Origin of the sequence: Nocardia higoensis NBRC 100133 (genome assembly GCF_000308595.1) — a bacterium.
Taxonomy (GTDB): domain Bacteria; phylum Actinomycetota; class Actinomycetes; order Mycobacteriales; family Mycobacteriaceae; genus Nocardia; species Nocardia higoensis.
The window spans coordinates 1-115,343 of record NZ_BAGA01000145.1; the positions used below are offsets into that span (position 1 = coordinate 1).

A 115,343-nucleotide genomic window follows, 5' to 3' on the forward strand; every position below is an offset into this window, starting at 1 on the left:
GTGGTGCCCAGCGCCGTGTTCCTGTTCGCGTATTCGACCGTCTCGGTGCCCGAGCCGGGCGACCTCAAGACCAACCAGGTCGCCACGATCCTCGCCCAGGACGGCAGCACCGTCATCAGCAAAGTGGTCCCGCCGCAAGGCAATCGCACCGATGTGACCATCGAGCAGATCCCGCCGCACGTCCGCAACGCGGTCATCGCGGCCGAGGACCGGGACTTCTACACCAACCCCGGCTTCTCGATCTCCGGCTTCGCGCGCGCGGCCCGCGACAACATCATGGGCAAGGAGAGCGCGGGCGGCGGCTCGACCATCACCCAGCAGTACGTGAAGAACGCGCTGGTCGGTGACGAACGCTCGCTCGAGCGGAAGCTGCACGAGCTGGTCATCTCGGCGAAGATGGCGCGCCAGTGGAGCAAGGACGAGATCCTCGCCGCCTACCTGAACACCATCTACTTCGGCCGCGGCGCGTACGGCATCGACGCCGCCGCCAAGGCCTACTTCGGTAAGCCGGTGCAGGAACTCACCGTCGCCGAGGGCGCGGTGCTCGCGGCCACCATCCAGCTGCCCTCGCTGCTGGATCCGGAGCAGAATCCGGAAGGCGCCAAGACGCGCTGGGGCTACGTGCTCGACGGCATGGTCTCCAGTGGCAACCTCGACGCCACCGAACGCGCGAATCTGCAGTACCCGCAGGTGGTCTCGCTGGCCGCGACCCAGGAGGAGGCCGGCCTCAACTCCGGCCCCGAGGGCCTGATCAAGAACAAGGTGCTCGCCGAACTCTCCGAGGCGGGCATCAGCGAGCAGCAGCTCAACACCTCGGGCCTGCAGATCACCACCACCATCGACGCCAAGGCCCAGCAGGCCGCCGTCGAGGCCGCCGTCTCCAACCTGAAGGGCGAGCCCGAGCAGTTGCGCACGGCGGTGGTCTCCATCGATCCGCACACCGGCGCGGTGCGCGCCTATTTCGGCGGCACCGACGGCAACGGCTACGACTTCGCCAACGCGGCGCTGCAGACGGGTTCGTCGTTCAAGTCCATCGGCCTGGCCGCGAACCTGGAACTCGGCATCCCGCTGTCGCAGATGTACGACAGCTCGCCGCTGACCGTGCACGGCATCAAGATCACCAACGTCGAGGGCGAGGACTGCGGTACCTGCACCATCGCCGAGGCGCTCAAGCGGTCGCTGAACACCAGCTTCTACCGGATGCAGCTGGACATGCAGAACGGCCCGGAGAAGATCGCCGACATGGGTCACCGCCTCGGCATCCCGAAGGAGCTGCCCGGCGTCGGCGCCACCCTGACCGAGCCGGACGGCTCCGGCCCGAACAACGGCATCGTGCTCGGCCAGTACCAGGCCCGCCCGATCGACATGGCCTCCGCCTACGCCACCCTGGCCGCCTCCGGCGTCTACCACGCCCCGCACTTCGTCTCGCGGGTCGTGACCGCCGACGGCCAGGTGCTGCTCGATCGCGGCGAGGTGCCCGGCGAGCAGGTGGTCTCCGCCGCGGTCGCCGACAACGTCACCGCCGCCATGCGACCCATCGCCGCCTGGTCGCGCAATCACGGACTGGCGGGCGGACGCGAGTCGGCCGCCAAGACCGGCACGGCGCAGCTCGGCGACACCGGGGAGAACAAGGACACCTGGATGGTCGGCTACACCCCGTCGCTGTCGACGGCGGTCTGGGTCGGCTCGGTGGACAACTCGCCGCTGCGCAACTACTCGGGCGGGATGATCTACGGCTCCGGCCTCGCCTCCGACATCTGGAAGGAGACGATGGACGGCGCACTGGAGGGCACCGAGAAGGAATCCTTCCCGAAGCCCGCGCCGATCAAGGGCCAGGCGGGCGTCCCGGACTACACCGCGCCGTACACCCCGCCGTCCACCACCGAGGCGCCGCCGTTGCTGCCCCCGGTGGTCATCACCCCGTCACAGGTGGAGATCCTGCCCGGCATCACCATTCCGGTGCCCGGCGTCGCGCCCGCCCCGCAGCGTCCGCAGCAGACCCAGCAGCAGAGCCCGCCGCGCAACGACGATCCGGGCCCGCTGCCCGGTCAACCGGTGGCACCCACCGCCGGCGCCGGCTCCCCGGGCAATTCCCGCCCGGGCAACGGCAACACCAACAACGACGACTCGTCCGAGCGCTGATCCACGAGCTCGGACGGTGGTCGCCGCGGGCACCGGCGGTCGATCGGCCACGGCTACCGGGAGGCCGGTAGCCTCGGTGGACGTGACCGATCGAGACCTGGTGAACGAACACAGAGGCCTCGCCCGGACGGTCGGGACACCGCAGAGCAGACCGCGGCCCGCCTCGCCGGCGCCGCTGGCGGCCGACCTGCGCTCGGACGACGAACGCGACCGTCCCAGCCGCACCGATTCGCTGACCGCGCAGGCGAGCACGGTCATCGGCGGACCGGTCGGCGACCACGCGCTGATCGGCCGGGTCCGGTTCTGGACCCCGCTGCGGGTGCTGTTCGCCTTCGCGCTGGTCTTCCTCGCGCTGGGCTGGGCGAGCAAGGCGGGCTGCCTGCAGCAGACCGAGACCGCCGACGGCACCCTGGCGCTGGACTGGTACGACGGCCGCCAATACGTGGCCATGTGCTATTCCGACACCGTCCCCCTCTACGGCGCCGAACGGCTCGACGAGGGCGCGTTCCCCTACAAGAAGTCCTGGGTGGAGCAGACCCCCGACGGCGGCACCGAGACCAGGTACATGGAGTATCCGGTCCTTTCCGGTCTGTACCAGTACGTGTCGATGCAGATCGCCAAGACCTGGGACGCGCTGCCGCTGCCGGGCGCACTCCAGGTCGTCATCTATTTCAATGTGGTGGCCGTCGGCCTGGCGATGGCCTGGCTGGTCACCGTGTGGGCCTCGGCGATGCTGGCCGGGCGCCGGATCTGGGATATCGCGCTGCTGGCCTGCTCACCGCTGGTGATCGTGCACGCGTTCACCAATTTCGACGCCCTGGCAACGGCTTTCGCCGCGATCGGTCTGCTGGCCTGGGCGCGCAGACAGCCGCTGCTTGCCGGTTTCCTGCTCGGTCTCGGCGGCGCGGCGAAACTGTATCCGCTGCTGTTGCTGGGCCCCATCGTGATCCTGTGCGTGCGAGCCGAGCAGATGCAGCGCCTGCCGAACCCGCGCCCGACCACCCGCCTGCGCGATATCGACGGTCCGGGCCCGGCGCTGCACTGGCTGGGCGACCTCGGCTACCGGGTGCGGTTCTGGAGCCTGCGCCCGCTCGGCGCGGCGGCGGTGACGGTGGTGGCCGCGGGGCTCACCTGGCTGCTGGTGAATCTGCCCATCGCCGCGCTGTTCCCGCAGGGCTGGCGTGAGTTCTTCCGGCTCAACACCACCAGGCACGCCGATCCCGACTCGATCTACAACGTCATCAGCTCCTTCACCGGCTGGGCCGGGTTCGACGGGCCGCTCTCGCACGGCGAGACCCCCTCGGTGCTCAACGCGGTCTCGCTGCTGCTGTTCGTCGCGGCCTGCGCCCTGATCGCCTATCTCGCGCTCACCGCGCCGCGTCGTCCGCGGCTGGCCCAGCTGTGCTTCCTGGTGGTGGCCGCCTTCCTGCTGACCAACAAGGTGTGGAGCCCCCAGTACTCGCTGTGGCTGGTGCCGCTGGCGGTGCTCGCGCTGCCGCATCGGCGAATCCTGTTGACCTGGATGACGATCGACGCGCTGGTCTGGGTGCCGCGGATGTACTACTACCTCGGCACCGGCGCCAAGGGCCTACCGGAACAGTGGTTCACCGGCACGGTGATCCTGCGCGACCTCGCGGTGATCGGCCTGTGTGTGCTGATCGTGCGGCAGATCTACCGTCCCGAGGAGGATCTGGTGCGCCGCGACTGGCAGGACGACCCGGTCGGCGGAATCCTGAACCGGGCGCCGGACCCGCTGCTGCCCTGGCTGCCGCAGTGGTTGCGGCCCCGGCCGGCTCCGCTCCGGGTCACCTGAGCGACCCGAGCGTCACTCCGAGCGCAGCAGACGGGACACCCGCTGCGGATCGCGCGGCAGCACATCCAGTTCCAGGTACCAGGCGCTGCCGGTCCACGGGTCGAACATCGGGGTGTCGGTCACGGTCGGCAGGTGCCTGGCGTGCTGGGACAGCGCGGAGACCGCGTCGTCGGGGACGGCGATCTCGTCGGTGCCGACGATGAGGATCGAGAGCCCGATGAGATCGCCGCAACCGGTGAGCGTCAGCAGACGCTGGGCGTCGATCGCCTGATATCCGTGCGGGAAATCCGAGACCACCAGCACCCGCTGCTCGGCGGGCGGGGTGAAAGCACCACCCTGATAGGCCATTTCGGCCAGTTCGGCCGCTTGGGTGAGAGCGCGCAACCGGTCCGAGATCCTGGTGTGGTCGGTGATCGGCGGACCGGCCAGCACGGGCGCCAGCGCGGGCAGCAGGGCGGTATACGCGCCGGTGAGATCGATGACATCGATACGCGTGGCCTTGCCGGGATCGACGGCGAGCAGCCGGGCCAGCAGCGCACCGACCACGGGTGCGGCGGCGGCCGAAATCTCGGCGTCGATCCACAGCGGCCGGGTGAGCGGCACGGGCACGCAGTACGGGATGCGCAACGCGCCCCGGTCGGGAGCGTAGAGCTCGCCGATCCTGATGCCGTCGGCGGCCGCGGGCGGGTCCTGCCAGGCCGGTGAGTTCCAGGCGGCCAACGCGGGCGGCAACCGGAGTTCGGCCTCGGCCAGCTCGCGGGTGAGCTGTTCGCTGTCTCGGCGGTGATTCTCCCCGGCGGTGACCGCCAGTTCCTCGGCACGCCGTTGCGCGGCCCGTCCGGCCGCCTCGGCCGCGGGGGTGTTGCGGGTGGCCGGGTCCGATACCGCCGCCGACAGTTCGTCGTCGAGGCGTTTGGCGGCGTAGTCCCTGGCCGCGACGAGCGCCGCGGCCGAGCGGGCCGCGTCCTCGAAGATCATCCACAGCCGTTCCAGCCCGTAACCGACCTCCACCTCCGGACCGCCGTCGGGAGCATGGGTGCGCCGCGGGCTCGCGCCCTGCTCCTGTTCGGACTCGTCGACCTCGATGCCGTGCGCGGGCAGCAACACCGGCAGACCGCCCGCGTACCCCTGACCGACCGCGCGCACCTTCCAGTCGGCACCGCGCCGGTACAGCTCGAGGCAGATCAGCGCGCTCTCCCCCGCCGCCGGTTCGATGTCGAACCGCACCAGCGCGTCGTCGTCGACGTCGGTCAGCACCGTGCGGACCCGGCCGAGCGCGCGCCGCGGATCCTCGGCGCTGACCACGAGCAGCACCGCCGCCGCGCCGGCGCGCAGGTCGGCGAGAGTCACCTCGAGGCGCGCGCCGGACAGCCGCACCCCGTCGGTTCCGGTCTGGTTGTAGAACACGAAATCCGCGTTCCCGGCGCAGCGCAGATCCTCGCCGACGACCAGCGCGCAGACGTCCAGCTCGGTATCGGCCTGCGCCCGGAACGCCACCGTCCGGGCGGCCAGCGCGACGTTCTGGCCCGCCTGGAGTCGAGTCATCGCTCCCCCTCCGATGTTCGTGCCCGGCGGGTCAGAGGAAGCGGCCCAGCTGCGGAATCGCCTCGCCGGGATGCTTGGCCTGGAATCCCTCGCCGAGCGCCTGCATCTTCCACTCCACGCCCGCCCGGTAGACCTTCGCCATCGCCATCGCGGTGAACGGCATGCCGCCGGCGAGGGTGTAGCGGGCCAGCTCGGCATTGTTGGAGCCGTCGACCAGGCGGCAGAAAGCGTTCTTGACCTGCTCGAAAGTGTGTCCCTTGTAGGAGGTCACGATGAACAGCAGGGTGGTGATGTGCGCGGGCACACGGGTCAGGTCGACCAGGATCACCTCGTCGTCGCCGTCGCCCTCGCCGGTCAGGTTGTCGCCCTGGTGGCGCACCGAGCCGTCCTTGGACGACAGCTGCCCGTAGTAGGCGAAATCGGCCGGATTGCCGTCGGCGAACATGATCACCGAAGCGTCCAGATCGATGTCGACGGTGCGGTTTCCGAACATGCCCCTGGTCGTCGCCGGATCCCAGCCCAGGCCCATCTTCACGAAGGTCAGCGCGGTGCCGCCCTCCTTGCGCAGGGTGACCCGCTGCCCCTTCTGCAGACTGATCGGGCGATCCTTGTGCAGGCTCACCTCACCGGTCGGCGCCGCGGCCTGCCCTTGCGGCGGATACTGCTGTCCCTGCGGCGGGTACTGCCGAGTGGGCGGTGGATACCCGGCCTGCTGCCCGTACTGCGCGGGCGGCACCTGCTGGGTCGGCGGCGGTACCTGCTGGGTCGGCGGGGCCTGCTGGGGCGAGGGCGAGTCGACGTGCACGCCGTGGTCGGTGACCAGCGCGGCGAATCCGCCCGCGTAGCCCTGCCCGACCGCGCGGACCTTCCACGCGCCCTGCCTGCGGTACACCTCCAGCGCGATGACGATCGACTCCCGGTCGAGTCCCTCGATCCGGTACTCGTAGAGCCGGTTCCCGTTCGGGTCCGAGACGATCGCGGTCGGCGGTGCGAAGGCGCCGAAGCCGGCGTTCGCGTCGTCGAGGGTGATGACCGCGCGGATCTGATCGATATCGGCGGGGATCGCGCCCAGGGTGATCGACAGCGAGGCGGCCTGCCCGCCCGGGCCGGGCACCAGCTTCACACCCGGGCCGATGGGCTGGTTGTAGAAGACGAAATCCGCGTCCGTGCGGACCTTGCCACGATCGGTCACCAGCAAGGCGGACAGGTCCGCCGGTGCGGTCAACTGCACGGAGATCACCAGTCCGTCGGTGCTCAGCGGACCGTTCTGCCCCTTGGCGAGTGTTGCGGACAAGGTCGACCCTTCGCTCGTCGGTGCGTTCGACTGCCACTCTACGAGAAAGCGCCGCGGTGCGGACCGGCCTGAAGGCCCGGCGGGCAACCCGTTGTCGCTCGCAAGCCGTCCTCACCGGGAATCGATCGGTTAGTGTTGCGGCACATGGACCGGGCGCGGGTTGCCGCGGCCGGTGATCGGCGGACCAGACAGCAGGCAACCACCCCTATGGCGCAACTTTTCGAACATTCGAAGAAGGTGATCGAGGCCCATCTCGCGGGCACCAGCATCCGCGCGATATCCGGATCGATGATCGCCTACGAAGGCAATGTGTCGTTCAAATCGGCGGGCTTCGGCGGCGGCGACGGTGTGCTGGCCGGTCTCAAGCGGCGAGCGACCGGCGAAAAACTGTCGCTGATGGAGTGCTCCGGCAACGGCCGGGTCTTCTTCGCCGTCAATGGCCAGAACGTCACCGTGGTGAACCTCAACGGCGAGACCCTGCAGGTGGAATCCCAGCAGCTGCTGGCCTTCGCCGGAAATCTGCGCACCGACGTGCGTTTCGCCGGAGTCGGCGGAGCGAGTTCGGGCGCGGGCCTGTTCACCACCACGGTCACCGGGCAGGGTCAGGTCGCGCTGCTCTCGGCGGGCGGTCCGCTGATCCATCTCGAGGTCTCCCCGCAATATCCGCTGGTGGTCGACAAGGACGCCTTCGTCGCCGCGCAGGGCAATGTCAGCAGTTCCTTCGTGACCGACATGTCCTGGCGTACCTTCGCCGGCTCCGACGGCGGCGAGGCGTTCTCGCTGCGCTGGGACGGCCAGGGCGTGGTATTGATCCAGCCGGCGGAACGGTAAGGGGAGCGCCGATGTTCGAGCAGGTCAACGGCAAAGTCGTCAAGGTCGACGTGGGCGCGGCCGGCGGCGTGGTCGCGCGCACGGGCGCGATGCTGTTCTACCAGGGCGATGTCTCGTTCGCCCCGCACCAGATCCCCGGCGCGCAAGGCATGGGCGGCGGCGGCCTGATGGGCATGGCGGGCCGGATGATGTCCGGTGAGCACGAACGCACCATGCTCGCCCAGGGCAGCGGTCAGGTGCACTACGGTTTCGCCGGGCTGGAGGTCCACGTCGTGCACATGCAGCCCGGCGCCGCCCTGCGCGTGGAAGCCTCCCGCCTGCTGGCCAATACCGCGGGACTGCAGGCCTCCATCGTGTCGGTGGCCGGTTCCGGCGGTGGTGGCGGCGGCGGTGGCGGTCTCATGGGCGCGCTGCGCGGCGCGGCGGGCGGTGCGCTCACCGGGCAGGGCATGTTCACCACCCAGCTGTCCGGGCACGGCTCGGCGGTGCTGCTCGCGCACGGCGGGTTCCTGGAACTGCAGGTGGGCGGCCCGAATCCGGTGGTGGTCGACCCGCAGGCCTTCGTGGCCGCGTACGGCAATGTGAACACCGAGCTCAAGGCCGCCCTGAGCTGGCGCGATGCCGTGGGACGCGGGTCCGGCGAGGCGATGCAGCTGCAGTGCACCGGGCAGGGCGTCGTCTACGTGCAAGCCTCCGAGGAGAAACTGTGAGCAGAGAAGTTGTGAGCCCATGGCCCAGATCCTGAACCCGATGAATCTCGGTGAGAGCGACAACATCCCGGGAAACAGTTACGCGTATTGCATCGACCTGAACAAGCCGTGGTTCATGCGCAAGGGCGCGATGATCGCCTACTACGGCCAGATGTCGTTCAAGGCGCTCACCCACGGCCTCGAGGGCCACCTCATGCACATGGTGTCGCGCAAGTTCAGCGCCCCGCTGTTCACCGGCGACTACGTCGTGGCGGAGGGCCACGGCAAGCTCGTCATCGGCGATCGCGGCTACGACATCAACTCCTACGACCTCGAGGACGGCAACCTCACCATCCGCGCGGCCAACCTGCTCGCCTTCGATCCCGGTCTGTCGCTGAACCAGTCCATCGTGCCCGGCTTCCTCACCCTGATCGGCACCGGCAAGTTCCTGGCCTCCTCCAACGGCCCGGTCATGTTCGCCGAACCGCCGCTGCGAGTCGACCCGGAATCGCTGGTCGGCTGGGCCGACTGCCCCTCGCCGAGCCACCACTACGACGAGGGCTGGATCAACGGGTTCCTGGCCGCAGGCGCGGCGCGCTTCGGCGTGAACTCCGGTGAGGAACGGCAGTTCGAGTTCACCGGCGCGGGCACCGTGCTCATCCAGTCCAGTGAGAAGGTGATGAGCGACTCGATGCTGGTGCGCACCATCGAAGGTCAATTGCAGAGCGGCATCACCGTCGGCGGCCTGCAACGCCTGCAGGCGACCATCGCGGCGCAACTGGGTCAGCAGCAGGGCTACTGACCGCGACCGGCGCCCGCCCCGCGTCCGCGAGACGGGTGCCGGTACCCGGATCGGCTGCCGCTACGCCACGGCCCGGTCGGCCGGCTGCGATTCGGCGATCAGCCAGTCGATGATCTCCTCGCCGGCGAGGATACCGCTGGATTCGGTGACCGTGAGATTGGGGCTGGTCCAGTTCAGCTGTTCCAGTTCACCGTGCCTGGGCCGGATCGCCCGGTCGGCCGCGCGCAGCATCTCCGCGTCCAGCGCCCCGTCGCCCGCGGCGAGAGTGCTCGCGGTCTCGGCCAGTTCACCCGCATCGATGAGCCGACGGCGAACCTCGGCGACCGCGACGCTCTTGCACACCGCCCGCGGCATCGTATAGATCTTGCGGCCCTGCTGGGAGGCGGTCCAGCCGCGCTCACGGCACCACCGGTCCCACTCCGCCAGGAACCCTTCCGGGACCGCCTTCGGCCTGACCACCAGATAGCAGAACAGGTGATCGGCGATGCGGAACTTGCTCACCCAGCTGTCGTCGATGCGCCCGCGCAGTTCGGCGCTGACGTGCGAGAGCGTGGTCCCGCCCGCGCGGACCTTCGCGTCGACGTCGATGCGCCAGCGCATATCCGGGACGCCGTCGACGAGGATGTTGCCGCCGTTGCTGGTGACGGCGTAGCGCCACGGCGCGCCCGGCAACCGGATCCGGTTGAACTGCTTGATGGTCCGGGTGGTCGTCGGAATCACCGCCGCCGGTTCGGTGAGATGACGCATCCGCTGCGCCGCGGCCGTGGTCATGAACGACAGCGGCGCGCCTTCGAGGTGTTCCACGCAGACGGTCGGCACCTCGGCGGCGGTGCTGAACGCGTTGCGCGAGTAGATCATCGTGCGGTCGAGGTCGGTGGCGACCAGCGCCTCCGGCCGGGGTCTTCGAGCGAGCATCACTACCGCACTTCCTTGATCAATCCCATGCACGAATACGCCAGTTCGGGAACTTCGACGACCGGCACCCCACGTGCCTGCGCCAGCAATCGGATGTGGGCATGCTCGGGCGCGTCCCGATCGCGGACCAGCACCCGCCACGGCACCCTGCGCAACAGCACCCGGGTGGTCTCCCCCACGCCGGGCTTGACGAAGTTGACACTGCTGATGCCGTATTCGGCGCGCACCGCCTCGACCGAGGCCCAGCCGGACCAGGTCGGGGTGCGATCGCTCGCGCGCACCGCCGCCAGCGCGTCGGGCACCCGGTCGGCCACGGTGGCGAAGGCCGCCTCCACACTGTCGAGCAGGCGCACCGAGACGTCCTGATCGGCCAGGTGCCGATAGAACTTCGCGCCGTGGAAATCGCCGGGACCGATCAGGGTGTCGTTGAGCACCGTGCGCGAGACCAGGCCGGACACCGTCGAATTCAGGCAGGCCGAGGCGATCAGGAAATCGTCGCGGGTGCCGTAGGTGCGCACGCAACTGCCCGGATCGGCGAGCACCGCCAGATCCGCGTCGAAGCGCGCCCCGCCCGCGGCGTGGTAGGCGTCGAGTGCCTCGGCGAGTTCCTTGGCGATCGCGCCCTTGCCGGTCCAGCCGTCGACGAACACCACCGACGCCGGATCATGATGGGCGGCGAGGTAATCCAGCGCGACCGCGTCGATTCCGCGGTCACGGACGATGGAGACCGCGTAGTGCGGCACGTCCAGCGCCTGCGCGCCCGAATGCCCCCGATAGGTCAGCCAGCGCTTCATCAGCACGCCGATCGGCGTGCCCGCCCTGGCGAGCGACACCAGCGTCACCGCCGGCCCGCGCTCGGCGACCACCAGCTCGGCCACCGTCGCCACCGCCAGCGCCAGCCGCTCGGCACTGTCGGCCAGCACCGCCTCGAACAGCTCGCGATATTGCGCGTCGGGCTGGTACTCGATCGGCAGCGATTCCGCGTAATGCGCCTGGCCCGCCTGGATCCGCTGCTCCCGCTCGGCGACATCGGCCTCGAGATCCACCTCGGACAGATCCTTGAGCAGCCACGAGACCTCGTGCGCCGCATACGAACCGAACTCCGGCCCGTGCAGCGGGCGCGGGAACCCGCGCTCGGCCGGCGCCGCCCGTGTCGTGCGGAGAGCCACCGGGTCCGCACCCGGTACCACAGCGACCAGCACATCGGAGCCCGAGGCGCTGAGCACGTCGACCACGCCGCCGGGCCCGACGAGTTCGGCGGTGTCCGCGGGCGCGTCCACGACCAGCACCAGCACGGGGTCGGCCGCCGGGTCGATGCCCGATCGCGCCGCACCGCCTGCCGACACGGCGCCACCGACCGGTTCGGACCCGAACAATTCCGACAGTCGCGCGTCGTACTCGGTGAGCCACTGCGCGTTGTACAGATAGCGCGGCACCTCGTCGACCGGCTCAGGGGCGTGGAAGCGGAATCCCCGGCGCAGCGGGTAGCCGGGCTCGTCGAGGACGTAGGCCGGGGAGCGGGTGGTCGTCTGGAAACGCGCCGGAATGCCGGCGGACGTGAGCGAATCCGCCAGGCGCAGTGGCAGATACATCAACTCCTCGTGACCGAGCACGATCACCGGGCGCCCCGGCGCGAACTCGGCCAGACGGGCGCGCAACACCACATCCGCCTCGGACAGCGCCGCCTCGAATGCCGGGGTATCGGTGTCGAGAATCCCGTGCCGGCCGCCCTCGGGGACGGTGGCGGGCCAGGGCAATTCCACCCGATGCGACGAACCGCGCTGTGCGGCAACCGGATTGAGGTACGGCTCCGGCAGCGCCTGCACGGCGTCGATCAGGTCGTCGGGCAGCACCGTCGCGCCCTGCGCCAGGCAGACCGTGTCGATGCGCGCGCCGAGATCGGCGGCCACCTTCTCGAACCGCTCGCGGTCGGTCTCGGTGCGCATGTCGACCAGCGAGGCCAGCACGTAATGCGTGCGCGGCGCGAACTCGTGCAGGGCGCGCACCGCGTCCAATGCGGTGGCGCCGGTGGAGATCTCGTCGTCGACGAGCACCAGCGGCAGGTCACCGGCGAAGATCTCGGCCGGTTCGGGTTGCAGCAGGTGCGAGGTGGCGTGCGAGTGACCTTCCTCGAAGCCGGTGAGCGTGCGCGCGGTGGGCACGTCGCGGCGGGTCGAGTGCAGATAGCAGCGCGCGCCGAGCCGGGCTGCCACGATGTGGCCGAGGCTCGTCGCGGTCTCGGCGAAACCCAGGACCACCGCCGCCGCGCCGGGATCGGCCACGTCCGCCCCGGAGACAGCTGCCCCGGCGACGCCGCCCGCGGCCCGCACCAGCACCTCGCGCACCAGATCACCGAGCCGGTCGCCCGCGGCGATCACCACCCGGGGATCGGTGGGCAGGTGCTTGCCGAGCACGGTGGAGACCAGTAGGTGCGCGCGGCGCGGATTGCGGCGCAAGCCCGGCGTGACCAGCGCCCCGATCGGCGGACGAGCGTCCGCGCCCCGGCCCACGCAACCCGTGCCCGTGGTCGCGGCCGCACCGGTGGCGGTTTCCGCCGCTTCGCCGCCCGCGACCTCCCGCAGTTCCAGCCCCAGCGTCCGGGTGGCCCACGGCGCGCTCATCCGGCCACCGCGGCCGTCAGCAGATCCACGAAGGACACTCCCTTGTTCGCCACCCCGAACACGCGCGCGCGCAGCATGGTCTGGTGCGCCCAACTGCGGTGCGGGCGCATCTCGTTCATCTTGTTCCGGTATTCCGAGGCCGCCACCCCGCCGACATCGGCCTGCAGGATGTCGAGCGCGTCGGAGTACTCCTCGTGGGACACCACCGACAGCGCGTGCACCACCGCCACATGCGAGGGATGGATGACCGTCTTGCCCTGGATGCCGTTGGCACGGTCCAGGGTGATCTCGCGCAAGAGCCCGTCCAGATCGCGGCTGACCAGGTACTGGCGGAACTTCACCGCGTCGGACTCCTCGAACGGCGCGGTCCGCAGCAGCGGCCGGAACATCCGCTCGTGGTCGGCGAAGTACTCCCACACCGGCCCGGTGATGACGAATCCCGTGCCGTCGGCGCGGCCCAGGTAGTTGACGATGTCGGCGATCACGTCGGCGACCACCCGCACGTCGTAGATGGTCAGGTCGCGATCACGGCGGATGCCGAAGGTCGAGCACATGTCGGTCGCGCCGATGCGCACTGCCAGAATCCGTTCCCGGTGCTCGGCGAGCATCGCCGCGATCTGGGTGAGCTCGGTGTCCCTGGTCTGGCGGTGCACCAGGGCGGGCGACTCCAGCACCGGCATCCCGAAGACCGGCCGGTCGAGGCGTTCGCAGACATCGGCGAGCGCGTCGAGGTACTTCTGCCCGGAGACGCTGTCGAACTTCGGGAACACGAACCCGGCCAGGGCCGCGAGGCCGGGGCCGAGCTGGTCGGTCAGTTCGCCGATGGTGTCGGCGTCGCGCACCCGCACGAACAGCAGGGGGGCCGTGTCCCGGTCGACCGCCAGTTCGTCCAATGTCGCGACGGTCTGTCTCTTGGCGTATTCGACCTGGTGATCGGCGACCGCGTCCTCCAGGTCGATCACCATCGAACACACGCCGCGTTCGGCGCGTCTGCGGATGGTGTCGGCCAGATCGGCTCTGGTCGCCGGCACGTAGAGGGTGGCCCCGAGCGCGACGGCCAGCAGTTCCCGATCGACCGAATCACCGAAGGGCTCGGGCTGGCGATGGAACAGTGTTCTGGCGGCGGGGCCTTGCAGCTGCCGGAAGTGGCGCAGCGGCAGTCGCTTCCGCAGGGAGATTTCCTGCCGGAGGGCGACGGGAGCGGTCATCGAAGCTCCATTCTGGTGACTCTGAAGTCATGGTCGTGGGGGTCGGCCTGGTTGTTTTCTCATGCGCTCCACCACACCGGCGATGAATTCGGTGACGGCATCCAGTTCCGTCACGTACGCCCAGTAGTCGGGGTGGCGTCCCGACAGTGTCGCGCTGATCCGATCGATGCGTTCGGCCTGCGCGTCCAGCACTGAGCCCCATTCGCTCACGAGGTCTCTGCTGACCGCGAGCATCTGTGCGTCTCGCAGCCGGAATCGTACGTCCTTAACCTTTTTTGCGGGATCGTCCCGAACGGATCGGAGCATGGCCAGCCGGGCCGTGACACTGTCGATCAGCTGTTCGGCCTCACCGAGGCCACCCCGCGCGGTGGAGGTCAGTTCAAGGGCGGTCTCCGGGTCGTTCTCGCGCAATGCCGTACGGGCCCGGGCAAGGGCATCGGCGGCGGCATCGATCGCTCGCTGGCTTTCCCGCCCATTGTTGGTCAGATCCGCCGAACTCGCAGCATTGAATTCCCGCAGCAACGCCGAGTACGCGGGCGCGAGCCCTCGCGCGCGCGTGCGAGCGGCATCGAGTCTGGTGCTCACCGAGGCCACCGCGTTGGTCGCCGCGGTCTTGCGAAAAGGTGCCTGCGCCAATGCTTCCGACAGTTCCCTGACCTGCGCCTGCACCCGGTTGGCGACCTCTCGGACCCGCCCCGCCTCGACACCGGCGTCCAGGGCATCGAGTGTGATCAGTGCCTCATCCAACGCACCGGCCCGCTGCCGGACCGAGGGGTATCCGGCGAACTCCGAAGCCGCCGCCCGCGCCCGCACCTCGGTGGCCTCGGCCCGGACCTGCGCGGCCAGCCGCGGCACCATCCGCGCCAGCTGCACCGCCTCCTCCAGCGTGGCCTGCCGTTCGCGGTAGAAGGCATCGATCCCGGCGGCGGCATCGGTGAGCTGGGCGATCACCGCATCGGTGCGGGCCTGCCCCACCGGTAACCAGGTGTTGTCCCGCTCGGCCGCCTCCAGTTCCTGTGACCAGCTCAGATAGGCATCGGCCGCGGCATAGCAACGGGCCCGCACGGCCTCCCAGGCCCGGGTGTGATCCTGGCGCGGGAAGATCTGCTGCGCGGCTTGCACAGCCGCCTCGGCGGCACTCTGCCTGCGGTCCATGTCCAGGAACGCCTGCGCCAGCCTGGTGCGGGCCTGCTGTATCCACTCGTTGCTTCCGGAGGAGCGAAACCATCCCCGCATGCGCCCAGCCACGCCCCGATGGTAGGAGATCGGGCTGTTCACCGGGGCTTACCCCGGTTCCTACGCAAGTTCGGCGAAACCTACTACTGTCGTAACTCGTACCCGGCGATTCGGACAGGCTGGGACCACAGACGGACTAATGAAAGGGATTCCCGCATGGGTGTCAGTTTGTCCAAGGGCGGCAACGTTTCGCTGACCAAGGCGGCGCCGAACCTGACTGCCGTTTCCGTCGGCCTCGGCTGGGACGTTCGGACCACCACCGGCACCGACTTCGACCTCGACGCCAGCGCGATCGCCACCGGCGCGGACAAGAAGGTCATCTCCGACCAGCACTTCGTGTTCTTCAACAACCTGAAGTCCCCCGAAGGCAGCATCGAGCACGCCGGCGACAACCGCACCGGTGAGGGCGAAGGCGACGACGAGGTCATCAACGTCGACCTGGCGGGCACCCCACCGAACATCGAGAGCATCTTCTTCCCCGTCTCGATCTACGACGCCACCACTCGCCAGCAGTCCTTCGGCCAGGTGCGCAACGCCTACATCCGCGTCGTCGACCGCAGCAACGGCGAAGAGCTGGCCCGCTACGACCTCACCGAGGACGCCTCCACCGAGACCGCCATGGTCTTCGGCGAGCTCTACCGCAACGGCGCCGAGTGGAAGTTCCGCGCCATCGGCCAGGGCTACGCCTCCGGCCTGGAGGGCATCGCCCGCGACTACGGCGTGAACGTCTGACGAAATCTCGTCCGCAGCAGGGGGCTCGCCGCGACGAGCCCCCTGTCTTCTGTGGTCACCTGCCCTGCGACCGCCTCTTCGTCGGCAGAAGCGGTCACAAATGATGGACATCCCCCCGATGACCGGCCACGCTGGAAATCGACCTAGCCGATTCACCACCTCTCCATGAAAGGTCCCCGCGTGGTCCTGCGCATTTTCGGCCTGTCCGGCCTCGTCACAGTGGTATCGCTGGTAGTGGCGTTCCTCTATGGCGGCCCCACCGCGCTGTTCTTGTGCGCGATCCTGGGCATCCTCGAAGTCTCTCTCTCCTTCGACAACGCTGTCATCAACGCCACCGTCCTGCAGCGGATGAGCGAGTTCTGGCAGAAGATCTTCCTCACGATCGGCGTGCTGATCGCCGTGTTCGGCATGCGCCTGGTGTTTCCCCTGGCGATCGTCTGGGTGACGGCCGGCCTGAACCCCGTGGAGGCGTTCGACCTGGCGCTGAACCCGCCGCCGAACGACGCGCCCACATTCCCGGACGGCAGCCCGAGCTACGAGACCCTGCTGACCGACGCGCATCCCTCGATCGCGGCCTTCGGCGGCATGTTCCTGGCACTGCTGTTCCTGAACTTCATCTTCGAGGAACGCGAGATCACCTGGCTGAGCTGGCTGGAGCGCCCGCTGGCCCGCGCGGGCAAGCTCGACATGCTCTCGGTCGTGGTGGCCGGCATCGGCCTGCTGCTGGCCGCGGAGTTCCTCGCCGAGGACGACGTCCGCGCCACGGTGCTGCTGTCCGGCCTGCTCGGCATGATCGTCTACATCGCCGTCGACGGCCTCGGCTCGATGTTCCACACCGAGGAATTCGAGGAGGAGGCGAGCGGCGGCCCGTCGGACCTGGCGAAGGCCACCGGCAAGGCGGGCTTCTTCCTGTTCCTGTACCTGGAAGTGCTCGACGCCTCGTTCTCCTTCGACGGCGTCATCGGCGCGTTCGCCATCACCTCCGACCCGATCATCATCGCGCTCGGCCTCGGCCTGATCGGCGCCATGTTCGTCCGGTCCATCACGGTGTACCTGGTGCGCAAGGGCACGCTCTCGGAGTACGTCTACCTCGAGCACGGCGCGCACTGGGCCATCGGCGCGCTGGCGATCATCCTGTTCATCTCGATCGGCGTGCACATCAACGAGGTCATCACCGGCCTGGTCGGCGTCGCCTTCATCGGCGCCGCGTTCATCAGCAGCGTGCTGCGCAACCGGCGTGAGGGCGACGGCGACGGTGACGGGGCGGGCGAGATCGAGGACGAGAAGTCCGCGACCCCGGTCTCCTGACCTTTCATCACCCGTAGAGAACCCAGCGGCAGCGATCGCCTCCGGCTCGGAGGGATCGCTGCCGCTGTCGTTTCCGGCCCCGCCCCGCGGGCGGGTATCAGAGCATCCGGTAGGGCAGGTGCAGCGCCTTCGCCCGGCGCACCGAAACCCGCGACCACACCCGCCGCTGCACCGCCAGCGTCGCCCACCCCGCCAGCGCCATCCCGGACAGATTCACCAGCAACTGCGCCACACTGCCCCACACCGACGGCCAGGCGCCGAAGGCCGCGCCGAGCGCGATATTGCCCGCGGCGGGCACCGTGGTCACCGAAATGAACACCCCGACGAGCGCGCCGGATTTCGCCGAGGTCAGCGCCAGCACCCCGGCCGCCGCGGCGATCAGCGCGATCACCAGCGACCACCTGTCCGGGCTGTAGACGAATTCGGTGTTCGGATGCGCGCCCGTCACGTGGCCCGCGTCGACCCAGCCGACCGCCCTGGCCGCCAGCGCCAGCAGGAATGTGGTGGCGATGCCGACCACGAACCCGATCACCAAGGTGCGCGCCGCGAGCCCGAACAGCACGTACCGCTTGCGCACCAGCGCGACACCGAGCGCGGCGATGGCGCCGAACTCCGGGCCGAGCACCATCGCCCCGATCACCAGGATCTGCGAATCGAGCACGATCGCGATCGCCGCCATGATCGTCGCCAGCGTCATGAAGCTCAGGTAGGTCCAGTTCAGCTCGGACTCCTCGTAGGAGCGCTGCGCGACCTCCGCCCAGACCACCGTGTCCGCGCTGCTGCCCGGCGTGCGCACCTCGGCCTCGAAACCGCTGCGCGACAACCATGTCCGCACCTGGTCGATCTCGATGCTGCCCTGCTGGTGCACGCCCAGCTCGCGCAGCCGGTCGATCACGTCGTTGCCCGCCTCCCGCGCGACCTCGGCGAAGATCAGATCCCCCGCCGGTTTCATGGCGGCGCCGCGCACCAGCGCCAGCCCGCTCACCGCCGGGTCCTCGGTCAGCGTCGCCAGCACGCCCTCGGTCAACGCGGCGGGTGAGAGCACCCGTAACTGCAACATCCACTCAGTGTCGCCCGCGGCCCCCTGGTTCGCCGGGCAATACGGGCGCGACTCACCCGGCGGGGATCGCCTCGGCCCGGGCCCCGGTTCCCCGCGACCACCGGGTCGGGGCGTGGGCGAACAGGAAGAAGAGCCAGATCAGCAGCGACGCCCGGCCCCACACCCCGAACTCGACCACCGCCTCGGCCCACTCGCTCGGCGCGCCCGAACCGAGCAGGTAGAAGTACCGGAACACCCCGATCCCGATCGCCATATCGGCGAGCAGGTAGGCAACGACCACCTGCCAGGGGACCACGAGCAATACGAAGAACGGGATCAGCCACAAGGTGTACTGCGGCGAGTGCACCTTGTGGAAAACCAGGAATCCACACAGCATCGCCGCACTGACGGCGATCCACGGATAGACCTCGCCCGCGGCGTAGCGCTGCCAACCGATCCACGCCGCCCCCAGGAACGACGCCACGATCAGCAGCGGCGAGGCCAGCCCGACCCCGTCGTGCCAGCTCTGCTCCATCTCGGCGAACCGCCCGACCAGCAGGTGATGACTCCAGTACCAGATCGAATTGGTGGTGATGTCGGTCTCCCGCGCTTGCTGGAAGCTGAACGACGCGCGCCAGCCCTCGTATCCGGCGATCGCGAACGGCAGGTTCACCAGCACCACCGTGGCCACCGCGGCTCCCGCCGTCATCAGCGCCCCGCGCACGTCGTAGCGCCGCTGCCCGGACTCCTCGCGCCCCACTCCCCCGGTGAGCACCAGCAGCACCAACGGCAGCACGAAGATGCCCGGATAGATCTTCAGGCAGAAGCCGAGTCCGAGCAGTACGGCCGCCAGAATTGCCCTGGTGCGCAACGAATACCGGGTCAGCGCCGTCACCACGTACATCGCGGCCACCGCCGCGCACACCACCGGCAGTTCCCAGTTGTGGAAGGCGTAGAGCACCAGCGGCGGCCCGGCCGCCCACAACAGCGCCCACCGGCCGGCGAGCCGGGCCAGCAGCCAGGCCGTCAGCAACGCGAACGGCGCCAGCAGCAGGGCCGAGTGCCACAGGAACTGCGCGTCGTCGTGCGCGCCGACCGCGCCCAGCCACATCAACAGGCCGGTGAGCACCGGATATTCGACGGTGCCGCCGGTCAGCCAGCCGTCGGCGGTGATGGCGCCGTGGATATAGGGAAAGACGTGATTGTCGATATCGCGGCCCAGCCACAGGTACTGGATATCGGAGTAGCAGACCCGGGCGTCCTTGACCATGTCGAAGGCCACGCTGCGACCGTCGTCGTAGAACGGGGGGCCCGCGCAGCGCGCCTTGTTCAGGTAAGCCAGCACCAGGGTCAGCCCGCACAGCAGCACCACCGCCGCCGTCGCGACGGCCCGGCGGGACACACGGCCGGCGGGCAACACGCTGGGGGCGGTTCCGGTCGCCATGATCACCACCCTAGGCCGGACAGTCGGCCGGTAGGCAGCCACGAGCGGCCGGACCGGGCGATTTCGCTGCTCAGGGGCCGCTCATGTAGCCTTGTCGGGTTGCTGACGCAACGAACCCTCCTGCCACGGACCGTCCGTGGCCGTTTCCTAGTCCACAGGAGGTGATTGGTCCGTGCGTCATTACGAAGTGATGGTCATCCTCGATCCGAGCCTGGACGAGCGCACCGTTGGTCCGTCCCTGGATAACCTGCTCTCCGTCGTCAAGACCGAGGGCGGCAAGATCGACAAGGTCGACATCTGGGGCCGCCGCCGTCTCGCCTACGAGATCCGCAAGCAGGCCGAAGGCATCTACGCCGTCATCGATCTCACCGCGACCCCCGCGACCGTGAGCGAGCTCGACCGCCAGCTGGGCCTCAACGAGACCGTGCTGCGCACCAAGGTTCTGCGCCACGGCAAGTAAGGCCGCTACCCCGGGTCCGCGCATGTCTCTCGTGAGCGTCGGTGCCTGACTCTAGGCTCTAGCGCGACAGCGAGTGTGTCCGCGACTCACCAGGAGGAACCCACATGGCAGGCGACACGGTCATCACGGTCATCGGTAACCTGACGGCCGACCCCGAACTGCGTTTCACGCCCGCGGGAGCGGCGGTTGCGAATTTCACCGTCGCGTCCACCCCACGGGTGTTCGATCGGAACACCAACGAGTGGAAAGACGGCGAAGCGCTCTTCCTGCGCTGCAACATCTGGCGTGAAGCAGCGGAGAACGTCGCCGAGAGCCTGACCCGAGGCGCTCGCGTCATCGTGAGCGGACGACTCAAGCAGCGCTCCTACGAAACCCGCGAGGGCGAGAAGCGCACGGTCGTCGAACTCGAGGTCGACGAGGTCGGTCCCTCCCTGCGTTACGCGACCGCGAAGGTCAACAAGGCAGGCCGCGGTGGCGGCGGTGGTGGTGGTTTCGGCGGCGGAGGCGGCAACTACGCCGGTTCCTCGGCTCCGGCCGGCGCCGGTGGCGGCAATCGTGGTGCGGCAGAAGACGACCCGTGGGGCAGCGCGCCCGCGGCCGGCTCCTTCGGGGGCGGCGGCCGCATCGATGACGAACCGCCGTTCTGAGCTGGTCTCGAACGGCTTCACTCGGCCCGCATTCGTGCGGGCCAGACAGAAAACGAAGGTAGAAGACCATGCCTAAGGCGCCCGCGCGCGAAAAGGTGCTGAAGAAGAAGGCTTGCACTTTCTGCAAGGAAAGCAAGTCCGGCAACGTTTCGATCGACTACAAGGACACGGCGCTGCTGCGCAAGTACGTCAGTGATCGCGGCAAGATCCGCGCTCGCCGGGTGACCGGCAACTGCGTGCAGCACCAGCGCGACGTCGCTGTCGCCGTGAAGAACTCGCGTGAGGTGGCCCTGCTGCCTTACGTGTCGACGGCTCGCTGAGCAAGGGAGGCACGCAAATGAAGTTGATTCTGACCGCTGATGTGGACAACCTCGGTGCCCCCGGCGATACCGTCGAGGTCAAGGACGGTTACGGACGCAACTACCTGCTGCCCCGCGGTCTGGCCATCGTCGCCAGCCGAGGTGCGGAAAAGCAGGTCGAGGGCATCCGCCGCTCGCAGGAGGCCCGCCGGGTGCGCGACCTCGATCACGCCAACGAGCTGAAGCAGGCCATCGAGGGCCTGGATTCGGTCTCGCTGAGCGTGAAGACCGCGGGCACCGGCAAGCTGTTCGGCTCGGTCACCCAGGCCGACGTCGCCGCCGCGGTGAAGACCGCCGGTGGCCCCGTGCTGGACAAGCGCAGCATCGAGCTGCCGAAGTCGCACATCAAGTCGACCGGCAAGCACACCATCGCGGTGCACCTGCACCCCGATGTGACCGCGAAGTTCGACCTGCAGGTCGAAGCCGCTTCCTGACAGCGGCAGTTCTGCTCCGCCGTCGTCACCCCCGCTCACCCGGGCGGGGGTGACGACGGCTGCTCCGCGGACCGGTTGCACGGCATTTGCCATGATCTGTCGGCCGTGCTCGATACCCGGCGCGCACGACTCGCGCCGGTGATACCTCCGCGTCCGCGATGTCCTGTGGATCACCGGTGGATGAATACGAAAACCAACCGCCCTCACTGTGACCTGGTTCATATCGAACACCCGTGCCGTTCACCTGACACGCCCGGTTGTTCACTCGAGGCGACACGCCGCAAAAATATCTATCCACATCTGTATAGATGCAGAAACAAGCATCTATCAGCGGCTTCGGCGTGTCCTCACACGGTTTTCCCCAAGTTGTCCACAGGGGGTGCACATCCATGGGTAAACACTCCACAAGTTATCCACAGGTCTGTCCACAGGTGCATTTGGCGACGGCGTGTCCGCTCGCTAGTGTCCACGCATTGTCCACAACAGGACCCCGTTCGGCCGCCGCGAACCGGCACCGTGCGCCGGGGTTGCTGAGCCGACCCGCGACGAGGGCGAATCTGTCGGTGCCAGGGAGTAGAACACGATTCATCCACAACGGTGGAACCCGATCGTGGAGCTGGCCTGATCGTCGAGGAGAGAGGACGTCGAGCAGGTGACGACCACCGATGACCGCGGGCCCCGTGGCGATTTCCCGCCCGAGCCCCCCGGCGAGGATTTCGGCCGTCAGCCGCCCCACGACATGGCCGCCGAGCAGTCCGTCCTGGGCGGCATGCTACTCAGCAAGGACGCCATCGCCGACGTCGTGGAAGTGCTGCGCCCCGGCGACTTCTACCGCCCCGCGCACCAGGCCGTCTACGACACCATCCTCGACCTCTACGGCCGCGGCGAACCCGCCGACCCCGTCACCGTCGCCGCGGGCCTCGAACGCCGCGGCGAACTCAAGCGCATCGGTGGCGCCCCCTACCTGGTCACCCTGACCCAGACCGTCCCCACCGCCGCCAACGCCGGCTTCTACGCCGAAATCGTCGCCGAGAAGGCCATCCTGCGCCGCCTCGTCGAAGCAGGCACCCGCATCGTGCAGTACGGCTACGCCGGCGCCGACGGCCAGGACATCGCCGAGGTCGTCGACCGCGCCCAGGCCGAGGTCTACGAGGTCACCGAACGCCGCACCACCGAGGACTTCCTCCCCCTGGAAGAACTCCTCCAGCCCACGATGGACGAGATCGACTCCATCGCCTCCCGCGGTGGAATTTCCCTCGGCGTCCCCACCGGATTCACCGAACTCGACGAGATCACCAATGGTCTGCACCCCGGGCAGATGATCATCGTCGCCGCGAGGCCTGGCGTCGGCAAAAGCACGCTGGGAATGGATTTCATGCGCAGCTGCTCGATCAAACATGGTTTGGCGAGCGTCATCTTCTCTCTGGAGATGAGCCGCACCGAAATCGTCATGCGCCTCCTCTCGGCCGAAGCGAAAATCAAACTCGGCGATATGCGTTCGGGCCGGATGAGCGACGACGACTGGACCAAACTGGCCCGCCGGATGAGCGAGATCAGCGAGGCTCCGCTTTTCGTGGACGATTCCCCGAACCTCACCATGATGGAGATCCGCGCCAAGGCCCGCCGCCTCAAGCAGCGCCACGATCTCAAGCTCGTCGTGGTCGACTACCTGCAGCTGATGACCTCCGGCAAGAAGGTCGAGTCGCGTCAGCAGGAAGTCTCGGATTTCTCCCGAAACCTGAAACTGCTCGCCAAGGAATTGGAAGTTCCGGTGGTCGCGATCAGTCAGCTGAACCGTGGTCCGGAACAGCGAACCGACAAAAGGCCGATGGTCTCCGACCTTCGCGAGTCGGGCTGCCTTCCTGCATCGACTCGGATTCTGCGCGCCGATACCGGTGCGGAGACGACGCTCGGGGATCTGCTCGCCGGCGGAGAACAGCCGTTGGTGTGGTCGCTGGACGACCGGATGCGGATGGTTGCGCGCCCGATGGTCAAGGTATTCCCCAGCGGACGCAAAGAAGTGTTCCGCCTTCGACTGGCCTCGGGACGAGAGGTGGAGGCCACCGGCAACCATCCGTTCCTGACCGTCGACGGATGGATTCCGCTGGAGAAGCTGAAGGTCGACGACCGGCTCGCCACTCCTCGTCTGGTGCCCGAGCCGGCACACACCGAACGCATGGCCGAGGCCGAGATCGTACTGCTCGCCCACATGATCGGCGACGGCTCCCGTGCCGAACTGGGTCTGTTCGGTCTGCGCAGCTATGAGAAATCCGTGCCCGACAGAGTCTTCGGTTTGCCGAACGACCAGGTAGCGCTTTTCGTACGACACCTGTGGGCCACTGACGGATCGGTGCGCTGGGATGCCAAGGGACGCCAGGCCAGGATCTACTACGCGTCCACCAGCCGTCGTCTCGTCGACGACCTGGCTCAACTGCTGCTGCGGTTGGGCGTACACGCCCGTATCAGGCGGGTGAAGAGGACCGGCTATCGCGACTGCTGGCACCTCACCGTCGACGGCGCCGACAACCAGACCGTTTTCCTGCGGGACATCGGCGTCCACGGGGCACGCGGTGTCGCAGCCGAGGCAGCGCTGGCCGAGCTGGAGCCGCTCACCCGCAACACGAATGTCGACACCGTCCCGAAGGAAGTGTGGAACCAGGTCCGCACTCTGCTCGCCGCCGAGCGGATGACCCACCGTGAGTTCTCCGCGGCTATGGGCTCGCGTTTCTGCGGCTCCACGATGTGGAAGCGCTCGCCGAGCCGATCCCGGCTGGCTCGCGTCGCCACGATCCTCGACGACGCCGACATCGAGATGTTCGCGACGAACGATGTGTTCTGGGACAGGATCGTCGAGATCACCTCGCTCGGTGAGCAGGAGGTCTACGACGGCACGGTGCCGGGCACGCACAACTTCGTCGCCCAGGGCATTTCGGTACACAACAGTCTGGAGCAGGACGCCGACATGGTCATCCTATTGCACCGGCCCGACGCCTTCGAACGCGACGATCCGCGTGGCGGTGAGGCTGACCTGATACTCGGCAAGCATAGGAACGGCCCCACCGCCACTATCACGGTTGCTCATCAGTTGCACCTCAGCCGGTTCGTCGACATGGCTCGAGGATGATGGCTACTTGTGGGGTCTCGAAATAGGCGGCCAGATCTCAATATAGGTTGCCAATCGATGGCCACATGGCCATCGATTGTGCGACATAGATCGGTCAGCTCTGCGCAGAACAGCATTATCAACGGCAACAAGATCGCGCAAGCGAGCTCGGATATCGACGGACTGCCCGATAATAAATGGCCGCCGATGGCTGTCGATCAATATTCCACGTTCGATGACGCTACCGTCTTGGACGGCACAAACAAATGGTCGGTCAATACAGATAGGGTAACAGATCTGGCTATCGAATACGGATCCATCGAGCCCGGAGACAAAATTGGTTCGGGAGCGACGTGCACCGTGACGAAGGCATCGTTGGTCGGCGTGGGCGAAACTCGGCTTCGAGCAATGCTACCGAACGAATCGGAACCCGCCTCGATCAAAGGTGACTCCAACTATATCGCCCAGCACGGTTACGACGAGAAGGTGTGGGTCAACCAGACCGGCGGCTCGGTTCGGATCGTCACCACAGTGGACGGCTGGCAAGGAACGCTGAATGTGAATGCGGATCAGATCAACAATGTCGGAGGAGCATCGTCGGCGCTCCGGCGGATCTGCGATTCTGCATCGAACAGGCAGAACTCGCGGTCGTCGGCGATGCTCTGCCGGATCAGGCGATATGGGCTCGCAGCCCCGTTTCGCCGGCGTCATAGACCTGCGGGGCGCCGAGCAGTAGGGGCCGAACAGGTTGACTGTCAGCCTGTTCGGCGGGATGTCGATGGATGGTCTCGATGTGCCGGTACGTCGAGGAGATGGTCCAGGTGGGAGCGTGACCAGTCGCAGAGGGCGTGGATGGCGGTCACGAGTTGTGTGCCTGCTTCGGTGAGGGTGTAGTCGACGCGGGGGTTCGCGGTGCCGTGGTCGTATCGCTCGACGAGGCCGTGGTTTTCGAGGTCACGCAGGGTCTGGGTGAGCATCTTGTAGCTGATGCCCTCAATCGCGCGGTGCAGTTCGCGGAAGCGGTGGGTGCCCGCGTCGATCTCTTCCAGAACCCGTAGGCCCCACTTGGTCGATATCGCGGCGAACACGCGCAACGCGATATCGCGTGCACGCTGTTCCGCGTCGTCGTTGCCGCCCAAGGGATCACCGCTCACTTTCGAGTGCGTACTGCTGCCGCCGGTCGATTCACCGTAGCGTTCGGCACGTGCGGATCCTGAAGACATACGCCCGGCTGTTCGTTGCCGACCTCGACACCGCCCTGCCGTTTTACGAGAGCATCGTCGGCGCTCCCGCGGATCTGCGGTTCGGTTTCGAGCAGGCGGAACTGGCGGCCGTCGGCGATTTTCTGCTCATCGCGGGCGAGCCCGAACACATCGATCGTCATCGCTCGACGGTCGGTCCGGTGGTGGTCGACGATCTCGGCCGGTTGATGGCTCGTGTCACGGCTCGGGGAGCCGAGGTGACCGGCGGGCCGTTCACGAGCGAGACCGGACAGTTCGTCTATCTCCGCCATCCTGACGGGACGACTGTCGAATACGTGGAATGGTCGCCGGAGGTGCGGACCCGCGTGCTCGGTTGACCCTCGGATCGACCGGCCGCAGTTGTCCACACTGCCGCTCACATTCACCCGTGGGCGCCCCTTCCCTCGAGAGACCTTCCGCTGCCCGGTACCGGAAAGCTCGGTCAGGCGATGTGTGTACGCAGCGCCGCTTCGAGGACGTCGAGCGCCTCGGTCAGCAGATCGTCATCGATGACCAGCGGCGGCAGCAACCGGATGACATTGCCGTAGGTGCCGCAGATCAGCGTGATGACACCGTTGGCGAAGGTCTGCGCGACAACGGCTTTCGCGGCCTCGGCATCGGGCTCGCCGGTGCCGGGGCGGACCAGTTCGAGGGCGAGCATGGCGCCACGGCCGCGGACCTCGCCGATCAGGTCGAGTTCGTCTGCGAGCTTTCGCAGGCGGGGCTCGGCCAGTGCCTCGATCTGCCCGGCCCGGGCCGGTAGATCGAGCTCGCGCATGACGCCGATGGTGGCCAGTGCGGCGGCGCAGGCGACCGGGTTGCCGCCGTAGGTGCCGCCGAGCCCACCGGCGTGCACCGCGTCGAGGAGATCCGCGCGACCGGTGACCGCGGCGAGCGGCATCCCGTCCGCGATGCCCTTCGCCATCGTGATCAGGTCGGGGACGACGCCCTCGTGCTCGCAGGCGAACCAGTCGCCGGTGCGGGCGAAGCCGGTCTGGACTTCGTCGGCGATGAACAGCACGCCGTTGTCTTTCGCCCAGGCGACCAGCCTCGGCACGAATCCCGGTGCGGGCACGATGAATCCGCCTTCGCCCTGGATCGGTTCGGAGACGACGGCGGCGAGGGAATCGGCGCCGATCTGCTTCTCGATCTGTGTGATCGCCCGGTGCGCGGCCTGCTCGCCGGTGAGGCCGTCGCGGAACGGGTAGGACGCGGGCATCCGGTAGATCTCGGGGGCGAACGGGCCGAAGTGCGCCTTGTACGGCATCGACTTCGCGGTCAGCGCCATGGTGAGGTTGGTCCGCCCGTGGTAGGCGTGGTCGAACGCGACGACGGCGGTCTTCCCGGTGGCCAGGCGGGCGATCTTGACGGCGTTCTCCACGGCCTCGGCGCCGGAGTTGAACAGCACCGTCCGCTTCTCGTGATCGCCCGGGGTGAGGGCGGCCAGCTCCTCGGCCACCCGGATGTAGCTCTCGTACGGGGTGACCATGAAACAGGTGTGGGTGAAGTGCGCCGCCTGGTCCGCCACGGCGGCCACGACGGCCGGGTGGGAAGCGCCGACACCGGTGACAGCGATTCCGGAGCCGAGGTCGATCAGCGAGTTGCCGTCCACGTCCACGATGACGCCGCCGTCGGCATCCGCGGCGTAGACGGGCATGGCGGAGCCGACCCCGGCGGCGACCGCGGCCCGGCGGCGGGCTGTGAGTTCCAGTGACTCGGGGCCGGGGAGCTCGGTGATGATCCGGCGCCGCTGAGCCAGACGATAGGTGAAGCCGGTCATCGGGTGAGCTCCTTCGGCGGGCGCGACTTCGACGGGCGCATCGGGCCGCTCGTCGAGGTCATCGATCGTTTTCGTAGTGCCTGTGCCGGGAACGCGACCACAGGCGGGTACCGGCTCTCTTCGTCCGGGTCGTTCTTCGGTCGTGCGTCGGAAGCGTCGAGCCGGAGTGCGTCAGCGATGTCAGGCGGGTCGGAGGCCGCGCGCTGGAGTTCCCAATTCTACGGCGCGGCGCTCTTCGCGGGCCGGATGCGAGCACTTCGATACGCGCCATAGCGCGGCACTCACGGCCATCGGCGATTTCGGTGGTTCAATCTCGGGATGCGCAAGTCACTGGTGGTAGTGGCGTTGATCGTGTCCGGATCGGTGGCCGGGACTCTGCCCGCGGGTGCGGCGCCGACCCAACCGTCCTGGTCGGGCGAGTACTCACTGAAGCGCTTCGCGGCGACGAAGGCCGGCACGAGTCCGGCTGCCCGGCAAGCGGAGCCCGACTTCGCCGATATCTATACCTTCGAGACGACCTGCACGGACGGCACCTGCGTGGCGACCGTGATCGATGGCCCGGCGCCGGCCAACCCGACACTGCCGCTACCGGCGCGCTACACCTGGGACGGAACCAGCTGGGTCCACACCTACGACTGGCAGTGGGACTGCTACCAGGGCGAGGGCGTGCCGAAGGTGTGGGCACCCGCGCACTCGGTCGCGTACTACACGCCGCGACCGAACGGGACGCTGACCGGTTCCTGGCGGACCGATATCGACAGCGGGCCGTGCGAGGGCTCGGTGATCATGGATGTCGCGGCCTATCCCGTCCGGCCGCCCGGCGGGCCGTTCGGCAGCAGCTGATCACTCAGGTCTCGTCGTACTTCTCCCAGAAGCGTGAGCGCAGGCGGTACCGGATGCCCTCGTCCAGGTCGTACTTCTGCAGTGCGTCGGAGGCGTCGAGCAGCAGCGCGCCGTCGATGTCGCGGGGGATCGACGGGCGGGCGCGCTGGAGTTCCAATTTGTCGGCGGCGGTGGCGCTTTCCCGGAACGAGGCCAGGACCCGCGTCACCACCTCGTCGATCAGCTGCTCCTGCTCGTCCACGTCCTCGCAGTACGCGGGCAGCCCTCGGCCGGGCGATCCGGTGGAGACGCTGTAGGCCAGCACGCTCTTCGGCGGGCGCGGGGCGGGGGCCTGCGCGGCGGCCGCGAGGTCGAGCGGAGTGCGGACGGTCGGACGGACCGGCGCGCTCGACGGGCGCGGCACAGCGGGCGGCGGCTCGGGGGCGACCGGTTCGGGCACCGGGGGTCGGTCGACCTTCATGACGGCCGCGTCCACCGCCGCGCCGTCGATATTGTCGAGTTCGTCGGCGGCACGGATCAGGTGCCTGCTCACGCCGTGCGACCGGCCCGCGGCGGTGGGCACGGCGAGCACCACGACCTGCACGCCGTGCACCTGGGCCTCTTCGACGGCCTCGGTGAGGTCGTCGTCGCCGGAGACGAGGAAGAACACATCCGAGGCGCCGTTGCGGGCATGGGCCACCAGATCGAGCCCGATCCGCAGGTCCACGCCCTTCTGCTCGCCGTTCACGCCGAACCGCCCGAGCCGGAGCTTGACCTTGGAGATCTCCCCGATCCGCTCCTGCTGGGCGTCCGGCACGCCGTTGCGCGCCGAGTCGTACCAGTGCAATCGCAGCACCGGCAGCCCCGACCTGGCCTCGGCGGCCTCCACCAGCGAGCTGATCAGTTTCGTGTAGTCGACGTGGATCCCGCTGCGCAGCGAGGTGCCGGTGACCCGCGTGGCGGCGGACGCGAGCAGGTACCCGGCATCTACATAGAGGGAACACGTCGACCGCATGCGCCCACTATGGCACGGGCAGGCGGTCGTGACGGTGGGGATCGGCAGGAAGGTCCAGGTGTCGGTCCGGGGCCGGCGGCAGGCCGGTCAGGCGGGCACCCGGTCCCGGGTGAGGAAGGCGTCGACGAGCGCCGTCGCCCGGTTCTCCAGCGTGGCGTAGTGGGCGTCACGCGCGGCGCCGGTGAGCGCGTCGTCGAACAGCAGCGTGCCCTCGGCGTCGACGCGCTGCTGCTGTTCCTCGGCGCCGGGCAACAGGCCGACCGACGACTCGGCAAAGCCGCAGTAGTAGGCGATGCCGTCGTCGAGTTGAGCGCTCAGCGACTGCCGCATGATGTCGACCAGCGGGTCGTCGGCCGCCGCGCCTGCCAGTCCGAGCCACAGCGCCCGCTTGCCCGCGAGCCGGGGCTTGCTGCGGCCGTAGGCGAATCCGTAGTTCCACACGCGGTCGATCCAGCCTTTGAGGATGGCCGGGACCTGCACCCAGTACACCGGGAACACCGCGACGACGATGTCGGCGGCGAGGATTCGGCGCATGTGGCTCTCGACCTCGGCGGAGTAGGTCTTGTCGCGGTTGCCCCATTCGGGAAGGTCGGCGGCGGTCATCCGGGGATCGAAGTCCTCGGCGTGCAGATCGAGCAGGTCGATGCGGTAGCCGGCCGCGGTGAGGCGCTGGGCGGTCAGCCGGGCGATATGGGCGGTGAGCGAGTCGGGGCGGGGATGGGCGAGGACGACCAAGGCGGTCGCAGTGGTGCCCTCGATCCGAGTGGGCTGCATGGGAATCCTTCCTGGAGTCCGGCGTTCCGGACGATCGGTGGTGCGTTCCGATCCCATTCCACCGCCGATTCCGTGGACGATCTATGGGTGAGGATCTCCATTCGATAGGAGTTCGTCTACGCTCGACGGCGTGGACCCCCTGAGCAGACTGCTGGGCGGCATCCGCGCCGAAGGAGCCGTCCTCACCCATGCGGTCCTGGAACCGCCGTGGACCATCCGCTTCGCCGACCGCGCGCCGCTGACCATGGTGACCGTGCTGCGCGGCGGGGGCACGCTGCTGCTGCCCGACGGGGCGCAGCGCCGGATCGAGCAGGGAGACACCGCCGTCGTGCGCGGCCCGGATGGGTTCCTGCTCGCCGATCGCCCGGATTCGGTCGACCTGCCGCACGAGGAATACGAAATCGCTTGCTTCGCACCGGATAACGAATGCGAGGCCGGTCTGGGCGGCGGACGCTGGGGAAACGACCCCGCCGGTGAGACCGCCCTGATCGTCGGCGCCTACCGCGCCTCGGGACGGCGTCATGAACGGCTCCTACGCGCGCTGCCGCCCGCGCTGGTGGTGTCCGACGACGTGGAGGTGTGCGCCTGGATGGAATCCGTCGCCGCGGACGCGGCCCGGCGGCCTGCCGGAGCGCAGGCGCTGATGGACCGCCTGCTCGACTGGGCGTTGGTGTGCACGCTGCGCGACTGGTTCGAGGGACAGGAAGCCGAAGCGCCGGGATGGTTTCGCGGTCCCGCCGATCCGGTGGTCGGCCCCGCACTGGAAGCGATGCACGCCGGGCTCGGCACCGGCTGGACGGTCGCCTCGCTGGCCGCCGTGGCCGGGGTCTCGCGGGCGCTGTTCGCCCGCCGCTTCACCGAGGTCATGGGGCAGTCGCCGCTGGCCTATCTCACCGAATGCCGCATGGACGAAGCCGAAGAGCTGCTGACCGACCGTAGCCGCACCGTGGCGCAGGTCGCCGAGGCCGTGGGTTACGCGGACGCCTTCGGGTTCAGCGCGGCGTTCAAACGGCATCGGGGCATGCGCCCCAGCGAATTCCGCGCCGCACCGAGCGCGTAGCCGGATTTGCTCCGCTCTGCCCAGACGTCGGGGCGTGATACGTTCTTCCGTTGCGCAGCAGCGTGACTGGTCGATCGGTCGCCACTGCGCGACCCGAAACGGGAGAGAACATGCTCAGGCCTCTGGCCGCCGCGGCACGCGCCGCCTTCACCGTCGTCGCCGGAGCGGCGCTGATCGTCCCCGCCGCGGGCATCGCGAACGCGCAACCCGGTTCCCTGCCGATCGTCGCCGCCCAGGGCTATCTCGACTTCGATGCCCGCATCGGTGAGTGCGTGAATCTGGGTGGCACCGAGGAGAACGCGACCATCGAACGAGCCGCCTGCGGTAGCCCTGCTTCCAACTATGTCGTGATCGACAAGGTGAGCAACAGCGACGAGTGCATCGCCGATATCGACGGCTGGTATGCCGAAACGCTCGACGATGTGCAGACCGGGGCGCTGTGCCTGGACTACGACTGGGTGATCGGGGGCTGCATGGACATGGGCGCTGATTCCCCGTACCGGATCGCGTGCACCGAGCCCGCCGTCGAGGGTGTCCGGGTGACCGCGATCGTGCACAGCACCTCCGACCTGGGCGCTTGCGCCAGCGGGGTGGGATACCAGTACACCGAGCGGAACAAGGTGGTCTGCGTCGAGGAGTTCTGAGCGCCCAGCGGGCGATGCTCCTCACGGCGCCTCACCTCCGAGGATCGACGACAGTTTGCTGCGGGTGAAATAGTCGTTTGCGCATGCGGCCGGAGAACTGGCGGCCACTCGGCTCGAGGCACGCCGCGCGACTTCGGGCCGAAGGCGAGGTTGTCCGCCACGCGCAACCACATACGGATGGCGTCCTGCTGGAACACCATGCCGTGATCGGCGCCGGGCCCGTCGACCGTGACGCCACCGGCCCGGATCTCCCCGGCGCCGCGAACAATCCGCCTCTTCTCATCTCGGGGACCCCTTCTCCGATGTGGAATGCCGAATCTTTTGGTATGCCAAATCTGCGGACAGGTCGTGTCGAGGCTGTTCCATGATTGTTTCCGGATGGTAAATCCCAGCTGGAGCGCATTTCACTTGAAGCCTCCAGCTTTCGGCACCTGCTTTGGTATGCCAGGATGGCGGGGAGCGCGGCGTCGGGGACCACGCGAGAGGAGACCACATCCATTGCCATCCAACGATTCCGGCGTCGAGGACCCTCGCCCACTGTCCACCCGCGTCTACACCGATCTGCGCGATCGCATCATCATCGGCGAGCTGCCCCTGGGATCGAGACTGCGCGAGCGCGAACTCGCCGACACCATGGGCGTGTCCCGCGTGCCGTTGCGCGAGGCGCTCCCGCAGCTGGAAGCCGACGGCTTCATCACCACCGCGCTGCGGCGGGGGGCCAGCGTCACCCAGCTGACCATGCGCGATGTCGAGGAGCTCTTCGAGGTCCGGCTGGGTGTCGAGGTCTACGCGACCAGGCTCGCCGCGCTGCGCGTCGCCCACGGCGCCGACACGTCCGCCTTGCGGGAGAGTCTCGAGCGCGCGGTGGGCGCGGTCGACGGCGAGGACGACCTCGAGATGACCGAGCGCAATGCCGACCTGCACGAGGAGATCATCCGGCTGGCGGGCAACTCACTCCTGTCGACGATGATGCGGCCGGTCTCCGGCCGGGACCGGTGGATCTTCCGGATGACCGCCCACCGCGATCCGGTGGTGGCCTGCAAGGAGCATCGCGAGCTCTGCGAAGCGATCTGCGCCGGGCAGCCCGATCACGCCGCGGCGCTGGCCTATACCCACATCGAGCGCGGGCGGATACCCACGCTCGAGACGCTGCGACATGTGCTGCCGGACGACCGGGCGCCCGCTTCCGAACACGAAACCTGATGCCGCGACCGTCCGCACGGCGGCTTCCTCTCGGCAGCGCCACCATCGATCACGACGAGGAGACCTTTTGAACAGCAACGACTCCCCCGAAGTCGCCGGATTTCTCGCCCTGCCCGATCTGGCGGTCCGCTCGCTCGGCGGCGCCGTGGTGTGGGCGAACGACGAGTTCTTCGCCGAGCGCGAGGCCTTGGTCCGCCCGGGTGACCCGGCCTATTCACCGGCCACCTTCGGCGCGAAGGGCCAGATCTACGACGGCTGGGAGACCAGGCGCAGGCGCAGCCCCGGGCACGACAGCGCGATCGTGCGGCTCGGCGTGCCCGGCGTGATCAGGGGCGTCGTGGTCGACACGGCCTGGTTCCGCGGCAACTACCCGCCGGAGATCTCCCTGGACGGCCTGCGCGCCGACGGGCATCCACCGGCGCGGGAGCTGGCCGCACGCGACGACTGGGTCACCCTGGTCGCGCGGTCGTCGGCGCAGGGCGACACCCGCAACCTGTACAGCGTCGAGGACGCGCGCACTTTCACCCATGTGCGGCTCAACATCTTTCCCGACGGCGGCGTGGCCCGGCTGCGGGTGCACGGCGAGGCCAGGCCCGATCCCGCCCTGCTGCGCCTCGGCCCGGTCGATCTGGCGGCGCTGGAGAACGGCGCCTATGTGACCGACTGCTCGAACCGGTTCTACTCGGCCCCGCAGAATCTGCTCATGCCCGGGCCTGCCCGCACGATGGGCGAAGGCTGGGAGACCGCCCGGCGCCGCGACAACGGCAACGATTGGGTGCATGTGCGACTGGCGACGGAGGGCACTATCGCGCTCGCCGAAGTCGACACCTCATGTTTTCTGGGCAACGCGCCCGGCGAGGCCGAGATCGTCGGTATCGGCAAGGACGGCGCGACGGTCCCGCTGCTGGCGCGCACGGCACTGCAGCCGGATACCCGGCACCGCTTCGTGCTCGCGTCGAGCGCGCCGGTCCTCGAAGTCCGGCTGAACGTCTATCCGGACGGCGGCCTGGCGCGCCTGCGCCTGTTCGGCGCGCCCACCGAGGCGGGCTGGACGGAACTGGAACAGCGCTGGGAGTCGGCATGACGGAATACCCCCGCGACCTGATCGGCTACGGCCCGCGGCCACCGCATCCGCAGTGGCCCGGCGACGCCCGCATCGCCGTGCAGTTCGTGCTCAATTACGAAGAGGGCGCGGAGAACTGCGTGCTCGACGGCGACGAGGCGTCGGAGACCTTCCTGTCGGAGATGACCCCGGCGCAGGCGTTCCCGAACCGGCACATGTCGATGGAATCGCTGTACGAGTACGGCTCCCGGGTGGGCGTGTGGCGGGTGCTGCGGACCTTCCGGCGACGTGGGTTGCCGCTCACCATCTTCGGTGTGGCACGCGCGTTGCAGCGCAATCCCGAGGCCACGGCCGCGTTCCTCGAACTCGGGCACGAGATCGCCTGCCACGGGCTGAAATGGCAGTCCTATCAGCTCGTCGACGAGGAGACCGAGCGCGCGCACATGCGCGAGGCGATCGACATCATGACCGAGGTGACCGGTAGCAGGCCGCTGGGCTGGTATACCGGCCGCGACTCCCCGCAGACCCGCCGCCTGGTGGTCGAGGCCGGCGGCTTCACCTACGACTCCGATTCCTACGCCGACGACCTGCCCTACTGGGTGCCCGTCCCGCACGGCGCGGCCGGGCAGGTGGACAACCACCTGGTCGTGCCGTACACGCTCGACACCAACGACATGCGATTCGCCTCTCCCGCCGGATTCCCCTCGGGCGAACAGTTCTTCGCACACCTGCGCGATGCCTTCGACGTGCTGTACGCCGAGGGCGTGGAGGGGGCGCCCAAGATGCTGAGCGTCGGACTGCACTGCCGGATCGTGGGGCGGCCCGCGCGGCTGGCCTCACTGGAACGCTTCCTCGATCATGTGCAGTCGCACGAGAAGGTCTGGATCACCCGCCGCATCGATATCGCGAACCATTGGCGCGCCACACATCCCGTGCGCATGCCCGCGCTCTGACGAGCCTCGCCGCTGCCGTCCGCCGGAATCGGGACACTACGATCCCGGTGGACGAAGGGGGCCGCCGATGGCGAAGAAGCTGATGTCGCTCGCGACGATTCCGTGGATGCTCGCCGTAGCGATGGGGTCGCTGCTGTTCATGTCCGCGATGCTGAATGCCGTATGGGCCCTCTGGGGCTGGTCCGGTTCCTCCCGAGATACGCAGATCTTGGCGTTGCCGGTGGGTCTGCTACTGGGGATGTGGCTGTGGCCGCCGGTACTCGAAGGCGCGTGGTGGCTGCGCCGCGCCTATCTGCGCCGGCGCGCGAAGGTCATCACCGGGACGGTTGTCGACACCGGCTACCGAATGCGGCGGGTCAGCGACACGACGACTCTGCACGAGCTGCAGATCGAGGTGGAGTTCACCCACCCCGAGACCGGGGTGCCGTATCGCGCCCGTAAGAGCTTCGCGTTCGCCCGATGGCGCGGGAAGCGCATGCGGGATTTCCGGGACCGGTTCCCGGTGGGGGCGACGATGCCGATGCGGGTTCGCAAGCGCTCGACGGCATTCGACGTGGCAGAACGGCCCGCCTGGGCCGACATCTGGTGACGCCCGTCGGCTGACTCCCCTGGTTCACAGTGCACACTGAGGTTTCCTCTCAGGAATCCGACGGCAAGAAATTACCGACGCCCCGCGGTGGCCGTGCACACCCGCGGGACGGGCGCCGCGCGCCCTTGACGTCGGCCGAGGCGACCGCGGCAGACCCGCTGCCCAAAGCTCTCAGCGGGTCATTTCCCCTCGATTCCGGCCGCCCGTGTTTCCGGCACGTTAGCTGCGCGTTCGGTCTTCGTGACGATTGCAGGATCAGCCACAGCCGGGTTGCGGAGTTCTCGACAGTTAACAATGATTCCCCTCAGCAGACCATTCCGGTCGGAAGAACACCCCGAGTCGGCTCGACGAGCGAGGAATCACCCCCATGCACCTGACACCGAAGGACGAGGATCGGCTCCTGCTCTTCCTGGCCGCCGAACTCGCTCGCAAACGGCGGGCGAAGGGGCTGCGGCTGACCTATCCCGAGGCGCGGGCGATCATCGCCGACGAGGTGGTCGAGGCCGCGCGGGCCGGGGCTTCGGTCGCCGAGGCGACCGAGATCGGCGCGCAATTGCTCAGCGAGGACGACGTGCTGCCCGGTGTGGCCGAGTTGATCGGGACGGTGCAGGTCGAAGGGTTCTTCGAGGACGGGCAGAAGCTGGTCACCATCCACGATCCGATTCGGCCCGGGACAGGTGCGGGGGCAGCGGAATTCGACGAGTTCGACATGCGGCGCGCCGGTGAGGTGCTCACCGAGGACGGGACGATCGAGCTCAACGCCGGGCGGCCGAGCGTCACGCTCACGGTGATCAACACCGGCGACCGGCCGGTCCAGGTCGGTTCGCACTTCCATTTCTTCGAGACCAATCGCGCGCTGCTGTTCGATCGCCGCGCCGCGTTCGGAATGCGCCTCGATGTGCCCTCGGGGACGGCGGTGCGGTTCGAGGCCGGCGAGGAACGCGAGGTTGCGCTGGTCGCGCTCGGCGGCAGCCGCGAGGTCTACGGGCTCAACGAGATGACCGAGGGGCCGTTGACCGGCGACACCCTCGAGACGGCGATGAACACCCTGCGCGACTCGGGTTTCCGGGATTCCGCGGACCGGTCCTGAGCACCCCGAGCCGGAGAGATACAGAGGAGTCGAGCCAGGTGTCCGTACACATCACCCGCAAGCACTACGCCGAGCTTTTCGGCCCCACCACCGGAGATCGGGTCCGGCTCGCCGACACCGAGTTGCTGGCGAAGATCGAGCGCGACAACACCGTCTACGGGGACGAGTCGGTCTTCGGCGGCGGCAAGTCGATGCGCGAGGGCATGGCGGTGCACAACTCGGTGACCAATGCCGAGGGCGCGCTCGACTTCGTCATCACCAATGTCGTGCTCATCGATCCGGTGCTCGGTATCCGCAAGTGCGACATCGGGATTCGCGACGGAAAGATCGCCGGGGTCGGCAAGGCGGGCAACCCTCGGGTACAGGACGGTGTGGATCCGGACCTGATCATCGGCGCGGGCACCGATGTGCGTTCGGGCGAGGGCATGATCGCCACGCCGGGCGCGATCGACGTACACGTCCACTTCGACAGCGCCGGGCTGGTCGAGGAGGCGATCTCCGCGGGCGTGACCACCATGATCGGCGGCGGGCTCGGGCCGGTCACGGTCGGCATCACCAGCTCGGGACCGAACAATCTGGCCCGCATGCTGCGCTCGTCGGAGGGCTTTCCGATGAACTTCGGGTTCATCGCCAACGGCAGTGCGGCGCACGTGGATCCGCTGATCGAGCAGGGTCTCGCCGGGGCGATCGGCTACAAGATCCACGAGGACTGGGGCGCCACCCCGGCCGCGATCCGCGCGTCCCTGGACGCCGGTGACCAGCTCGGACTACAGGTGCAGATCCACAGCGACACCCTCAACGAGTCCGGCTTCTACGAGGACACCATGCGCGCGATCGGCGGGCGCACCATCCACACCTATCACGCCGAGGGCGCGGGCGGCGGGCACGCACCCGACGTCATGCGCGTGGTCGGCGCAGCCAATTGCCTGCCCTCCTCGACGAATCCGACCAACCCCTACACCGTCAACACCTTCGACGAGCACCTCGACATGGTGATGGTCTGCCACCATCTCAATCCCCGGATTCCCGAGGACGTCGCCTTCGCCGAATCCAGGATCCGCCGCGAGACCATCGCCGCCGAGGACGTGCTGCACGACCTGGGCGCCATCTCGGCGATGGGCTCGGACTCCCAGGGCATGGGCCGCATCGGCGAATCGGTCGCGCGGACCTGGCAACTGGCCTCACACATGCGGGCCACCCGCGGCGCGCTGCCCGGTGATGCCGGCACCGGCGCGGACAACCACCGCATTCTGCGCTACGTGGCGAAGCTGACGATCAACCCCGCGAAGCTGTTCGGCATCGACCACGCCGTCGGCTCGCTGGAGCCGGGCAAGATCGCCGACATCGTGCTGTGGGAGCCGAAGTTCTTCGGCATCCGGCCCGAGGTGGTGTTCAAGGGCGGGTTCCCGACCTGGTCGGTGATGGGCGAGTCCAATGCCTCGCTGATGACCTGCGAGCCGTTGAAGTACCGGCCGCAGTGGTCGGCGTTCGGGCGCACACCCACCGATGTGTCGGTGAACTTCGTGGCCGAGGCGGCGATCGCCGGCGGGCTGGCCGAGCGGATCGGGCTGAGCAAGCCGCTGGTGCCCTCGCTGGGCTGCCGGTCCCTGTCCAAATCCGATCTGCTGCACAACGACTACCTGCCCGACATCCGCATCGACCCGGACACCTATCGCGTGGAAGTCGACGGCGAGTTGTGCACGAGCACGCCGATGACGCGGGTGCCGCTGGGCCGCCGCTACACGATCAAGTGAGGAGACATCCATGAGCGAGGCCATTCGGATCGGTATCGGCGGACCCGTCGGATCGGGCAAGACGCGACTGGTGGAGCGGCTGCTGCCGATGTTCGCCGGCAACGGGACCGACGTCGCCGTCATCACCAACGACCTGGTGACCGACGAGGACGCGCGCCGGGTGCGCGCCAGCGGTCTGATCGATCCGCTGCGGGTCATGGCGGTGGAGACCGGCGCGTGCCCGCACACCGCCATCCGCGAGGACCCGTCGGCCAACCTCTCGGCGGTCGCCGAACTCGAGAACAGATTCCCCGGCGTCGAGGTGATCCTCATCGAGTCCGGCGGTGACAACCTGGCCGCCACCTTCACCTCCGACCTGGTCGACTACTGGGTCTTCGTGATCGACACCGCCGCGGGCGACGACATCCCCCGCAAGAAGGGCATCGGGATGTTGCAGGCCGACCTGCTGGTGGTCAACAAGACCGACCTCGCGCCGCTGGTCGGCGCCGATCTCGACCGGATGCGCTCCGACGCGGCCGTCGCCCGGCCCGACCGGCCGACCGTGTTCACCGATCTGCGCTCCGGGGCCGGGCTCGACGACCTGTTCGCCGAACTGCTGCGCGGGGCGATGATCGGGTCACGGGTGTCGCCGTGACCGCCGCGATGGTCGTGGCCGGGGCGGCCGTACCGGCAGCAACCGGCGTGTCCCCGGGTGGCGCGGCGAGTGGGCCGCAGACCACGGCCGAGCCCGAGTACGCGACGCTGACCGTCGACGCGGTACGCGCGACCGATGGGCGGACTCGGCTCGCCCGGGTCTCCCAGCGGTTCCCGCAGCGGGTGACCGCGCCGATGTATCTCGACGAGGCGGATCCGGGCATGGCGTTCGTCTGCGTGCAGAATCCGACGGCCGGCGCGTTTCCCGGTGACCGGCTGCGGACTTCGGTCGAGCTGGCCGAAGGGGCGCGGCTGCACCTGACCGGGCAGGCCGCGACGCAGGTCTTCGCCGGGGCGGGCGATCACACCGGGGAATCGGTCCACGTATTCGACTTCGACGTGCGCGAAGGCGCGGTGCTCGAGTATCTGCCGAAGAGCGCGATTCCACATGCCGGGGCTCGCTATCGGCAGAGCACCGAGATCAGGATCGCCGACGGGGCGGTGTACCTCGGCTGGGAGTCGTTGGCGGCCGGGCGCATCGGGCACGGCGAAAGATTCGCGTTCGAGTCCTTCGTCGCCGCCACCAGCGTCCGCAACGGCGCGCGGCTCGGGATGCGCGACGTGGTGAAAGTGGTTCCCGCCGTGCGTGATCCGCGGCGGCTCGGCCTGCTGGCCGGGCACGACTATGTGGCCTCGTTTCTGGCGCTCGCGCCCGGGCGCGACACGACGGCGCTGGTGACGGCGCTGCACCAGCGGATCGAGACCCTGCCCGGCGTGCTCGGCGCGTGCAGCGCGCTACCCGCCGGGCTCGGTGTGGCCGTGCGGCTGCTGGCCTCGCGCGCGCCCGCCCTGCATACCGCGTTGCGAGCGGTCTGGTCCGTCGCGCGCACGGAACTGCTCGGCCGACCGGCCCCGATGACGAGGATGTGAGATGGAAGCGACACGGATTCTGGGTCAGGCCGACGAGCCACGGTTCGCCGGACTGACCGTCGAGCACGTCTCCATCGCCTGGGGCGATGCCCGCAAGCACCAGCGGATCGTGACCACGTCGGCGGGCCGCGAACTGCGGATCCGTCTGCCGCGCGGCACTTTTCTGGCCGAGGGCAGCGTTCTGTGGGCCGACGACGAGACGGCAGTCGTGGTCCAGCGGCCCGCCGAGGACGCGATCGTGGTGGAGTTCGCCGACAACACCGGTCCCGACGCGGTCCGGCGCGCCCTGCTGCTCGGCTACCTGCTCGGCAATCAGCACGCGCCGCTCGACGTCACCGCGCAGCGCCTGGCCACCCCCATGATGACCGGCCCGGAAACCGCCCGCCGCACCCTGCGCGATCTGGGCCTCGTCGGCGACGTCCGCCCGGTGCCACTGGCCCGGCACGGCTGGAGCAACACCTCCGCCGACCACCATCACGAACACGCCGAGGCCCACGCACGCGCTCACGACCAGGCACGCCATCACGACCACGGGCGCGGGAACGACGGCCACGAGGGCGGCCACGGCGACCACGACCACAGCCACAGCGACGGAGACAACTACGGGCACGGCAACGGCCATGAGCGGGGGCAGGACCACGGGCACCGTCACGGCACCGGGCACGGGCACGACCACGGCACCGCGCACGGGCACGGGCACGGGCACGCGCACGGGCACGGGCACGAACACGGGGCCGCGCACAGCCGTGAACCCATCCACGCACACAGCGGTGCCGGCGATGTTCACGATTGACGACCCCGCGGCCACGCTCGCCCTGCTGCAACTGCACGACAGCGGTTATCCCGCGGGTCGGTTCGTCCATTCGAACGGACTCGAGTCCTGGCTCGGCGCCCACCCCGCGGCACGCGAGAACGAGCTCGCCGAAGTCGGGCGCAGTTTCGTGCTCGACACCGTGGCCGGGCTCGACGCCGTCGCCATGGCGCATGTCTGGCGGCGCGACGGACTCGAGGAGCTGCTGGAACTCGACCGTTACGTCTCGGCGCACAAGCTGAGCGCGTCGGCGCGGACAGCCTCGGCCTCGTGCGGCAGACAGGCGGCGATGGTCGCGCAGCGGTGCCTGTTCGGCGACGACGAGCCCGAGTTCCTGCGGGCGGTGCGACAGGGCGCGACACCGGGCAACCAGGCGATCGTCGACGGCGTCGTGCACCGGGCGCTGGGCATTGCCTGCGCGCCCGCGGTGCTGTGCTTCCTGCGCTCGGCCTACGCCGGCCTGTTGTCGGCGGCCGTGCGGCTCGGGCGCGCCGGACCGCTCTGGGTGCAGCGGCAATTGCGCGCCGACTCCCGCTTCCTGGCCGAGGCCACCGGTCTCGCCCTGACCACCGAACTCGACAACGTCGTCACGTTCGCCCCCGAGCTGGACATCCACGCCATGCGGCACGAACAGGCGGGTTCCCGCCTGTTCACCACCTAGCTCGGCGAATCGGAACCCACTGTGAGAAAAGAGAAGTGACGTGAACAGACGGATGCACAGGATCGTGCTGCCGGTGGCGGTGTCGGCGGCGGTGCTGGCCATGACCGCGTGCGGTAGCCGGATCGACGACGACGCCGAGAACGCGGCGGTCTCCTGTATGGACACTTCCGGTGACACCGTGAAGGTCGGCGCGATCAACTCGCTGTCGGGCGCCACCGCGATCAACGAGGTAGTCATCCGCGACGCCATCACCCTGGCCGTCGACGAGATCAACGCCTCCGGCGGCGTGCTGGGCAAGCAACTGCGACTGATCGCCGAAGACGGCGCGTCCGAGCCCGCCGTGTTCGCGGAGAAGGCGCAGAAGCTCATCGGTGACGACTGTGTCGCCGCGGTGTTCGGCGGCTACACCTCGGCCAGCCGCAAGGCGATGCTGCCGGTGTTCGAGCGGGAGAACGCGCTGCTCTACTACGGCCAGCAGTACGAGGGCCTGGAGGATTCGAAGAACATCTTCTACTCGGGCGCGACCACGAACCAGCAGATCATCCCCGCGCTCGATTACCTGAGGGAGAAGGGGGTGAAGTCGCTCTACCTGGTGGGCAGCGACTACGTCTTCCCGCGCACGGCCAACTCCATCGTCAAGGCCTACGCCGCCGAGCACGGCATCGAGATCAAGGGCGAGGACTACACCCCGCTCGGGTCGACCGATTTCTCCACCATCGTCAACAAGATCCGCACCGCCGACGCCGACGCCGTGTTCAACGTGGTGGTCGGCGACTCGCTGGTCGCGTTCTTCCGCGAGTACACCAATGTGGGCCTGAAGCCGCAGGAGATGCCGGTCATGTCGATGTGCGTCGGCGAGGAGGAGGTCGTCGGCATCGGCGTGAAGAACGTCGCCGGTCAGCTGGCCTCGTGGGACTACTACCAGACCCTGGACACCCCGCAGAACAACGCGTTCGTCTCCGCGTTCAAGGCGAAGTTCGGACCGGATCGGGTGACCTCGGACCCGATGGAATCCGCCTACACCGGCGTCTACCTGTGGAAGGCCACCGTCGAGAAGGCCGGCTCGTTCGCCGTGGCCGACATCCAGGCCGCTGCCGACGGTGTCAGCTTCGACGCGCCCGAGGGCACCGTCACCATCGACGGGGCCAACCACCACATCACCAAGACCGCGCGCATCGGCGAAGTGCGCGAGGACGGGCTGATCTACCCCGTGTGGTCGTCCGACGGGCCGATCGACCCGGACCCGTACCTGGAGAACTACCCGTGGGCCGACGGGATGCGTGGCCGCTAGCCGCACGCCACACCGCCCCGGCGCGCGACCTGCTTCGTCGGTCGCAGCCGGGGCGGTTCGGATTCCGCGAGCGCAATGTGACCGTGATCCCGGTTGCACGGCGGTAACGATCTTGATGCCGGTTCCGACGTGCTAGGTGACATACGGCCCGTCGGGGGGCCAGTCCTTACCAGCTCGTTGCACTTGGATTGGGGAACGGGACATGGCTCTTCGAGAGTTGCTCGTCCGGCAGAAGGAATTCGCCGCGCGCCACAAGATCGCCTCCGCGGCGGCCGCGCCGGCGATTCTCGGCATCGCCGCCGTGGTCGCGGCGTCCTGGGCGTTGACCACGCCTCCTACCAGCGTGGATACCGAACTCAAGGCCTCGGTGACGGAGTGCCACGACATGGTGGCCATCTCGGTGGCCGGGCGTAACGACACTCCGCGCGAGGGCTCGACGCTCATGCTCGTCGACGCCAACGGCAACGCGCTGCCCGCCGCGATGGCCGGTGATCACAACAGCGAGTGGCTCGATCCGGTGGTCAACGCGCCCGACGGCGCGGTCGATCCGGACTCGTACCGGGCCGTGTACATCGCCTACCCGGCGAATATGGAGTCCTACGAACAGGCCGTGAACACGGGTGTGGCAAACACCCAGCAAGTCATGCGCGAGATCTCGCAGGCCTGCCCGGACACCCGCTTCGCCATCGTCGGCTACAGCGAGGGCGCCGATGTGGTGCGCCGGGTCGCGATGGGCATCGGCAACGACGACTCCGCGGACGGCTACGACGTGGTCGACCCGAACCAGGTCGTCGGCGTGGTCATCCTGGCCGATGCCGGCCGCAGCGCGGGCGAGGGCCCGTTCATCGGCGCCGACGATCCGTTCGCCAATCCCGACGGCTTCGACAAGCTGTACCAGAACGTGTCGCAGGGCACCTCCGGACAGGGCGCGCTGCCCGGCACCAGCGGCGATTTCGGCGCGCTGAACGGCCGGATCGCCTCGTTCTGCTCCGAGGGCGACCTGACCTGCGCCGCACCCGAGAACATCTCGCTGCTGCAACTGGTGGTGAACGTCGGCAGGCAGCTGAACGTCGACACGCTCGAACGCGAGGGACTGACCCCGGCGACCGGCGGCGACGTCGCGATGGTGCTCGGGCAGATCGCGGTGGCGGCCTTCTCCGATATCGCCTCGCAGCCGAACTGGATGGCAAGCGACGAGACCTTCCTCGAGGTGCTGCTGCGGGTCTCCGATCCGGCATACGTCCCCGGCGAGCACCAGCCCGCGCCGGTCGCCGACTCGGTCGAGGCCGGGGAGATCTCCCCGCTGGCGTACCTGCCGCAGAAGCTGCTCAACGAGGTCGTCGGCCTGCTGGTCACCAACCAGAACACCATCCCGGTGATCATGAGCGACCCGTACAACCTCACCCTCGGCCCCAACCACAGCGGTCACCACTTCGACTACTGGGACGACGCCGACCCGTCCGCGGGCAAGGAGCTGACCTCGGCGGAGTACGCCGCGGCGTGGCTGACCTACCTGGCCAAGCAGGCGCAGGCGGGCGAGCCGGTGCACACCGAGGTCGCCCCTGAGCCCGCCGAGCTGTCGGTGGCCTACGAGGAGATGAAGGTCAACGTCACCGAGGTCGAGCGCGAGCGCAATGCCTACCTCGCGGCCGCGGCCACCCAGCCCTCGACAACCACGAAGAAGCCCGCCCCGACCACCACCGGCGGCGCGCCGACCACGACTCCGTCCCGCTCGGCCGAGGAGATCGCCGGTACCACCACGGCGCCGAGCACCACACCGGAGGGCACGACCACGCCGCAGCCGACCACCGAGTCGGGCGCCCCGCAGTCGGCCACCACCGAATCGACCACCACGGCGCCTACCACTCCGGAATCGACCCAGACGACTCCGGCCGCGCCGGAGCCGGTCCGGGTGCCTGCGCCCGCGACCACGGATGTGGTGGCCCCGACCGCGGCCGACCGGCCGAGGATCGCCGACAGCGCCCAGGTCACGACCACGACGCCGGTGCCGACTCCGACTCTCACCGAGGAGCCCGGCGCGGCTCGGTAGTCCTCTCCACGGAAGTCCCTCAACACCACGGCCTCGTGTCGCTGCTCCGGTAGCGACGCGGGGCCGTTCCGATTGTGCCGGTTGACTTACTGACGGCGCCTGCCTGTAATTAGCCCACGCGACGCCCATGTGTTCTGCGCCACTGCGCGGGAGCTGTCGCGGAGACGACGGAGGGAGTCGTACCCGATGCAAAGAAGCATCCGGACCTGCTCGGCAGCGCTGGCGATGGTGTTCGGTGTGTCAGTCGCCGGATTCGCCGCACCGCAGGCATCGGCGAGTCCACCAGAGGTGGCGGCGCCATCGGGCCCGTGGGGCTCTTTCTACGATCCGCCCGCGGAACTCCCCGGTGCGGCGGCCGGCGATGTGATCCGCGAACAGCCCTTCACCCCGGCGCTGTCGGTTCCCCTCCCGACGGGAACCTTCCCCGGGTCCGCTCGGCGGATCATGTATCGCAGCGTCGACGACGCCGGGAGCCCGATCGCGGTGACCGGCACCTACTTCGAGCCCGGCACGCCTTGGCCGGGTGGCGGGCCGCGGCCGTTGGTATCGCTGGCTTCGGGAACGATCGGCGAGGGACGCCAGTGCGCGCCGTCGATCGCGATGCAATCCCTGCTGCACTACCGCCCGCCGTTGGACCTCTCGATCGCCTACGAACAGCTGGCTGTCGATTACCTTCTGGCACAAGGGATCGCTGTCGTGTTCACCGACTATGTCGGCCTCGGCGCACCGGGACCGCACCCCTACGGCAACCGTGCCGCCTCGGCGCGGGCGGTCATCGACGCGGCACGCGCCGCCCAGCGTCTGTCCGGCACCTCGCTGGATCCCTCGGGGCCGGTCGGCTTCTGGGGCTACTCCCAGGGCGGTCATGCCGCCGCGGCCGCCGCGGAACTCCAGCCGAGCTATGCGCCGGAGCTGAACGTGCGGGGCACCTATGCCGGTGCCCCGCCCGTGAAGCTCGAGGACACCCTGGCCCGCGCCGAGGGCAGCACCCTCATCGGCGCCGTCGGTTACTACCTCAACGGCGTCGTACGCACCGACCCGGAGATGGGACCCGTGCTCGACCGCGTCCTCAATGAGCAGGGACGGGCCATGATCGGCACCACCGCGAACCAATGCGTCGGGGAAACCCTGCTGGCCTATTCGTTCCAGCGCACCTCGCAGTGGACCCGCACCGGCGAGCCGCTCGGGCCCGCTGTCATCGGCGACCCGATCGGACGGCGCATCGTCGACGAGCAGGCCATCGGGAGCCTGACCCCCACCGCGCCGGTCCTGCTCGCCATCAACGTCAACGACGACGCGGTCCCCTACGAGCGCGTGCGCGAGCTGGCCCGGACCTGGTGCTCGCGAGGTGTTCCGGTCACGCTCCATACGCTCGAGTTGCCGCCGATCCTTCCGGGGACCGCCGCCGGGCACGGGATCCCCGAATTCACCCACGTGCCAACGGCCGCGGCGTGGATGGTCGATCGGTTCTCCGGAATCGCTCCCCCGCCCTGCGGTTAGCGGGGCGCCGAGCTACTCGGGTGCAGGATGGTGCGCATGGACACCGTTCGTGACGCCTACGACGAAATGGCCGGGGAATACGCCGAATTCGCGCGAGGCTTGCTCGAGAACAACCCGTTCGAGCGGGCGCCGCTGGACATGTTCGCCGAGTCCGTCGGCGCGGGGCCGGTGGCCGATCTCGGCTGCGGCGAGGGCCGGATCAGCGCGTATCTGGCGCATGCGGGACTGGACGTGTCCGGCATCGACCTCTCGCCGCGGATGATCGCACAGGCGCGCGCGGCGCATCCGGGCCTGCGGTTCGAGGTCGGTTCACTGGAGCGCACGGGTCTGCCGTCCGGGACGCTCGCCGGCCTGCTGGCCTGGTATTCGCTCATCCACCTGCCGCCCGAGCGGATCCCCGGCGCGCTGGCGGAGTTCGCGCGGGTGCTGCGCCCCGGCGGGTACGCATTGCTGGGATTCCAGGCCGCCGAGTCAGCGGGCGATCCGGTCGCATTCGATCACGCGGTGGTGCGGGCCTACCGGTGGTGGCCGGAGCGGCTCGCCGACGCGGCGCGGGCCGCGGGTTTCGAGGTGGTGCTGCGGATGGTGCGGGCGCCGCGGCCGGGGGAACGGTTCGATCAGGCGAGCCTGCTGCTGCGGAAGACGGAAGGAGAATTGGGTATCCCGCGACAAAACTAGAACGTGTTACTGTCTTTATATGGTGCACTCACCGGCCGTTCCCCGCGCCGTGCAGGCGAGGCGATACCCGCGGTATGCGGGGAAATCGGTCGGTTCCGGTGTCATCGAGCCGTTTTCGAGTGCAACCCGAGACGGCGACTATGCAACCCGTTCTAGAGCATTCTCGGGCCGCGTGAGCAGTCCGCGAGGCAGGTAAGGGAGACCAGCACCCGATGCGTACCGAAATCTGCGAGCGGCTGGGGATCGAGTTCCCCATCTTCGCCTTCACCCATTGCCGCGATGTGGCCGCCGCGGTCAGCAATGCCGGTGGCCTCGGCGTGCTCGGCGCGGTCGGCTTCACCGCCGAACAGCTGGAAGTGGAGCTGGCCTGGCTCGACGAGCACGTCAACGGCGTCTACGGCGTCGACCTGGTGATCCCCTCCAAGTACGAGGGCAAGGGCATCGACGGGCTCAGCCCCGCCGAACTCGAGGCCAAGCTCGCCGAGATGGTCCCGCAGGGCCACCGCGACTTCGCCGAGAAGATCCTGGCCGACCACGGCGTGCCCAAGCTGCCCGAGGGCGAGCACCACAATCAGCTGCTGGGCTGGACCGCCACCACCGCGGGCCCGCAGGTCGAGGTCATCCTGAAGCACCCGAAGGCCAAGCTGGTCGCCAACGCGCTGGGCACCCCGCCCGAGGACGTGGTGGCCCAGATCAAGGACTCGGGCAGGCTGATCGGCGCACTCTGCGGCTCGGTCAAGCACGCGCTCAAGCACAAGGAAGCCGGGCTGGACTTCGTGGTCTGCCAGGGCACCGAGGGCGGCGGGCACTGCGGCGAGGTCTCCTCGATGGTGCTGTGGCCGCAGGTCATCGACGCGGTCGGCGACCTGCCGGTGCTGGCGGCGGGCGGTATCGGCGACGGCCGTCAGGTCGCGGCGGCGATGGCGATGGGCGCGGCGGGCGCGTGGACCGGCTCGATCTGGCTGACCGTCGAGGAGGCCAACGTGCCGCCCGCGCAGATGCAGACCCTCATCGACGCCTCCAGCCACGACACCGTGCGCTCGCGGGCGTGGACCGGCAAGCCGGCGCGCATGCTGCGCAACGACTGGACCGAGGCGTGGGAGCAGCCCGAGAACCCCTCCCCGCTGCCGATGCCGCTGCAGATGATGGTGGCGCTCGACGGCGTCAAGCGCGGGCACCGGTACCCGGAGGCCGCCAAGGACGTGAACTTCAACCCGGTCGGTCAGATCGTCGGGATGATGCAGAAGGTCGAGCGCTCCGCCGATGTGATGGAACGGCTGATCAACCAGTACGTCGAGGCTTGCGAGCGGCTGAACAAGCTCAACAGCTGAGCCCGGCCCGGTTCACGACCGCAATCGCCGTTCGAGCACCGGATCGGTGATGCCGCCCCGGCACGCGAGCGCGGCGGCGTCCCATCCGGCCAGCGCGCTGCCCTCGGCGTACACGGTCTCGAAGAACTCGAGGGCCGCGGCGAACGGATCGCCGGTGGCGCGGGCGGCGTCGTAGGCGTAGTAGGCCGCGTGCGCGGAACCCGAGGGCACCCAGCGAGCGCCCTCGGGTCGCAGCGGACGGTCGGTGAGCCCCGCGGGCTCGGGGGCGACATAGGAATAGAAGGTGGGTTCGGGGACCTTGTCGTCGCCGAACCAGAAGCCCGCGCTGATGACCTCGCGGGAGTAGGCCTCGCGCGACACCGGGTCGACGGTGGCGGGCATGTCGATGCGGCGGTCGGAGAACCGCTGCACCGCCAGGTCGAAGGTGTGCCAGAAGACGTGGACCGGGCTGATCTTGCCCGAGTAGCCCGCGCTGAACTCCTCGAGGACGCGCCCGACCCGGCTCTGCACGACGAAGGCGCGGCGCACCTTCTCCGGGTCGTAATCGGCGTGTTCGGTGTCCTCCTCGAACCAGCGACTCGCGTCGGGCAGGTCGTAGGGGTGCGGCCGATGCATCACCAGGTCGATGCCGAGGTCGCCGAGGCCGCCCATCACGTCGGCATAGAACGTCGCGACGGATTTGCCGGGCAGGTCGAACTCGACCTGGACGCCCTCGTCGGTGGCGATGCGCAGCACATGGTCGAAGAAGTCGAAGGCGCAGGTGAACACCGGGCCCACCCGCGGGTCGCCGAGCGGGACGGTGGTCCAGCCGCGGGCGGTCAGGCGGAAGGTGATGTGCCACCAGTGATTGCGGCGGATGCCCTTGGCCAGCGCGACCTTGCCGACGACCTGGGCGAACCGGTGCAGTGTCTCTTTGGTCGGACGCCAGGAGTCCAGCGGGATCGCGGGCAGCAGCTCCGCGGTGTCGAAGGCGGTTGACTCGGGTACTGCCGACTCGGTCATAGGGCCACGGTACGACCGGCGCGCGGGGGATGCCAGCGATTCGCCGATCGGGGCCGCAGGACACGACCCGAGCGACCCGCTCAGGCGTTCGTCGCCCGGGCCGCCGGCGCCCGGCCGTCGACGAGTTCACGGAAGCGCGCGAGGACCCGCTCGTGATAGTTGTCGAACAGCTCGTCGAACAGGGCCGACTGCGCCGGCGACGCCGGTTCGCCGGAATCCCACACCGACAGCAGCGCGCGCCACACCAGCACGTGCAGGTCGGCGGGCGAGACGAAGAATGCCTGTACCGCCTCGGGCACCTCGAGCACCATCTCGCCGATGGAGTTGAACACCGCGCGCCGCACGGAGGTGTTCAGCGCGGTGAGCAGGCGGCGGACCAGTGCCACCTCGGCGGCCAGGATGCGACGCGGCTCGGGGACAGGACGGCGGGTCAGCGTCTCCAGTTCGGCGACGGCCGCCGCCAGCTCGGCGCGATCGACAGACCGTTCGCTCGCGGTGTAGGCGAGCAGCGTCTCGCGCACCAGCTCACGCTCGGCCTCCACGATGTCGCCGAACATCGCGACGGCCAGCTCCGGACGGTCCAGGGAGAACCGGAACAGGTGCCGATAGACCTCCAGCCCGCCGACGGCGCGCACATCGTGGATGGTGAAACCCTTGCCGCGCCGGGCCGCCACGAATCCGTAGGACTCCAGCCTGCCGAGCGTCAATTGCGCTGTCGCGCGGTTCATCTCGAATTCCTCGGCGACCTGGCGCACCGAGGGCATCAGCTCGCCCGGCCGGTACTGCCCCGCGGCCACGCGCCGGGCCAGCTCGTCGGCGACATCCGCGACGACCGTATCGGCTCCCATCGACGCGACCTTCCTCACTGGCGAACCTGTTGTATGTCCGGACAGGTTATGGCCAACGGCCGCACGGCGCATCCGCTTGCGCGGCGGGCGGTTTCGCCGCCCGCGCGCCTACCGGGCCAGGCCGCCGAACCAGGTGTTCCAGGCCGGTGCGAGCAGTGCGGCCATCGCCTCGTATCCGGCCGCGCCCGGATGCGCCCCGTCGCCCTCGACGACCTCGCGCATCCACACCTCCTCGGCGCGCAGCGCGGCCGCGACCGGCACGTACGGAACCGCGGCCGCCGCGCAGCGCCGGGCGTACTCGGCATCGAGGTCGAGGATGCGCGCGTTGTGTTCGGCGTCGTCCACCGGGGGCGGGCCGACCATCAGCGCGGCCCAGCCACGGGCCGCCACCTCGTCGAGCATCCTGGTCAGCGCGGCCGCGGATTCGGCCGGGGCGACGCGCGGCTGCCCGGCGGCCCAGGCGGTGTCGTTGGCACCGAAGGACAGCACCACCCCCGCGCTCGCCCAATCGGGCAGGCGCAGTCCGCATTCGGTGGTCAGCCGGTCCTCGATCTCCGGTGCGGTCTGCCCGCGGATGCCCAGGTTGTAGACCGTCAGCGGGATCTCCGGGCTCGCGGCGGCGGCCAGCCGCCCGGCCCAGCCGAGCCGGTGCGGGTCGCCCACCCCGGCCACGAAGGAGTCACCGACGAAGCACACGCGCAGATCCTCGACCATGCCGACGATCCTTCCATCCGGGCTGTTCGGGGCGCATGGGCGGCGCAATAGGATCGGGGAGGTCGATCGGGAGGGAGTCGTCTTGTCAGGGGAAACGGCGCGTCCCGCGCCTGCCTGGTTCGTCCAGCTGTTCGCGCATCGGCGCTGGATCCGCCGCACGGAACCATTTCCGCACATCTACGCCCGGGATGTGTTCACCGCCGAGTTCTACGAGCGCCTGCGCGCCGAAACCGCGCGGGTGCGAGCGGGGACCGCGGACGAGGTCTCGCTCTGGTCGCTACGGGACGGGCCGCTCGCGGTGTTCACCGCACGGGAGTGGCACGACCTGATCGCCGGGCTCACCGATTCGCCCGTCACCGGCGATGTCACCGGCAGCCTGCGACATCATCCGGCGGGCGGTCCGGCGCAGGCGCCCCGGACCGGGCACCCGCGCGCGGGCCGCGCACTGGCGTTGCTGTTCCACCTGGGTCCTGGTGACTGGCGGCTCGGGGACGGCGGGGAGACCGCGCTCCATCCGGTGGCCGGCGACGCCGCGCCCGCTCTGGTTCCGCCGCTGGGCAATTCGCTGGTGCTGTTCGAGTGCACCCCCTACACCCGGCACCGCCATCTCGGCGGCGATCGCGAGGCGCGCGACAGCGTGCTGATGTATCTGCACCGCCCCCACGACACCGAAGGAGACGAGCATGGCCGAGGGTGACCGGCGGGTCTGCCTGCTGACCGGAGCGGGCGGCCCGCTCGGCGAGGTGTTCTGCCAGGCGCTGCGCACCCGCTACGACATCGTTGCCGTGTGCGGCGAGCGGACGCCCGCCGTGCCCTCCCAGCACGAGTGGTTCGTCGACCCGTTCGCGCCGCGAGCCGCGCTGCCCGAGAACGCCTTCCCGGTGTACCTGCTGCGCGCCGACCTGACCGCCGCGGGGGAGGCCGAACGGGTCGCGGACCTGGCCCTGGCCCGGTTCGGCGGGGTGGACCTGCTGATCAACGCCGCCACCGCGGAACAGACGGAGGCGGCGGCCGACTCCGGCCACAGCGCGGCAGGCGCGCGGCCGCTGTCGCTGCTCGACGCCGAGGCGACGCTGGCGGGCTTCCACGCGCATCACGCGGTGCAGGTGGCGGCGCCGCTGCGGCTGGCCGCACGGCTGGCACAGCGGTCCTGGCTGCACGACCCGAGGACCAACCGGGCGCGCAACCGCAATATCGTCAACGTCTCCGGTCTCGCCGGTTCCACGGTGGCCCCGGGGCGGGCCGGTCACGGCGCGGCGCTGGCGGCGCTGGACCAGTTCACCCGGCACCTGGCCGTCGAGTACAGCGAGTTCGGGGTGCGGGCCAATGCGGTGGCGCCGGACCGGTTCCCCGAGCGGGTGCCGGTCGAGCAGGTGGTGCGCGCGATCGTCGAGCTCGACGCGGGCGCGATGACCGGCCGGGTGTTCGGCGTGGACGCGGGACCCGCGGGCGGGTGAGCCCGACGGGGTGGGCGTATCGGTTCCGGGCCGGTTCTGGCAGTGTGATCACCGGCCGGTAACGGCACCGAGCGTCGACCAGCCCGCTGCGGCGTGTTGGTGCCGGGCGGCCGCGGCCGTCTGCTGCATACTCACCGAGCGTGCGATAGGGGCTGCTCCGACCAGCGCGAACCGATCCGAAAGTACCGATAACCCATGCGACTCGACGGGCGGGAGATCCCGGTCACCGGGAGCCTGTTACAGCCGCTGACCAGGCGGACGACCGACATCGTCCGGGTCATGCTCGCGTCGCTGGGTCTGGCGGTCGTCATCGCGGGCTCGGTCATCACCAGGCCGGAATGGCTGGCGCTGGAACGCTCGGTCTCCGACATCGTCGGATTCCTCACCCCCGACCAGTCCAATCTGGTCTACCTCATCTACGGCATCGCCATCCTGATCCTGCCGTTCGCGATCCTCATCGAGCTCGTCATCGGCAGGCAGTGGAAGCTGCTGGCCGGCTACGGCGCGGCGGGCCTGCTCGCGGTGCTGCTGCTGTCGATCACCGGCAACGGGCTGTCCGCGCCCAAATGGCATCTCCAGGTTCCCGATCGGCTCGACACCTTCCTGTCCCAGTTCCTCGACGATCCGCGCTGGATCGCGCTGCTGGCGGCGGTGCTGACTGTGTCGAGCCCGTGGCTGCCGACCACGCCGCGCCGGTGGTGGTGGTTCCTGCTGCTGGCGTTCGCGCCGATGCACCTGGTGGTGAGCACCGTGGTGCCGGCGCGGGCGATGTTCGGGCTCGCGGTCGGCTGGCTGGTTGGCGCGCTGATCGTCTGGGTGGTCGGCACGCCCGCGCTGGAGGTGCCGCTGGACGCGGCGGTGCGGGTGCTCGAGCGCGGCGGCCACCGGATCACCGGGTTCATCGTGCGCAGGCCCGCGGGCTCGGGACCGCTGGTGCTCGCGGCCACGGTCGAGGGTCACGGGGACGAACTCCTGGTCGAGATGTACGGCAAGAACCAGCGCAGTCACGGCACGCTGCGGATGATGTGGCGCTGGCTCACCTTCCGCAGCAGCGAGACAGCGGCCCTGCACGGGTCGCTGCACCGCGCGGTGGAGCATCGCGCGCTGGTGGCCATCGCGGCAGGTCAGCTCGGGCTGGCGGGCACGAAGGTGGTGCTGGTGACGGCGCTGGACCGCGGGTGGGTGCTCTACGCGCACACGGTCGCGGCCGGCCAGGCGCTCGACACCGCGAGCGACGAGATGCTGCCCGAGGTCTGGCGCGCCGTCGAAGCGCTGCACGACGGCCGTATCGCGCACGGCGACCTGCGCCCGCAGGACGTCCGGATCGATGACGGGCGGGTGGTGTTCACCGGCTTCGGCAGCGCCGAGTTCGGCGCCAGCGACACCCAGCTGCAGACCGATATCGCCCAGCTGCTGGTCGCCACCACCGCCACGCACGGCAGAGAGATCGCGGTGCGCGCTGCCATCGAGGCGCTGGGCGAGCAGGCGATTCTGAGTTCCTCCCGCAGGCTGACCAAGTCCGCGATGCCTGCCGGCCTGCGCGCGGCCATCCCGAAATGGGGCGACCGGGTTTCCGAGGCGCACGAGGAGGTGCGCAAGCAGACCGGTCAGGACAAGATCGAGGCGGATCAGATCACCCGGTTCTCCCGCAACCAGATCATCCAGCTGGTGCTGCTGATCGCCCTGGTCTATGTGGCCTACCCGTTCATCAGCCAGGTGCCGACCTTCTTCAGCCAGCTGCGCACCGCCAACTGGTGGTGGGCGCTGCTCGGCCTCGGGGTGTCGTCGCTGACCTACATCGGCGCGGCGGCGGCGCTGTGGGCGTGTGCCTCCCGCATGGTGCGGCTGCGCGATCTGATCATCATGCAGGTGGCCAACACCTTCGCCGCCACCACCACACCCGCGCGGGTCGGCGGACTCGCACTGAGCGTGCGCTTCCTGCAGAAGGGCGGCCTGGGCGCGGTGCGCGCCACCGCCGCCGTCGCGCTGCAGCAGGCGGTGCAGGTGATCACGCACCTGAGCTTGCTGGTGCTGTTCAGCATCGTGGCGGGTACCTCGGCGGATCTGTCCCGTTTCGTGCCCGACCCGACCATCATCTATCTCGCCGCCGGTGTGGGCGTCGGCATCATCGGCACCTTCATGTTCGTGCCGACGCTGCGCCGCTGGCTGAACACCTCCGTGCGCCCGCAGTTGCAGGAAGTGCTCGGCGAACTCGCCGACCTGGCGGGCGATCCGAAGCGCTTCGCGATCATCCTCGGCGGCTCGGCGGCGATCACCCTGGGCATGGCGGGCGCGCTGTGGGCCAGCGTGCAGGCGTTCGGCGGCGGGACGACCTTCGTCACGGTGACCATCGTGACGATGATCGGCGGCACGCTGGCCTCGGCCGCGCCGACCCCCGGCGGCGTGGGCGCGGTCGAGGCCGCGCTCATCGGCGGCCTGGCCGCATTCGGGCTGCCCGCCAGCATCGCCGTGCCGTCCGTGCTGCTCTACCGCGTGCTGACGTGCTGGCTCCCGGTCTTCTGCGGCTGGTTCCTGATGCGCTGGATGACCCAGCGCGACATGATCTGAGCCCCGTCCCGACCCGGGAAGGTGCGGCTTCCGCGCGATCAGCGCGCCGGTCGATCCATCCGATTGCGGACAACGGCCGGTGCATTGTCCGGGAATTCGGCGAGCGCGGGCACGCGAACAGCGGCACAGTGGGACCACCGGCGACCGTTCGCGAGCGTCCGCGCCCGCACATCGGGGGCGCGCGGCGCCGGGCAGCGGCGCGGCAGGCAGTCGAGGAGAGCAGGACGATGACCGAGCACGTCGACCGGCGGGTCAGGCGGACGCGAGCGCACTTGCATCGGGCGCTGATCGAGCTGATGCTCGAGCGCGACTACGCGCGAATCAGTGTGCGCGACATCCTCGATCGCGCCGACATCGGTAGGTCGACCTTCTACACCCACTTCCGCGACAAGGACGACCTGCTGCTGATCAGCAGCATCGAGTATGTGCGCGCGGCGATTTCGGCTCCCCTGCCGCCGGACCCGGACGCGCCGCCGGAGACCGAGCGGCTCGCCCCGATCCACCGCCTGTTCGTGCTGGCCGAGCAGCATCCCGATGTGTACGGCGCGCTGCTCGGCCGCTCGGCAGGCGGGGTGGTGCTGCGCGCTACCCGCGGGGTGGTGGGGCGGCTGCTCACCGAGCAACTGGCAGGCCGGCTCGGCGTCACCGACGACGAATTCGACACCACCATCACGTTTCTGTCCTGGGGCGTGACCGGGCTGCTGGCCGCGATCGCGGAGTCCGGAGGTGCGCTCACCGCGCGTGCCGCCTACGACACGGTCACCGGCCTGCTCGGCGAGCACGGTTCCGGTGACGTGGAGGTACGCGGGGCGGACACCGGAGCCGGCGCGGCCACGGACGACGGCTCGGCCGGGGACGGCAGCGCCCCGTCGGCGGGCGGACAACCCGGAAACGGCGACGGCGCGGACGGGTGAGGTCTTCAGGAGTAGACCTCATCCGTCCGCGCCGATTTCACCGATCCGTGTCCCAGTTCACGGATCGGCAGGTCGAGCAAGCGCTCCGAAGAGCGCTGCTCGGGTCATCAGGACGCGTAGTCTTTGCGCAGCTGCGGCTTGACCACCTTGCCGCCGGCGTTGCGGGGCAGCTCGGGGACCAGGACGAGATCCTTGGGGTGCTTGTAGCGGGCCAGGTTCTCGTTCAGGAACGGCTCGAGCTCCTCGAGAGTCAGCTCGCCCTCGGGCTCGTTGAGGGCGACGATCGCGACCGGAACCTCGCCCCACTTGTCGTGCGAGCGGCCGATGACGGCGGCCTCGCGGATCTTCGGGTGGCTGAAGAGCACGTTCTCCACCTCGGCGCAGTAGATGTTCTCGCCGCCGGAGATGATCATGTCCTTCTTGCGGTCCACGACGTAGATGAAGCCCTCTTCGTCGGCGCGCACCAGGTCACCGGAGTGGAACCAGCCGCCGTAGAAGGCGTCGGCGGTGGCTTCCGGCTTGTTCCAGTAGCCCTGCATGAGGGTCGGGCCGCGGTAGACGATCTCGCCGACCTCGCCGGGGGCGACGTCGTTCATCTCGTCGTCGACGATGCGCACCTGGATGGTCGGGATCGGCTTGCCGACCGAGCCGAGCTTGCGCAGCGCGTCCTTGCCCTCGAGCACGCAGGTGATCGGCGACATCTCGGTCTGGCCGAACACCGCGACGTTCTGGGCGTTCGGGAAGGCCTCGGCCATCGCGCGCAGCACCGAGTCCGAGGCGGGGGCCGCGCCCCAGCTCAGCATCTTCAGTGCCAGCTTGCGGTCCTTCAGGGTCGGGTCGGCGCAGATGATCTGCCACTGGGCGGGCACGCAGAAAGCGGTGGTGGCCTGCTCGGCCTCCACGGCGTCGAGGAACTCGGTGGCGTCGAAGGCGCCGAGCGGGTGCAGCACGGTCTTGGCGCCGAGCAGGAAGTACGGCGCGAGGCTGCCGAGCCCGGCGATGTGGAACAGCGGCGAGGTGCAGAACGCGATCGAGTCCGGCTCGAGTTCCATGGCGCGGATACAGGTCAGCGCCTGGGCGTTCATGTTGTTGTGGGTGAGCACCGCGCCCTTCGGGCTGCCGGTGGTGCCCGAGGTGTACATGATCAGCGAGGGGGTGTCCTCGGGGATGTCGAGCGGGGCGTGCGGCTCGCCCTCTTCGGCGATGGCGTCGTCGTAGCCGAGCACGCCGTCTTCGCTCTTGCCGTTGATGACGATGTGGGTCTCCAGCGCGGGAGCATCCGCCCGCACGGCGGCGGCCAGCGGCTGCAGCAGGGCGTCGGAGATGATCACCTTGGCGCCGCTGTCGCTGACGATGTAGGCGACCTCGGGCGGGGTGAGGCGGAAGTTGACCGGCACCGCGATCGCGCCGAGGGCGTTGATGCCGAAGACGGCCTCGATGTACTCGGGGTAGTTGAGCGCCAGGATCAGCACCCGGTCGCCGAAGCCGACGCCGCGGCGAGCCAGCGCGTCGGCGAACTTCTCGGACCGCTCGTGCAGCTGCTTCCACGTGGTGTCGACACCTTTGAACCGCAGCGCCACACCTTCGGGGCGCATGAGCGCATGCGTAGCGAGCTGGTTGTTCCAGTGATTGCGACGCGAGCGGATCGGCTCGGCGATCGCCTCTGCACCAGTGGTCATACCACGTACTCCTTCTGGGACCGTCCGCTGCTCAACCGGGTGGCCGGCATCGTCGACGGGCTGAACTGAGACGAGAATAACAACTAACTTCTCCGGTCGGCAAGAGATGTTGAGATGAATCGACGTTAATCATCTCGCCAGAACGACCGTACCAATCCAGAAGGCTTTACCAGGACAAATAAACACCATTCCGGCCCGAATCGGACGCAGATCAGGCTATGTTTGCGGATCGACTATGCGAATCTCGGCTCACTTACGGCTTGAATGCCGATGCCTTGTCGTGTCACCATCGTGGCGGCAGGGCGGACTGGCACGCCCGCGCGAGACATAGGAGAAGCGCAATGCTGCGTACCAGGTTCACCGAGGAATTCGGCATCGAACACCCCATCGTGCAGGGCGGCATGATGTGGGTCGGCCGGGCCGAACTCGTCGCCGCGGTCGCGAACGCCGGCGGTCTCGGCTTCATCACCGCCCTGACCCAGCCCACCCCGGACGATCTGCGCAAGGAGATCGAGCGCACCAGGGAGCTGACCGACAAGCCGTTCGGCGTGAACGTCACGATCCTGCCCTCGATCAACCCTCCGCCGTACGCCGAGTACGTGCAGGCCATCGTCGAGTCCGGCATCAAGATCGTCGAGACCGCGGGCAGCAACCCCGAGCCCTTCCTGCCGTACTACAAGGAAGCCGGCATCAAGGTCCTGCACAAGTGCACCAGCGTGCGCCACGCCCTCAAGGCCCAGAAGATCGGCGTCGACGGGGTCAGCATCGACGGCTTCGAGTGTGCGGGCCACCCGGGCGAGGACGACATCCCCGGCCTGATCCTGATCCCGGCCGCGGCCCGCGCGCTGGAGATCCCGATCATCGCCTCCGGCGGCATCGCCGACGCCCGCGGCCTGGTCGCCGCACTGGCGCTGGGCGCCGACGGCGTGAACATGGGCACCCGCTTCCTGTGCACCCAGGAATCCGGTGTGGCGCAGAAGGTCAAGGAACAGATCGTCGCCAACAGCGAGTTGGACACCCAGCTGATCTTCCGCACCATGCACAACACCGCGCGCGTGGCCGACAACGAGATCAGCCGCAAGGTCGTCGAGATCGAGAAGGCGGGCGGCAAGTTCGAGGACGTGCGCGAACTCGTCGCCGGTGCCCGCGGCCGCCGGGTCTTCGAGGAGGGCGACCTGGACGCCGGCATCTGGACGGCCGGCCTGGCCCAGGGCCTGATCGAGGACATCCCGACCTGCGCCGAGCTGATCAGCCGGATGGTCGGCGAGGCCGAGGAGCTCATCCAGCAGCGCCTGGCCGAGTTCGTCGTCGCCTGATCCACATTCGACTCGCCGCCGCTCGCGTCCCGGACGCGAGCGGCGGTTGCCATCTCACGCGGCGGTCGGACGCCACCACCGTGGTATCCCCGCCCTGCCACGGCCTGCCCCGCCGACCGGTCGCGGTCGCGCCGGACCGCGCGCGTTGCCGCGGGGCCGGTGGACCACCTGGCTAGTCGCGCACGCGCGCGGCGATGGCGGCGTGGTCATGGGCCGCGATCACCTCGATGCCCGCGGGCAGGACATGCAGGCGGTGGACGGTGGCGAAGGCCGCGTCACGATCGGCGTCGAACAACATGCCCGGCATCGGCGCCTTCTCGCGCAGGAGCCGGACCTGGATATTGCCCCACACCGCATCGCCGGCGAGCAGCACCCGGGTACCGTCGTCCACCGCGAGCAGCACGCCGATGCTGCCCGGGGTGTGCCCGGCGAGGTCGAGCAGCAGCACCGAACCGTCGCCGAAAAGGTCGTGGCTGCGCGGGAATCCGAGCACCGGTGGCCCGTCGAGGTCGAAGACGTCGAATTCCCGGCCGAGCAGCGGGCCGCGCGCGACACCGAGCGGAGCCCGCAGACCGCGCATCGCCCAGTCGTATTCGGCGGCGGGCAGGCGCACCGGCACCGAGCCGGGCAGATCGAGCAGGCCGGCGACGTGATCCCAGTGCAGATGGGTGGGCACGACGAATTCGATGTCCGCGCCGGACAGCCCGCGGGCGGCGAGCGCATCGTCCAGGCCGCGCACCGGTTTGTCCGGCGCGACCAGCAGCGGGACCGGGAACGGCAGCTCCGGCAGCACCCGCCGGTGCGGGATCGAGCACATGGCCGGATCGATCACGAACCGCGCGTCCGGGTGCTCGACCAGGAAGGATGCGTAGCTCATCGGATACTTGCGTAAGCTGCGGTGGCCTTCGGCGACCAGGATCTCCGGGGCCGACGTATGCGCCTGGGTCAGGACCGTCAGCTTCACGGCTCCGGTCGCGGGCGGCGGATCGGTCACCTCGATGCGGGCCAGCAGGTCGGTGTCGGGGCGGCGGGGACGCAGCAGCCGGGGCGGTGTCGCGGCCAAGGCGGTGCAACAGCGCACCAGCGTCGGCAGCAACGGAGTCCGTTCGCCGCGTGGAGCGAGCTGGGTTTCGGGCACCGTCCGACGGTAGGCGATGGACGCCGCGCAGGGTAGCACCGCGCACGGAAGGCGTCACGACACGCAGGGCGCTGAGCGCTCCGCGGCGTGTCACGAAATGGCAACGGGCACAATGGAAGCCGGGTGCTGATGGGTCCGCGGATACGGCATAATCGCGGGTGGAACCGTACGCGGGCCCGCGAGTCGGCGATGGTGAGGGAGGACTCGATGCGATGACGCCCAGCACCTTCCCCACCCTGCCCCCGGGGGCACCGGTGGCCGTCATCGGCATGAGCTGCCGGCTGCCCGCCGCGGCGAACCTCGACGAGTTCCGTCGGGGCGGCCCGCGCGCTCGGGACGCCGCGTACGAACCGGTCGCCGGACCCCACCTCGACGCTGTCGACCTCTTCGACAGCGCTTGGTTCGGCATCTCCGACGCCGAGGCGGCCGTCCTCGATCCCCGCCGGCGCCTGGCGCTGGAAGCGGTGGTCGAGGCGATCGACGACGCGGGCATCGGGTACCGGATACGCGGTTCGGGCACCGCCGTCGTCGCGGCGATCGGTCCCACGCCGGGATACGGCCGCGGCGGTGCGGGCGGCGATTTCGCACAGGGCATCTCGCACGTGCTCGGCCTGCACGGGCCGGGCGCGACGCTGGAGATCTCGGGCGGCGAGCCCGGCTGGGCCGAAGCCGTGGCGCGCGCGTTCGAGGACGCATCGGTGCCGTTCGTGATCGTCGCGGGCGCGGATGTCGAAATCCTCGCCGAGGCGAAGGCCGGGGGCGGCGGTCGGGTACACGTCGGTTCGGGCGCCGCATCTTCGCGGATCCTGCACGCGCGCAACGGGTCCGGGTCGGTTGCCGCGGCATGGGCGGGCCGGTCGGCGGCAGGCGGGGCGCCGGTGAGCGAGATCCGCCGGCGGGCGGGCGGCGCAGTGCTGATCCTGCAACGGCTCGCCGACGCGGTGCGTACCGGTAGCCGCGTGTACGCCGAGATCGACCTTCTCGCAGTGGATTCGATGGGCGCTGGACGCTCACGCGGAGGCGGCGGTGTGACCGAAGGCCGGCCTGCCGCTGAGCCCTCACCCGCGCACACGAGCGGATCGCTGCTCGTGCCCGGGGCCCGATCGGTCCACCGGTCCGCGGCCGATTCGATGTCCGGGTCCGGGGCCGCGCGCGGGTCCGACGCCGACCGCGAGCCCGGACGTGAAAGCACGTTCGGGGCCGCGTCCGCGGGCGGTTCGATGCCCGCGACCCGATCGATTGTGACGGTGATCGAGCGGGTGTGCGAGCAGACCGACGATTCCGGAGCGCGGGCCGGCGGCGATACATGTGAGCCGAGCGCGTCGGCGGTCCGGTCGCCGATCGTGGTGCGCCCCACTCCTCCCGGCCCGTCGGTGCGGCCCACGGACCCGCCGGTGCTGATCACCGTGACCGGCCGCGACGGCGGTGAGTTCAGGAACGCGGCGCTGCGGCTGGTCCACCACCTGCGCTGCGCCGCGCCCGAAGGCGACCGGACCGCGGAGTACGCCGCGTTGCACGCGCTGTCCGCCGCGACCACCCGCTCGTTCCCGCAGGCGACGCGGGGGGCGGTGCTGGCCGCGGACGCGGCGCAGGCTCGGGAGCGGTTGCGGGCGCTCGCCCAGGGCGAGCCGGGCCCCGGCATCGTGGGGCCGCGCACGACGCGACGGCGGGGCGGGGTGATGTTCCTGTTCACCGGCACCGCGGAGCGGCCGGCCCGACTGGGCCGGGCGCTCGCCGCGCGTTATCCGGTGTTCGCGGCGGCGCTCAACGAGATGACCGATGCGGTGGTCGCGGCGGGCGGGCCACGGATCTGGACGCCACGCTTCGGTTTCCACCCCGCGGGGGCCGGGTGCGCCGAAGACGAGCTGGGATTGCCGGCGGGCTTCGTCCATCAGGTCGCTCTGGCGCGGCTGCTCGAATCCTGGGGGGTGCGCCCGGACGCGGTGTGCGGGTACGGGTTCGGTGAGCTGGCCGCGGGCGTGGTCGCCGGGGTGCTCACCCCGGCGGATGGGGCCCGGCTCGCCGTCCGGTGGGCCGGTCGAGCGGGTGCGATGCCGCCGGACGAGCGGGTGAGCGCGCTGGTGGGCGCGAGTCCCGAGGAGGTGGCACGGCTGATCGAGCCGCTGCGACCCGCGGTCGCCGTCGCGGCGGTACACGGACCGCGCTCGGTGCTCGTGCGCGGTGAGCCCCGTCAGGTGGAGACCCTCGCGCGGCGCGCGGAGCGGCGCGGGCTGACCGTCGTCGTCCCGGCCGACAGCGCTGCGGCAGTCGCGGTACCGCCACCGCATTCGGCTCCCTCGGACGCCGAACACGAGCCCGGTGGCCGGCACGTCCGACCGGAACAACTCGGCCTCGGTACGCCTCGGGTGCCGTTCTATTCCACCGTCCGCGCCGGCGAGGTCTTCACGACGTGCGCACCGGACGGCCACTACTGGACGGAAGAGACCGGCGGCGCCGTGCACTTGGCGGCCGCGATGGCGCGGGCGGTGCGCGACGGCGTGGGCACGGTGCTCGAGTTCGCGACGCACCCGGCCCTGGTGCCGGCCTTGCGGGAGTACCCGGAGTTCGCGGATTCCGCGCACCCGGTCGGCGACCGCGACGACGAAGTGGCCGCGCTGTTGCTCGCGCTCGCCGAACTGCACGCCGACGGCCGGTTCGTCGAATGGTCCGGCCAGGGTCCGTTCACCGCCGCGGCGCCGCGACGGCGCTGGCGGCGCACCCCGGTCCGGTCACCGCTGCCGCTGGTCACCGATTGCGCCGCTGCCACGGTCGACGCCGGCGAGACCGGTGAACACGCGCTCGGCGCCGTCGCGCTCGTGCCCACCGGCTATTGGGTACGCACCCTGCTGCGCCTGGCCGCGCCGGCCGAGATGATGACCGATTTCGTCGTGCACGACCGGCTCGGGCCGGACGCGCTGGGCGCGATCGAATGCCGAGACGACGGCCCGGCCGGTTTGCGCGCCTACATCGACGAGGTACCCGTGGTGTCGGCGCGACCCCTGCCCGGACCCACCCCCGCCGACATCGTGGCATGGATGCGCGTGGTCGACACCGGCCGCTCGGCGCGGCATCGGATGCGCGAACTCGGCAGCACCGGTTTCTACGCGCTCCTGCGCAGGAACCGCCTGGAATACGGCCCGCGGCGGCGGGTGCTCGGCCGTTTGGAAACCGGTGGCGGGCACGCCTTCGCCACGGTGGAAACCGTTGCGGCAAACCTGGTCTCGATTGTCGAGGGGTGCCTGCATCTGCTCGTCGCGGCCGCCCCCGAGTACGTCTCGGACCGGACCTGGCCGAGTGTGCCCGCGATTTCGGCGGTGTGGGTGGGCACGAACGCCGACCGGCTGATCGCCCGCGCGTACGCCACCGTGCGCGAGCGTGGGCCGGACTCCCTGCTCGGCGACGTCGTCGGCACCGACGACGAAGGAGTACCGGTGCTGGCACTGTCGGGGGTTCGCATCGTCTTCGCCGAGCGCGACGCGGACGCCGGGGACGAACAGCCCGAGATCGCCCCGTTCCGCACCCAGGTGTGGCTGCCCGTCGCCACCGGCACGGACGCGCCGCCCTCCCGGATGCGACGGCTGCTGGTGGTCGGCGCTTCGGAAACCGCTGCGCGCCTTGCCCGTTCGACCGACCTGACGGTGCCCACCGAGCACGTCGCGACGGCGCCGGACGCGGCGGGCGAAGTGGTGTGGGCGGCCGCCGAAGCCGTGGACCCACCCACCGGGATCGTGCTGGTCTGGCCCGACGGCGACGATCCCGAACCGGCCGCCGCGCTGGCCCGCGCCCACACCGCGCTCACCCGCGCCTGCGCCGCCGCCGGGCTCGCCGGTCTGACCGTGGTACTGCCCCGCCGTGCCCTGCGTGGCAGCGGAGGCGCGGCCACCGCCTGGGGAGTTGCGGCACTGACCCGCACGCTGCGCCTGGAATCGCGACGGCGCGTCCGGGTGGTCTGGACCGACACCGACCCACGGGCGGTGGGCCTGCTCGCCGACCTGGTGACGATCGACGCGCCCGGCGGCAGGCGCGCGGAGCCGCTGATCGCCGACTCACCCGGCGCCGAGGCGGTGCGGGCCGTTGGCGAGCCTTTGCCCGGCCCGCCAGGACCGAACGAGGCGGTCCCGGTCCGGGCCGTGCCGAACGACTCGGTGAGCACCGCGCCGATGGACGACTCCCGTGCCGACGCGGCCCCGAGCAGCCCGCTGACCAGCACGTCGGCAGGCGACTCGGGATCGCACGTGGCGGCGGGCGACAGGATGACCGGCGCGGCGCCGGGCGACTCGACCATCGGTACCGCACCCGACGACGCGGGGACACACGCGGCGCCGGACGACTCGTTTCTGAACGCGGCACCGGGAACCCCGCTGACCAGCACGTCGGCAGGCGATCCGAGCCCGCCCGTCGCGGCGGGCGACAGGATGACCGGCGCGGCGCCGGGCGACTCGGGGACGATCGAGTTCGGATCCGATGTCCTGTGGGCGGGCGACCTGCGCGTGGGCGCCGACGGGCTGGCCGTGCGCCGGTTCCGGCAGGCGCCGGCTGTCGGCTCGCCCGCACCGCGGATCGATCCGGGCGGGACATATGTGGTGACCGGCGGGCTCGGGCGGCGCGGGGCGATCGCGGTGCGCTGGCTGCTCGACGCGGGCGCCCACGATGTCGTCGTGCTCACCCGCGATCCACGGCCGGTGCCCGGGCCGCTGGACGGACTGGAGGACAGGTTCGTCGTGGTGCGCTGCGATGTGGCCGATCGGGCCGAGCTGGCGAGCGCGCTGGACGACATCCGCGAATACGGCTCGACCATCCGCGGCGTGGTGCATGCCGCGGAGGACTTCGAACCCGCCGCGTTCGGCGCGGTGACTCCCGACCATCTGGCTCGCCTCTTCGCGCCGAAAGCCGAAGCCGCGCGCTATCTGCTCGAACTGACGTCGGGCGACCCGATCGATTTCGTGCTGCTGTTCTCCTCGGCGGCGGGCGCACTCGGTGCGCGGAACCAGGCGGGCTACGCCGCGGCGTCGGCGGCTTTGGACGCGCTCGCGGCCGGATCGCGGCGCAGACGGGTGCTGGCTTTGGGCTGGGAGATCCGGCAGTCCGAGGGCGCGACGGCGATCACGGACAACGACCCGGCGAAGGTGGCTCGCGGCGCCCACGTGCTGACCCAGGCATTGCGCAGCGGCGCGCCGCATCTGCTGGTGAGTGGGGAGATCGGGGCCGGCGACTGACCCTCGCCGGTTCAGTGCTCGTCGCGGCCGAGCAGCCGATCCGTCTCGCGACGTTCGCGTTTGGTGGGGCGACCGGACCCGCGATCGCGCCGCGGCATGGCGGCCAGCACTTCCTTCGGGGGTGGCGGCGGGCTGCGGTCGATCAGGCATTGAGCGGCGATCGGAGCGCCGACCCGTTTGGTGACGATCCGCTCCACGATGACGACGCGTTCGATGCCGCCGATGCGGATACGCACCTCGTCACCGGGCCGGACGGGCTGAGCGGGTTTCGCGGTGGCCCCGTTGACTCGGACGTGGCCACCACGACAGGCATCGGCCGCCGCCGAGCGAGTGGAAAACAGCCGCACCGACCACGTCCAGGAATCCACCCTGGCCTGAGTCGGTGCGCTCTGCTCTCGCTGCGGCATCCGTACTTGTCGGGCTGCTCGCGTCAGTCCGCGATACGGCGGGCGGTGACGACCATGTCGGGGCGAAGCGGGGTGTAGGACACCGGCTCGCCGGACTGCACCGCGTTCAGCAGCTTGCCGTCGCCGGCGTAGAGGCCGACGTGACCGCCGCCGTTGGTCACCACGATGTCGCCGGGGCGCAGTTCCTCGAACGCCACCGGAGCGCCGACGTGCGACTGCTCGAAGCTGGTGCGGGGAAGCTCGATTCCGGCCTGCCGGTAGGCCCACTTGACCAGACCGGAGCAGTCGAAGGTGGAGGGGCCGGCAGCGCCCCAGGAGTACATGGCGCCGACCTTGGTCTTGGCGGCGTCGAGGGCGATATCACCGATGGTCGTCTGCTGCACGAACGGCGCCGACGGCATCGTGAACTGGGGGAGCTGCGGCGCGGCCAGCGGCGCACCCGGCGCGGCCAGGGCCTGCTGAAGCTGCTGCTCGAGTTGCTGGACGGGCTGCTCGAACTCCTGCGGCACCGGGACATCGAAATCGCCGAGGCCAGGAATATTGATGGTGGCGGCCATTGCCGGGATGGCGGGCATCGCGCCGGTGGCGGCGACCGCGCCCATGACAAGAGCACCCTTAACGGAATTCGGCACACGCGATTCCCGCTGCAAGCTGTGTTTACCCACCGACCTGAGTCTCCGATCGTTTCCTGCATTCCCCGCCGACCGGTCCGCTCGCGAGACTCGGAGCCCGGAAGTGCAGCCCCGCACCTCCATCGCGGTGGGTCCGGCACGACAGCCGGTAACACGGTGGCTCCGACAGCCGATAAGGCGGGTGACCCAGTGGCGCCCTCCTCTTACGAAGTGACACCCTCCACTAAGTCACGAGAAGATTACGATGCTCGACCGCGCTTGTCCAGCGGAGCGGGCGGTGTTTCCGAGCCTTTGTGAATATTCCCTGGACAACTCACAGCCGGGCTATCGCGTCTGCTCGCCCGCGGGCCGCGCGACCGCCGACGCGCGCTCGAGTTCGTCGATTCGCCGCCGCGCGTCGGCCAGTTCCAGCTCCACCTGGGCCAGCGCCTCCACCAACGGCCCGATGGCCATGTCGGCGAGCAGCTCCGGGCCCACGTCCTCGTGGTCGAGCGCCCCGAGCAGCGCGGCCTTGATCACCCGCGCCCGGCGCGCCCCCGCGGGCACCGTCCAGGCCCGAATCACCTCCGCGACGTCGGCGAGTGCCGGATCGTCGAAAACAGTGTCCTCGTAAGCGGATTCCTCGTGGACGGACTCCTCGAACATGGGCCTCCGATCGTCGCGGCGGTGCCTGGTGTCGGGGACGACAAGGACAAGATAGCGAAATCTACGACTTGCCGAATACTTCGGAAGATTTCGCTGTTCACACGCGCTACGGTTTCCGGGCATGGACCCCGTGCGCAATCCGTATGCACCAGGAGCCGGCCAGCGCCCGCCCGAACTCGCCGGACGCGACAAGCAGTTGCAGGCCTTCGACATCGTGCTGGAACGGGTCGCCCGCGGCAGGCCGGAACGCAGCGTCATGCTCACCGGACTGCGCGGTGTCGGCAAGACGGTTCTGCTCAATCAGCTTCGCTCGGCGGCGGTTTCGCGCGGCTGGGGCACGGGCAAGATCGAGGCCAGGCCGGACCAGGAGCTGCGCAGACCACTGTCCTCGGCGCTGCACATGGCGACCAGGGCGGTGGCCATGTCGCACCGCAATCCCGAGCGCGTCGACGATTTCCTCGGCATTCTCAAGGCTTTCGCCCTGCGCGCCACCGCCGACAAGGGGATGCGCGACCGCTGGCAGCCCGGCATCGACGTGCCCGCGGTGGCGGGCCGGGCCGACTCCGGCGACATCGAGATCGACCTGGTGGAGCTGCTCGAGGAGGCGGCGGCGCTGGCGGGCGACATCGGCGTCGGGATGGCGATCTTCATCGACGAGATGCAGGACCTCGGCCCGGCCGATATCTCCGCCATCTGCGGCGCCTGCCACCAGCTCAGCCAGGACGCCGCCCCGCTGATCGTGGTCGGCGCGGGCCTGCCGCATCTGCCCGCCGTGCTCTCGGCGTCCAAGAGCTACTCCGAGCGGCTGTTCAGTTATCACCGCATCGATCGCCTCGACCGCGAATCCGCCGACCGGGCGCTGCTGGCGCCCGCCGAACGCGAAGAGGTGAAGTTCACCGAGGAAGCACTGGAAGCGCTGTACCGCAAGGCCGACGGCTACCCGTACTTCGTCCAGGCCTACGGCAAGGCGACCTGGGACCAGGCGCCGGAGAGCCCGATCACCGCCGAGGATGTCGAGGTCGCCGCGCCCGCGGCCGAGGAGGAGCTGGCGGTCGGCTTCTTCGGCTCCCGCTACGAACGCGCCACCCCCGCCGAACGCGAGTACATGCGGGCGATGGCCGACCTGTCCGGCGACGACGGCCCGGTGGCGACCTCGGCGGTGGCCGCCGAACTGGGCCGCAAGCCCGCCTCGCTCTCCCCGGCCAGGGACGGGCTGATCAAGAAGGGCCTGATCTATTCGGCCGAACGCGGCACCATCGGTTTCACCGTTCCGCACTTCGGCCGATATCTGCGCAGCGTCTGACCGATCATCCGGTATACGACTTCTTCTCTCCTGGAACATAATCGCAGCCGAGGCCGAGAATAAGGCCGGGATATTATCCGCGGTGGATCAGCCCCGCAAGGGTTGTCATCATCGAGCGCATCGACACTGGTGGGAGCGTCATTTCTGTGCAAGCCTGAATGTCATGCCAGCGAATCCGTTCCGTGCCGCGTGTCGCCGCTGACCATCTCTTACGGATAGCCCGGTTCGAATTCAATCATTTCGCTCGCACCTGAAGAAACACAGTTCCCGCCGGTCGTCGAACCGTTTTTCCGGCCCTGCTCGAAGAAGGCCTCCCATGTTGAATCTGCGTCGTTTGTTGTTGCTCCGCGATCTGGCGGAACTGGGTACGGTAACCGCGGTAGCCGATCGCCGCAGCATCACCAGTTCGGCCGTCTCCGCGCAACTTCGAGTGTTGGAGGACGAGGTGGGCGCCGTTCTGTTCCGTCGCTCGGGACGCAACGTGCGGCTCACCGCCAGCGGGGAGATCCTGGTCGAGCACGCGCGCAACATCATTCGCGATGTGGACGCCGCGCTCGGCGCGGTCGCCGCCACGCAGGAGCGGACCGGGGGCCGGATCGCGATCTCCGGCTTCGAGACCAGCATTTCGACATTCGCCGGGCCGCTGCTGCAACGGTTGGGCAACGCGAGACCGGAATTACAGGTGCGGGTGGTCCAGGCCGACAGCTCGACCTCGCTGCGCGCCCTGCGGCACGGGGATATCGATGTCGCGCTCGTCTCCCGCCTCCACTTCCACGCCGACGTCTCGCTCGGCGGGCTGCACATCGAGGAGTTGCTCTACGACCCGCTGGTGCTGCTGGCGCCACGCCGGCTGCACCGGCACCTGCGCACGCTGGGCCCGCGAGCCGCGGAGCAGGAACCGTGGATCACCGGACGGCCGGAGACCGGCTTGGCCGAGGCGCTGGTCCGGCTCGGCGAACGCGTGGGATTCGTTCCCCAGGTGACGCACCGCGTGATCGGGGCGCCGAACATGTGCCAGCTCGCCGCCGCCGGGATCGGCCTGACCCTGGTGCCGCTGCTCTCGGTGCCCGAATCCCTGCGCGAGCTCGTCGTGGACGGCCTCGACGTCGGCGGGCGCTCGATCAGCGCACTGCACCGCGAGGGAGCGGCCGGTAACCCGGCCGTCTCCCTGGTGATGCGCACGCTGCGCGAGGTCGCCCGCGAACGCGACCTCGCGGCGCGGGACTTCCTCTCCCTCGGGCTCGACGTGGCCTCATGAGCCGGGCCGGCCCGGTGCGGCGAGGCACCGGGCCGGAGATCGATCGATATCGGAGCGCAGGCTCGGGCGCCCGGCCGGCTCAGGGCACCACGGCGAGCCGGGGCTCGGACCCACCCGCCGGATCCTCGTTCTCCGCGTCGATCAGGCCGGGCGCCACGCCCACCGAGGGCTGGCTGAGCGGCTCGGCGTCGTTGAGCAGGTAGTCGCCGAGCTGGCGTTCGCGGTAGATGACCGGGTTGTGTGAGGCCAGCGTGCGAGCGTTGCGCCAGTGCCGGTCCAGATGCAGGCTGTTGTCGAGCGCCGAGGCGCCCCCGACCTCGAAGATCTCGTTGGTGGCGCGCAGCGCGAGGTCGATCACGACGCTCTGCGCGCGATAGACGTCGAGCTCGGCTTCCAGCTCCAGGGCGTGCACCGCTGCCTCGGCGGCCTCGGTGCGTCCCGCGGGCCCGGCGGTGCGCAGCGCGAACCGGGCGTCGGCGGCACGATCCAGTCTGTCCGCGGCCCCCAGCACGATGTCCCTGAGAGCTCGCGCGACCGCGTCCACCCGGCCGATCACCTGCTGCACCTGCGGGTCCTCGCGCGGCAGATCGGCGCCTGCCTGGCTGTAGGAGCGGCGCCTGCGCCGCACGAATCCGGCGATGTCGTCCACCGCCCGTGCGGTGATGCCCGCCAGCGTCGCGAGATGGACCAGTTGCACGATGGCCAGCTGCCCGGCGAAGACCCGGTCGGTGGGGATCACGTCCTCGGCGGCGACGGGCACATCGGTGAACACGGAGGTGCCGCTGGCGCTCATGCGCTGGCCGAAACCCGAGTAGTCGTCGAGCAGCCGGACCCCCTCGGCGCCTGCGGGCACCAACGCCGTCACCCGCTGGTCGTCCGCGCCGACCACGGCCACCGAGATGTAGTCGGCGTACAGGCTGCCGGTGCTGTAGTACTTGGTCCCGTTGAGCAGCAGGCGATCGCCGTCGGCGCGCAGCGTCGCGTTGGTGCGCCCGCGGACGTTGCCCGAGCGTTCGCTGCTGGCATTGCCGACGATCGCGCCCTCGCCGATCAGCCGTAGCCAGCGCCCGCCGCGTTCGGTGTCGCGCTCGCGCAGCCGGTCCTCGGTGAACCGGAAGTGCACCCGCAGCGCCTGCACCAGATTCGATTCGGCGGCGCCGAGTTCGATGAGCAGCAGGAACAGCTGCCGCAGGGTGACGCCGCCCCCGCCGAATTCCCGCGGCACCCGCAGCGCGCCGAAGCCCTGTTCGCGCAGCCGGCCCGCCTCCTCCAGCGGGAGTCGCCGCGTGGTCTCCCGGTCGAGGGCGCCTTCCGCGATGCGCTCGAACACGGGACGGAAACGTTCCAGGAGTTCCGCGTCGGTGGGTGCGGCTTCGGCCTGCGGCGAGCTCGTCTGCTCGGCTGTGGACATGGTGATCTCCTTCGATCGGAACCGGATTGGGGGATGAGTCGGGATACCGGATGGGAGGTGGCAGAACGAAGACGGCTCAGATCCGGGCGGGCACCGGTTCGGCCGCCGCGGCGTGATCCCCGGCGTACGCCCAGCCGGGCACCGATTCGATGAGGTCGCGGGTGTAGTCGTCGGCCGGATCGGTGAAAATGGCGTCGGCACGGCCGGATTCGACGACCACGCCGTGGCGGAGCACGGTGACCTCGTCGGCGACCTGCCGCACGACGCCGAGGTCGTGGGAGATCAGCACATAGGTCGAGCCGAGTTCGCGTTGCAGGTCGACGATCAGTTCCAGGATCCTGGCCTGCACCGTCACATCCAGTGCGCTGGTCGGTTCGTCGAGCACCAGTACCTCGGGCTCCAGCGCCAGCGCCCGCGCGATCGCCACCCGCTGACGCTGCCCGCCGGACAGCCGCACGGGCAGCGCGTCGTAGGTGTGTTCCGGCAGCCCGACCAGGCGCAGCAGTTCCCTGGCTCGCCGGGCTCGGGTGGCGCGGGTGCCGATCCCGTGCCGCAGCAGCGGTTCGGCCACGGCGCGCGCGGCCGTGTATCCGGGGTCGAGCGCGACGGACGGATTCTGATAGACGAGCTGGATCCGGCGGCGGGCCCGGCGCAGCGCGGCCGGGTCGGCGGGGTCGAGGACCTCGCCGTCGACGAGCACCCGGCCCGAGGTCGGGCGCTCCAGGCCGAGGATCAGCCGGGCGAGAGTGGTCTTGCCCGAACCGGATTCGCCGACGATGGCGTGCGTGGTGCCGCGCGCCACCCGCAGCGTGACATCGTCCAGGGCGAGGAAACCGCCGGTGCGACCGTCCCGCCCGCCGGGACGGGCGAACACCTTCGTCACGCCCTCCAGCGCGATGGCGGGCGGCGCCGAACCGGCCGGGCCGTCGGAGGCAGGCCTGCCGAACTTGTCGGCGTTGAGCGCGGGGACGTCGGCCAGCAGCCGCCGGGTGTAGTCGCTGCGCGGGCTGTGCAGCACCGCGGATGCCTTGCCCGCCTCCCGCACCCGGCCGTGCTCGAGCACGACGAGGTGGTCACAGCGCTCCTTTGCCAGCGCGAGATCATGGGTGATCAGCAGGACGCCGAGACCCAGGTCCACGCGCAGCCGATCGATCAGGTCGAGTACCCGGCGCTGCACGGTGACATCCAGTGCGGAGGTCGGCTCGTCGGCGACCAGCAGCCTCGGGCCCGCCGCGATGGCGGAGGCGAGGATGGCGCGTTGCAGCATGCCGCCGGAGAGCTGGTGCGGGTACTTGCGCGCGACTTCGGCGGGACGCGGAATGCCGACGGCGTCGAGCAGTTCCACCACTCGGGCGGACAGCGCCTCGTCGGTGCTGCCGGTGGCACGCAACGTCTCGGTGAGCTGGCTGCCGATCGTGCGCACGGGATTCAACGAATTCGCGGGATCCTGCGGCACATAGGCGATCTCGTTGCCGCGCAGCTCGCGCAGCCTGCGTCCGCCCAGGGTCAGCAGCGATTCGCCGCGATAGCGGACCGTGCCCGACTCCACGACGGCGTTGGGCGCCCCCAGGCGCAGCACCGTGCCCGCGACGGTGGACTTGCCCGAGCCGGATTCCCCCACCAGGGCGAGCGTCGCGCCGTCGGGGACGGTGAACGACACATCGGTCACCGTCGGCCGGACCCGCCCGCGTACCCGGTATCCGACGGTGAGTCCCGCCACGGTGAGCAGCGGCGGCCCGAGCGGCGTGTGCGGATCAGTCATCGGTGGTCAGCTCCTTGACGAAGGCGCTCAGGCGGTTGAACGCGAGCACGGACACGACGATCGCGACGCTCGGCACGGCGACCATCCAGGGCGCCGAGAACACGTAGTTCTTGCCCTCGGAGACCTGCACGCCCCACTCCGGCGAGGGCGGCGAATCGCCGTATCCGAGGAAGGCCAGCGCGGCGATGGACAGGATGGCCGCGCCGAACTGCAGCACCGACAGCGCCAACACGCTGGACCACGCGTTGGGCAGGATGTGCGACAGGATCAGTGCCCGGCTGCGCGCGCCCACCAGCTCCGCGGCCTCCAGATAGGGCAGGCTCCTGATCCGCAGAACTTCCGAGCGCATCAACCGGGCGAAGACGGCGATGGCGGAGACCCCGACCGCGATCGCGGCGTTCACGGTCGAAAAACCCAGTGCCACCACGATCGCCATGGACAGCAGCAGCCCGGGGATCGCGAGCAGGGTGTCGACGATACGCATCAGCACCACATCGATCGGCCGGTCGGCCCAGTGACCGCCGACGAGCCCGATCGCGGACCCGGCGACCAGCCCGATCGCCACCGCGATCAGGGCGCTCACCACCGACATGCCGGTGCCATGCACCAGCCGCGAGTAGATGTCGCGTCCCAGGTAGTCGGTGCCGAGCCAGTAGGTGCCCGACGGCGGCAGCAGCACCTCGTCCGAATGCGGTGCGAACGGGTCGTGGGTGCTGAGCAGTCCGGGTGCGAGCGCCGCCAGCAGGATGGCCGCGAGCACCAGGCCCGCGAGGAGGGTGGCCGGGTTCGACCGCAGGCGCGCGGCCCGCCGGGTGGCACGGGTCCGCCCGGTCTCGACGGGATCGTCCTGCGGTGCGCCGGGCGGAACCGGCGAGACGAGTGCTGTCATGCCGTGACCTCTTTCTTCCCGGCAACGTTCGCCGGCACCTGCGCCGGAACCTGCAGCGGCTGCGAGGCTTCCGCGCCGCCGGCTTCCCCGGTCGCGGCGCGCAGTCGCGGATCGAGGACCGGGTACAGCAGATCGACCGCGAGATTGACCAGCACCACCACACCGGAGGCGAGCAGGATGATGCCGAGCAGCGTCGGCGAATCCTGGCTCGACACAGCGGCTTCGATGACCGAGCCGATGCCGTGCCGGTTGAAGACCGCTTCGACGATGACCGAGCCGGTGATCAGTTCGGCGACGGCGAGTCCGAGCATCGTCACGCCGGGCAGCGCCGAGGGCCGGACCACATGCGCGCGCAGCAGTCGCGCCGGGCCGAGTCCTTTCGATCGCGCGAAGGTGACGAAGGGCTCGCCCTGGGTCCGGTGCGCGTTCTCGATCAGCACCCTGGCCAGCGGTGCGGCCACCGGCAGCGCGAGCACCGCGGCGGGCGGGATCGCACCGGTCCAGCCGTCCGCCTTCAGGGTGCTGAACAGTCCCAGCTGGTAGGAGAAGATCTGCAGCACCACGAGACCGATGACAAAAGTCGGCACCGAGAGCAGGGCCGCCGGACCAGCGGTGGCGAAGCGGCGCAACGGTTCCCACGGTGCGGTTGTCGCGAGCGCGGTCAGGCCCGCCGCCAGGACGACCGCGAAGAGTGTCGTGACGGTCGCCAGTTCGGCGGTGGCGGGCAGCGCTTCGGCGATACGGTCGCGCACCGGTTCGACAGTGGTCAGCGAATAGCCCAGGTCGCCGTGCAGCAGCCGGCCGAGCGTCTGCCGCAGCTGCACCCACACCGGCTCGTCCATGCCGTAGTAGGCCAGCAGCTGGTCGACCTGCTCGGGGGAGAAGTTGGCCTCCGGGTCGCTGAGCCTGGCCCGGATCGGGTCGCCGGGCAGGAAGAACAGCAGCAGGAAGACCACCAGGTAGGACAGGCCGAGCACGACCAGTCCCTGCCCGGCCCTGGCCAGGAAGTACCTCGGATAGGAGACGACGGGCCCGCGCATCAGTCCGCCAGCCAGGCGTCGTAGAGATAGGAGCGGCCCAGCGTCTCGGCGCGGAAGCCGTACAGGTTCGGCGCGGTCACGAAGGACTGCTGGGTTTCCTGCAACGGCACGACCAGCGCGTTGTCGAGCAGCCAGCGCTGCACGTCGTCGACCGCCGCGGTGCGTTCCGCGCCGACGGGCAGGGTGTTGATACGGGCGAGCAGGGCGTCGATGGCGGGATCGGTGTTGCCGCCGACGCCGCCCGATCGGTAGCGGGCCCACAGCTGACTCACGTCGGCGCCGGTCTGATGACTCCAGACGAAGACGTTCTCCGGTTTGGTGGTGACCGCGGTGTAGGTGGTCCGGTCGAGTTTCACCAGGTCGATGCCGATGCCGATGCGCTGCAACTGGATCGCGATCAGCTCGGCGTCCTGCACGGCGGCCACCCAGTTGGGCTCCGGGTACAGGGTGAAGGCCAGGCGCTTGCCGTCCTTGGTCCTGATGCCGTCGGCGCCCCTGGCGGTCCAGCCCGCCTCGTCGAGCAGCCGGTTCGCCCGGTCGGCGTCGAAGTCGTACTCGCCGGTGATCTCGCGGTGACCGGGAGTGCCGCGCTGGACCAGGCCGGCGGCCTTCGCCCAGTTGTCGTTGTAGACGGCCGAGATGATCTCGTCGATGTCGATGCCGTGCTGGATCGCCTGCCGCACCCGCAGGTCGGCGATCAGTTCGTTGGCCGACGGGTTGATCGACAGTTCCCTGATCGCGCCGAACGGACGCGCGCCGTAGTAATGGAATCCCTTGCTCTGCAACTGCTTCTCGTCGGTGATCTGCACGTCGCGCGCCAGGTGTGCCTGGCCGGAGAGCAGCAGCCCGGTGCGCGAGGAACCCTCGCTCGACACGATGTAGGTGACCGAGTCGAGATAGGCCTCGCCGGTGTGGCCGACGGAGGCGGGCGGCCAGGCGTACCCGGACCGGCGCACGATGCGGATCTCGGTGTCGGCCTTCACCGAGTCGAGCACGAACGGACCGCTGCCGATGGCGTTGCGGATGTCGGCGGCCTGCTCGTAGGGCAGGTCGAGGGTCTTCTGGGCGACGATCGAATGGCGGAGATCGCTGAGGCCGTTGAGGAATCCGGTATCGGTCTGCTTCAAGTGGATGCGTACCTGGTTCGCGCCGACCGGCTCGGCCCGCTCGTAGTTCACGAACTGGGGTCGCGACGGGGTGTAGCCGCGCGCGGGATCGCCGAAGCCGAACCGGTCCAGGTTGGCGACGACGACGGCCGAGGTGAGCGGGCTGCCGTCGCTGAAGGTGACGCCCTCGCGCAGGGTGAGCAGGAATTCGGTGTAGTCCGGGTTGTGTTCCCATTCCGACGCCAGCCAGGGTTCCAGCTCCCCGGTCTCGGGATCGAGGTACACCAGCAGGTCGAACAGGTTCACCGACACCGAGGAGTTCTGCCACAGGCGCAGGTCCTGCTGGGCGAAGCTGGTGAACGCGCCGCTCTCCAGGAAGATCACGTCACCGCCGCGTTGCGGCTCGCCGCCGCCGCCCGAGCCCGGCCCCCCGCCCGAACAGGCGGTCACCGACAGCGCGACGACGGCGAGCGCCCCGGCGATACGCCGGAACCGGGTGAAGACGGTCATGGTCGAGTACTCCTCGGTGAAGGTGGGGAAAGGTGGATCAGCCGGCGAGCGCGGCGGGCAGGTCGCCGTCGAACGGGACGAGTTCGTCGATGTGGACGGTGACGCGCTTCAGCCGGACCAGCCAGCGGGTGCGGGTGCCCGCGGCGGCCGGGTCGAGCGGTTGCCATCCGATGCGGTCGCGGTGGGTGGGAAGGACGAGCAGCGCGGCGGGATCCGGCAGCGGGACCACGATGTGGTCGAAGAGGCCCGGGAAGTCCTCGACCACGAGTTCGGCGTCGAAGGCCGCCAAGGTCTGCCGCGCGTCCGGGGCGCGGCCGTCGCGCCACTGCCGGGAGCGCACGTCGGTGGCCGCGGTGAGCACCGCGCCGCGGCCGATGTCGCCGAGCACCGCATTGCGGGACCGGCCCGCAGGCAGTCCGGCGAACACGCCGGTGAGGGTGACATGCGGGGCGAGGGCGGCAGCCAGGTCGTCACCCAGTGCGGCGAGTTCGGCCAGCAGGCGCGAACCGGTCCGCGGGTCGCGCCCCGCCGTGGCCAGCGCGCGCACGCTCACCAGGTGATCGATGGCTTCACGGAGCGCGGCGGCGCGCACGCCGCCCGCCCCGGTGGCCGCGGTGTCCACCGGAAGCGCGGGATCGTCGAGGATCTCGCGCACGGCGGCCACGGTGTCGTCGTCCAGAATCGTGGTGCCGGGAGCAACCATGGCTCAGCTCCTGAGGAAGGGATAGGCCCGCGAGGCGCGGGATGGGATGCCGACCGTCGCGCGATGCGTGACGTCGAAGAACGCGTTGATCCCGTTGCGCCGTCGCGCTCCCACCGAGCGGTGGTACTCGGTGCCGTCGGCGGCGTTCATGATCGCGCGGGTGTTGTTGAAATCGCGCAACTCCCGCTGCAGCGAGACGAAGTGCGTGCCGGGCCTGCCGTCCTCGACGGTGGCGAAATCGCGCCGGTTGATCACCGGGACGTTGTCGACCCTGGCCCTGGCCGCGGCCTGCGCGTGCCCGACGATGCCGTGCTCGCGCACGGTCCGCTCGTAGGACTCGTAGTCGCTGGGGGCGTCGTCGGAGAACTGCTCGGCCTGGCTCGCCGTCACCGTCGGCGCGTAGAGCAGCGCCGCCTGCTCGTCGCGGCTCCTGGCGTGCCAACGCGCCACGTCGAGCACGATGCGGCTCACGTGCGCGGTGGTTCCGCCCGCGAGCGGACCGGATTCGATGGTGATCGACTGTTCAGTGGCCTGGTTGCCCCGATGGATCGAGTGGAATCCGAACAGCAGCGGCGAGTTCGCCGGGATGCCGAGATCGGGCAGCGCCTCCGACGGCAGGCCCGCGCCGACGAATCCGCGCCGGACCTCCTGCACTTTCAGGTATTCGCCCTGGGCGCCGGTGCCGGTGCCGAAGAGCGCGTCGAAGGCGGCGTCGAGGATGTCGGGATGGTCGGAGGCCAGGTGCACGACGAGATCCGGGTCGTCGAGCACCGGATCCTCCCAGCGCGACATCCGCGCGGGCGGGTTGATCAGGCCGCTGTGCTCGGTGTGGCGGTCGAACCAGCGTTTGCCCCAGCCGAGCGTCGACAGCAGGCCGTCCGGGCCGTAGGCGAAGCGGGTCTCCAGTTCTGCGAGGGTGTGCTCCAGGTGGCGGGCGCCCGCGGCGGTGGGCGAGCTCGCCAGTTCGGCGAACACGAGCAGCTGGCGCCGGGGCGGGATCGGGCGTCCCAGTTCGTCGCGACCGAACGTCGCTTCCCATTCGTGTTGTCCGGCAGGCAGACTCATCCCGCGACCGCCTCTGCGGACAGGACGGCCTCGTGATCCGGCGTCAGCGCCGCGAAGCGGGAGACCAGGTCGGGACCCTCGTCGGCGCCGGGGATGCTGAGGTCGTAGAGCGCGGCGGTGCGCCCGGCAGCGGCACCGGGATGTTCGACGGCGGTGAGCACGGCGGTCGCGATGCTCTCGGTGCTGACCAGTCCGTCGGCGTGCTTGTCGCCGGTGAGCCGGGTCCGGTAGGCCGGGTCGTGGATGGTCGACAGCCAGGTGGGCCGCAGGATCGTCCACGGATTGCGGCCGGCGCGCAGATGCGCCTCCAGCGCGTGCAGCGCCCAGGTGTTCGGCTTGGCGTTGCGGTGCGTCACGCCGTGGCCGACCAGGAAGTGCGAGATCAGCACGATGTGCAGATCGGGACGTTCCGCGGCGAGGCGATCGAGCACGAGGTGACCGAGGCTGCGGCCCGCGACCTCACCGTCGACCGGCTGCCACATGCCCGCCGGGGTCGCGATCGTCGGCGCGAGGATCAGCGCGTCGGCGCGGGCCAGGGCGGCATGCGCCTCCTCGACGGACACCGGTCCGTCGGTGGGACGCTCGTAGCCGTGGCCACGCTCGCGCGCCCGGCGCTCGGTCTGTTCGCGGGCGTTCCAGATTCCGTTCACATGGTGGGTGCCGTCGGCAGCATCGACGCCGAGCACCGGACTGAATTCGACGATATGGGACATGGGGTGACTCCTCTGGTCGGTGTGCTCACCAGGTGGGGATGGGAAGCCCGAGATGTTCACGCAGGGTGGTTCCGGCGTAGTGACGGCGGAACAGGCCGCGCTCCTGCAGGATCGGGACGACCTCGTCGACGAAGGGATCGAAGCTCTCGTCGATGACGTCGAACATCAGGTTGAAGCCGTCGACATCACCGGTGGCGAACCACGATTCGATGGTGTCGGCGACGGTCTTCGGTCCGCCGGTCACGGTGAGGTGACCGAAACCGTCCCGGACGATCTCGCGCACGGTGCGGCCGGTCTCGGCGAGCGTGGCCAGCGAGCGCAGGAAGCCTTCGGAGGTCGCGCGACGCTGTGCGGCGAAACGGTCGGCGTCCAGCGGCAACGGCGCGTCGAGATCGATCTCGTCCGGGGGGAGGCCGATCCGTTGCGCGAGCAACGCCAGGGTCGTCGCCTCCGATTCCGGGTCGGCCAGTTCCTCGCGCCTGCGCTGCGCCTCCTCGTCGGTGGCACCCAGGTAGACCACCAGGCCGGGCAGCGCCAGCACCGGTCGCCTGCCCGGTGCGCGGATCGCCGCCGAGGCCGCGTCCAGACGGCTGCGGTAGTCGCGGGCCGCCCGCGGTGTCGCGGCGGCGACGAAGGTGGCGTCGGCGTGCCTGGCCGCCAGGTCGAGGCCTTCCGGTGAACCGCCCGCCTGGAAGACCACCGGCAGGCCCTGTTCCGACGGCGGCACCAGACCGCCGCCGACGACCTCGAAGAACGCGCCGCGATGCGCGATCGGGCGGACCCGGTCCTTCACCGCGTAGCGGCCCGATTTCTTGTCGGCGACGATGGCGTCCGGCGCCCACGTCCGCCACAGGTCGAGCACCACGTCGAGGAACTCCTCGGCCCTGGCGTAGCGCTCTTCCTTCGGCGGCAGCTCGGCGAGTCCGTAGTTCGGCGAAACCAACGGGTTGTAGCTGGTGACGACGTTCCAGCCGGCCCGGCCGTGCGAGATCCGGTCCAGACTGGCGATCGAGCGGGCCAGGTTGAAGGGGTGGTGCCACGACGAGGACACCGTCGCCACCACTCCCACTCGCTCGGTCTCCAGAGCGGCCGCCGTCAGCGCGAGGATCGGGTCCAAGGTGGCACGCTGCGGTTCGTTCTCCCAGGTCGGGGTGAGCGCGGGCACGTCGGCGGTGAAGACCGCGTCGAACAGGCCGCGCTCGGCGGTCCGGGCGATCCGCGTGTAGAAGCCGGGATCGGCGGTGCCCAGGGGGTCGATGCCCTCCCGGCGCCACGCGTTGCGATACGAGCCGTGCCCGGGGCAGTTGACGCCCAGGTGCAGCGGCGGTTGCTCGGGCACGTCCGCTACCTCTCGCTCAGGCGTGCGCGGGCAGCAGGGCGGGACGATGCGCGCGCCCGCGGCGGCGCGGCGCGGGATCGCGATCCAGCCAGGGCGGCAGCCAGCCCTCGTCGGCACGGTTCAGCGTCACGCCCGGTGGCACGATCTCGTCGATCGCGTCGAGCACCGCCTCGTCGAGCACGATCTCGGGGACGTCGAGCAGGCTCTCCAGATGCTCGTAGGTGCGCGGACCGATGATCACGCTGTCCACCTCCGGGTGTTCGAGCACGAACGCCACCGCGAGCTGGGGCAGTGTCAGGCCGGCCTCCGCGGCCACCTCGGCCAGCCGGATCGCGATCTCGCGCTTGGTCCGGTTGACCGGCAGCTCGGGGTCGTGGCGGGCCGGCTGGCGCGCCGCGCGGGCCGACGCGGGCGCTTCGCTGCCCGCGATGTGGCGGCCGGACAGCCAGCCACCGGCCAGCGGGCTCCAGGTCAGTACGCCCAGGCCGTAGCGCCCGGCGATCGGCAGGGTCGCGCGCTCGGCGCCCCTGGCCAGGATCGAGTACGGGGCCTGCTCGGTGGCCGGTCTGCTGCGCCCGTCGCGGGCCGCCGCCCACTGTGCCTCCACCAGCAGGTGCGGTTCGTTGGTGGTGGTGCCGTAGTAGCGGATCTTGCCCTGTCGCACGAGATCGTCCAGTGCACCGACGGTTTCGGCGATGTCGACCTCGGGGTCGGGCTTGTGCTGCTGGTAGATGTCGATGTGATCGACGCCGAGGCGGCGCAGCGAGTTCTCCACGGCCTGCTGGATCCAGCGCCGCGAGCTGCCGCGGGTGTTCACCCCGTCCGACCATTGGCTGTGGAACTTGGTCGCGATCACCACGTCGTCACGGCGGCCGCGGACAGCTCTGCCGACGATGGTCTCGCTCTCACCCTGCGAGTAGGAGTCCGCGGTGTCGATGATGTTGATCCCCGCGTCGAGGGCGCGGTGGATGATCCGCACCGCCTCGTCGCTGTCGTCGCTCACGCGCGAACCGAAGTTCATCGCGCCCAAGGTGAGCGGGCTGATCTTGACACCCGTGCGGCCGAGCGTGCGGTAACTCACTGCTGTATCCGATCCTTCGACTGACTCGCGCGAATGCGCTGAGCTCAGTCTGTGATCGGGTCACCGCGCGAACAACGAAGTTCCTCTTCGACAATCGGGTAGAGAAATTGGGAGTTCTCCGCGGTCTCGACCGCCTCCGCGGCCCGAGTGTCGGACACCGAGGCTGTATCCGACGTATTCCTAATTCTAGGAAACATCCTAGAGTTCAGTAGAAATCTATCGCGGCCGCCGCCTTGTCCGCGGCGAGCGCACATGACCCTATTCGGCTTTCTAGGGAATCTGCGAGATTCCCGTAGATGCCGCGATGGTCCGCGACCGGGGGGCGGCCGGGCAGCGAGGCGGGAGCGGTTGCGCATCAGGTGCGTAACAACCGGTTAGAGCGGCTAACGGCATGGAAATGGATACCGACATCCCGGCCATACCGCCCCGCCCCGGGGGCTCACGCCACTGGGAGATCGCATGTTCGGATCCCGCACCGGCACCGCGCGCGCCGCTTCCCGGCACGCCGCCATCGAGCCCGCACCCGTCCGCACCGCACCGGATCCGGACAGCAGACCCGTCAGCGTGCGCACCGACGACGGGGTCACCCTGGCGGTGCGCGTATCCGGACCGGACGACGCGCCGCTGACTCTGGTCTTCGCCCACGGCCACTGCCTGCACACCGAGTCCTGGTCACTGCTGTGCGCGCGGCTGCGAACCCGGTGGGGCCGGGACGTGCGGATGATCTGTTACGACCATCGCGGTCACGGCGAGTCCGGCGAAGGGCATCCGGCCACCTACACCATCGATCAGCTCGCCCGCGATCTCGACACCGTCCTGCGCGCGGTCGCACCCGCCGGCCCGATCGTCCTGGTCGGGCATTCGATGGGGGCGATGGTGCTGCTGGCCTACTCGCGGCTGTTCGCCGAGATGATCGGCGCCCGGGTCGTCGGGGTCGGACTGATCGCCGGCGCGGCGACCGGGCTCACCGATATCGGCCTCGGCAGGTTCCTGCACCGCTACACGGTGACCTCGCTGCAGACCGCGATCCGGCGGGCGCCGCGGGCGATGCAGGCCTCCAGAAAACTCTCGCGGTACCTGTTCGAGCCACTGACGCGCGGATCGGACACGGGCGCCAGGACGATCAGCCCACACCTGCTCGCGGTGGCGACCACGGTGCTCAACGAGACCCCGCTGCTGACCATGGCGGGTTTTCTCACCTCGCTCATCCACTTCGACGAGATCGCGGGACTGTACCGACTCGGCGCGGTGCCGACGCTGGTACTGGCGGGCTCGGCCGACATCGTGGTGCCGTTCGCGCACTCGGTGGTACTGGCCTCACAGCTCGGCGACTGCGAGCTGGTGCGAGTGGAGGGCGGCAGTCACAGCGTGATCGGCGAGCGCACCGAGGAGGTGGCCGAGGCCATCGCCCGCCTGGTCGCGCGAACCCGCATCCCGCTGGCGGGCGACAGGGGAGGAGCCACCGGATTCGCCGTCGCGGGCTGACGAAAGCGATTGACCAGCAATCGACAACCGACCTCATCGGGGCGGTCGACGCCCTCGCGACGACCACGTGTCCCAGCGGGGGCAATTTTTCAGCAATTGGTACGGACGAAGAATTCCCGAGACTCCACGACACTGTTCAGGTACTGTGTCTTAGATCACGTTGTGTGGTGGGTCACATGACCCGGTGATGCATGGCCTGCGGGTACCCCGCGGGGCGACGCCCCCGACCCGGGTCCGCACGTCCGCCAGGAACACAGGAGGAAACGATGACACGCAGCGATATCGCGGAACTGCGCTACGCGGTCAACCAGCTCCGGCAATCCATCGGCGCACTGCGCACCCACTACGGCGATGCGAACACCGTGCGCCGGTTGGAGAACGATCTCGAGCGGCTCACCATCGACGCCGACGAGTTCGAGCAGGCGCCGCCGCCCGAGGTCACCCGCAGACCGCAGAACACCATCTATGTCCCGGACAGCAAGTCCGACGAGGCGGCCTGGATGGGCGCACAGGACGAGGGCCTGGGCTTCCACTCCCGTCCGCGCACCACCTGAGGCGGGTGCCGGGTCAGGGACGCTGCGGCCACTTGTTGCGCAGACCCGCGGCCCGGTGCTTCCCGGACCGTTTGCTGGGAGCCGCACCGTGGAAGCGCGCACCCGCCGGCGCCTGAACCGGCGGCGGCGCGACGGCGGATTCGAACAGCGCCGCGATCCCGTGATCGTGGCCGAGCGCGATGGCCTCCAGTGCGTACTGCCCGCCGGTGCGGGAGAGTTCGTGCAGCATCGTCGTCATGATGCGCAGACCGGTCGCGCCGACCGGGTGGCCGAGCGCGATCGAGGAACCGTTGACGTTGAGCCGGTCGTTGGGGTCGAGATCCCACTCCCGCGCCAGCGCGAGCACCTCCACGGCGAATCCCTCGTTGACCTCGATCAGATCCAGATCGTCCATGCCGAATCCGGTGCGTCCCAGCAGCTTCGCGACCGCGGGCGCCGCGCCGAGCGATGCGGTGTCGACATCGCTGCCCGCCGCCGCCCAGCCGACCAGATAGGCCATCGGCTCGAGCCCGAGCTCCTCGAGCCGGTCCTCGGCGACGACCAAGCAGGCCGAGGCGCCGTGCCGGTGGGTGCTCATATTGCCCGCCGTCACCACTCCGTCGGAGAGCAGCGGCCGGAGCGCCGCCAGGGTGTGCGAGGACATCTCCCCGTCGACGCCCTCATCGCGCAGTATCCGATGCCCGCCGGTGTCGTCGGCCGCGATGCCGTACTCGGGCCGGTCCGCGCGCACGCTGACCACCTCGGCGCCGAAGCAGCCCTGCCGCCAGGCCCTGGCCGCCTTGCGATGGCTGGCGGCGGCGAACTCGTCGGCCTCGGCCCGGGTGATGCCGTAGTACCGGGCCACCTCCTCGGCATTGGCCAGATCGATGGAGGACGAGGACCACGCCCGGGCGGCCGAGGCGACACCGCCACCATGGCGCGCCCCGACGGGGCCGTATCCGCTCCGGCCCGGTGCGTAGCCCTCCTGCGCGTAACCGGTGCGGCCGTAACCGCTTTGCGCATAACCGCCCTGTGCATAACCGCCCTGTGCATAGCCACCCGGCGGATAACCGCCCGGTGCGTAACCGGCCTGCCCCGGACCCGCCTGCCCGTAGCCGCCCGGCCCGTAGCCCGCCGGCCCCTGGCCGCGCGGTCCGTAGCCGGCCGGTCGCCGATCACCCGGCGCGTGACCGTTGCGCCCGAGGCCGCCCGGCCCTGCGCCCCCCGCCTCGACGCCGCCGGCCACCACCACATCCGCCGCGCCGGTCTGCACCATCATCGCCGCGGTGATGACCGCCTGCAGCCCGCTGCCGCTGTGCCGATCCGTGACGAAACCCGGTACCGCGAACGGTAATCCGGCATCACGGGCAGCCAGTTTGCTCAGGTCCGGACCGGAGTCGATGCCGGTGCGCGAACACGCCATCGCGACATCCTCGATCCGCCACGGTTCGATGCCCGAACGCTCGATGACCGCCGATAGCACGGTGGAAGCCAGCCATTGCGCCGGCATCCTCGACAGTGCCCCACCGTCGACCCCACTGGGGGTCCGAACCGGCGCGACGATCGCGGCTCTTCTCATGGTCGGTCTCTCCTTACCCGGCTGGATTCCGGAGTGTGCTGACACTCGTCCACGCATGTCAGCAGGTCTCGCTGAGGAAAGGGGAACACGCCGATGTTGCGAAGACGTGACATCTGCGAAGCCATCTCGCCGACGTGAGGCAGACCACGATTGTGTGGCGCAAATCATAGGAGCCGCGCCCGCCCGAGATCGCCGAGACCACCCTCGAGCGATAGTCCACCTGACGTAAGGTGCTGTACATCACATTCAGAGCGCGGACGGCATCGATACTCGACACGGCACGCAATCCCGCGACGGCATCGATCTCCGCCCGCCGAGCGAAACAGCGAGGCGTTCTCCCGTGAGTGCCGCACCGACCGCTGTCCCCGCGGGGACGGGCGTTTTCAGCAAGACCAGGGCCCGAATCGCCGCACGTACCCTGCGCACCGACCGCTGGTGGATACCACCGCTGTTCACGGTGCTCGGCCTGGGCGCCTTCGTCGTCTACGCGACGATCAGATCGTTTGTCCGGACGGCCTATTGGGTGCCCGAGTACCACTACCTCACGCCGTTCTACTCGCCCTGCCTGAGCGAGTCGTGCGTACCGGGCTCGAGCCATTTCGGCACCCCGTTCCCGGAACTGCCGATGTGGATTCCGCTGGGTTTCGTGGTGCTGCCGTTCCTGCTCGGCTTCCGCCTGACCTGCTACTACTACCGCAAGGCCTACTACCGCTCGGTGTGGTTCTCCCCGCCCGCCTGCGCGGTGGCCGAACCGCACCAGCGCTACACCGGCGAGACCAGGCTGCCGCTGATCGTGCAGAACGCGCATCGCTACTTCTTCTATGCGGCACTGATCGTTTCGGTGATCAACACCTACGACGCGCTCTCGGCCTTCCACGGCTCGGGCGGTGGATTCGGCTTCGGACTGGGCAATCTCGTCCTGATCGGCAATGTGACGTTGCTGTGGGCCTACACCCTGTCGTGCCATTCCTGCAGGCACATCACCGGCGGCAGGCTCAAACACTTCTCCGCGCATCCGATGCGCTACCGGTTCTGGACCTTCGTCTCCAAGCTCAACACCAGGCACATGGAATTGGCCTGGACCACCCTGGGCACCCTCGTGCTCACCGACCTCTACGTGCTGCTGGTGGCCAGCGGCACGATCTCGGACCTGCGGTTCGTCAACTGATCCGCACCGGCTTCAGGAGTACTCCCAGTCATGCCAGAAGTGGAACGACATTCCTACGACGTGGTCGTCATCGGAGCGGGCGGCGCCGGATTGCGGGCGGTGATCGAAGCCCGCGAGCACGGCCTCTCGGTGGCGGTGGTGTGCAAATCGCTGTTCGGGAAGGCGCACACCGTGATGGCCGAGGGCGGATGCGCGGCCTCGATGGGCAATGCCAACGAGAAGGACACCTGGCAGACCCACTTCAAGGACACCATGCGCGGTGGCAAGTTCCTCAACAACTGGCGGATGGCCGAACTGCACGCCCAAGAGGCGCCCGCGCGGGTGTGGGAGCTTGAATCCTATGGGGCGCTGTTCGATCGGACCGCCGACGGCCGGATCAGCCAGCGCAACTTCGGCGGGCACACCTACCCCCGGCTCGCCCACGTCGGCGACCGCACCGGCCTCGAGATCATCCGCACCATGCAGCAGAAGATCGTCGCGTTGCAGCAGGAGGATTTCGCGGCGACCGGCGACTACGAGGCCCGCATCAAGGTCTTCGCCGAATGCACGATCACCGAGTTGCTCACCGACGAGGGGCGCATTTCCGGCGCCTTCGGCTACTGGCGCGAGTCGGGCAAGTTCGTGCTGTTCGAAGCGCCCGCGGTGGTACTGGCCACCGGCGGAATCGGCAAGTCCTACAAGGTCACCTCGAACTCCTGGGAGTACACCGGTGACGGACACGCGCTGGCGCTGCGCGCGGGGGCCACGCTGATCAACATGGAATTCCTGCAGTTCCATCCGACCGGCATGGTCTGGCCGCCCAGCGTCAAGGGCATCCTGGTGACCGAGGGCGTGCGCGGCGACGGCGGGGTGCTCAAGAACTCCGACGACAAGCGGTTCATGTTCGACTACATCCCGCCGGTGTTCAAGGGCCAGTACGCCGAATCCGAGGCCGAGGCCGACCAGTGGCTGAAGGACAACGATTCCGCGCGCCGCACCCCCGATCTGCTGCCGCGCGACGAGGTCGCCCGCGCGATCAACGAAGAAGTGAAGGCCGGGCGCGGCACCGAGCACGGCGGGGTGTACCTCGACATCGCCTCCCGGCTGCCCGCCGAGGAGATCCGGCGCAGGCTGCCCTCGATGTATCACCAGTTCAAGGAACTGGCCGATGTGGACATCACCAAGGAGCCGATGGAGGTCGGGCCGACCTGCCATTACGTCATGGGCGGCATCGAGGTCGATCCGGACACCGGGGCCGCGACGGTGCCCGGCCTGTTCGCCGCGGGCGAGTGCTCGGGCGGCATGCACGGCTCCAACCGGCTCGGCGGCAACTCGCTCTCGGACCTGCTGGTGTTCGGCAGGCGCGCCGGTCTCGGCGCCGCGGCCTACGTCGAGGGGCTCGCGCGACGCCCGCGGGTGTCCGAGGACGCGGTGACCGAGGCGGCCCGTACCGCGGTCGCCCCGTTCGATCCGCCCGCCGACGGCCGGGGCGAGAACCCCTACACCCTGCACACCGATCTGCAACACGTGATGAACGACCTGGTCGGCATCATCCGCAAGGAGCACGAACTCGAGCAGGCGCTGGAGCGGCTGGCCGAGCTGCGGGCGCGCTTCGGCAAGGTGACCGTCGAAGGGCACCGGCAGTTCAATCCGGGCTGGCACCTGGCCCTCGACCTGCGCAACATGCTGCTGGTCAGCGAGTGCGTCGCGCGGGCCGCGCTGTTGCGCACCGAGAGCCGGGGCGGGCACACCCGCGACGATCACCCCGGCATGGACCCGGCCTGGCGCAACAGGCTGCTGGTCTGCTCGATCGATACCGGAGCGGCTGCCGATCCGGTCTCCCCGCCGGTGCGGGTGACGCCGAAGGACCAGATACCGATGCGCGCCGATCTGCTGGCGCTGTTCGATCTCGGCGAGCTGGAGAAGTACTACGACCAGGGCGAACTCGCCGGCCATCCGTCCGGCGCCGGGTCGGCGGGGTCTGATTCGGAAGGGCAGGGCTAGGTCATGGGATACGACGCGAAGTTCCGCGTGTGGCGCGGCGACGCCACCGGCGGTGCGCTGGAGGATTTCACCGTCGAGGTCAACGAGGGCGAGGTGGTGCTCGACATCATCCACCGGCTGCAGGCCACCCAGGCTCCCGATCTGGCGGTGCGCTGGAACTGCAAGGCGGGCAAGTGCGGGTCGTGTTCGGCGGAGATCAACGGCAGGCCCCGGCTGCTGTGCATGACCCGGATGTCGACGTTCACCAGGGAAGAACTGGTGACCGTCACGCCGATGCGCACTTTCCCGGTCGTCCGCGACCTGGTCACCGACGTGTCGTTCAACTATCGGAAGGCGCGCGAGATCCCGTCGTTCACGCCGCCTCCGGAGTTGGCGCCCGGTGAATACCGGATGCAGCAGGTCGACGTGGAACGGTCGCAGGAATTCCGTAAATGCATCGAGTGCTTCCTCTGCCAGAACGTCTGTCACGTGGTGCGCGATCACGAGGACAACAAGGAAGCTTTCGCGGGCCCGCGCTTTCTGATGCGGATCGCCGAACTCGAAATGCACCCGCTCGATGTCGCCGATCGCAGGCAGCTGGCTCAGGAGGAGCACGGCCTCGGTTACTGCAATATCACCAAATGCTGCACCGAGGTCTGCCCGGAGAACATCAAAATCACCGACAATGCGCTGATCCCGCTCAAGGAGCGAGTGGCCGATCGCCGGTACGATCCACTGGTCTGGTTGGGCAACAAGCTCTTTCGGCGCTGATCACCTTTCGGCGCCGGATCCGTCCGCCGGCGCCGGGTCGCGGCGGACCTGCCTAGAGCGTGGCGACGACTCCCAACGCCACTACCCACACCAGGACACCCACGAAAAGGGCGGGCAGAAAAGCTCCGGTCAGCACGAATACACCCACTGTCGACACCGCGAAGAGCAACGCGACAATGAGCCATTCCACCCAGTCGCCGGGCCGCAATTTACGGTACCGTGTCTGATAATTCTTGATCCCACGGTCCATGTATTCCGGTTACCCCGCCCGCGCCGGGGATAAACCCCCGTTCCGTTGCCGAATGTGCGTCGTTTCGTGATCTTTCATCCGCGTGTCGGCACGCCTCGGGAAGCGACGGTGTCGTCACTCACAGCGCGGTGGCGTAATCCTTGGCGAGTTCGCGCAGTAAACGCCTGCTCGCCTGCCCGTCCAGGGCGCTGCGGCGCAGACATTCATGGGCGGCCAGGAACCGGTGCACGTCGACCCCGCGCTCCAGGTACAGGTCGCCGGTGAAGCCGGACACGTGCACGATCGGCGGGTCGGCGCGTTTCCCGCGCGCCTCGCCGTCGAAACACAACACGGTGAACGGGCCGGTCGGCTCGCCCAGCGGTACGCCCGCCGCGAACGGCAGCACCCGGAGGCCGACATTCGATCGCGTGCTCAGGTCCGCGAGGTGACGCAATTGCGCCGCCATCACCTTCGGGCCGCCGACCACCCGGCGCAACACCGCTTCGTGGACCACGACCTCGGCGTGCACCGGCGCGGCCTTCCTGATGAGCACCGCCTGCCGCTGGATCCGGGTCTGCACCCGGCGCTCGATGTCCTCCTCGTCGACCTCGGCGGTGAGGTGCCGCAACAGGGCTCGCGCGTAGTCCGGGGTCTGCATCAGCGCGGGAACGAGTTCGGGCTGATAGGAGAACAGTTCCCGCGCGGTTGCCTCCACCCCGGCGTAGACGTCGAAGCCGGCCGGGATCAGTTCACCGAAGGCGTGCCACCAGCTCGAGCCGGGGCGCTGCTTGGCCAGACCGGCGAGCGCTTCCCTGATGTCGTCCGGGATGCCGTAGATCCGGCACAGTTCCTGGATGTCGACGGTGCGCAGGCGGTCGGCCTGTCCCTTCTCCACCCGTTGCAGAGTGGTCGCTCCCCACTCCATCAAGCGGGCGGCGTCGGCGATGGTCAGGCCGGCCTGGGTACGCCAGTCGCGTAGATAGCGACCCAGTTGCCGACGGGCGATCGTCGACGACGAATCCGTCGAGGGGGCTGAATCCAGTAGTGCGCGTGCCGAACTCGGTGTCACCGTCTACGCTCCGTTCTCCTGCTCCGGCCCGGCCGGAGGGCGCATCGGGGCGGACCTGCGAGCTCGGTTCCCCGCGATGTCGCTCGGGTGCTCGTGCTACCGACGTGTTCATCCAATATGGATAATCCTGCACCCCACGACGGATGACGTGCTGGGAATTCGCGCGAAATCTCACAGATCTCCCGCGAGCCGCCCGCCGACGCGCCGCACAAGTGGTGTGCTGGAAGTGTGCTCGGAGCTCGCGTGCGACTGTCCTTGCGCGCGTGGAACTCTCCGGGCGCGTCAACCGATCGCACGCGGGGAACGAGGAATCATGGCTGAAGATGTCATAGCGTCGCCGTCGATGGTCCGAGACGCGGCGGTGGCGTGATGCAGATGGCGAACCAGGGGATGTGGTCGTCCGGGTTGCTCAGTTGCGGTCGCGATCCCGGAATCATGACGACCACGCAGGCACATTCGGCGATGCAACTCCATCTGGACTGCACCGTCGACCGGTGCCTGGTGCGTCGCCGGGCCCGGGCGACGCTGGTCGAGGCGGGCAAATGCGTTCTCGACGAACGCGCCCTACGGATCTGAGCGGCATACGGCCGCCGCGCGAGTCCGCTCACGCGGCGGCCGGTCCGGTAACGGGATGCACGGCCGCGGTCCCGAGCAGCCGGGTTCAGTGCCAGGTGTGGTCGGTGAGCGGGGTGCGCGGCCCGAACTTCGGCTTGCGGGCGTGACCGCTGATCTCCAGTAACCTGACCACCCGATACCGATGCGGGCGAAGAGGTTCCAGATACTCGACCATGCCGTCGTCGTCGAGCGGACGACCGAGCAGCGTCCAGCCGACGATCGCGGCGAGATGGTAGTCGCCGATTGAGAGGGCGTCGGCGTCACCGAAGGCGCGCTGGGCGATCTCGGCTGCCGTCCAGACCCCTATACCGGGCACGGTGCACAGCATTCGAGCTGCCTCGGCGGGAGCGCGCGCAGCGGTGCGTTCCAGGGAATCGGCGATCGCCGCGGCGCGCACGATGGTGCGGGCGCGTTGTGGGCCGACGCCGGCGCGATGGAACTCCCACGACGGGATCCGCCGCCAGGTCTCCGGGCCGGGGGGAAGCAGCAGACCGGCGGGCGCCGGGCCCGGTGTGGGTTCTCCGTACTGCCGCACCAGCTTTCGCCACGAGGCCAGTGCCGAGACGGTGTGCACCTTCTGTTCCAGGACGGAGGGGACCAGGGCTTCGAAGACGCGGCCCGTGCGCAGCATCCGCAGGCCGGGGTGACGGCGATGCGCCTCGCGGACGAGCGGATGCTCGGGGGCGAAGTCGTCGAGATTCTCGTCGAGGCAGAGCATGACGGGCAGGTCGTCGAGGAAGCGCTCCGCGCCCGGGCCCCAGGCACGCGCGTGCACGGTCCGCGGGCCGGCCTGGATCAGCCGGTAGGTGACCGGGCCTGCGGGCGTGCGGACGGCCTGCCAGTGCCCACCCGCGGCATCGCGGTGGGTGCAGGGGTCGCCCGCGCCGCGACGCAGCGGGTCGAGGGTGTGCACGAGGTCGACCGGCCGGGGCGAGACGACCGTCCGGGATCGCCCGCCCTCGATCGCCGGTGTGTTCGGTGCGCGCACCGGTCCATTGTGCGCCCCCGCCCCGGGAGCGGATCGAGGGACATCCGGGCGGCGCTCGGAAGCGGACCTCACGTAACAGACACCCGCGATCGGCCGATGTTCACCGCGATCGGCAAACAGCTGGCACAACGGAGGTTCCCGATGATCACCAACGCACTCAACTGGCTGCTCGGCGCATGGGGCACCGGCTCCGCAGGCAGCTCCGGCTATCAGATTCCGCCGGGCACGCTGCCGTTCGGCCTCTGATCCGCGCCGGGCTCGGCCTCGAGCAGGAACTGCGCGAGGTGTGTGCCGCCATGGCCGGTGAGCTGGGCGGCCTGGGTACGGCAGGAGAAGCCGTCGGCGAGGAAGACGGCGGCTTCTCCGGCCTCGGCCAGCGCGGGGAGCAGACCGGCGCCCGCGATCTGCACGGAGATGTCGTAGTGGCCGGCCTGCATGCCGAAGTTGCCCGCCAGACCGCAGCAGCCGCTGATCTCGACGATCTCGGCGCCGGTTTCGGCAATCATCCGGCGATCGACATCGAAACCGAGCACGGCGTGCTGATGGCAGTGCGGCTGGACCACCACCGAGCGACCGGATCGGTCCGGCGGACGCCAGCCGGGCTGCTCGGCGAGGAATTCGGCGAGCGTCCGCACCGCCCGCGCGGTCGGCTCGCTCCGTGGGTCGTCGGGGAGTAGTTCGGGCAGGTCGGCGCGCAGTGCCGCGGTACAGGAGGGTTCCAGGCCGACGACGAGGCCGCCGGCGCGGATGTGCTCGTCGAGGGCGTCCAGGGTGGCTCGCAGTCTGGCCCGCGCGCCGTCGAGCTGTCCGGTGCTGATCCAGGTGAGACCGCAGCAGACGCGCTTGCCGGGAATGGTGACGGTGTGGCCGGTCGATTCCAGCAAGCGCACGGCCGCTTCGGCGATCTCGGGGGCGAAGGTGTCGGTGAAGGTGTCGAGCCACAGCATGACCGTCGGCGTACCCGCTCCGGCCCCGCCCGGGCCATGCGCGCCGGCCGAGGTGGCGCCGGCCGAGGTGGCGTCGCGGGTAGGCCAGGTGCGCCGGAAGGTGCGGTCGGCCAGCCGCGGGACCGGGCGGCGCGGGTCCAGTCCGGCCGCGCGTAAGCCCCAGCGTCGCAGCGATTTCCGGCTCGCCAGTGCGTTGGCGAGCCGGGGGAATCCGGACGCGGAGGCGAGCCAGCGCGGCAGCATGCCGAGGGTGTAGTGATCGACGGGGCGCAGGCGACGGCGGTAGCGCCGGTACAGGATTTCGGTTTTGTAGGCGGCCATGTCGACGCCCGCCGGGCAGTCGGTGCGGCAGGCCTTACACGACAGGCACAGATCCAGTGATTCCGCGACGGCCGGCGAGGTGATCGGCAGCGCGCCGCGCACCACTTCTTGCAGGACCCTGGCCCGCCCCCTGGTGTTGTCCTTCTCGTCGCCGGTGGCCAGGTAGGACGGGCACATGAAGCCGCCCGCGGCCCGGTTGTCGGCGCGGCAGCGGCCGACGCCGACGCAGCGGTGCACGGCCGTGGCCAGATCGCCGCCGTCGTGCGGGAGGGCGAGACCACCCACGGACGGCAGCGGCGGCACGCCCGCCACCCGCAGGTCGGCGTCCACCGCGTTCGGCTCGACCAGCACGCCGGGATTGAGCGTGCCGTCCGGATCGAACAGCGCCTTGAACTCGGCGAACGCGGCGAGGACGGGCGGCGGGTACATGACGGCGAGCAGTTCCGATCGGGCCCGGCCGTCGCCGTGCTCACCGGAGAGCGAACCACCATGGCGGACAACGAGTTCGGCGGCGTCGAAGAGGAAGGCGCGGAAGCGGGACGGCGCGTCGGCGATCGGCAGGTCCAGGCGGACGTGGATGCAGCCGTCGCCGATGTGGCCGTAGAGCAGGCCGTCGACACCGTGTTCGCCGGTGAGCGCGGCGAATTCGCGCAGATAGCCGCCGAGGCGTTCGGGTGGGACGGCCGCGTCCTCCCAGCCCGGCCAGGCCGGGTGGCCCTGCTCCGTGCGCCCGGCCAGTCCCGCGCCGTCGGCCCTGATCCGCCAGAGTGTCGCGGCCACGGCGGCCTCGGTGACGATCCTGGCCTCCAGCGCGTGCGCCGCGCCGCAGAGCAGGCGGGCCGACTCGAGCGCTTCGTCCGGAGTCGCGCCGCCGGTCTCCACGAACAGCCAGGCGCCGCCGCGAGGCAGCTCGGGGACCGATCCGCGGTGCGTGCGCACCACGTCGACCAGGCGCGAATCGATGCCCTCGACCGCGATCGGATCGCACGACATCACCGCGGCGATGTCGTCGGCGGCGGTGGCGATGTCGGGATAGCCGAGCACGGTCAGCGTGGTCGCGCCGGGCAGGGGGACCAGCCGGACCTCGGCATCGAGCAGCAGGCCACAGGTGCCCTCGGTGCCGACGAAGGTCTTGGCGACGTCGGAGCCGCGCTCGGGCAGCAGGTGCTCGAGGCCGTAGCCGGAGGCCTGGCGGTCGAAGCGGCCCAGCTCGGTGCGCAACAGCGCGAGATGGGAGCGGGTGAACTCCGGCAGGCCGGGCACGACGGACGGGTCGGCGGCCAGGGCCCGTTCGGCGCCACGACCGTCGATGACCCGCAGCGCGGCGACATTGTCGCTGGTCCGGCCCCACGACACCGCGCGCGGGCCGCAAGCGTTGTTGCCGATCATCCCGCCGAGGGTGCAGCGGTCCTGGGTGGACGGGTCGGGGCCGAAACGCAGCCCGTGCGGGCGGGCGACACGTTGCAGGGCGGAGAGCACGACGCCGGGTTGCACCGTGGCCACCCGGCGATCGGCGTCGAAGTCCAGGACACGATTCATGTGCCTGCTGAAATCGAGGACCACGCCGGGACCGACGGCATTGCCCGCCACCGACGTGCCCGCGCCGCGCGCGGTGACCGGCAGGCCGTGCTCGCGGGCGAAAGCCAGGGCGGCGGCGACGTCCTCGTCGCCGCGCGGGAAGACCACGGCGGCGGGCGGCACCCGGTAGTTGGAGGCGTCGGAGGAGTACTCGGCACGTCTGCGCGGCGAGATGTCGACCTCGCCGTCGAGTCGGGCCCGCAGCGCCGCGAACAGCTTTTCCTCGGTCATCCCCGTCAGCCTAGTGAGCGCGTCCCGGCACTGTTCGCCCACGGCGAAGCCGGAACAACCTTGATCTGAACAATAGTTGAGGTTCTAGTGTCGGTGGCCTGGGGTGGAATGAGCGCGGTCGAAAGGGAGCAGACGTGAGCATCGAATCGGTGGCCTGGAGTCAGATGTACCGGCAGGCCAACGCGCCCGACGAGCGACGGCCGTTCCGTGCCGCCACCGCCCGCCGGATTCTGCGTTTCGCCGGGCCACACCGGCGGCGGATCGGGGTCTTCCTGCTGTTCAGCATCGTCTCCGCGCTGCTCGCGGTGGCCACCCCGGTGCTGGCGGGACGGGTCGTGAACAGCATCGTCGGCGCGGCCGAACCACGGGTGGTGGTGTTGCTGGCCGCGGCCATCGGCGCGCTCGCCGTCGCCGACGCCGGGTTGGGGCTGGTGATCCGGTGGCTGTCCGCGCGCATCGGCGAAGGGCTGATCCTGGATCTGCGGCGCGCGGTGTTCGACCACGTGCAGCGGATGCCGGTCGCGTTCTTCACCCGCACCCGCACCGGCGCCCTGGTGAGCAGGCTGAACAACGACGTGATCGGCGCGCAGCGCGCCTTCAGCGACACCCTCTCCGGCGTGGTGACCAATCTCGTCACGCTGGCGCTGACGCTGGGGGTGATGCTCACCATCTCCTGGCAGATCACCCTGCTGGCGCTGCTGCTGCTCCCGGTGTTCGTGGTGCCGGCGCGGCGGATGGGCCACCGACTCGCCGAGATGCAACGGGAGGCCGCGCGACTCAACGCGGCCATGAGCACCCAGATGACCGAGCGCTTCTCGGCCCCCGGCGCGACCCTGGTCAAGCTGTTCGGCAGGCCCGAGCAGGAATCCGCCGAGTTCGCCGCGCGGGCCGGGCGGGTACGCGACATCGGAGTGCGCACCGCGATGCTGCAGACGGTGTTCGTCACCTCGCTGACGCTGGTGTCGGCGCTGGCGGTCGCGCTGGTCTACGGCCTCGGCGGCTGGTACGCCCTGGTGGGCAGGCTGGACGCGGGCGCGGTCGTCGCGCTCTCACTACTGCTGACCAGGCTCTACGCTCCGCTGACGGCGCTGGCCAGCGCGCGGATGGAGATCATGTCGGCGCTGGTCAGCTTCGAGCGGGTCTTCGAGGTGCTCGACCTGAAGCCGCTCATCGAGGACGCGCCGGATGCCGTGCCGGTGCCCGACGGCCCGGTGGAGCTGGAACTCGACGGCGTGCGCTTCGGCTACCCCTCGGCGGACAAGGTCTCGCTCGCCTCGCTGGAGGAAGTCGCGACGCTGGACACCCGCGGCGGCGTGGAGGTGCTGCACGACATCACGCTGCGAGCCCGGCCGGGACAGCTGGTGGCGCTGGTCGGCTCCTCCGGCGCGGGCAAATCGACCATCGCGCAACTGGTTTCGCGGCTCTACGACGTGGATTCGGGTGCGGTGCGATTGAACGGAGTCGACGTCCGCAGCATCAGCGCCCGCTCGCTGCGCGCCGCCGTCGGCCTGGTGACCCAGGACGGGCACCTGTTCCACGACACGATCCGCGCCAACCTGCTGCTGGCCCGCCCCGAGGCCGACGAGTCGGAACTGTGGGACGCGCTGCGCCGCGCTCGCCTCGCCGACCTGGTCGAATCCCTGTCCGACGGACTCGACACCGTGGTGGGCGAACGCGGTTACCGCCTCTCCGGCGGCGAGCGCCAGCGCCTCACCATCGCCCGCCTGCTGCTGAAGCAGCCGCGCCTGGTGATCCTCGACGAAGCCACCGCCTCGCTCGACTCGACCTCGGAGGCCGCGGTGCAGGAAGCCCTCACCGAGGCGTTGGACGGCCGGACCGCGCTGGTCATCGCACACCGGCTGTCCACCATCCGCGCGGCCGATCTGATCGTCGTGCTGGAGGACGGCCGGATCATCGAACGGGGCACCCACGCCGAACTGCTCGCGAGCGGAGGCCGTTACGCCGAGCTGTACCGCACTCAATTCGCCGAACCGGACGAGGTCGCCGCCTGAACAGGCACGGCAACGGCGCGGCGCAGGCCCCCGAAATCCAGGGCTTCGCAATGAAATTTCCGAGCGGTAGCGTTCGGGCCGGCGCGGACACGCCGAATCACAGATATGCGAGGTTCATATGAAGCGGACGATCACCGGGCTGGCATTGGCCGGCGCACTGCTCTTTCCCGGTCAGCTCGCGGCAGCGGGATCGGTCTCGGCCGGAGCGCCTGCCGCCGTTCCGGCCGAGGCGAGCGAAGTGGCGGACGGCGGGTCGTCCGCCTACGGCTGCACGCTCGAGTGCGGTCCGTTGATGCAGCTGTGGATCGCGTTGTACGAGTCCCTGGCGGTCGGGTCCAGCGGCGGCGGCGGTGCGCCTGCCGCCTCGTGACGACCTCCGCTGTGCGCTCAGAACCCGCCCGCGACCGCGAGAACCGTTCGACCGGAATGGGTTCCGTCCCGCAGGGAACGCAGCACTCGTTCCGCGTCGGTGACCGGGACGACGTTGCGCAGCCGGCTCAGGTGGCGGGGCCGGAGGTCACCGGCCAGGCGGGACCAGAGGGCGCGGCGTTCGGCGATGGGATAGGCCACGGAGTCGACGCCGAGCAGGGCGACGCCGCGCAGGATGAACGGCATGACAGTGGTCGGCAGATCGGAGCCGCCGGTGAGGCCACTGGCGGCCACGGCCCCTCGGTACCCGATGCTGCTCAGGACGTAGGCCAGCGAACGGCCCCCGACACTGTCCACCGCCGCGGTCCAGCGAGTCGCGCCGAGTGGGCGGATCCTGGCTTCCGGATCCTCGGGCAGGCGGCCGATGACCTCGGTCGCGCCCAGTTCGCTCAGCAGTCCGGCGGCCTCGGCCTTGCCGGTGGAGGCGACGACCTCGAAGCCGAGACCCGCCAGGATGTCGACGGCGACGCTGCCGACGCCGCCGGTCGCGCCGGTCACCAGGACGGGGCCGTCGTCCGGCGTCAGGCCGTGGTCGAGCAGCGTGACCACGCTGAGTGCCGCGGTGAATCCGGCGGTGCCGATGGTGGCGGCTTCCTCGGTGCTCAGCCCGTCGAGGCGGACCACCCAGTCGGCGGGGACCTTCGCGTACTCGGCGAAGCCGCCGTGATGCGACACGCCGATCCCGTACCCGTGCGCGACGACCCGGTCGCCGGGTGCGAAGTCGGGGCTGTCGGAGGCCACGACCTCGCCGGTCAGGTCGATGCCGGGAATGATCGGATAGGCCCGGACGACTCCGCCGCGCGGCGTGATCGCCAGCGCGTCTTTGTAATTGGCACTCGAGTAGTGCACCGCGATCGTCACCCGGCCGCCGTCACCGTCGTCGAGGAAGCTCTCTTCGACCTCCTCGCGAACCAGGGCGATCCCGCTGCCGGACTCGTGCGCCACCATCGCTGCGAATGCCATGGGATCGAGCATACGAGCCGCTCGACCCACGACGGAGACATCCGGTTCCGAGAAGAGAGGTTTCACCCATGACCCTGCGTTCGCTCGCCGCCGGTGCCGCACTGGCCGCCGCCGCACTGTGCGCGCTGCCCGCCGCCGCCCATGCCGACGACCCGGAGTTCCCGCGCAACGGCATCGTGCCGCCCGGGGCCTACCACATCCCCCGTGGCGCGGCGAATGTCGTGGGGACACCACTGGACGGCTGTGTCCTGCACGTCGACGGCAATACGACCAACGTGTTCCTGGACTGCCCGGCCTTCGATCGCGCGGGTCGCCAGATCGCGCGCGGCCCGAACGAGACCGACATCGTGCTCGACGGCGTGCCGCTCGGACTGTCGCTGCACGACATCGATCCGCGCCAGGGCATCTGGACCGGCACTCCGAACGTGGGCGGATTCCAGATCCCGGAACCCTTGGCCGGTCTCGGACTGCAGCGGCGCTGACCGGACCGCCCGGGCGCATCGACAGAGCTCGGCGCGACCAGCTCCCGGCCCCCGCCCCGCGGCGTACCCCGCGCCGGGGTCAGGCGGACAGCGGTGCGGCGGTGCACACGATCATGGACCGGGCACGCGCACCGGTAATCGGTGGGCGCCGTCAATCCGCGGCGAATTCCAGTCGCACGCCGAGCAATCGGACCGGCCGGTCGAGCTCGAACCGGTCGATGACGCGCACCGCCGCCTCGACGATCGTCGCGACATCGGCGCTCGGGGCGGCGAGCTTGGTCTGCTTGCTGCGGGTGTAGAAGGTGTTGGTGCGCACCGTGACCGACACGCGCGCGGTGATGCGACCGGCCTCGGCCATCTCCTCGGCGACCTCGGTGGCGAGCCGGGCGACCTCGGCGCGGATCTCGCCGGGATCGGTGAGATCGCGGGGAAAGGTGTGGGATCTGCTGCGGCCCACCGGTACTCGTGGCTCGGTGAGGACATCGGTGTCGCCTCTGCCGTGCCCGAGCACCCACAGATAGGGCCCGGTGTTCGGGCCGAACTCGGCCGCCAGGCGATCGCGATCGGCGGCCATCAGGTCGGCGACGGTCTCGATGCCGATGGCCGCCATGCGCGCGGCGATACGGCGGCCCACGCCCCACAGCGCCTCGGTCGGGCGGTGGCCCATCACCTCGGTCCAGTTGGCGGCGGTGAGAACGAAAGTACCTGTCGCCGAGCCCGGTTCGTCGGCGGGTGCGGCGGACGACTTGCCGGTGGACTTGGCGAATCCGGTCGCCAGTTTGGCGGTGAGCTTGTTGTCGCCGATGCCGATCGCGCATGTGAGCGACAGTTCGGCGATCGCCGCGCGGATCTCGGTGGCCAGGGTGCGCGGATCATCGGTGTCGGCCGCCAGGAACGCCTCGTCCCAGCCCCAGACCTCGACCCGGCCGGGGAAGGTGCGCAGCAGATCCATCACCTCCCTGGAGGCGTCCTCGTAGGCGGTCATGTCCAGCGGGAGGAAGACGCCCTCCGGGCAGCGCTTCGCGGCCGCGCGCAAGGGCATGCCGGCGCGCACGCCGTAGGCGCGGGCCGGATAGGACGCGCACGTCACCACTTTGCGCGGCTCCTCGGGATCGCCGTTGCCGCCGACGATCACCGGCCTGCCGCGCAGTTCCGGGTGGCGGCGGAACTCCACCGCCGCCTGGAACTGGTCGAGATCCACGTGCAACAGCCACCGGGCCATTCGTCCGTCATACCCCTTTACCAGCATGAACCGCGGCACTGTCTTGCCCGGCGCCGGAAACAGAACTAAATTCTGGATATGAAGATTCGAGATCGGTTGCTCACGGCGGCCGAGCGCGAGTTCGCCGAGCACGGGCCGCTGGATGCCACGCTGGCCCGGATCAGAGAGTCGGCGGGCGCGAGCGTCGGCGCGCTGTACCACCACTTCCCGGACAAAGCCGATCTGTACCGCCAGGTGTGGGCGCACGCGCTCGGCGACTACCAGCGCTGCTTCTGGGGCGCGGTAGGCGAGAGCGCGGATGCGCGGACCGGCGTGGTCGAGGGCGTGCGCGCGCACCTGCGCTGGGTGAGCGAGCACCCGCACCGGGCGACCATCCTGCTGTCGACGCGCCCGCCGGGGGTGCGCGAGAGCGAGAGCAACCGGACGTTCCTGACCGACGTCGCGCGCTGGTGGCGCACGCACGCCGGTTACGGCGCGGTCCGCGCGCTCGATTTCGACGTGCTCTACGCGCTGTGGCTCGGTCCGGCACAGGAGTATTCGCGCCAGTGGTTGAGCGGCGCGATCCCGGTCCCGCCCGCCGACGTGGGCGACGAACTCGCCGAGGCGGCCTGGCTCGTGCTGGGCGCGCCGTCCGCCGCGACAGGCATCGACACCCGAGGAGACACCCGATGACCGCCACCACCGAACTCGACTTCGACCGCGCCGCCCAGGTGCTCGCGGCTCAGCCGTTCGCCGATCTGGTCGGCACCAGGCTGACCGCTTTCGGCGACGGGGCGGCCACGCTGCTGGTGCCGATCCGTCCGCAACTGTGCCAGCAGTTCGGGTACGTGCACGGCGGTGTGCTGTCGTATCTCGCCGACAACGCACTGACTTTCGCGGCGGGCACCGTACTCGGCGCGAATGTGCTCACCGGCGGGTTGAGCATCACCTACCTGCGGCCCGCCGCGGGGCAGACCCTGCGCGCCGAGGCCCGGGTGACCGGATCGACGCGCCGGCAGGCGGTGGTGAACTGCGAGATCTTCGCCGAGTCCGATGGCACGGAGCCGGTGTTGTGCGCGCTGGCGCAGGGCACCACGCGAACCGTGGAACGCACGCTCGGCTGAGCGGCCGGGCACGCAGTTGCGTGCCCGGCCGCTGAGCGACTGTCAGGCCGTCGCGGCCAGCGTCCTGTCCTCCGCCGCCGGTTCGGCGACCGGCTCGATGGCGTAGGCGAGGATGTCGGCCACGTCGGCGACCGGACGCACGTCCAGGGCGTCGAGCACCTCGGCGGGGACCTCGTCGAGGTCCGGCTCGTTGCGGGCCGGTATGAAGACGGTCTTCAGGCCGGCGCGCTGGGCCGCGAGCAGCTTCTGCTTCACGCCGCCGATGGGCAGCACCCGGCCGTTCAGCGTGACCTCACCGGTCATGCCGACGTCGGCGCGGACCTGGCGGCCCAGCGCCAGCGAGACCAGGGCGGTGACCATGGTGACGCCCGCGGACGGACCGTCCTTGGGCACCGCGCCCGCCGGGAAGTGGATGTGGATATTGCGGTCGAGCACCGAGGGCTCGATGCCGATCTCCTCGAGATGCGAGCGCACGTAGGTCAGCGCGATCTGCGCCGATTCCTTCATGACCTCGCCCAGCTGACCGGTCAGGGTGAGCGAGCGCTCGCCCTCGGCGGCATTGGCCTCGATGTAGAGGACGTCGCCGCCCGCGCCGGTGACCGCGAGACCGGTCGCGACGCCCGGCACCGCGGTGCGTTCCACCGAATCCGGGGTGAAGCGCGGCCTGCCCAGGTAGTCCTTCAGGTCGCCGACGTCGATGGTCAACGGGTCCGAGGCCGGGGCCTGCGCGGTGGTTCCGTCCGCGCCCGGCGCGGTCTCGTCCACGAGCGGCTCGTCGTAGCCGAGTTCCGGGCCGTAGCCGGCGACTGTCCGGCTCGCGCCCTGATCCGCATCGCCTGCGGCGGCACCTGATTCGGCCTCGGAGAGCCGAGTCGCCGCCTTGCGCAAGGCCTTCGCGATCAGCCGTTCCATCTGCCGAACGCCTGCCTCCCTGGTGTGGTTGGCGGCGATCTCGCGCAGCGCCTCCTCGGTGATGCGCACCTCCTCGGCGGTCAGCGCGTTGCGTTCCAGCTGCCTGGGCACCAGGAAGTCGCGGGCGATGGCCACCTTGTCGTCCTCGGTGTACCCGTCGACGGTGATGAGCTCCATGCGGTCGAGCAGCGGGCCGGGGATGGTGTCCATGACATTCGCGGTCGCGATGAACAGCACGTCGGACAGGTCCAGGTCCAGATCCAGGTAGTGATCGCGGAAGGTGTGGTTCTGCGCGGGGTCGAGCACCTCGAGCAGGGCGGCCGCGGGGTCGCCGCGGAAATCCGAACCGACCTTGTCGATCTCGTCGAGCAGGACCACCGGGTTCATCGACCCGGCCTCCTTCATCGCGCGCACGATTCGGCCCGGCAGCGCACCGACGTAGGTGCGCCGGTGGCCGCGGATCTCGGCCTCGTCGCGCACGCCGCCCAGGGCGACGCGCACGAATTCGCGCCCGAGCGCCCGGGCGACCGATTCGCCGAGGGAGGTCTTGCCCACGCCGGGCGGGCCGACCAGCACCAGCACCGCGCCGGAGCCGCGTCCGCCGACGACCTCCAATCCGCGACGGGCGCGCCGGGCCCGCACCGCGAGGTACTCGACCATGCGGTCCTTGACCTCGTCGAGGCCGTGGTGATCGGCGTCGAGCACGGCGCGGGCGGCGGCGACATCGGTGCTGTCGGTGGTCTTCACCTGCCAGGGCAGCTCCAGCACGGTGTCGAGCCAGGTCCTGATCCAGCCGGATTCCGGGCTCTGATCGCTGGCCCGCTCCAGCCGGCCGACCTCGCGCAGGGCGGCCTCGCGCACGGCGTCGGGCAGGTCGGCCTGCTCGACACGGGTGCGGTAGTCGTCGGCGCCGTCGGGCTCGTCCTCGCCCAGTTCCTTGCGGATGGCGTTGAGCTGCTGGCGCAGCAGGAACTCGCGCTGGGTCTTCTCCATGTTCTCGCGGACCTCCTCACCGATCTTCTCGGTGAGTTCGGACTCGGCGATGTGCGCCTTGGTCCACTCGATCAGCGAGGTCAACCGCTGCGCGGGCTCGGGGGTCTCGAGCAGTTCGCGCTTCTGCTCGGCGGACAGGTAGGGGGCGTAACCGGCGGTGTCGGCGATCGCCGAGGGGTCGGTCAGCTGATCGACGGCGTCGATGAGCTGCCAGGCCTCCCGGCGCTGGAGCACCGAGATGACCAGCTTCTTGTATTCGGCGGCCAGTTCCTTGGTCCGGCCGTCGGCGGCCGGGGTCTCGACCGGTTCGGCCTCGACCCACAGCGCGGCACCCGGTCCGGTGACGCCGTGGCCGATCTTCGCGCGGCGTTCGGCCTTCAGCACGGCCGCGGGCGCGCCGCCGCGCATCCGGCCGACCTGTTCGACGGTGGCGACCACGCCGTAGGCGGCGTAGCCCTCGGGCAGGCGGGGAGCGAGCAGTACGGCGTCGGTTCCGGCGGCGCGCGCGGCGTCGATGGCGGCCTGCGCGGATTCGTCGAGTTCGATGGGCACGACCATGCCCGGCAGCACGATCGGATCGGTCAGGAACAGCACCGGCAGATCACGGGGTGTAGTCACGTTTCGATCCCTCCAAGAGTTGAGCGATACCTACTCAACCCGTCGAGTTTTCGTATTGTTCCGCCTGGTGACGGTGTTCACCGACAGCGAAGCCAGGCACCGTTGACCCTTCAAGACCGTCGAGCAGGGGGCCGCGACCACCATGGTCGCAGCCATCGCGCCGGAGTTCGAGGCCACCGGCGGGCACTATCTCGACGACTGCCGGGAGGCATACACGATCGACGACGACGCCGACCTCGCCGACCACCCGCACGGTGTCGAGCGATGGGCCATCGACCCGGACGCCGCGCGTGAACTCTGGTCGATATCACGCGCGACCCTCGACGGGACAGAATCGTGAGAATGCGCTGGCAGCTGGTCACACGTCGACCGAGAATCCACAGCAGCGGCGGGCCGGGGCGACCCGGCGGCGGCACGCGTTGACACCCGATCGGGGCAATGAGAATGTGAGGCCTCGGTTCGTGAACAAGATCGGTTGAAGGGGGCCTCCAGGATGTCGACACTCGCGGCAGGGGTGTTCGTCGACTGGGAGGAACTGACCGGGCAATCCAAATTCGTCGTCGAACTGATCAGCTTTCCGGTCTTCAGCGCGGTGGCGGGCCTGCTCACCAACTGGACCGGCGTGCTCATGCTGTTCTGGCCGGTGGAGTTCCGCGGTGTGCGCATCCCGGGACTGCACGTGCTCTACCCGTATCTGCCGAGGCGGGTGCAGGTGCTGCCGACGTTCTCCGGCGACGGCAGACGTCTGGGCTTCCAGGGTTTCATTCCGGCCCGCGCGGAGAAGATGGCCAGCATCTGCGTCGACAAGGCGCTGCTGCGCATCGGCAGTCCCCGGGACTTCATCCACGAACTCGACCTCGACGGCGTCGCGGACCATATCGCCGAGACCGCCAGGTCACGGACACCGGAAATGGTCGACGAGGTGATGTACCGGGAGAACCCGGATCTGTGGAAAGCGGTGCCGCGCGGGGTCAAGCAGGCGGTCTACCAGCGCGTCGACGCCCAGTTGCCGAAATTGTGCAGGCGCGCGTTCGATTCGCTCGGCGACAATATCGACCAGCTGATCGACATCAAGACCTTCGTCATCCGCTACCTGCGTCAGAATCCGGAGATCCTGAAGGATCTGACCACCACCATCGCCGAGCCGGAACTGAAGTTCATGGTGCGGATCGGCCTGCTCGGCGCGCCGTTCGGCCTGCTGCTCGCGCTGTATCTGCACGTACACGACAGCATTCCGGTGATCGGCTGGATTCCGGCGTGGGTGATCGTGCTGCTCGCCTCGGCGGCCATCGGCGTGATCGTCAATGTGATCGCGGTGAAGATGGTGTTCGAGCCGGGCGACCCGCAGCCGCGCTACAAGTACCTGTGGCGCCAGGCGCTGCTGGCCAAGCGGCAGCCGCAGGCCGCGACCGACCTCGCGCACATCCTGGCCTACCAGGTGCTCACCCTGCCGAACCTGTCGGAAGAACTGCTGGAGGGGACCAACGGGGACAAGACCCGCCAGCTCATCGAACGGCTGATCGCCGACGAGATCCACCGCCAGCTCGGACCGACCCATTCGGTGGTGCGCGCGGCCTTCGGCGCCCGGCAGTTCGACAATCTGACCGTCGGGGCGGCGGGCGCGGCGGTGGGGCTGGCGCCCAGCCTGGCCGAGGACGAGAAGTTCGCCCGCGAGCAGGCCGCCAAGATCGACGACTTCGCCACCCGCAAACTGCGGATGCTCTCGCCCGGCGAATTCATGGAGATGTTCTACGCCTCGGTGGAACAGGACGCCTGGCTGCTCTACCTGCACGGCGCGGTGCTCGGCCTGGGCGTCGGCGCGGTGCACCTGGTGCTGTTCGGCTGGTGAGCGAACCGGTTCGGCACCGATCGAAGAAAACCAGCACGCGTGCTTGTCTTTGCCCGGTGTGCGCTGCCATGCTGGGCGGCAGCAGGCACACGACGATGGTGTGCCCGACCGGCAAGGGGTAGTGATGGCTGATCTGGACGCTCTGCTCGAGGATTTCGCCGCCGAATGCGCCGATCTCGAGAACCTGGTGGCGCCGCTGCCGGAGGCGCGGTGGGCTCTGGATACGCCCGCGCCCGGCTGGAGCATCGCCCATCAGATCGGGCACCTGGCCTGGACCGACGAGATCGCCACCGTCGCCGCGACCGATCCCGCCGAGTTCACCCGGCAGGTCACCGAGGCCGGGGCGAGCGTGCTCACCATGGTCGACGACGTCGCCGCCGAAGCCGCCGAGATGGCCCCCGCGGACCTGCTGCGGCGGTGGCAGGCGGGCCGCACCGGACTGATCGAGGCGCTGCGGGCAGTGCCCGCGGGGACGAAGCTGCCCTGGTTCGGGCCGCCCATGAGCGCCGCCTCGATGACCACCGCCCGGCTGATGGAGACCTGGGCGCACGGGCAGGACGTGGCCGATGCCCTCGGCGTGCGCAGGGAGCCCACCGCACGGCTGCGCGGGGTGGCGCACATCGGTGTGCGCACTCGCGATTTCGCGTATGCGGTACGCGGCAAGACCCCGCCCGCGACGGAATTCCGCATCGAACTCACCGCGCCGGACGGCAGCCTGTGGACCTGGGGACCGGAGACGGCCGACCAGCGGGTGAGCGGGCCCGCGCTCGACTTCTGCCTGCTGGTGACGCAGCGACGGCACCCCGACGATCTCGCGATACGCGCGCAGGGCGCCGACGCCGTCGAGTGGCTGACTCTCGCCCAGGCCTTCGCCGGGCCCAGCGGGCCCGGGCGCACAGCGGGTCAGTTCGGCTGATCCGGCCGGGACGGATACGCCGAGCCCTTCGGGCCGGGGTTCGGGTAGGCAGCAAGCGAGCGCCAAACTTGGGTGCGCCGTTTCGTGTCGACGGACCGGACGCCGTTGGCCGGGAGTCTCGTTGGCAGTCGAGTATGGCGCTCGCCTGCTCGGCTGGGGATACCCGTTTCCATCCGCTGGAAACCCGCACGCAACCGGCGGGTGTGATCCTGGACGTACCGGAACTCGTCATCCGGTCACTGTCGTACTCTGGTCGGGCGTCCGGCTTTCGATGATGCGAGCGGGACTCCCGGGACACCGAGGAGAGGAACGCATCGTGACCGCACAACGCACGAACCAGGCCTTCAGGTACACCGCGATCGTGTCCGCGAGCGCGGCCAGTCTCACCCTGACCATCGCCGCGGGCGCCTACGTGATGAGCCAGATGGCGCCCGGTATCTCGACCAACGGACCGGCAACGATCCTTGACAGGCCGGACCATTCCCTCGTCGAGGCCGAGCCCCGGATCGCACGGGCGTTCGCCGCCGCCCCCGTCTTCCCGGTCCCTGCCTCGTTCACATCCGGTGGCGCCCGGAGCCCGGTCCCCTCGGCATCCGACGAGGCCGCGACCGATCCGACCCCGACCGATCCGCCGGTCACCGAGCCACCCGCCGGAACCGGCCGCGTACCACGATCCGAGCCCGGCGGGTATCTCGATCTCGGCGTCGCCGCGCTGGACACCCGGCGCGAAGACCAGCGGACCACCGTCACCCTCACCGTCGATCCCTCGGTCACCGCGGCCGTGCACCAGCTGGTCACCGAACTGCCCACGGAGCCGGGCGTTTCCACCACGCTGCGCACCGAGATCGATCGCGCGCACGGAGTCGTCGCGGTCGGCTTCTCCGATCCGGTGCTCGGCGAGCGCAGCGTGCGGATGCCGGGCCCGATGCCATCGGAGCGGGCCACCGGCGCCGTGTCCGGGTAGGCACGCGCCGGGATCGTCCCGGACCGGCGAAGTACTGTGTGCCGACGTGTACGACTTCTGTGTGATCGGCGGCGGCATCGTCGGTGTCGCGACGGCTCACGAACTGCTGACCAGGAATCCCGGCGCGAGCGTGGTGCTGGTGGAGAAAGCCGACCGGCTCGGCGTCCACCAGACCGGGCACAACAGCGGCGTGATCCACTCCGGCATCTACTACGAGCCCGACAGTTTGAAGGCGCGACTGTGCCGCGCCGGTGCGCGCTGGACCACCGAATTCGCCCGTGCGCACGGCATCGAGCACCGGATCTGCGGCAAGCTGCTGGTGGCCACGGACGCGGCCGAACACGAACGGATGCTGGCGCTGCACGCGCGCTCGATCACCAACGGCGTCGAGGTGGAACTGCTCGACGCGGCCGAATTGCGCAGGCGCGAGCCACATGTCACCGGCGTCGGTGCGCTGTTCGTGCCGAGCACCGGCATCGTGGACTACCGCGCGATCACCGAGGCGCTGGCCGGGCGGGTGCGCGCGCTGGGCGGGACGGTGGTGCTCGGCGCGCCGATCACCGCGATCACCGAGACCGACGAGCACGTCACCGTCGAAGGCCCGGCCGGTCGGTGGACGGCGCGCACCCTGGTGGTGTGCGCGGGCCTGCAGGCCGACCGGATGGCCCGGCTCGCCGGGCTCGAGGTCGGCCTGCGCATCGTTCCGTTCCGCGGCGAGTACTACCAATTGCCCCCGGAGCGAGCGAATCTGGTGAGCACGCTGATCTATCCGATCCCCGATCCGAGCCTGCCGTTCCTCGGAGTGCACCTGAGCCCCACGGTCGACGGCGCGCTCACCGTCGGCCCGAACGCGGTGCTCGGCCTCGCGCGCGAGGGATACCGCAAGGGCAGCGTCGACCGGCGCGATCTGCTGGACATCATCACCTTCCCCGGCATGCGGCGAGTGGCCAGGACCCATCTGCGCACGGGCGCAAGGGAGTTGCGCAACTCGCTGTTCAAGCGGGGCTATCTCGCGGAGTGCCGCAAGTACTGCCCGCAACTCACCACGGCCGACCTGCGGCCGCGCCCGGCCGGCATCCGAGCGCAAGCGGTCTTGCCGGACGGCACGCTGGCGCACGATTTCCTGATCGAGCGCACCCCGCGCTCGATTCACGTGCTCAACGCGCCGTCGCCCGCGGCGACCTCGGCGGTTCCGATCGCGGAGTACATCGTCGACCAGCTCTGAACAAGGAACGCCCCGTTGCGAATCGGTGCCGCCCGGCTCCGAAACGCCGAATATTCCCGATCAACCTCTCGAATAAAGAGGACTGCTGTAGTACTTTTGTCGCAGCTGTGGATCAGGGAGGGCCTATGGGCCACATCAAGTACGCGAGCGATGTCGGCGCACCCGTCGAGGTCGCCTTCACCTACACCGACAACCACCTGTTCGTGCCGGACTGGATGTTCGGCGTCAGTGCCTTCGAGCCGATCGGAGACGCCGATCAGGGCATCGGTGCGGTTTTCGCGGCCACCACGCGCCTGATCCTGCGACCGAAGCGGATCACCTGCGAGATCACCGAACACCGGCGCAATGCCGTGCTGGCCTACACGCTGCGTGGACGGCGCCTGCGCGGGACCCTGACGCTGCGTTTCGACCCGCTGGGTTACGGCCGCTCGGTGCTGACCTCGGAAGCCCGCTACGACGACCCGCGCGGGCTGATGGGCCGGATGAGCGCCGGACTCGTCGACGCGGCTGTGCGCCGGGCGGTGCGGCGCACCGAGGCCCAGTTACGAAGAGAGATCGAAGAGTTCCACGGGACCGATCTTGTCGGGCGGATCGCATAGAGTGCCCGCCATGATCATCGTGAGCACCGACGGCTCGTGTCTGCGCAACCCCGGCGGCGCGATCGGCTGGGCGTGGGTCGATCATCAGGGCGGCGGCAGCGACAGCGGCGGAGCGCCCTCCGGCACCAATCAGATCGCCGAACTACGTGCCGTGCTCGAGGCGATCCTCGCCCACCCCGGCGAGGAGCACCTGCTGATCGAGAGCGACTCGCTCTACGCCATCAAGTGCTCCTCGGAGTGGATCCACGGCTGGCGCAACAACGGCTGGCGCACCTCCAACGGCAACCCGGTCAAGAACGCCGAGCTGATCGCCGGGATCGACCGGGCCATCGCCGGCCGGCCGGGACCGGTCCGGTTCCGGTGGGTGCGCGGTCATGTCGGCAACTACTTCAACGAACGCGCCGACGCGCTGGCAGGCGAGGCGGCCAGGCGCGCGGCGGCAGCTCCGGGAGAGGCTCCGCGCGAAGACGTCGCGCCTGTCGTGGCCACGCCGGCCCAAGCGCCGGTCACGGGGAAGGTGGTCACGGCGGGTCCGCAGGCACTGACCCTGTTCTGACCCGCGCGCGGCGCGCGAAGTCCACGGAGAAAGGCCTCCGGCGGTGGAGACACAGATCCCACCGCCGGAGGCGTCTTCGCTATTCGATTGTGCGGGCGGTCAGTTGCCCGGAGCGGGCGCGGGCGCTTCCTCCGCCGGAGCGCCTTCTGCCGGAGCTCCCTCGGTGGGAGCGCCCTGGGCCGGGGCGGGCGTGCCGCCGGGCAGCGCGCCGCCGGAGCCCTTGAGCATCGGCGAATCCAGCTTGGCGACCTTCCACTTGCCGTCTTCGTTCTTCAGATCGGCGATCACCACGATGTACTGGCGATCCGGGGTCGGCTGGGTGAAGTTGGTGCGGAACTGGGTCATGGTGACCAGCACGGTCGCCTGCTCGGTGTCGCCGTTCTGGAAGCCGCACTGCACGTCGTCGACCCAGGACTTCACCTGCGCCTGCACCATCGCCTCCGACAGCGCCTGGCCGGCCTGATCGAATTCCTCGCGGAACTCACCGGTCGCGTTGTCCTTGACCTTGGTGAAGTAGCCCTCGAGGTCGTTGGCGTAGTCGTACTCCGAGACCGTGCGGCCGAAGTCGCAGGCCGCGCGGGTGGCGTCGTCGACGGCGGCCAGCTCGGCGCCGCGGCGATCGGCCTGCAGATAGAAGACCACCACGGCGGTGACCGCGGCGACCAGCAGGATGCCCGCCACGAACGCGGCGATGATCGGCGCCATGCCCCGGCGCTTGCCGTCGTCGCCCGAGGGCGCGGGCGCGGCGCGGTCGGCCGTCGCGGCGGGCTCGGCCTTCGCGATCGAGACCTTCTCGGTCTCGTCCCCGGCCTCGGTCGACGCGGCCTTCTTCACCACGACCGTCTCCGCGTCGCGATCGGCGGATGCTTCCTTGTCGGGCACGACGGTCTCGTCATCGGTGCCCTTGGCGCCCTTGTCGTCGGTGTTGTCGGCGTTGTCGGTGGCCATCGATGGATACCTGCACTTTCCCGGCGCGTGAACGCACCGATCGGGTGGCCGGTCGCACCAGTAGAGAGCTTCCGTGCCCGTTCTGTCGGCGAGTATGCCGGGCCGAGGTGAACACCCACGGCCCGGGTCGACTCACTTGATCGGCGGGAGGGTCCGCTCGTTCGGATCCACACCCGGCGGCATCTGCGCGCCGTTGTTCGGCACATTCGGGCGAGGCGCGTTGGCCGCGCCGCGGATCTGCTGTCCCGGAGGCGGATTCACGCAGTAGTTCCACTTCGGGATGGCGCCGTCCTGCACCACCTCGTTGCGGTACACCGGGGTGTCGTAGGTGCAGAAGGGGCGCGGCCAGATGTCGATCATGGCGCGGAACTCGCCGTTGACCGCGGGCACGCCGAGCGCCTCGACACCGACCGCCAGCGACGGGAACAGCGCCCGCAGCGCGGGCAGCCGCAACTGGGCCGCCCTGGTGATGGCAACGAAGTTGGTGACCAGACTGGTCATCGGATCGGTGGTGGTGTCGAGCACCGCGCCGAGCCGGGCGAGCTGCGCCGGCGCCTGCTCGAGCACCCGCTGCACCTCGGCATTGGCGTTGTCGAACTGTTCGAACAGTACGCCGGAATTGGCCGTCAAGGTCGCCAGGTCCGGCTGCGCGTGCGAGGTCGTATCGGCGATCGTGCGCAGGTTGGTGATCAGATTGGTGGTCTGCGGCAGCAGCGAATCCAGGCCCGCGGTGACCAGCGAGATGCCGTTGATCAAGCCGCGCAGCTGATCCGGGCCGGCGCTGAGCGCGATATCCAGTTCGTTGAGGATCACGCTGAACTTGTCCGGATCGATCTGCGAGATCAGCGCACTGGAATTGTCGAGCACCGACCACACCGGCGTCGGAGTCGTGACCCGCGCGCTGTCGAACTCGATGACCGCGCCGTCGGCCAGATACGGTCCCTCTTCGGTGTTGGGCCGGAAATCGATGTACTGCTCGCCGGCGCCCGACAGCGCCTGCACCGAAACCAGTGTGTCGACCGGGATCTCGTAACCGCTGTCGATACGGACCACGGCCGCGATCGCCTGGCCGCGATCGATCAGATCGATGGAATCGACCTTGCCGATGCGGAATCCGCGCAGGGTCGCGTCGTTGCCCGGCTGCAGACCGCCGGAGCGGTCCAGCTTCACGGTGACGGAATATTCCGAACGCAGCGGGTTGAACCGCATCACAGCCACGGCGAGATAGCTCGCGCCGACGACCAGTACCAGTAGCAGGCCCAGCGCCGAAAGCCATTGCGTGCGTGACAACTTCATCGTTGTCCCCCTTCGACCCGGTTCTGCACCAGTTGCAGCACCTGCAGGATGCTGCCGGTGAAGTCGGCGACGTCGTTGAGGTCCCACAGGCCGGCGTAGGCGGGGTCGGTCAGCGCGCTCACGTCCAGGTTCGTCGCCGTCGCGTAGACCGAGAAGCTGCGACCGCGGAAGGTGGCGTCCACCTTCGGGCGGATCTCGTGCATGCGATCGAGCATGACCTCGAACTCGCTGCCGGTCGCCGCCAGCGCGTTCATCAGTTCGTGCGTGCTGTTGAGCAGGTTCTCCAGCTGCGCGGTGGAGGTGACCGAGTAGTCCCCGATCGCCGCGCTCGCCGTCGAGAGCTTGGTCAGCAGTTCGCCGATGGCCTGGTTGTTCTCGGCGATGGCGCCGATCATCTGCGGCAGCGTGTCGGCGACCTCGCCGAGTTCGGCCCGCCTGCTCTCCAGCGTGCCCGCCAGCGCGTGGAACTGGTCGAGCGTGGCATCCACCTGCGCGGAGTTGGCGTTGAGGCTGCCGACCACGCCGGTCAGCTCGGTGATCAGATGAGCCACCTGATCGCCGCGGCCACCGACGATGGAATCGAGTTCCGAGCCGATCTTGGACAGCGCCGCGACGCCGCCGCCGTTGAACAGCAGCGACACCGAGATCAGCAACTGCTCCACGGTGGCGCCCGCGGAGGTCTGCTCCAGGGTGAGCGTGTCACCGTCGGACAACATGGCCGCGCCGGGCTCGGCGACCGGCTTGGAGACCGCGACGAACACGTCGCCAAGCGGCGTCGCCTGGCGCAGTTCGGCGGTGCTGCCCTTGGGCAGTTCGATCTCGCTGTCGATGGTCAGATCGACGATCGCCTGGAAGTTCTTGGTCTTGATGTTGGTGACCACGCCGACATCGGAGCCGCCGATCTTGACCTTGGCCTGATCGGGCAGATTCAGCGCGTTCTCGAACACCGCGTGCAGGGTGTAGGTGTCCGCGGCCTGCCCGGGCTTGGGCAGCGGCAGATCCTCCACCGTGAAGCTGCATCCCGAGGTGATGCCGACTCCCGCGACCGCGGCCAGGGCGACCAGCGCCCGGCGTGCCTTGTTGCTCATTCGGTTCGTCATTTCGTCAGTCCGAGCAGTGCGGCGGTGAGCCCGTAGTCCGGGCCCATGTCCTGCACATTGCCGGTGCGGCAACCGTCTTCGCGCATCTGCAGCCGTTCGCAGAACAGGCTGACGATCTCGCCGTTGAGGAAGGTGCCGATGGCCGCGTTCAGGCGCACCCACTGATGCTCCCGGCTCACGATCCGGTCGATGTTCTGCAGCGCGAGCGGAGCCACGTCCACGACCTCGGTGACGCCGTAGGCGTTGTCGCGCAACTGCTGGGTCACGTTGGTCAGGCCGGTCAGGGTGCCCTGCAGTTCCCCCTGGTAGTCGCCCAGGGTGGTGGAGGTGTTGGCCAGGAAGGCGTTGAGCTGGTCCAGCGTCGCCTGCAGGCCGGGCGCCTGGTCGGCGAGCAGGCCGGTCATCTGGGTGACCCGGTTGCTGAAATCGCGCACCGACTGGTCGTTGTCGGCCAGCATGGTGGTCAGCTCGTTGAGACGCACGATGATATTGGAGATGGCGTCCTTGTTGTCCACGCCGACCTTCAGCGCACCGGAGAGCGCGTCGAGGGTGTCGCGGATCCGCGCCCCGTTGCCGTCGAGCATCGGGTAGAGCACCCGGCCCGACAGCGGCCCGACCCCCTCGGAGCCCTCCTTCGGCGCGAGGGCGGCGGCGAACTGATCGATGGTCTTGATCAGGGTGTCCAGCTCGACCGGGGTGCGGGTGCGGGCCAGGGGCAGGTGCGAGCCGTCGGCCAGTTCCTCGCCACCGGTGTAGACCGGGGTGAGCTCGATGTGCCGGTCGGTGACGATCGAGGGCGAGATGATCGCGGCCTCGGCGTCCTCGGGGATCTTCACATCGGAGTCGATCGACAGGTGCACCTCGACGAGAGTGCCCTTGGGCACGATCTTCTCGACGGTGCCGACCTCGAGCCCGAGCACCGTCACCGGATTGCCCACGAAGATGCCCGCGATGTTCTGGAAGTCGGCGGTGATCCGGGTGTCGGCCGACGGATTCACCGCGTCCGGTAGCAGCGAGCAGCTGCCGAGGGAGAGCGCGGCGACACCGATCACCGCGGCCTTGACCGCGTGCCGGAGTTTCGCCGTGGTGGCGGTTTTCATCACTGGCACCCCTCGATGACTTGGACGAAGCACAACCAGTTGTCCGGGAACAGCCACGGCACCGCGACCACGCCGTACGGACCGCTGCCACCCCACGAGTTGGACAGGTAGCGGACCGACGGCGGCATGATGGACAGCATCCGGTCCAGGTTGTCCTTGTTCTTCTGCAGGCCCTCGGCCATGGTGTTCAGCTGCGCGAGGGTCGGGCCGAGCTGGTCGTTGTTCTGCGCGCCGATCTCCTCGAGCTGACGCGACAGGGTCGCGACGTTGTCGAGCAACTGACGCAGCAGGTCCTGGCGTTCCATCACCCGGTTGGCGATGGCCTCGCCCTGGGTGATCACCAGCAGCACGCTGTTGCGGTTGTCGGCCAGGATCTCGGTGACCCGGTCCATGTCCTTCAGCAGCTGGTCGACCTGCTCACGCCTGGTGTCGATGGTCTTGGCCAGCGCGCCGACGCTGTCGAGCGCCTGCGCGGTCAGCGCCGGGGTGTCGCCGAACTGCTCGTTGATCACGTTCAGGGATTCGGCCAGCTGTTCGGTGTTCAGTGCCTCGAACTTCGGCGTGCCGATCTGCACCACATCGGCCAGATCGTAGGGAACGGAGGTGTTGGACAGCGAAATGCGCCCGCCGGGCAGACCCGAGCCGTCACCGGGCTTCAGATCGACGTAGCGGGCGCCGAGCAGCGTCGCCATCTTGATCGAGGCGCCGGCGTCGGGGCCGAGGTCGACGCTCTTGTCGATGTTCAGCGTGAGCAGCACATGATCGCCCTCGAGCTTCGCACCCGCCACAGTGCCGACCGGGACGCCCGCCGCGTTCACCCGGTCGCCGACCCTGATGCCCGCGGCCTGCACGAACTCGGCCTCGATCTCCTGCTGGCCGACGCCGAGCAGACGGAACACGCTGGCCACCGCGAGCAGGGCCACCACGACGACGGCACCGATGATGCCGAGCCAGAAGTGCCGGTTGCCGTCGAAGCGGCGTTTCATCTTCGCGATCATGGTCCACACACCGCCGAATGGGAGTTGCCGCCGATCTGCGAGAACAGGCCGCGCGGGAAGAGCACACCGTAGAGGGACAGGTCCAGGCCGCACAGATAGGCGTTCGCGTAGGCGCCCTCGGATGTGTGCCGGCCGGCCGCCGCGAGCAGGCTGGGCACGTCGACCGCCGCCTGGTCGAGCTTGGCGCCGTTGTAGAGCAGCATGGTCAGCGCCGCGGTGGTCGAGTTCTGCGCCAGCTGCAGGCCGGGCTCGATGCGACCGACCATGGCGACCAGATCGGTGGTCGCGGCGGTGATCGTCTCGGTGGAGCCGAGCAGGGACTGGCCCTGGTCGTAGAGACCGCCGATGAGCGCCCTGGTCTGGGTCACCAG

General features: G+C 69.6%; 100 protein-coding genes (1 of these 100 running past the window's edge). 57 read left to right on the plus strand and 43 right to left on the minus strand.

Annotated elements, in window-relative coordinates:
• Both ON26_RS26440 and ON26_RS26445 read left to right on the plus strand, forming a co-directional pair.
• On the plus strand, window positions 1–2,142 hold a 2,142-nt coding region (locus tag ON26_RS26440), incomplete at its 5' end, for a transglycosylase domain-containing protein (RefSeq protein ID WP_040799933.1).
• A gap of 175 nt (window positions 2,143–2,317) precedes the next feature.
• Window positions 2,318–3,955, plus strand: a complete 1,638-nt coding sequence (locus ON26_RS26445) for a glycosyltransferase family 87 protein (protein WP_245546082.1) — start codon at window positions 2,318–2,320, stop codon at window positions 3,953–3,955.
• Between the two features lie 12 nt (window positions 3,956–3,967).
• On the opposite strand, the gene ON26_RS26450 is transcribed toward ON26_RS26445, so the two are convergent.
• Window positions 3,968–5,500, minus strand: a complete 1,533-nt coding sequence (locus ON26_RS26450) for a TerD family protein (RefSeq protein ID WP_040799935.1) — start codon at window positions 5,498–5,500, stop codon at window positions 3,968–3,970.
• A 31-nt stretch (window positions 5,501–5,531) separates the two neighbouring features.
• A complete protein-coding gene (locus ON26_RS26455) occupies window positions 5,532–6,794 on the minus strand; it encodes a TerD family protein (protein WP_040799938.1) in 1,263 nt (420 codons plus the stop codon).
• 207 nt (window positions 6,795–7,001) lie between these two features.
• Here ON26_RS26455 and ON26_RS26460 point away from each other — a divergent pair, with 207 nt between their 5' ends.
• The 3 genes from ON26_RS26460 to ON26_RS26470 are packed head-to-tail and all read left to right on the plus strand — an operon-like array spanning window position 7,002 to window position 9,116.
• Entirely contained in the window at window positions 7,002–7,625 is a 624-nt protein-coding gene (locus ON26_RS26460; protein ID WP_040799940.1) for an AIM24 family protein, read from the plus strand.
• Between the two features lie 11 nt (window positions 7,626–7,636).
• Complete coding sequence (locus ON26_RS26465) at window positions 7,637–8,335, plus strand: AIM24 family protein (protein WP_040799943.1); 699 nt, start codon at window positions 7,637–7,639, stop codon at window positions 8,333–8,335.
• A 19-nt stretch (window positions 8,336–8,354) separates the two neighbouring features.
• Complete coding sequence (locus ON26_RS26470; RefSeq protein WP_040799947.1) at window positions 8,355–9,116, plus strand: AIM24 family protein; 762 nt, start codon at window positions 8,355–8,357, stop codon at window positions 9,114–9,116.
• 60 nt (window positions 9,117–9,176) lie between these two features.
• Here the strand turns inward: ON26_RS26470 and ON26_RS26475 are convergent, their stop codons facing one another.
• The 4 genes from ON26_RS26475 to ON26_RS26490 are packed head-to-tail and all read right to left on the minus strand — an operon-like array spanning window position 9,177 to window position 15,138.
• Window positions 9,177–10,031, minus strand: a complete 855-nt coding sequence (locus tag ON26_RS26475) for an HAD family hydrolase (protein ID WP_040800172.1) — start codon at window positions 10,029–10,031, stop codon at window positions 9,177–9,179.
• Between the two features lie 2 nt (window positions 10,032–10,033).
• Window positions 10,034–12,652 (minus strand): phosphoribosyltransferase, encoded by a 2,619-nt coding sequence (locus ON26_RS26480; RefSeq protein ID WP_083884367.1) that lies wholly within the window; start codon window positions 12,650–12,652, stop codon window positions 10,034–10,036.
• Window positions 12,649–13,860 carry an HpcH/HpaI aldolase/citrate lyase family protein gene (locus ON26_RS26485; protein ID WP_174375454.1) on the minus strand — a complete coding sequence of 404 codons (1,212 nt, stop codon included), beginning with the start codon at window positions 13,858–13,860 and terminating at the stop codon, window positions 12,649–12,651. Before ON26_RS26485 ends, ON26_RS26480 begins: the two co-directional genes overlap by 4 nt.
• A gap of 27 nt (window positions 13,861–13,887) precedes the next feature.
• Window positions 13,888–15,138, minus strand: coding sequence for a hypothetical protein (locus ON26_RS26490; RefSeq protein WP_306307257.1), 1,251 nt, complete (start codon window positions 15,136–15,138; stop codon window positions 13,888–13,890).
• A 114-nt stretch (window positions 15,139–15,252) separates the two neighbouring features.
• Between ON26_RS26490 and ON26_RS26495 the strand changes: the two genes are divergently transcribed.
• Window positions 15,253–15,828, plus strand: a complete 576-nt coding sequence (locus ON26_RS26495) for a TerD family protein (RefSeq protein WP_040799950.1) — start codon at window positions 15,253–15,255, stop codon at window positions 15,826–15,828.
• 180 nt (window positions 15,829–16,008) lie between these two features.
• The gene (locus tag ON26_RS26500; protein WP_040800183.1) at window positions 16,009–17,136 is read left to right on the plus strand and encodes a DUF475 domain-containing protein; all 1,128 of its coding nucleotides are present in this window, start codon (window positions 16,009–16,011) and stop codon (window positions 17,134–17,136) included.
• Between the two features lie 97 nt (window positions 17,137–17,233).
• On the opposite strand, the gene ON26_RS26505 is transcribed toward ON26_RS26500, so the two are convergent.
• Together ON26_RS26505 and ON26_RS26510 are read right to left on the minus strand one after the other, a co-directional pair.
• Window positions 17,234–18,196, minus strand: a complete 963-nt coding sequence (locus ON26_RS26505; protein ID WP_040799953.1) for a DUF389 domain-containing protein — start codon at window positions 18,194–18,196, stop codon at window positions 17,234–17,236.
• Window positions 18,197–18,248: 52 nt separating this feature from the next.
• Window positions 18,249–19,619: a glycosyltransferase family 87 protein gene (locus ON26_RS26510; RefSeq protein WP_083884379.1), complete on the minus strand. Its 1,371-nt coding sequence runs from the start codon at window positions 19,617–19,619 to the stop codon at window positions 18,249–18,251.
• Window positions 19,620–19,791: 172 nt separating this feature from the next.
• Between ON26_RS26510 and rpsF the strand changes: the two genes are divergently transcribed.
• The 5 genes from rpsF (at window position 19,792) to ON26_RS26535 (ending at window position 24,643) form a co-directional block, all read left to right on the plus strand.
• Window positions 19,792–20,079 (plus strand): 30S ribosomal protein S6, encoded by a 288-nt coding sequence (gene rpsF, locus ON26_RS26515; RefSeq protein ID WP_040799956.1) that lies wholly within the window; start codon window positions 19,792–19,794, stop codon window positions 20,077–20,079.
• 104 nt (window positions 20,080–20,183) lie between these two features.
• A complete protein-coding gene (locus tag ON26_RS26520; protein WP_040799959.1) occupies window positions 20,184–20,726 on the plus strand; it encodes a single-stranded DNA-binding protein in 543 nt (180 codons plus the stop codon).
• 68 nt (window positions 20,727–20,794) lie between these two features.
• Entirely contained in the window at window positions 20,795–21,046 is a 252-nt protein-coding gene (gene rpsR, locus ON26_RS26525; RefSeq protein ID WP_040799962.1) for a 30S ribosomal protein S18, read from the plus strand.
• Between the two features lie 17 nt (window positions 21,047–21,063).
• Complete coding sequence (gene rplI, locus ON26_RS26530) at window positions 21,064–21,519, plus strand: 50S ribosomal protein L9 (RefSeq protein ID WP_040799965.1); 456 nt, start codon at window positions 21,064–21,066, stop codon at window positions 21,517–21,519.
• Window positions 21,520–22,171: 652 nt separating this feature from the next.
• The gene (locus ON26_RS26535; protein ID WP_040799968.1) at window positions 22,172–24,643 is read left to right on the plus strand and encodes a replicative DNA helicase; all 2,472 of its coding nucleotides are present in this window, start codon (window positions 22,172–22,174) and stop codon (window positions 24,641–24,643) included.
• A 734-nt stretch (window positions 24,644–25,377) separates the two neighbouring features.
• On the opposite strand, the gene ON26_RS26540 is transcribed toward ON26_RS26535, so the two are convergent.
• Window positions 25,378–25,761 carry a winged helix-turn-helix transcriptional regulator gene (locus ON26_RS26540; RefSeq protein ID WP_245546073.1) on the minus strand — a complete coding sequence of 128 codons (384 nt, stop codon included), beginning with the start codon at window positions 25,759–25,761 and terminating at the stop codon, window positions 25,378–25,380.
• 65 nt (window positions 25,762–25,826) lie between these two features.
• On the opposite strand from ON26_RS26540, the gene ON26_RS26545 reads away from it, so the two are divergent.
• A complete protein-coding gene (locus tag ON26_RS26545; RefSeq protein WP_040799974.1) occupies window positions 25,827–26,201 on the plus strand; it encodes a VOC family protein in 375 nt (124 codons plus the stop codon).
• 104 nt (window positions 26,202–26,305) lie between these two features.
• Here the strand turns inward: ON26_RS26545 and gabT are convergent, their stop codons facing one another.
• The gene (gene gabT / locus ON26_RS26550; protein ID WP_040799978.1) at window positions 26,306–27,643 is read right to left on the minus strand and encodes a 4-aminobutyrate--2-oxoglutarate transaminase; all 1,338 of its coding nucleotides are present in this window, start codon (window positions 27,641–27,643) and stop codon (window positions 26,306–26,308) included.
• Window positions 27,644–27,961: 318 nt separating this feature from the next.
• Between gabT and ON26_RS26555 the strand changes: the two genes are divergently transcribed.
• On the plus strand, window positions 27,962–28,486 hold the full coding sequence (locus ON26_RS26555; RefSeq protein WP_040799981.1) for an Rv2253 family sensor-like surface protein: 525 nt from the start codon (window positions 27,962–27,964) through the stop codon (window positions 28,484–28,486).
• Window positions 28,487–28,490: 4 nt separating this feature from the next.
• Here the strand turns inward: ON26_RS26555 and ON26_RS26560 are convergent, their stop codons facing one another.
• Window positions 28,491–29,480, minus strand: coding sequence for an NYN domain-containing protein (locus tag ON26_RS26560; protein WP_083884369.1), 990 nt, complete (start codon window positions 29,478–29,480; stop codon window positions 28,491–28,493).
• Window positions 29,481–29,567: 87 nt separating this feature from the next.
• A complete protein-coding gene (locus tag ON26_RS26565; RefSeq protein WP_040799984.1) occupies window positions 29,568–30,254 on the minus strand; it encodes an NAD(P)H oxidoreductase in 687 nt (228 codons plus the stop codon).
• Between the two features lie 130 nt (window positions 30,255–30,384).
• Between ON26_RS26565 and ON26_RS26570 the strand changes: the two genes are divergently transcribed.
• From ON26_RS26570 to ON26_RS26650, 17 genes are all read left to right on the plus strand, one after another.
• Entirely contained in the window at window positions 30,385–31,314 is a 930-nt protein-coding gene (locus tag ON26_RS26570; RefSeq protein WP_040799987.1) for an AraC family transcriptional regulator, read from the plus strand.
• A gap of 110 nt (window positions 31,315–31,424) precedes the next feature.
• Window positions 31,425–31,958, plus strand: a complete 534-nt coding sequence (gene lppU / locus ON26_RS26575) for an LppU family putative lipoprotein (RefSeq protein ID WP_051027635.1) — start codon at window positions 31,425–31,427, stop codon at window positions 31,956–31,958.
• 498 nt (window positions 31,959–32,456) lie between these two features.
• The gene (locus ON26_RS26580; RefSeq protein ID WP_245546074.1) at window positions 32,457–33,161 is read left to right on the plus strand and encodes a GntR family transcriptional regulator; all 705 of its coding nucleotides are present in this window, start codon (window positions 32,457–32,459) and stop codon (window positions 33,159–33,161) included.
• A gap of 67 nt (window positions 33,162–33,228) precedes the next feature.
• On the plus strand, window positions 33,229–34,245 hold the full coding sequence (alc, locus tag ON26_RS26585) for an allantoicase (protein WP_040799990.1): 1,017 nt from the start codon (window positions 33,229–33,231) through the stop codon (window positions 34,243–34,245).
• Entirely contained in the window at window positions 34,242–35,177 is a 936-nt protein-coding gene (puuE, locus tag ON26_RS26590; protein WP_040799993.1) for an allantoinase PuuE, read from the plus strand. Before alc ends, puuE begins: the two co-directional genes overlap by 4 nt.
• A 67-nt stretch (window positions 35,178–35,244) precedes the next feature.
• Complete coding sequence (locus ON26_RS26595; RefSeq protein ID WP_051027637.1) at window positions 35,245–35,766, plus strand: hypothetical protein; 522 nt, start codon at window positions 35,245–35,247, stop codon at window positions 35,764–35,766.
• Window positions 35,767–36,133: 367 nt separating this feature from the next.
• Window positions 36,134–36,856, plus strand: coding sequence for an urease subunit beta (locus tag ON26_RS26600; RefSeq protein WP_040799996.1), 723 nt, complete (start codon window positions 36,134–36,136; stop codon window positions 36,854–36,856).
• 38 nt (window positions 36,857–36,894) lie between these two features.
• Window positions 36,895–38,610, plus strand: a complete 1,716-nt coding sequence (ureC, locus tag ON26_RS26605) for an urease subunit alpha (protein ID WP_040799999.1) — start codon at window positions 36,895–36,897, stop codon at window positions 38,608–38,610.
• Window positions 38,611–38,620: 10 nt separating this feature from the next.
• Entirely contained in the window at window positions 38,621–39,244 is a 624-nt protein-coding gene (ureG, locus tag ON26_RS26610) for an urease accessory protein UreG (protein ID WP_040800002.1), read from the plus strand.
• Entirely contained in the window at window positions 39,241–40,173 is a 933-nt protein-coding gene (locus ON26_RS26615) for an urease accessory protein UreD (RefSeq protein WP_051027639.1), read from the plus strand. Before ureG ends, ON26_RS26615 begins: the two co-directional genes overlap by 4 nt.
• A 1-nt stretch (window position 40,174) precedes the next feature.
• The gene (locus tag ON26_RS34790; protein ID WP_176569383.1) at window positions 40,175–40,966 is read left to right on the plus strand and encodes an urease accessory protein UreE; all 792 of its coding nucleotides are present in this window, start codon (window positions 40,175–40,177) and stop codon (window positions 40,964–40,966) included.
• Complete coding sequence (locus ON26_RS26625; RefSeq protein WP_157172020.1) at window positions 40,953–41,645, plus strand: urease accessory protein UreF; 693 nt, start codon at window positions 40,953–40,955, stop codon at window positions 41,643–41,645. Before ON26_RS34790 ends, ON26_RS26625 begins: the two co-directional genes overlap by 14 nt.
• 52 nt (window positions 41,646–41,697) lie before the next feature.
• Window positions 41,698–42,936, plus strand: coding sequence for an urea ABC transporter substrate-binding protein (gene urtA, locus ON26_RS26630; protein ID WP_040800206.1), 1,239 nt, complete (start codon window positions 41,698–41,700; stop codon window positions 42,934–42,936).
• A 202-nt stretch (window positions 42,937–43,138) separates the two neighbouring features.
• Complete coding sequence (locus tag ON26_RS26635) at window positions 43,139–44,986, plus strand: cutinase family protein (RefSeq protein ID WP_083884372.1); 1,848 nt, start codon at window positions 43,139–43,141, stop codon at window positions 44,984–44,986.
• A gap of 186 nt (window positions 44,987–45,172) precedes the next feature.
• Window positions 45,173–46,486 carry a lipase family protein gene (locus tag ON26_RS26640; RefSeq protein WP_083884373.1) on the plus strand — a complete coding sequence of 438 codons (1,314 nt, stop codon included), beginning with the start codon at window positions 45,173–45,175 and terminating at the stop codon, window positions 46,484–46,486.
• A 36-nt stretch (window positions 46,487–46,522) separates the two neighbouring features.
• Entirely contained in the window at window positions 46,523–47,164 is a 642-nt protein-coding gene (locus ON26_RS26645) for a class I SAM-dependent methyltransferase (RefSeq protein WP_051027678.1), read from the plus strand.
• Between the two features lie 212 nt (window positions 47,165–47,376).
• Complete coding sequence (locus ON26_RS26650; protein WP_040800013.1) at window positions 47,377–48,495, plus strand: NAD(P)H-dependent flavin oxidoreductase; 1,119 nt, start codon at window positions 47,377–47,379, stop codon at window positions 48,493–48,495.
• Window positions 48,496–48,507: 12 nt separating this feature from the next.
• Here the strand turns inward: ON26_RS26650 and ON26_RS26655 are convergent, their stop codons facing one another.
• The 3 genes from ON26_RS26655 to ON26_RS26665 form a co-directional block, all read right to left on the minus strand.
• Window positions 48,508–49,497 (minus strand): DUF5996 family protein, encoded by a 990-nt coding sequence (locus ON26_RS26655; protein ID WP_051027641.1) that lies wholly within the window; start codon window positions 49,495–49,497, stop codon window positions 48,508–48,510.
• An 80-nt stretch (window positions 49,498–49,577) separates the two neighbouring features.
• Window positions 49,578–50,345: a winged helix-turn-helix domain-containing protein gene (locus ON26_RS26660; RefSeq protein ID WP_040800215.1), complete on the minus strand. Its 768-nt coding sequence runs from the start codon at window positions 50,343–50,345 to the stop codon at window positions 49,578–49,580.
• A 108-nt stretch (window positions 50,346–50,453) separates the two neighbouring features.
• Window positions 50,454–51,059 carry a GDSL-type esterase/lipase family protein gene (locus ON26_RS26665; protein ID WP_040800016.1) on the minus strand — a complete coding sequence of 202 codons (606 nt, stop codon included), beginning with the start codon at window positions 51,057–51,059 and terminating at the stop codon, window positions 50,454–50,456.
• Window positions 51,060–51,141: 82 nt separating this feature from the next.
• Between ON26_RS26665 and ON26_RS32980 the strand changes: the two genes are divergently transcribed.
• The 4 genes from ON26_RS32980 to ON26_RS31855 all read left to right on the plus strand — a co-directional run bounded on the left by ON26_RS32980 (window position 51,142) and on the right by ON26_RS31855 (window position 55,998).
• Entirely contained in the window at window positions 51,142–51,756 is a 615-nt protein-coding gene (locus ON26_RS32980) for a 2OG-Fe(II) oxygenase (RefSeq protein WP_051027643.1), read from the plus strand.
• On the plus strand, window positions 51,743–52,516 hold the full coding sequence (locus ON26_RS26675) for an SDR family NAD(P)-dependent oxidoreductase (RefSeq protein ID WP_040800019.1): 774 nt from the start codon (window positions 51,743–51,745) through the stop codon (window positions 52,514–52,516). Before ON26_RS32980 ends, ON26_RS26675 begins: the two co-directional genes overlap by 14 nt.
• A 195-nt stretch (window positions 52,517–52,711) precedes the next feature.
• Window positions 52,712–55,084, plus strand: a complete 2,373-nt coding sequence (locus tag ON26_RS26680) for a lysylphosphatidylglycerol synthase domain-containing protein (RefSeq protein WP_040800022.1) — start codon at window positions 52,712–52,714, stop codon at window positions 55,082–55,084.
• 227 nt (window positions 55,085–55,311) lie between these two features.
• Complete coding sequence (locus ON26_RS31855) at window positions 55,312–55,998, plus strand: TetR/AcrR family transcriptional regulator (RefSeq protein WP_051027645.1); 687 nt, start codon at window positions 55,312–55,314, stop codon at window positions 55,996–55,998.
• A 107-nt stretch (window positions 55,999–56,105) separates the two neighbouring features.
• Here the strand turns inward: ON26_RS31855 and fadD5 are convergent, their stop codons facing one another.
• Entirely contained in the window at window positions 56,106–57,677 is a 1,572-nt protein-coding gene (gene fadD5 / locus ON26_RS26690; protein ID WP_040800025.1) for a fatty-acid--CoA ligase FadD5, read from the minus strand.
• A gap of 341 nt (window positions 57,678–58,018) precedes the next feature.
• Between fadD5 and ON26_RS26695 the strand changes: the two genes are divergently transcribed.
• Window positions 58,019–58,993: an NAD(P)H-dependent flavin oxidoreductase gene (locus tag ON26_RS26695; protein WP_040800028.1), complete on the plus strand. Its 975-nt coding sequence runs from the start codon at window positions 58,019–58,021 to the stop codon at window positions 58,991–58,993.
• Window positions 58,994–59,165: 172 nt separating this feature from the next.
• On the opposite strand, the gene ON26_RS26700 is transcribed toward ON26_RS26695, so the two are convergent.
• The gene (locus ON26_RS26700) at window positions 59,166–60,131 is read right to left on the minus strand and encodes an MBL fold metallo-hydrolase (protein WP_245546075.1); all 966 of its coding nucleotides are present in this window, start codon (window positions 60,129–60,131) and stop codon (window positions 59,166–59,168) included.
• A gap of 212 nt (window positions 60,132–60,343) precedes the next feature.
• On the opposite strand from ON26_RS26700, the gene ON26_RS26705 reads away from it, so the two are divergent.
• On the plus strand, window positions 60,344–65,347 hold the full coding sequence (locus ON26_RS26705) for a KR domain-containing protein (protein WP_040800031.1): 5,004 nt from the start codon (window positions 60,344–60,346) through the stop codon (window positions 65,345–65,347).
• Between the two features lie 11 nt (window positions 65,348–65,358).
• Here the strand turns inward: ON26_RS26705 and ON26_RS26710 are convergent, their stop codons facing one another.
• The 3 genes from ON26_RS26710 to ON26_RS26720 all read right to left on the minus strand — a co-directional run bounded on the left by ON26_RS26710 (window position 65,359) and on the right by ON26_RS26720 (window position 67,031).
• Window positions 65,359–65,754, minus strand: coding sequence for an RNA-binding S4 domain-containing protein (locus ON26_RS26710; protein WP_051027647.1), 396 nt, complete (start codon window positions 65,752–65,754; stop codon window positions 65,359–65,361).
• 23 nt (window positions 65,755–65,777) lie between these two features.
• The gene (locus ON26_RS26715; protein WP_051027649.1) at window positions 65,778–66,356 is read right to left on the minus strand and encodes a C40 family peptidase; all 579 of its coding nucleotides are present in this window, start codon (window positions 66,354–66,356) and stop codon (window positions 65,778–65,780) included.
• 354 nt (window positions 66,357–66,710) lie between these two features.
• Window positions 66,711–67,031, minus strand: a complete 321-nt coding sequence (locus tag ON26_RS26720) for a hypothetical protein (RefSeq protein WP_245546076.1) — start codon at window positions 67,029–67,031, stop codon at window positions 66,711–66,713.
• 121 nt (window positions 67,032–67,152) lie between these two features.
• Between ON26_RS26720 and ON26_RS26725 the strand changes: the two genes are divergently transcribed.
• Entirely contained in the window at window positions 67,153–68,334 is a 1,182-nt protein-coding gene (locus tag ON26_RS26725; RefSeq protein ID WP_040800037.1) for an ATP-binding protein, read from the plus strand.
• 316 nt (window positions 68,335–68,650) lie between these two features.
• On the plus strand, window positions 68,651–69,592 hold the full coding sequence (locus ON26_RS26730) for a LysR family transcriptional regulator (RefSeq protein WP_040800040.1): 942 nt from the start codon (window positions 68,651–68,653) through the stop codon (window positions 69,590–69,592).
• Between the two features lie 79 nt (window positions 69,593–69,671).
• Here the strand turns inward: ON26_RS26730 and ON26_RS26735 are convergent, their stop codons facing one another.
• The 10 genes from ON26_RS26735 to ON26_RS26780 all read right to left on the minus strand — a co-directional run bounded on the left by ON26_RS26735 (window position 69,672) and on the right by ON26_RS26780 (window position 81,211).
• The gene (locus ON26_RS26735) at window positions 69,672–71,003 is read right to left on the minus strand and encodes an acyl-CoA dehydrogenase family protein (protein ID WP_051027651.1); all 1,332 of its coding nucleotides are present in this window, start codon (window positions 71,001–71,003) and stop codon (window positions 69,672–69,674) included.
• A gap of 76 nt (window positions 71,004–71,079) precedes the next feature.
• Window positions 71,080–72,765, minus strand: a complete 1,686-nt coding sequence (locus ON26_RS26740) for a dipeptide ABC transporter ATP-binding protein (RefSeq protein ID WP_040800043.1) — start codon at window positions 72,763–72,765, stop codon at window positions 71,080–71,082.
• Entirely contained in the window at window positions 72,758–73,654 is an 897-nt protein-coding gene (locus ON26_RS26745; protein ID WP_040800046.1) for an ABC transporter permease, read from the minus strand. The genes ON26_RS26740 and ON26_RS26745 overlap by 8 nt, the downstream gene beginning before the upstream one ends.
• Window positions 73,651–74,694 carry an ABC transporter permease gene (locus ON26_RS26750; protein WP_051027653.1) on the minus strand — a complete coding sequence of 348 codons (1,044 nt, stop codon included), beginning with the start codon at window positions 74,692–74,694 and terminating at the stop codon, window positions 73,651–73,653. The genes ON26_RS26745 and ON26_RS26750 overlap by 4 nt, the downstream gene beginning before the upstream one ends.
• Entirely contained in the window at window positions 74,694–76,310 is a 1,617-nt protein-coding gene (locus ON26_RS26755; RefSeq protein WP_040800049.1) for an ABC transporter substrate-binding protein, read from the minus strand. The genes ON26_RS26750 and ON26_RS26755 overlap by 1 nt, the downstream gene beginning before the upstream one ends.
• A 37-nt stretch (window positions 76,311–76,347) precedes the next feature.
• A complete protein-coding gene (locus ON26_RS26760) occupies window positions 76,348–77,013 on the minus strand; it encodes a hypothetical protein (RefSeq protein ID WP_040800052.1) in 666 nt (221 codons plus the stop codon).
• Window positions 77,014–77,016: 3 nt separating this feature from the next.
• The gene (locus ON26_RS26765; RefSeq protein WP_051027655.1) at window positions 77,017–78,078 is read right to left on the minus strand and encodes a DUF7405 family protein; all 1,062 of its coding nucleotides are present in this window, start codon (window positions 78,076–78,078) and stop codon (window positions 77,017–77,019) included.
• On the minus strand, window positions 78,075–78,791 hold the full coding sequence (locus ON26_RS26770; protein ID WP_040800055.1) for an NAD(P)H-binding protein: 717 nt from the start codon (window positions 78,789–78,791) through the stop codon (window positions 78,075–78,077). The genes ON26_RS26765 and ON26_RS26770 overlap by 4 nt, the downstream gene beginning before the upstream one ends.
• A gap of 25 nt (window positions 78,792–78,816) precedes the next feature.
• Window positions 78,817–80,130, minus strand: a complete 1,314-nt coding sequence (locus tag ON26_RS26775; RefSeq protein WP_040800234.1) for an NtaA/DmoA family FMN-dependent monooxygenase — start codon at window positions 80,128–80,130, stop codon at window positions 78,817–78,819.
• Window positions 80,131–80,146: 16 nt separating this feature from the next.
• Window positions 80,147–81,211 (minus strand): aldo/keto reductase, encoded by a 1,065-nt coding sequence (locus ON26_RS26780; protein WP_051027657.1) that lies wholly within the window; start codon window positions 81,209–81,211, stop codon window positions 80,147–80,149.
• A 459-nt stretch (window positions 81,212–81,670) separates the two neighbouring features.
• Between ON26_RS26780 and ON26_RS26785 the strand changes: the two genes are divergently transcribed.
• Window positions 81,671–82,696, plus strand: a complete 1,026-nt coding sequence (locus tag ON26_RS26785) for an alpha/beta fold hydrolase (protein ID WP_083884375.1) — start codon at window positions 81,671–81,673, stop codon at window positions 82,694–82,696.
• Window positions 82,697–82,962: 266 nt separating this feature from the next.
• A complete protein-coding gene (locus ON26_RS26790; RefSeq protein WP_040800058.1) occupies window positions 82,963–83,250 on the plus strand; it encodes an Rv0250c family protein in 288 nt (95 codons plus the stop codon).
• Window positions 83,251–83,263: 13 nt separating this feature from the next.
• On the opposite strand, the gene ON26_RS26795 is transcribed toward ON26_RS26790, so the two are convergent.
• A complete protein-coding gene (locus tag ON26_RS26795) occupies window positions 83,264–84,808 on the minus strand; it encodes a thiolase family protein (protein WP_245546077.1) in 1,545 nt (514 codons plus the stop codon).
• Between the two features lie 340 nt (window positions 84,809–85,148).
• Here ON26_RS26795 and sdhC point away from each other — a divergent pair, with 340 nt between their 5' ends.
• From sdhC to ON26_RS26810, 3 genes are read left to right on the plus strand one after another with little or no spacing between them, the layout of a single operon-like run.
• The gene (gene sdhC / locus ON26_RS26800; RefSeq protein ID WP_040800061.1) at window positions 85,149–85,976 is read left to right on the plus strand and encodes a succinate dehydrogenase subunit SdhC; all 828 of its coding nucleotides are present in this window, start codon (window positions 85,149–85,151) and stop codon (window positions 85,974–85,976) included.
• A gap of 30 nt (window positions 85,977–86,006) precedes the next feature.
• Window positions 86,007–87,959, plus strand: a complete 1,953-nt coding sequence (locus ON26_RS26805; protein WP_040800064.1) for a fumarate reductase/succinate dehydrogenase flavoprotein subunit — start codon at window positions 86,007–86,009, stop codon at window positions 87,957–87,959.
• A gap of 3 nt (window positions 87,960–87,962) precedes the next feature.
• Window positions 87,963–88,709 carry a succinate dehydrogenase/fumarate reductase iron-sulfur subunit gene (locus ON26_RS26810; RefSeq protein ID WP_040800067.1) on the plus strand — a complete coding sequence of 249 codons (747 nt, stop codon included), beginning with the start codon at window positions 87,963–87,965 and terminating at the stop codon, window positions 88,707–88,709.
• Window positions 88,710–89,077: 368 nt separating this feature from the next.
• Here ON26_RS26810 and ON26_RS26820 read toward each other — a convergent pair whose 3' ends face one another.
• Window positions 89,078–90,007 (minus strand): helix-turn-helix domain-containing protein, encoded by a 930-nt coding sequence (locus ON26_RS26820; RefSeq protein ID WP_083884376.1) that lies wholly within the window; start codon window positions 90,005–90,007, stop codon window positions 89,078–89,080.
• 435 nt (window positions 90,008–90,442) lie between these two features.
• Here ON26_RS26820 and ON26_RS33985 point away from each other — a divergent pair, with 435 nt between their 5' ends.
• Window positions 90,443–90,583: a hypothetical protein gene (locus ON26_RS33985; protein WP_169333781.1), complete on the plus strand. Its 141-nt coding sequence runs from the start codon at window positions 90,443–90,445 to the stop codon at window positions 90,581–90,583.
• Between the two features lie 85 nt (window positions 90,584–90,668).
• Here the strand turns inward: ON26_RS33985 and ON26_RS26830 are convergent, their stop codons facing one another.
• Both ON26_RS26830 and ON26_RS26835 read right to left on the minus strand, forming a co-directional pair.
• Window positions 90,669–91,610 (minus strand): DNA-3-methyladenine glycosylase family protein, encoded by a 942-nt coding sequence (locus tag ON26_RS26830; RefSeq protein ID WP_051027659.1) that lies wholly within the window; start codon window positions 91,608–91,610, stop codon window positions 90,669–90,671.
• A 209-nt stretch (window positions 91,611–91,819) separates the two neighbouring features.
• Window positions 91,820–94,687 (minus strand): FAD-binding and (Fe-S)-binding domain-containing protein, encoded by a 2,868-nt coding sequence (locus ON26_RS26835; RefSeq protein WP_040800073.1) that lies wholly within the window; start codon window positions 94,685–94,687, stop codon window positions 91,820–91,822.
• 134 nt (window positions 94,688–94,821) lie between these two features.
• Between ON26_RS26835 and ON26_RS26840 the strand changes: the two genes are divergently transcribed.
• A complete protein-coding gene (locus ON26_RS26840) occupies window positions 94,822–96,699 on the plus strand; it encodes an ABC transporter ATP-binding protein (protein ID WP_040800076.1) in 1,878 nt (625 codons plus the stop codon).
• 118 nt (window positions 96,700–96,817) lie between these two features.
• Window positions 96,818–97,069, plus strand: a complete 252-nt coding sequence (locus tag ON26_RS26845) for a hypothetical protein (protein WP_040800079.1) — start codon at window positions 96,818–96,820, stop codon at window positions 97,067–97,069.
• Between the two features lie 17 nt (window positions 97,070–97,086).
• Here the strand turns inward: ON26_RS26845 and ON26_RS26850 are convergent, their stop codons facing one another.
• Entirely contained in the window at window positions 97,087–98,091 is a 1,005-nt protein-coding gene (locus tag ON26_RS26850) for an oxidoreductase (RefSeq protein WP_040800248.1), read from the minus strand.
• 68 nt (window positions 98,092–98,159) lie between these two features.
• On the opposite strand from ON26_RS26850, the gene ON26_RS26855 reads away from it, so the two are divergent.
• Window positions 98,160–98,573 carry a hypothetical protein gene (locus ON26_RS26855; protein WP_040800083.1) on the plus strand — a complete coding sequence of 138 codons (414 nt, stop codon included), beginning with the start codon at window positions 98,160–98,162 and terminating at the stop codon, window positions 98,571–98,573.
• A 151-nt stretch (window positions 98,574–98,724) separates the two neighbouring features.
• On the opposite strand, the gene ON26_RS26860 is transcribed toward ON26_RS26855, so the two are convergent.
• Window positions 98,725–99,795, minus strand: coding sequence for a DNA polymerase IV (locus ON26_RS26860; protein WP_040800086.1), 1,071 nt, complete (start codon window positions 99,793–99,795; stop codon window positions 98,725–98,727).
• A 78-nt stretch (window positions 99,796–99,873) separates the two neighbouring features.
• Here ON26_RS26860 and ON26_RS26865 point away from each other — a divergent pair, with 78 nt between their 5' ends.
• Together ON26_RS26865 and ON26_RS26870 are read left to right on the plus strand one after the other, a co-directional pair.
• Complete coding sequence (locus ON26_RS26865) at window positions 99,874–100,467, plus strand: TetR/AcrR family transcriptional regulator (RefSeq protein ID WP_040800089.1); 594 nt, start codon at window positions 99,874–99,876, stop codon at window positions 100,465–100,467.
• Window positions 100,464–100,898 carry a PaaI family thioesterase gene (locus ON26_RS26870; protein WP_040800093.1) on the plus strand — a complete coding sequence of 145 codons (435 nt, stop codon included), beginning with the start codon at window positions 100,464–100,466 and terminating at the stop codon, window positions 100,896–100,898. The genes ON26_RS26865 and ON26_RS26870 overlap by 4 nt, the downstream gene beginning before the upstream one ends.
• 42 nt (window positions 100,899–100,940) lie before the next feature.
• Here ON26_RS26870 and lon read toward each other — a convergent pair whose 3' ends face one another.
• On the minus strand, window positions 100,941–103,421 hold the full coding sequence (gene lon, locus ON26_RS26875; protein WP_040800096.1) for an endopeptidase La: 2,481 nt from the start codon (window positions 103,419–103,421) through the stop codon (window positions 100,941–100,943).
• Window positions 103,422–103,563: 142 nt separating this feature from the next.
• On the opposite strand from lon, the gene ON26_RS26880 reads away from it, so the two are divergent.
• The 7 genes from ON26_RS26880 to ON26_RS26910 all read left to right on the plus strand — a co-directional run bounded on the left by ON26_RS26880 (window position 103,564) and on the right by ON26_RS26910 (window position 109,530).
• Window positions 103,564–103,761: a hypothetical protein gene (locus ON26_RS26880; RefSeq protein ID WP_040800099.1), complete on the plus strand. Its 198-nt coding sequence runs from the start codon at window positions 103,564–103,566 to the stop codon at window positions 103,759–103,761.
• 153 nt (window positions 103,762–103,914) lie between these two features.
• Window positions 103,915–105,270, plus strand: a complete 1,356-nt coding sequence (locus ON26_RS26885) for a DUF445 domain-containing protein (RefSeq protein WP_040800102.1) — start codon at window positions 103,915–103,917, stop codon at window positions 105,268–105,270.
• 124 nt (window positions 105,271–105,394) lie between these two features.
• Window positions 105,395–106,186: a TIGR03084 family metal-binding protein gene (locus ON26_RS26890; protein ID WP_040800105.1), complete on the plus strand. Its 792-nt coding sequence runs from the start codon at window positions 105,395–105,397 to the stop codon at window positions 106,184–106,186.
• 316 nt (window positions 106,187–106,502) lie between these two features.
• The gene (locus ON26_RS26895) at window positions 106,503–107,150 is read left to right on the plus strand and encodes a hypothetical protein (protein WP_040800108.1); all 648 of its coding nucleotides are present in this window, start codon (window positions 106,503–106,505) and stop codon (window positions 107,148–107,150) included.
• A 46-nt stretch (window positions 107,151–107,196) separates the two neighbouring features.
• Complete coding sequence (lhgD, locus tag ON26_RS26900; protein ID WP_040800111.1) at window positions 107,197–108,375, plus strand: L-2-hydroxyglutarate dehydrogenase; 1,179 nt, start codon at window positions 107,197–107,199, stop codon at window positions 108,373–108,375.
• 125 nt (window positions 108,376–108,500) lie between these two features.
• Window positions 108,501–108,974, plus strand: coding sequence for an SRPBCC family protein (locus ON26_RS26905; RefSeq protein ID WP_040800115.1), 474 nt, complete (start codon window positions 108,501–108,503; stop codon window positions 108,972–108,974).
• Between the two features lie 10 nt (window positions 108,975–108,984).
• Window positions 108,985–109,530, plus strand: a complete 546-nt coding sequence (locus tag ON26_RS26910) for a ribonuclease H family protein (protein WP_040800250.1) — start codon at window positions 108,985–108,987, stop codon at window positions 109,528–109,530.
• A 99-nt stretch (window positions 109,531–109,629) separates the two neighbouring features.
• On the opposite strand, the gene ON26_RS26915 is transcribed toward ON26_RS26910, so the two are convergent.
• The 6 genes from ON26_RS26915 to ON26_RS26940 all read right to left on the minus strand — a co-directional run.
• A complete protein-coding gene (locus ON26_RS26915) occupies window positions 109,630–110,478 on the minus strand; it encodes a hypothetical protein (RefSeq protein ID WP_245546078.1) in 849 nt (282 codons plus the stop codon).
• Window positions 110,479–110,610: 132 nt separating this feature from the next.
• A complete protein-coding gene (locus ON26_RS26920; protein WP_040800118.1) occupies window positions 110,611–111,774 on the minus strand; it encodes an MlaD family protein in 1,164 nt (387 codons plus the stop codon).
• Window positions 111,771–112,862: an MCE family protein gene (locus ON26_RS26925; RefSeq protein ID WP_040800121.1), complete on the minus strand. Its 1,092-nt coding sequence runs from the start codon at window positions 112,860–112,862 to the stop codon at window positions 111,771–111,773. Before ON26_RS26925 ends, ON26_RS26920 begins: the two co-directional genes overlap by 4 nt.
• 8 nt (window positions 112,863–112,870) lie before the next feature.
• The gene (locus tag ON26_RS26930) at window positions 112,871–113,974 is read right to left on the minus strand and encodes an MCE family protein (protein ID WP_040800124.1); all 1,104 of its coding nucleotides are present in this window, start codon (window positions 113,972–113,974) and stop codon (window positions 112,871–112,873) included.
• The gene (locus tag ON26_RS26935; RefSeq protein WP_373280966.1) at window positions 113,974–114,960 is read right to left on the minus strand and encodes an MCE family protein; all 987 of its coding nucleotides are present in this window, start codon (window positions 114,958–114,960) and stop codon (window positions 113,974–113,976) included. Before ON26_RS26935 ends, ON26_RS26930 begins: the two co-directional genes overlap by 1 nt.
• A gap of 8 nt (window positions 114,961–114,968) precedes the next feature.
• Window positions 114,969–115,343, minus strand: the end of a protein-coding gene (locus ON26_RS26940; protein ID WP_040800130.1) for an MCE family protein. It continues 666 nt past the right edge of the window; 375 of the gene's 1,041 nt are visible here — the last part of the coding sequence; the start codon falls outside the window, past its right edge — the gene reads right to left on this strand; it ends in the stop codon at window positions 114,969–114,971.

What these genes read in the sequence shown, in the direction of transcription:
- ON26_RS26510 (WP_083884379.1), bottom strand. Translation starts at nt 19,619, where the DNA reads ATGGCGACCGGAACCGCCCCCAGCGTGTTGCCCGCCGGCCGTGTGTCC.
- ON26_RS26930 (WP_040800124.1), bottom strand. Translation starts at nt 113,974, where the DNA reads ATGAAAACCGCCACCACGGCGAAACTCCGGCACGCGGTCAAGGCCGCG.
- ON26_RS26725 (WP_040800037.1), top strand. Translation starts at nt 67,153, where the DNA reads ATGGACCCCGTGCGCAATCCGTATGCACCAGGAGCCGGCCAGCGCCCG.
- ON26_RS26935 (WP_373280966.1), bottom strand. Translation starts at nt 114,960, where the DNA reads ATGAAACGCCGCTTCGACGGCAACCGGCACTTCTGGCTCGGCATCATC.
- ON26_RS26795 (WP_245546077.1), bottom strand. Translation starts at nt 84,808, where the DNA reads ATGAGAAGAGCCGCGATCGTCGCGCCGGTTCGGACCCCCAGTGGGGTC.
- ON26_RS26495 (WP_040799950.1), top strand. Translation starts at nt 15,253, where the DNA reads ATGGGTGTCAGTTTGTCCAAGGGCGGCAACGTTTCGCTGACCAAGGCG.
- ON26_RS26855 (WP_040800083.1), top strand. Translation starts at nt 98,160, where the DNA reads ATGACCCTGCGTTCGCTCGCCGCCGGTGCCGCACTGGCCGCCGCCGCA.
- ON26_RS26835 (WP_040800073.1), bottom strand. Translation starts at nt 94,687, where the DNA reads ATGACCGAGGAAAAGCTGTTCGCGGCGCTGCGGGCCCGACTCGACGGC.
- ON26_RS26850 (WP_040800248.1), bottom strand. Translation starts at nt 98,091, where the DNA reads ATGGCATTCGCAGCGATGGTGGCGCACGAGTCCGGCAGCGGGATCGCC.
- ON26_RS26810 (WP_040800067.1), top strand. Translation starts at nt 87,963, where the DNA reads ATGGGATACGACGCGAAGTTCCGCGTGTGGCGCGGCGACGCCACCGGC.
- ON26_RS26475 (WP_040800172.1), bottom strand. Translation starts at nt 10,031, where the DNA reads ATGCTCGCTCGAAGACCCCGGCCGGAGGCGCTGGTCGCCACCGACCTC.
- ON26_RS26470 (WP_040799947.1), top strand. Translation starts at nt 8,355, where the DNA reads ATGGCCCAGATCCTGAACCCGATGAATCTCGGTGAGAGCGACAACATC.
- ON26_RS26925 (WP_040800121.1), bottom strand. Translation starts at nt 112,862, where the DNA reads ATGAGCAACAAGGCACGCCGGGCGCTGGTCGCCCTGGCCGCGGTCGCG.
- ON26_RS26695 (WP_040800028.1), top strand. Translation starts at nt 58,019, where the DNA reads ATGCTGCGTACCAGGTTCACCGAGGAATTCGGCATCGAACACCCCATC.
- puuE (WP_040799993.1), top strand. Translation starts at nt 34,242, where the DNA reads ATGACGGAATACCCCCGCGACCTGATCGGCTACGGCCCGCGGCCACCG.
- ON26_RS26860 (WP_040800086.1), bottom strand. Translation starts at nt 99,795, where the DNA reads ATGGCCCGGTGGCTGTTGCACGTGGATCTCGACCAGTTCCAGGCGGCG.
- ON26_RS26450 (WP_040799935.1), bottom strand. Translation starts at nt 5,500, where the DNA reads ATGACTCGACTCCAGGCGGGCCAGAACGTCGCGCTGGCCGCCCGGACG.
- ON26_RS26665 (WP_040800016.1), bottom strand. Translation starts at nt 51,059, where the DNA reads ATGGTCGAGGATCTGCGCGTGTGCTTCGTCGGTGACTCCTTCGTGGCC.
- urtA (WP_040800206.1), top strand. Translation starts at nt 41,698, where the DNA reads ATGCACAGGATCGTGCTGCCGGTGGCGGTGTCGGCGGCGGTGCTGGCC.
- rpsR (WP_040799962.1), top strand. Translation starts at nt 20,795, where the DNA reads ATGCCTAAGGCGCCCGCGCGCGAAAAGGTGCTGAAGAAGAAGGCTTGC.
- ON26_RS26600 (WP_040799996.1), top strand. Translation starts at nt 36,134, where the DNA reads ATGCACCTGACACCGAAGGACGAGGATCGGCTCCTGCTCTTCCTGGCC.
- ON26_RS26885 (WP_040800102.1), top strand. Translation starts at nt 103,915, where the DNA reads ATGTCGACACTCGCGGCAGGGGTGTTCGTCGACTGGGAGGAACTGACC.
- ON26_RS26915 (WP_245546078.1), bottom strand. Translation starts at nt 110,478, where the DNA reads ATGGCCACCGACAACGCCGACAACACCGACGACAAGGGCGCCAAGGGC.
- ON26_RS26555 (WP_040799981.1), top strand. Translation starts at nt 27,962, where the DNA reads ATGCGCAAGTCACTGGTGGTAGTGGCGTTGATCGTGTCCGGATCGGTG.
- ON26_RS26710 (WP_051027647.1), bottom strand. Translation starts at nt 65,754, where the DNA reads ATGCCGCAGCGAGAGCAGAGCGCACCGACTCAGGCCAGGGTGGATTCC.
- ON26_RS26790 (WP_040800058.1), top strand. Translation starts at nt 82,963, where the DNA reads ATGACACGCAGCGATATCGCGGAACTGCGCTACGCGGTCAACCAGCTC.
- ON26_RS26730 (WP_040800040.1), top strand. Translation starts at nt 68,651, where the DNA reads ATGTTGAATCTGCGTCGTTTGTTGTTGCTCCGCGATCTGGCGGAACTG.
- ON26_RS26640 (WP_083884373.1), top strand. Translation starts at nt 45,173, where the DNA reads ATGCAAAGAAGCATCCGGACCTGCTCGGCAGCGCTGGCGATGGTGTTC.
- ON26_RS26660 (WP_040800215.1), bottom strand. Translation starts at nt 50,345, where the DNA reads ATGGGAGCCGATACGGTCGTCGCGGATGTCGCCGACGAGCTGGCCCGG.
- ON26_RS26750 (WP_051027653.1), bottom strand. Translation starts at nt 74,694, where the DNA reads ATGCGCGGGCCCGTCGTCTCCTATCCGAGGTACTTCCTGGCCAGGGCC.
- ON26_RS26595 (WP_051027637.1), top strand. Translation starts at nt 35,245, where the DNA reads ATGGCGAAGAAGCTGATGTCGCTCGCGACGATTCCGTGGATGCTCGCC.
- ON26_RS26870 (WP_040800093.1), top strand. Translation starts at nt 100,464, where the DNA reads ATGACCGCCACCACCGAACTCGACTTCGACCGCGCCGCCCAGGTGCTC.
- ureG (WP_040800002.1), top strand. Translation starts at nt 38,621, where the DNA reads ATGAGCGAGGCCATTCGGATCGGTATCGGCGGACCCGTCGGATCGGGC.
- ON26_RS26675 (WP_040800019.1), top strand. Translation starts at nt 51,743, where the DNA reads ATGGCCGAGGGTGACCGGCGGGTCTGCCTGCTGACCGGAGCGGGCGGC.
- ON26_RS26805 (WP_040800064.1), top strand. Translation starts at nt 86,007, where the DNA reads ATGCCAGAAGTGGAACGACATTCCTACGACGTGGTCGTCATCGGAGCG.
- ON26_RS26460 (WP_040799940.1), top strand. Translation starts at nt 7,002, where the DNA reads ATGGCGCAACTTTTCGAACATTCGAAGAAGGTGATCGAGGCCCATCTC.
- ON26_RS26635 (WP_083884372.1), top strand. Translation starts at nt 43,139, where the DNA reads ATGGCTCTTCGAGAGTTGCTCGTCCGGCAGAAGGAATTCGCCGCGCGC.
- ON26_RS26480 (WP_083884367.1), bottom strand. Translation starts at nt 12,652, where the DNA reads ATGAGCGCGCCGTGGGCCACCCGGACGCTGGGGCTGGAACTGCGGGAG.
- lppU (WP_051027635.1), top strand. Translation starts at nt 31,425, where the DNA reads ATGCTCAGGCCTCTGGCCGCCGCGGCACGCGCCGCCTTCACCGTCGTC.
- ON26_RS26910 (WP_040800250.1), top strand. Translation starts at nt 108,985, where the DNA reads ATGATCATCGTGAGCACCGACGGCTCGTGTCTGCGCAACCCCGGCGGC.
- ON26_RS26765 (WP_051027655.1), bottom strand. Translation starts at nt 78,078, where the DNA reads ATGAGTCTGCCTGCCGGACAACACGAATGGGAAGCGACGTTCGGTCGC.
- ON26_RS26560 (WP_083884369.1), bottom strand. Translation starts at nt 29,480, where the DNA reads ATGCGGTCGACGTGTTCCCTCTATGTAGATGCCGGGTACCTGCTCGCG.
- ON26_RS26720 (WP_245546076.1), bottom strand. Translation starts at nt 67,031, where the DNA reads ATGTTCGAGGAGTCCGTCCACGAGGAATCCGCTTACGAGGACACTGTT.
- ON26_RS26485 (WP_174375454.1), bottom strand. Translation starts at nt 13,860, where the DNA reads ATGACCGCTCCCGTCGCCCTCCGGCAGGAAATCTCCCTGCGGAAGCGA.
- ON26_RS26645 (WP_051027678.1), top strand. Translation starts at nt 46,523, where the DNA reads ATGGACACCGTTCGTGACGCCTACGACGAAATGGCCGGGGAATACGCC.
- ON26_RS31855 (WP_051027645.1), top strand. Translation starts at nt 55,312, where the DNA reads ATGACCGAGCACGTCGACCGGCGGGTCAGGCGGACGCGAGCGCACTTG.
- ON26_RS26565 (WP_040799984.1), bottom strand. Translation starts at nt 30,254, where the DNA reads ATGCAGCCCACTCGGATCGAGGGCACCACTGCGACCGCCTTGGTCGTC.
- ON26_RS26680 (WP_040800022.1), top strand. Translation starts at nt 52,712, where the DNA reads ATGCGACTCGACGGGCGGGAGATCCCGGTCACCGGGAGCCTGTTACAG.
- ON26_RS26715 (WP_051027649.1), bottom strand. Translation starts at nt 66,356, where the DNA reads ATGGGCGCGGTCGCCGCCACCGGCGCGATGCCCGCCATCCCGGCAATG.
- ON26_RS26650 (WP_040800013.1), top strand. Translation starts at nt 47,377, where the DNA reads ATGCGTACCGAAATCTGCGAGCGGCTGGGGATCGAGTTCCCCATCTTC.
- gabT (WP_040799978.1), bottom strand. Translation starts at nt 27,643, where the DNA reads ATGACCGGCTTCACCTATCGTCTGGCTCAGCGGCGCCGGATCATCACC.
- rplI (WP_040799965.1), top strand. Translation starts at nt 21,064, where the DNA reads ATGAAGTTGATTCTGACCGCTGATGTGGACAACCTCGGTGCCCCCGGC.
- fadD5 (WP_040800025.1), bottom strand. Translation starts at nt 57,677, where the DNA reads ATGACCACTGGTGCAGAGGCGATCGCCGAGCCGATCCGCTCGCGTCGC.
- ON26_RS26505 (WP_040799953.1), bottom strand. Translation starts at nt 18,196, where the DNA reads ATGTTGCAGTTACGGGTGCTCTCACCCGCCGCGTTGACCGAGGGCGTG.
- ON26_RS26465 (WP_040799943.1), top strand. Translation starts at nt 7,637, where the DNA reads ATGTTCGAGCAGGTCAACGGCAAAGTCGTCAAGGTCGACGTGGGCGCG.
- ON26_RS26920 (WP_040800118.1), bottom strand. Translation starts at nt 111,774, where the DNA reads ATGAAGTTGTCACGCACGCAATGGCTTTCGGCGCTGGGCCTGCTACTG.
- ON26_RS33985 (WP_169333781.1), top strand. Translation starts at nt 90,443, where the DNA reads ATGACGACCACGCAGGCACATTCGGCGATGCAACTCCATCTGGACTGC.
- ON26_RS26755 (WP_040800049.1), bottom strand. Translation starts at nt 76,310, where the DNA reads ATGACCGTCTTCACCCGGTTCCGGCGTATCGCCGGGGCGCTCGCCGTC.
- ON26_RS26865 (WP_040800089.1), top strand. Translation starts at nt 99,874, where the DNA reads ATGAAGATTCGAGATCGGTTGCTCACGGCGGCCGAGCGCGAGTTCGCC.
- ON26_RS26880 (WP_040800099.1), top strand. Translation starts at nt 103,564, where the DNA reads ATGGTCGCAGCCATCGCGCCGGAGTTCGAGGCCACCGGCGGGCACTAT.
- ON26_RS34790 (WP_176569383.1), top strand. Translation starts at nt 40,175, where the DNA reads ATGGAAGCGACACGGATTCTGGGTCAGGCCGACGAGCCACGGTTCGCC.
- ON26_RS26735 (WP_051027651.1), bottom strand. Translation starts at nt 71,003, where the DNA reads ATGTCCACAGCCGAGCAGACGAGCTCGCCGCAGGCCGAAGCCGCACCC.
- ON26_RS26785 (WP_083884375.1), top strand. Translation starts at nt 81,671, where the DNA reads ATGTTCGGATCCCGCACCGGCACCGCGCGCGCCGCTTCCCGGCACGCC.
- ON26_RS26890 (WP_040800105.1), top strand. Translation starts at nt 105,395, where the DNA reads ATGGCTGATCTGGACGCTCTGCTCGAGGATTTCGCCGCCGAATGCGCC.
- ON26_RS26905 (WP_040800115.1), top strand. Translation starts at nt 108,501, where the DNA reads ATGGGCCACATCAAGTACGCGAGCGATGTCGGCGCACCCGTCGAGGTC.
- ON26_RS26705 (WP_040800031.1), top strand. Translation starts at nt 60,344, where the DNA reads ATGACGCCCAGCACCTTCCCCACCCTGCCCCCGGGGGCACCGGTGGCC.
- ON26_RS26845 (WP_040800079.1), top strand. Translation starts at nt 96,818, where the DNA reads ATGAAGCGGACGATCACCGGGCTGGCATTGGCCGGCGCACTGCTCTTT.
- ON26_RS26740 (WP_040800043.1), bottom strand. Translation starts at nt 72,765, where the DNA reads ATGACTGATCCGCACACGCCGCTCGGGCCGCCGCTGCTCACCGTGGCG.
- ON26_RS26520 (WP_040799959.1), top strand. Translation starts at nt 20,184, where the DNA reads ATGGCAGGCGACACGGTCATCACGGTCATCGGTAACCTGACGGCCGAC.
- ON26_RS26745 (WP_040800046.1), bottom strand. Translation starts at nt 73,654, where the DNA reads ATGACAGCACTCGTCTCGCCGGTTCCGCCCGGCGCACCGCAGGACGAT.
- ON26_RS26655 (WP_051027641.1), bottom strand. Translation starts at nt 49,497, where the DNA reads ATGACCGAGTCGGCAGTACCCGAGTCAACCGCCTTCGACACCGCGGAG.
- ON26_RS26770 (WP_040800055.1), bottom strand. Translation starts at nt 78,791, where the DNA reads ATGTCCCATATCGTCGAATTCAGTCCGGTGCTCGGCGTCGATGCTGCC.
- ON26_RS26760 (WP_040800052.1), bottom strand. Translation starts at nt 77,013, where the DNA reads ATGGTTGCTCCCGGCACCACGATTCTGGACGACGACACCGTGGCCGCC.
- ON26_RS26625 (WP_157172020.1), top strand. Translation starts at nt 40,953, where the DNA reads ATGTTCACGATTGACGACCCCGCGGCCACGCTCGCCCTGCTGCAACTG.